100 protein-coding genes and 1 pseudogene (1 of these 101 running past the window's edge) are annotated in these 113,698 nt (G+C 60.1%); 46 read left to right on the top strand and 55 right to left on the bottom strand.

Going from position 1 to position 113,698, the window contains the following annotated elements:
• Positions 1 to 168: 168 nt before the first annotated feature.
• The 4 genes from NW830_RS06275 to thrC form a co-directional block, all read right to left on the bottom strand.
• Entirely contained in the window at positions 169 to 1,386 is a 1,218-nt protein-coding gene (locus tag NW830_RS06275; RefSeq protein WP_414362424.1) for a peptidase C39 family protein, read from the bottom strand.
• Between the two features lie 70 nt (positions 1,387 to 1,456).
• Positions 1,457 to 2,044, bottom strand: a complete 588-nt coding sequence (locus tag NW830_RS06280; protein ID WP_414362425.1) for a DNA-3-methyladenine glycosylase — start codon at positions 2,042 to 2,044, stop codon at positions 1,457 to 1,459.
• Between the two features lie 17 nt (positions 2,045 to 2,061).
• The gene (locus NW830_RS06285) at positions 2,062 to 2,337 is read right to left on the bottom strand and encodes a ubiquitin-like small modifier protein 1 (protein WP_414362426.1); all 276 of its coding nucleotides are present in this window, start codon (positions 2,335 to 2,337) and stop codon (positions 2,062 to 2,064) included.
• Positions 2,338 to 2,633: 296 nt separating this feature from the next.
• On the bottom strand, positions 2,634 to 3,953 hold the full coding sequence (thrC, locus tag NW830_RS06290) for a threonine synthase (RefSeq protein WP_414362427.1): 1,320 nt from the start codon (positions 3,951 to 3,953) through the stop codon (positions 2,634 to 2,636).
• A gap of 233 nt (positions 3,954 to 4,186) precedes the next feature.
• Between thrC and mnmG the strand changes: the two genes are divergently transcribed.
• Positions 4,187 to 6,121, top strand: a complete 1,935-nt coding sequence (gene mnmG / locus NW830_RS06295) for a tRNA uridine-5-carboxymethylaminomethyl(34) synthesis enzyme MnmG (RefSeq protein ID WP_414362428.1) — start codon at positions 4,187 to 4,189, stop codon at positions 6,119 to 6,121.
• On the opposite strand, the gene tsaD is transcribed toward mnmG, so the two are convergent.
• Positions 6,082 to 7,179 (bottom strand): tRNA (adenosine(37)-N6)-threonylcarbamoyltransferase complex transferase subunit TsaD, encoded by a 1,098-nt coding sequence (tsaD, locus tag NW830_RS06300; RefSeq protein ID WP_414362429.1) that lies wholly within the window; start codon positions 7,177 to 7,179, stop codon positions 6,082 to 6,084. The genes mnmG and tsaD overlap by 40 nt on opposite strands.
• Positions 7,180 to 7,370: 191 nt before the next feature.
• Between tsaD and NW830_RS06305 the strand changes: the two genes are divergently transcribed.
• From NW830_RS06305 to thiD, 9 genes are all read left to right on the top strand, one after another.
• Positions 7,371 to 7,916 (top strand): Photosystem I reaction center subunit III, encoded by a 546-nt coding sequence (locus NW830_RS06305; RefSeq protein WP_414362430.1) that lies wholly within the window; start codon positions 7,371 to 7,373, stop codon positions 7,914 to 7,916.
• 55 nt (positions 7,917 to 7,971) lie between these two features.
• Positions 7,972 to 8,091: a Photosystem I reaction center subunit IX gene (locus NW830_RS06310; RefSeq protein WP_414362431.1), complete on the top strand. Its 120-nt coding sequence runs from the start codon at positions 7,972 to 7,974 to the stop codon at positions 8,089 to 8,091.
• Positions 8,092 to 8,176: 85 nt separating this feature from the next.
• On the top strand, positions 8,177 to 8,635 hold the full coding sequence (locus NW830_RS06315; RefSeq protein WP_414362432.1) for a photosystem I reaction center subunit XI: 459 nt from the start codon (positions 8,177 to 8,179) through the stop codon (positions 8,633 to 8,635).
• A gap of 26 nt (positions 8,636 to 8,661) precedes the next feature.
• Positions 8,662 to 9,084, top strand: a complete 423-nt coding sequence (locus tag NW830_RS06320; protein ID WP_414362433.1) for a ribonuclease III domain-containing protein — start codon at positions 8,662 to 8,664, stop codon at positions 9,082 to 9,084.
• 45 nt (positions 9,085 to 9,129) lie between these two features.
• Complete coding sequence (rlmB, locus tag NW830_RS06325; RefSeq protein WP_414362434.1) at positions 9,130 to 10,023, top strand: 23S rRNA (guanosine(2251)-2'-O)-methyltransferase RlmB; 894 nt, start codon at positions 9,130 to 9,132, stop codon at positions 10,021 to 10,023.
• Positions 10,024 to 10,066: 43 nt separating this feature from the next.
• Positions 10,067 to 10,324: a DUF1816 domain-containing protein gene (locus NW830_RS06330; RefSeq protein ID WP_414362435.1), complete on the top strand. Its 258-nt coding sequence runs from the start codon at positions 10,067 to 10,069 to the stop codon at positions 10,322 to 10,324.
• Between the two features lie 8 nt (positions 10,325 to 10,332).
• Entirely contained in the window at positions 10,333 to 10,641 is a 309-nt protein-coding gene (locus NW830_RS06335; protein WP_414362436.1) for a 2Fe-2S iron-sulfur cluster-binding protein, read from the top strand.
• 30 nt (positions 10,642 to 10,671) lie between these two features.
• Positions 10,672 to 10,872, top strand: coding sequence for a hypothetical protein (locus NW830_RS06340; RefSeq protein ID WP_414362437.1), 201 nt, complete (start codon positions 10,672 to 10,674; stop codon positions 10,870 to 10,872).
• A 37-nt stretch (positions 10,873 to 10,909) separates the two neighbouring features.
• Positions 10,910 to 11,758, top strand: coding sequence for a bifunctional hydroxymethylpyrimidine kinase/phosphomethylpyrimidine kinase (gene thiD / locus NW830_RS06345; RefSeq protein WP_414362438.1), 849 nt, complete (start codon positions 10,910 to 10,912; stop codon positions 11,756 to 11,758).
• A 56-nt stretch (positions 11,759 to 11,814) separates the two neighbouring features.
• Here the strand turns inward: thiD and leuC are convergent, their stop codons facing one another.
• Positions 11,815 to 13,218 carry a 3-isopropylmalate dehydratase large subunit gene (gene leuC / locus NW830_RS06350; RefSeq protein WP_414362439.1) on the bottom strand — a complete coding sequence of 468 codons (1,404 nt, stop codon included), beginning with the start codon at positions 13,216 to 13,218 and terminating at the stop codon, positions 11,815 to 11,817.
• Positions 13,219 to 13,334: 116 nt separating this feature from the next.
• On the bottom strand, positions 13,335 to 14,291 hold the full coding sequence (gene ispE / locus NW830_RS06355) for a 4-(cytidine 5'-diphospho)-2-C-methyl-D-erythritol kinase (RefSeq protein ID WP_414362440.1): 957 nt from the start codon (positions 14,289 to 14,291) through the stop codon (positions 13,335 to 13,337).
• Positions 14,292 to 14,464: 173 nt separating this feature from the next.
• Between ispE and NW830_RS06360 the strand changes: the two genes are divergently transcribed.
• Positions 14,465 to 15,388, top strand: a complete 924-nt coding sequence (locus tag NW830_RS06360) for an NAD(+) kinase (protein WP_414362441.1) — start codon at positions 14,465 to 14,467, stop codon at positions 15,386 to 15,388.
• Here the strand turns inward: NW830_RS06360 and NW830_RS06365 are convergent.
• The 12 genes from NW830_RS06365 to NW830_RS06420 all read right to left on the bottom strand — a co-directional run bounded on the left by NW830_RS06365 (position 15,385) and on the right by NW830_RS06420 (position 28,600).
• Positions 15,385 to 15,555: a hypothetical protein gene (locus NW830_RS06365; protein ID WP_414362442.1), complete on the bottom strand. Its 171-nt coding sequence runs from the start codon at positions 15,553 to 15,555 to the stop codon at positions 15,385 to 15,387. The genes NW830_RS06360 and NW830_RS06365 overlap by 4 nt on opposite strands.
• Before the next feature lie 10 nt (positions 15,556 to 15,565).
• Positions 15,566 to 16,288 carry a pentapeptide repeat-containing protein gene (locus tag NW830_RS06370; protein ID WP_414404614.1) on the bottom strand — a complete coding sequence of 241 codons (723 nt, stop codon included), beginning with the start codon at positions 16,286 to 16,288 and terminating at the stop codon, positions 15,566 to 15,568.
• A 219-nt stretch (positions 16,289 to 16,507) separates the two neighbouring features.
• Entirely contained in the window at positions 16,508 to 18,142 is a 1,635-nt protein-coding gene (locus tag NW830_RS06375) for an AAA family ATPase (protein WP_414404615.1), read from the bottom strand.
• A 43-nt stretch (positions 18,143 to 18,185) separates the two neighbouring features.
• Positions 18,186 to 18,968, bottom strand: coding sequence for a pentapeptide repeat-containing protein (locus tag NW830_RS06380; protein WP_414404616.1), 783 nt, complete (start codon positions 18,966 to 18,968; stop codon positions 18,186 to 18,188).
• 45 nt (positions 18,969 to 19,013) lie between these two features.
• A complete protein-coding gene (locus NW830_RS06385) occupies positions 19,014 to 20,489 on the bottom strand; it encodes a pentapeptide repeat-containing protein (RefSeq protein ID WP_414404617.1) in 1,476 nt (491 codons plus the stop codon).
• An 8-nt stretch (positions 20,490 to 20,497) separates the two neighbouring features.
• Complete coding sequence (locus tag NW830_RS06390; RefSeq protein WP_414404618.1) at positions 20,498 to 22,027, bottom strand: Hsp70 family protein; 1,530 nt, start codon at positions 22,025 to 22,027, stop codon at positions 20,498 to 20,500.
• Positions 22,024 to 22,653 (bottom strand): helix-turn-helix domain-containing protein, encoded by a 630-nt coding sequence (locus NW830_RS06395; protein ID WP_414404619.1) that lies wholly within the window; start codon positions 22,651 to 22,653, stop codon positions 22,024 to 22,026. Before NW830_RS06395 ends, NW830_RS06390 begins: the two co-directional genes overlap by 4 nt.
• 83 nt (positions 22,654 to 22,736) lie before the next feature.
• On the bottom strand, positions 22,737 to 22,946 hold the full coding sequence (locus NW830_RS06400; RefSeq protein WP_414362279.1) for a DUF2997 domain-containing protein: 210 nt from the start codon (positions 22,944 to 22,946) through the stop codon (positions 22,737 to 22,739).
• Between the two features lie 9 nt (positions 22,947 to 22,955).
• Positions 22,956 to 23,330 (bottom strand): DUF1257 domain-containing protein, encoded by a 375-nt coding sequence (locus tag NW830_RS06405; RefSeq protein ID WP_414362277.1) that lies wholly within the window; start codon positions 23,328 to 23,330, stop codon positions 22,956 to 22,958.
• Positions 23,331 to 23,442: 112 nt separating this feature from the next.
• On the bottom strand, positions 23,443 to 25,800 hold the full coding sequence (locus NW830_RS06410; RefSeq protein ID WP_414404620.1) for a pentapeptide repeat-containing protein: 2,358 nt from the start codon (positions 25,798 to 25,800) through the stop codon (positions 23,443 to 23,445).
• An 885-nt stretch (positions 25,801 to 26,685) separates the two neighbouring features.
• Positions 26,686 to 27,540 (bottom strand): ABC transporter permease, encoded by an 855-nt coding sequence (locus tag NW830_RS06415; protein WP_414362273.1) that lies wholly within the window; start codon positions 27,538 to 27,540, stop codon positions 26,686 to 26,688.
• 43 nt (positions 27,541 to 27,583) lie between these two features.
• Positions 27,584 to 28,600 carry an ATP-binding cassette domain-containing protein gene (locus NW830_RS06420; RefSeq protein WP_414362271.1) on the bottom strand — a complete coding sequence of 339 codons (1,017 nt, stop codon included), beginning with the start codon at positions 28,598 to 28,600 and terminating at the stop codon, positions 27,584 to 27,586.
• A gap of 298 nt (positions 28,601 to 28,898) precedes the next feature.
• Here NW830_RS06420 and NW830_RS06425 point away from each other — a divergent pair, with 298 nt between their 5' ends.
• The 5 genes from NW830_RS06425 (at position 28,899) to NW830_RS06445 (ending at position 39,489) form a co-directional block, all read left to right on the top strand.
• Entirely contained in the window at positions 28,899 to 29,912 is a 1,014-nt protein-coding gene (locus NW830_RS06425) for a hypothetical protein (RefSeq protein WP_414362269.1), read from the top strand.
• Positions 29,913 to 30,191: 279 nt separating this feature from the next.
• Positions 30,192 to 34,799, top strand: coding sequence for a glutamate synthase large subunit (gltB, locus tag NW830_RS06430; RefSeq protein WP_414362268.1), 4,608 nt, complete (start codon positions 30,192 to 30,194; stop codon positions 34,797 to 34,799).
• Positions 34,800 to 34,897: 98 nt separating this feature from the next.
• The gene (gene acsF, locus NW830_RS06435; RefSeq protein WP_414362266.1) at positions 34,898 to 35,989 is read left to right on the top strand and encodes a magnesium-protoporphyrin IX monomethyl ester (oxidative) cyclase; all 1,092 of its coding nucleotides are present in this window, start codon (positions 34,898 to 34,900) and stop codon (positions 35,987 to 35,989) included.
• A gap of 47 nt (positions 35,990 to 36,036) precedes the next feature.
• Positions 36,037 to 37,521: a site-2 protease family protein gene (locus NW830_RS06440; RefSeq protein ID WP_414362264.1), complete on the top strand. Its 1,485-nt coding sequence runs from the start codon at positions 36,037 to 36,039 to the stop codon at positions 37,519 to 37,521.
• Between the two features lie 15 nt (positions 37,522 to 37,536).
• A complete protein-coding gene (locus NW830_RS06445; protein WP_414362262.1) occupies positions 37,537 to 39,489 on the top strand; it encodes a tetratricopeptide repeat protein in 1,953 nt (650 codons plus the stop codon).
• Positions 39,490 to 39,519: 30 nt separating this feature from the next.
• Here the strand turns inward: NW830_RS06445 and lgt are convergent, their stop codons facing one another.
• Complete coding sequence (gene lgt, locus NW830_RS06450; protein WP_414362260.1) at positions 39,520 to 40,623, bottom strand: prolipoprotein diacylglyceryl transferase; 1,104 nt, start codon at positions 40,621 to 40,623, stop codon at positions 39,520 to 39,522.
• Positions 40,624 to 40,799: 176 nt separating this feature from the next.
• Positions 40,800 to 41,492: a response regulator transcription factor gene (locus NW830_RS06455; protein ID WP_414362258.1), complete on the bottom strand. Its 693-nt coding sequence runs from the start codon at positions 41,490 to 41,492 to the stop codon at positions 40,800 to 40,802.
• 304 nt (positions 41,493 to 41,796) lie between these two features.
• Between NW830_RS06455 and NW830_RS06460 the strand changes: the two genes are divergently transcribed.
• The 3 genes from NW830_RS06460 to NW830_RS06470 all read left to right on the top strand — a co-directional run bounded on the left by NW830_RS06460 (position 41,797) and on the right by NW830_RS06470 (position 43,333).
• Positions 41,797 to 41,964, top strand: coding sequence for a hypothetical protein (locus NW830_RS06460; RefSeq protein WP_414362256.1), 168 nt, complete (start codon positions 41,797 to 41,799; stop codon positions 41,962 to 41,964).
• A 135-nt stretch (positions 41,965 to 42,099) separates the two neighbouring features.
• On the top strand, positions 42,100 to 42,375 hold the full coding sequence (locus NW830_RS06465) for a PD-(D/E)XK nuclease superfamily protein (RefSeq protein WP_414404626.1): 276 nt from the start codon (positions 42,100 to 42,102) through the stop codon (positions 42,373 to 42,375).
• Between the two features lies 1 nt (position 42,376).
• A complete protein-coding gene (locus NW830_RS06470) occupies positions 42,377 to 43,333 on the top strand; it encodes a DNA adenine methylase (protein WP_414404621.1) in 957 nt (318 codons plus the stop codon).
• On the opposite strand, the gene NW830_RS06475 is transcribed toward NW830_RS06470, so the two are convergent.
• Positions 43,330 to 44,517: a glycosyltransferase family 2 protein gene (locus tag NW830_RS06475; RefSeq protein WP_414362250.1), complete on the bottom strand. Its 1,188-nt coding sequence runs from the start codon at positions 44,515 to 44,517 to the stop codon at positions 43,330 to 43,332. The two genes, NW830_RS06470 and NW830_RS06475, sit on opposite strands and share 4 nt — an antisense overlap.
• A gap of 111 nt (positions 44,518 to 44,628) precedes the next feature.
• Here NW830_RS06475 and NW830_RS06480 point away from each other — a divergent pair, with 111 nt between their 5' ends.
• Positions 44,629 to 44,973 (top strand): STAS domain-containing protein, encoded by a 345-nt coding sequence (locus NW830_RS06480; RefSeq protein WP_414362248.1) that lies wholly within the window; start codon positions 44,629 to 44,631, stop codon positions 44,971 to 44,973.
• 35 nt (positions 44,974 to 45,008) lie between these two features.
• On the opposite strand, the gene NW830_RS06485 is transcribed toward NW830_RS06480, so the two are convergent.
• The 4 genes from NW830_RS06485 to larC all read right to left on the bottom strand — a co-directional run bounded on the left by NW830_RS06485 (position 45,009) and on the right by larC (position 51,312).
• On the bottom strand, positions 45,009 to 45,830 hold the full coding sequence (locus NW830_RS06485; protein WP_414362246.1) for a tetratricopeptide repeat protein: 822 nt from the start codon (positions 45,828 to 45,830) through the stop codon (positions 45,009 to 45,011).
• A gap of 114 nt (positions 45,831 to 45,944) precedes the next feature.
• Positions 45,945 to 47,726 carry an NADPH-dependent assimilatory sulfite reductase hemoprotein subunit gene (locus NW830_RS06490; protein WP_414362244.1) on the bottom strand — a complete coding sequence of 594 codons (1,782 nt, stop codon included), beginning with the start codon at positions 47,724 to 47,726 and terminating at the stop codon, positions 45,945 to 45,947.
• A gap of 218 nt (positions 47,727 to 47,944) precedes the next feature.
• Positions 47,945 to 49,939 carry an ABC transporter ATP-binding protein/permease gene (locus NW830_RS06495; RefSeq protein ID WP_414362242.1) on the bottom strand — a complete coding sequence of 665 codons (1,995 nt, stop codon included), beginning with the start codon at positions 49,937 to 49,939 and terminating at the stop codon, positions 47,945 to 47,947.
• 179 nt (positions 49,940 to 50,118) lie between these two features.
• Positions 50,119 to 51,312: a nickel pincer cofactor biosynthesis protein LarC gene (gene larC, locus NW830_RS06500; RefSeq protein ID WP_414362304.1), complete on the bottom strand. Its 1,194-nt coding sequence runs from the start codon at positions 51,310 to 51,312 to the stop codon at positions 50,119 to 50,121.
• Between the two features lie 123 nt (positions 51,313 to 51,435).
• Here larC and NW830_RS06505 point away from each other — a divergent pair, with 123 nt between their 5' ends.
• Both NW830_RS06505 and gndA read left to right on the top strand, forming a co-directional pair.
• The gene (locus NW830_RS06505; protein ID WP_414362240.1) at positions 51,436 to 51,939 is read left to right on the top strand and encodes a pentapeptide repeat-containing protein; all 504 of its coding nucleotides are present in this window, start codon (positions 51,436 to 51,438) and stop codon (positions 51,937 to 51,939) included.
• Positions 51,940 to 52,028: 89 nt separating this feature from the next.
• Positions 52,029 to 53,438 (top strand): NADP-dependent phosphogluconate dehydrogenase, encoded by a 1,410-nt coding sequence (gene gndA, locus NW830_RS06510; protein ID WP_414362238.1) that lies wholly within the window; start codon positions 52,029 to 52,031, stop codon positions 53,436 to 53,438.
• Here gndA and NW830_RS06515 read toward each other — a convergent pair.
• From NW830_RS06515 to nadC, 3 genes are all read right to left on the bottom strand, one after another.
• Positions 53,435 to 54,955 (bottom strand): L-aspartate oxidase, encoded by a 1,521-nt coding sequence (locus tag NW830_RS06515; protein ID WP_414404622.1) that lies wholly within the window; start codon positions 54,953 to 54,955, stop codon positions 53,435 to 53,437. The genes gndA and NW830_RS06515 overlap by 4 nt on opposite strands.
• A 37-nt stretch (positions 54,956 to 54,992) precedes the next feature.
• On the bottom strand, positions 54,993 to 55,925 hold the full coding sequence (nadA, locus tag NW830_RS06520; protein ID WP_414362235.1) for a quinolinate synthase NadA: 933 nt from the start codon (positions 55,923 to 55,925) through the stop codon (positions 54,993 to 54,995).
• A gap of 156 nt (positions 55,926 to 56,081) precedes the next feature.
• Positions 56,082 to 56,924 carry a carboxylating nicotinate-nucleotide diphosphorylase gene (gene nadC / locus NW830_RS06525; RefSeq protein WP_414362234.1) on the bottom strand — a complete coding sequence of 281 codons (843 nt, stop codon included), beginning with the start codon at positions 56,922 to 56,924 and terminating at the stop codon, positions 56,082 to 56,084.
• Here nadC and NW830_RS06530 point away from each other — a divergent pair.
• The 3 genes from NW830_RS06530 to groL all read left to right on the top strand — a co-directional run bounded on the left by NW830_RS06530 (position 56,912) and on the right by groL (position 60,711).
• Positions 56,912 to 58,003 (top strand): ABC transporter substrate-binding protein, encoded by a 1,092-nt coding sequence (locus NW830_RS06530; RefSeq protein ID WP_414404623.1) that lies wholly within the window; start codon positions 56,912 to 56,914, stop codon positions 58,001 to 58,003. The two genes, nadC and NW830_RS06530, sit on opposite strands and share 13 nt — an antisense overlap.
• A gap of 504 nt (positions 58,004 to 58,507) precedes the next feature.
• A complete protein-coding gene (locus NW830_RS06535) occupies positions 58,508 to 58,837 on the top strand; it encodes a 30S ribosomal protein PSRP-3 (protein ID WP_414362302.1) in 330 nt (109 codons plus the stop codon).
• A gap of 251 nt (positions 58,838 to 59,088) precedes the next feature.
• Positions 59,089 to 60,711, top strand: a complete 1,623-nt coding sequence (gene groL / locus NW830_RS06540; RefSeq protein ID WP_414362230.1) for a chaperonin GroEL — start codon at positions 59,089 to 59,091, stop codon at positions 60,709 to 60,711.
• Positions 60,712 to 60,741: 30 nt separating this feature from the next.
• Here the strand turns inward: groL and lysS are convergent, their stop codons facing one another.
• Both lysS and hmpF read right to left on the bottom strand, forming a co-directional pair.
• Entirely contained in the window at positions 60,742 to 62,280 is a 1,539-nt protein-coding gene (lysS, locus tag NW830_RS06545; RefSeq protein ID WP_414362228.1) for a lysine--tRNA ligase, read from the bottom strand.
• Positions 62,281 to 62,388: 108 nt separating this feature from the next.
• The gene (gene hmpF, locus NW830_RS06550) at positions 62,389 to 64,113 is read right to left on the bottom strand and encodes a pilus motility taxis protein HmpF (protein ID WP_414362226.1); all 1,725 of its coding nucleotides are present in this window, start codon (positions 64,111 to 64,113) and stop codon (positions 62,389 to 62,391) included.
• A gap of 204 nt (positions 64,114 to 64,317) precedes the next feature.
• Here hmpF and trpC point away from each other — a divergent pair, with 204 nt between their 5' ends.
• From trpC to NW830_RS06580, 6 genes are all read left to right on the top strand, one after another.
• Positions 64,318 to 65,238, top strand: a complete 921-nt coding sequence (gene trpC, locus NW830_RS06555; RefSeq protein ID WP_414362225.1) for an indole-3-glycerol phosphate synthase TrpC — start codon at positions 64,318 to 64,320, stop codon at positions 65,236 to 65,238.
• Positions 65,239 to 65,288: 50 nt separating this feature from the next.
• On the top strand, positions 65,289 to 65,528 hold the full coding sequence (locus NW830_RS06560; protein ID WP_414362223.1) for a DUF5340 domain-containing protein: 240 nt from the start codon (positions 65,289 to 65,291) through the stop codon (positions 65,526 to 65,528).
• 68 nt (positions 65,529 to 65,596) lie between these two features.
• Positions 65,597 to 65,791 (top strand): heavy-metal-associated domain-containing protein, encoded by a 195-nt coding sequence (locus NW830_RS06565; protein ID WP_414362221.1) that lies wholly within the window; start codon positions 65,597 to 65,599, stop codon positions 65,789 to 65,791.
• 184 nt (positions 65,792 to 65,975) lie between these two features.
• On the top strand, positions 65,976 to 68,240 hold the full coding sequence (locus NW830_RS06570) for a heavy metal translocating P-type ATPase (RefSeq protein ID WP_414404627.1): 2,265 nt from the start codon (positions 65,976 to 65,978) through the stop codon (positions 68,238 to 68,240).
• 184 nt (positions 68,241 to 68,424) lie between these two features.
• A complete protein-coding gene (locus NW830_RS06575; RefSeq protein ID WP_414362219.1) occupies positions 68,425 to 69,453 on the top strand; it encodes a sirohydrochlorin chelatase in 1,029 nt (342 codons plus the stop codon).
• A gap of 63 nt (positions 69,454 to 69,516) precedes the next feature.
• A complete protein-coding gene (locus NW830_RS06580) occupies positions 69,517 to 70,221 on the top strand; it encodes a hypothetical protein (protein WP_414362218.1) in 705 nt (234 codons plus the stop codon).
• Here NW830_RS06580 and NW830_RS06585 read toward each other — a convergent pair.
• The 4 genes from NW830_RS06585 to obgE all read right to left on the bottom strand — a co-directional run bounded on the left by NW830_RS06585 (position 70,136) and on the right by obgE (position 72,982).
• A complete protein-coding gene (locus tag NW830_RS06585; RefSeq protein ID WP_414362216.1) occupies positions 70,136 to 70,762 on the bottom strand; it encodes a PAP/fibrillin family protein in 627 nt (208 codons plus the stop codon). The two genes, NW830_RS06580 and NW830_RS06585, sit on opposite strands and share 86 nt — an antisense overlap.
• 71 nt (positions 70,763 to 70,833) lie before the next feature.
• On the bottom strand, positions 70,834 to 71,529 hold the full coding sequence (locus tag NW830_RS06590) for an L-threonylcarbamoyladenylate synthase (protein ID WP_414362214.1): 696 nt from the start codon (positions 71,527 to 71,529) through the stop codon (positions 70,834 to 70,836).
• 15 nt (positions 71,530 to 71,544) lie between these two features.
• Positions 71,545 to 71,868 carry a hypothetical protein gene (locus NW830_RS06595; RefSeq protein ID WP_414362212.1) on the bottom strand — a complete coding sequence of 108 codons (324 nt, stop codon included), beginning with the start codon at positions 71,866 to 71,868 and terminating at the stop codon, positions 71,545 to 71,547.
• Entirely contained in the window at positions 71,855 to 72,982 is a 1,128-nt protein-coding gene (obgE, locus tag NW830_RS06600) for a GTPase ObgE (RefSeq protein WP_414362298.1), read from the bottom strand. Before obgE ends, NW830_RS06595 begins: the two co-directional genes overlap by 14 nt.
• A gap of 211 nt (positions 72,983 to 73,193) precedes the next feature.
• Here obgE and NW830_RS06605 point away from each other — a divergent pair, with 211 nt between their 5' ends.
• From NW830_RS06605 to NW830_RS06615, 3 genes are all read left to right on the top strand, one after another.
• Positions 73,194 to 74,174 carry a 30S ribosomal protein S1 gene (locus NW830_RS06605; RefSeq protein ID WP_414362210.1) on the top strand — a complete coding sequence of 327 codons (981 nt, stop codon included), beginning with the start codon at positions 73,194 to 73,196 and terminating at the stop codon, positions 74,172 to 74,174.
• Positions 74,175 to 74,279: 105 nt separating this feature from the next.
• Entirely contained in the window at positions 74,280 to 75,566 is a 1,287-nt protein-coding gene (locus NW830_RS06610) for a recombinase family protein (RefSeq protein WP_414362296.1), read from the top strand.
• A 197-nt stretch (positions 75,567 to 75,763) separates the two neighbouring features.
• Positions 75,764 to 76,729 carry a protochlorophyllide reductase gene (locus tag NW830_RS06615; RefSeq protein WP_414362209.1) on the top strand — a complete coding sequence of 322 codons (966 nt, stop codon included), beginning with the start codon at positions 75,764 to 75,766 and terminating at the stop codon, positions 76,727 to 76,729.
• Between the two features lie 232 nt (positions 76,730 to 76,961).
• Here the strand turns inward: NW830_RS06615 and hemL are convergent, their stop codons facing one another.
• The 3 genes from hemL to NW830_RS06630 form a co-directional block, all read right to left on the bottom strand.
• Positions 76,962 to 78,272, bottom strand: a complete 1,311-nt coding sequence (hemL, locus tag NW830_RS06620; protein WP_414362207.1) for a glutamate-1-semialdehyde 2,1-aminomutase — start codon at positions 78,270 to 78,272, stop codon at positions 76,962 to 76,964.
• Between the two features lie 37 nt (positions 78,273 to 78,309).
• The gene (gene ispG / locus NW830_RS06625; RefSeq protein ID WP_414362205.1) at positions 78,310 to 79,551 is read right to left on the bottom strand and encodes a (E)-4-hydroxy-3-methylbut-2-enyl-diphosphate synthase; all 1,242 of its coding nucleotides are present in this window, start codon (positions 79,549 to 79,551) and stop codon (positions 78,310 to 78,312) included.
• Positions 79,552 to 79,705: 154 nt separating this feature from the next.
• Positions 79,706 to 80,233, bottom strand: coding sequence for a bifunctional nuclease family protein (locus NW830_RS06630; protein ID WP_414362203.1), 528 nt, complete (start codon positions 80,231 to 80,233; stop codon positions 79,706 to 79,708).
• Between the two features lie 64 nt (positions 80,234 to 80,297).
• Here NW830_RS06630 and NW830_RS06635 point away from each other — a divergent pair, with 64 nt between their 5' ends.
• Entirely contained in the window at positions 80,298 to 81,149 is an 852-nt protein-coding gene (locus NW830_RS06635; protein ID WP_414362201.1) for a cobalt-precorrin-6A reductase, read from the top strand.
• Here the strand turns inward: NW830_RS06635 and NW830_RS06640 are convergent.
• Positions 81,070 to 81,426: a single-stranded DNA-binding protein gene (locus NW830_RS06640; protein WP_414362199.1), complete on the bottom strand. Its 357-nt coding sequence runs from the start codon at positions 81,424 to 81,426 to the stop codon at positions 81,070 to 81,072. The genes NW830_RS06635 and NW830_RS06640 overlap by 80 nt on opposite strands.
• A 294-nt stretch (positions 81,427 to 81,720) precedes the next feature.
• Between NW830_RS06640 and NW830_RS06645 the strand changes: the two genes are divergently transcribed.
• Positions 81,721 to 83,871, top strand: a complete 2,151-nt coding sequence (locus NW830_RS06645; RefSeq protein WP_414362197.1) for an NAD(P)H-quinone oxidoreductase subunit 5 — start codon at positions 81,721 to 81,723, stop codon at positions 83,869 to 83,871.
• Between the two features lie 236 nt (positions 83,872 to 84,107).
• Here NW830_RS06645 and NW830_RS06650 read toward each other — a convergent pair whose 3' ends face one another.
• A complete protein-coding gene (locus NW830_RS06650; protein ID WP_414362196.1) occupies positions 84,108 to 84,758 on the bottom strand; it encodes a peroxiredoxin in 651 nt (216 codons plus the stop codon).
• Between the two features lie 268 nt (positions 84,759 to 85,026).
• On the opposite strand from NW830_RS06650, the gene NW830_RS06655 reads away from it, so the two are divergent.
• Positions 85,027 to 86,085 (top strand): hypothetical protein, encoded by a 1,059-nt coding sequence (locus NW830_RS06655; protein ID WP_414362195.1) that lies wholly within the window; start codon positions 85,027 to 85,029, stop codon positions 86,083 to 86,085.
• A gap of 76 nt (positions 86,086 to 86,161) precedes the next feature.
• On the opposite strand, the gene NW830_RS06660 is transcribed toward NW830_RS06655, so the two are convergent.
• The 4 genes from NW830_RS06660 to psbU form a co-directional block, all read right to left on the bottom strand.
• Complete coding sequence (locus NW830_RS06660; protein WP_414362193.1) at positions 86,162 to 86,986, bottom strand: alpha/beta hydrolase; 825 nt, start codon at positions 86,984 to 86,986, stop codon at positions 86,162 to 86,164.
• Positions 86,987 to 87,048: 62 nt separating this feature from the next.
• Positions 87,049 to 87,633 carry a type II CAAX prenyl endopeptidase Rce1 family protein gene (locus tag NW830_RS06665; RefSeq protein ID WP_414362192.1) on the bottom strand — a complete coding sequence of 195 codons (585 nt, stop codon included), beginning with the start codon at positions 87,631 to 87,633 and terminating at the stop codon, positions 87,049 to 87,051.
• A gap of 170 nt (positions 87,634 to 87,803) precedes the next feature.
• Complete coding sequence (gene csaB / locus NW830_RS06670; RefSeq protein WP_414362190.1) at positions 87,804 to 88,898, bottom strand: polysaccharide pyruvyl transferase CsaB; 1,095 nt, start codon at positions 88,896 to 88,898, stop codon at positions 87,804 to 87,806.
• A 408-nt stretch (positions 88,899 to 89,306) separates the two neighbouring features.
• Positions 89,307 to 89,669, bottom strand: a complete 363-nt coding sequence (gene psbU / locus NW830_RS06675; protein WP_414362189.1) for a photosystem II complex extrinsic protein PsbU — start codon at positions 89,667 to 89,669, stop codon at positions 89,307 to 89,309.
• A 214-nt stretch (positions 89,670 to 89,883) separates the two neighbouring features.
• Between psbU and gcvP the strand changes: the two genes are divergently transcribed.
• Complete coding sequence (gcvP, locus tag NW830_RS06680) at positions 89,884 to 92,820, top strand: aminomethyl-transferring glycine dehydrogenase (RefSeq protein ID WP_414362188.1); 2,937 nt, start codon at positions 89,884 to 89,886, stop codon at positions 92,818 to 92,820.
• 965 nt (positions 92,821 to 93,785) lie between these two features.
• Here gcvP and NW830_RS06685 read toward each other — a convergent pair.
• The 4 genes and pseudogenes from NW830_RS06685 to NW830_RS06700 form a co-directional block, all read right to left on the bottom strand.
• Positions 93,786 to 95,186 (bottom strand): annotated as a pseudogene (locus NW830_RS06685) (AtzE family amidohydrolase).
• Positions 95,183 to 95,452 (bottom strand): DUF4089 domain-containing protein, encoded by a 270-nt coding sequence (locus tag NW830_RS06690; protein WP_414362187.1) that lies wholly within the window; start codon positions 95,450 to 95,452, stop codon positions 95,183 to 95,185. Before NW830_RS06690 ends, NW830_RS06685 begins: the two are co-directional and overlap by 4 nt.
• A gap of 12 nt (positions 95,453 to 95,464) precedes the next feature.
• Entirely contained in the window at positions 95,465 to 96,049 is a 585-nt protein-coding gene (locus NW830_RS06695) for a hemerythrin domain-containing protein (protein ID WP_414362186.1), read from the bottom strand.
• Between the two features lie 136 nt (positions 96,050 to 96,185).
• Positions 96,186 to 97,058, bottom strand: a complete 873-nt coding sequence (locus tag NW830_RS06700) for a tRNA (5-methylaminomethyl-2-thiouridine)(34)-methyltransferase MnmD (protein WP_414362184.1) — start codon at positions 97,056 to 97,058, stop codon at positions 96,186 to 96,188.
• 137 nt (positions 97,059 to 97,195) lie between these two features.
• Here NW830_RS06700 and accD point away from each other — a divergent pair, with 137 nt between their 5' ends.
• From accD to NW830_RS06715, 3 genes are all read left to right on the top strand, one after another.
• Positions 97,196 to 98,158 (top strand): acetyl-CoA carboxylase, carboxyltransferase subunit beta, encoded by a 963-nt coding sequence (gene accD / locus NW830_RS06705; RefSeq protein WP_414362182.1) that lies wholly within the window; start codon positions 97,196 to 97,198, stop codon positions 98,156 to 98,158.
• Between the two features lie 149 nt (positions 98,159 to 98,307).
• Positions 98,308 to 98,682 carry an STAS domain-containing protein gene (locus tag NW830_RS06710; RefSeq protein WP_414362180.1) on the top strand — a complete coding sequence of 125 codons (375 nt, stop codon included), beginning with the start codon at positions 98,308 to 98,310 and terminating at the stop codon, positions 98,680 to 98,682.
• 73 nt (positions 98,683 to 98,755) lie between these two features.
• Complete coding sequence (locus NW830_RS06715) at positions 98,756 to 99,454, top strand: class I SAM-dependent methyltransferase (protein ID WP_414362179.1); 699 nt, start codon at positions 98,756 to 98,758, stop codon at positions 99,452 to 99,454.
• Here the strand turns inward: NW830_RS06715 and NW830_RS06720 are convergent.
• Entirely contained in the window at positions 99,451 to 101,634 is a 2,184-nt protein-coding gene (locus NW830_RS06720; protein ID WP_414362177.1) for an NAD-binding protein, read from the bottom strand. The genes NW830_RS06715 and NW830_RS06720 overlap by 4 nt on opposite strands.
• 359 nt (positions 101,635 to 101,993) lie before the next feature.
• On the opposite strand from NW830_RS06720, the gene NW830_RS06725 reads away from it, so the two are divergent.
• Both NW830_RS06725 and dcd read left to right on the top strand, forming a co-directional pair.
• Positions 101,994 to 102,668: a cob(I)yrinic acid a,c-diamide adenosyltransferase gene (locus tag NW830_RS06725; protein WP_414362175.1), complete on the top strand. Its 675-nt coding sequence runs from the start codon at positions 101,994 to 101,996 to the stop codon at positions 102,666 to 102,668.
• Between the two features lie 61 nt (positions 102,669 to 102,729).
• Positions 102,730 to 103,323 (top strand): dCTP deaminase, encoded by a 594-nt coding sequence (gene dcd, locus NW830_RS06730; protein ID WP_414362173.1) that lies wholly within the window; start codon positions 102,730 to 102,732, stop codon positions 103,321 to 103,323.
• 26 nt (positions 103,324 to 103,349) lie between these two features.
• On the opposite strand, the gene accC is transcribed toward dcd, so the two are convergent.
• The 5 genes from accC to NW830_RS06755 all read right to left on the bottom strand — a co-directional run bounded on the left by accC (position 103,350) and on the right by NW830_RS06755 (position 109,426).
• Positions 103,350 to 104,714, bottom strand: a complete 1,365-nt coding sequence (accC, locus tag NW830_RS06735) for an acetyl-CoA carboxylase biotin carboxylase subunit (RefSeq protein ID WP_414362171.1) — start codon at positions 104,712 to 104,714, stop codon at positions 103,350 to 103,352.
• A 283-nt stretch (positions 104,715 to 104,997) separates the two neighbouring features.
• Positions 104,998 to 105,450 (bottom strand): hypothetical protein, encoded by a 453-nt coding sequence (locus NW830_RS06740; RefSeq protein WP_414362169.1) that lies wholly within the window; start codon positions 105,448 to 105,450, stop codon positions 104,998 to 105,000.
• 57 nt (positions 105,451 to 105,507) lie between these two features.
• Positions 105,508 to 107,523 (bottom strand): FHA domain-containing protein, encoded by a 2,016-nt coding sequence (locus NW830_RS06745; protein ID WP_414362168.1) that lies wholly within the window; start codon positions 107,521 to 107,523, stop codon positions 105,508 to 105,510.
• A gap of 145 nt (positions 107,524 to 107,668) precedes the next feature.
• The gene (locus NW830_RS06750) at positions 107,669 to 108,211 is read right to left on the bottom strand and encodes an FHA domain-containing protein (RefSeq protein WP_414362167.1); all 543 of its coding nucleotides are present in this window, start codon (positions 108,209 to 108,211) and stop codon (positions 107,669 to 107,671) included.
• 804 nt (positions 108,212 to 109,015) lie between these two features.
• On the bottom strand, positions 109,016 to 109,426 hold the full coding sequence (locus tag NW830_RS06755) for an FHA domain-containing protein (RefSeq protein ID WP_414362165.1): 411 nt from the start codon (positions 109,424 to 109,426) through the stop codon (positions 109,016 to 109,018).
• A 195-nt stretch (positions 109,427 to 109,621) separates the two neighbouring features.
• On the opposite strand from NW830_RS06755, the gene NW830_RS06760 reads away from it, so the two are divergent.
• The 3 genes from NW830_RS06760 (at position 109,622) to murG (ending at position 112,367) form a co-directional block, all read left to right on the top strand.
• Positions 109,622 to 110,038, top strand: coding sequence for a rubredoxin (locus tag NW830_RS06760; RefSeq protein WP_414362163.1), 417 nt, complete (start codon positions 109,622 to 109,624; stop codon positions 110,036 to 110,038).
• A gap of 8 nt (positions 110,039 to 110,046) precedes the next feature.
• On the top strand, positions 110,047 to 111,039 hold the full coding sequence (locus NW830_RS06765) for a photosynthesis system II assembly factor Ycf48 (protein WP_414362162.1): 993 nt from the start codon (positions 110,047 to 110,049) through the stop codon (positions 111,037 to 111,039).
• Between the two features lie 254 nt (positions 111,040 to 111,293).
• Complete coding sequence (gene murG, locus NW830_RS06770; protein WP_414362294.1) at positions 111,294 to 112,367, top strand: undecaprenyldiphospho-muramoylpentapeptide beta-N-acetylglucosaminyltransferase; 1,074 nt, start codon at positions 111,294 to 111,296, stop codon at positions 112,365 to 112,367.
• A gap of 250 nt (positions 112,368 to 112,617) precedes the next feature.
• Here the strand turns inward: murG and NW830_RS06775 are convergent, their stop codons facing one another.
• A protein-coding gene (locus NW830_RS06775) for a chloride channel protein (protein ID WP_414362160.1) crosses the window boundary here: on the bottom strand, positions 112,618 to 113,698 show its 3' portion. Its footprint extends 752 nt past the window's final position; 1,081 of the gene's 1,833 nt are visible here — the last part of the coding sequence; its start codon lies beyond the right edge, outside the window; the stop codon is at positions 112,618 to 112,620.

The raw sequence follows: 113,698 nt of genomic DNA on the forward strand, positions 1-113,698 counted from the left end.
CGGTTGGTCGACAAAGGGAAGTCCCTTGGCCACCCTCTCCGGCCTTGAAGCCTAACCCTCTTCATCTCCAACCGGACTCACCTATGGGTGAGTCCCCCTCCTCACTCTACCTATCCTTACTCAAATCCTCTTCGCACAGCCAGAGGTCAATCCAACTCGGCCCTGTGGCTAACCTTCCGGAATTGGCCACCCTCGTGGATAAATCAAATAGACAGTACCGCCGGAGTGTGCCAACCACAAAGACTCCAGCTGGTCGCGGCGGTAGGTGCGGCGAACCTCTGCGTGGGTCGGGGCCGCCGGGTCGTGGAGGATGGGATCCCCTTGGTTATCGAACCCCACCAGGACTGCCAGATGGCCGTTGCTGCGGGGGATCGGCGCCCCCTCTAGCTCGCCCTCACCCCAGGCGTAGCTAAGGATTACCGGCACCCCCGCCGCAATCCAGGCTTCTGCTTGGGCCAGGCTCTGCAGCCGCGCCACCAGGCCGGCCAAACCTCGCTCGGCGGCATAAGCCACATTGAAGGCCCAGTTGCCGTGGCCCTGGTAAACCCGGTCGTACACCCCGGCCACCGCGGCGCGCACCAACGGCTCACAGGGGCGGGGATCCCGCTGCCAGTAGGCCATCACCATGGCCAAAGCGGTGGGGCTGCACCAAGCTGCTCCCCCGTCGGCGTAGACCATCTGGGAACACAAGGGCAGATCCAAGACCTGGCCCCAGCGGCTGGGATCCCCAGGGGGGAGGTGGCTGGGCTGGGCTGGCTGGTTGGAAAAGGCAACCGCCACCTGATCCACAAGGGGGGAACGGCCTGGCTCTTGCGTGAACAGGCGCACCCTGACCTGAAAAGCTTCGGCCCCCCTTTGGGTATCCTGGAGCACCAACACATCCGTGTTGAGGTTGCCGTCCTCATCTGCCTGCCCGCCCACGGAGTGGCTGGCCAGGGTGGCCGGATCGGCGGCCCACACGCCAGCGTGATACCACTTTGTCCAGTGCCCCGCAAGCTTGGCCCGGATCCCCACTTCCAGCCAGGTGCCGGGGGGCGTGGTGGCATTCCAGGAGACGATCGCTTCCACCAGAGGAAAGCTGGCGGGAACCTCCGCGCTGACGGCTTCTCCCACCCAATAGCGGCCGGGGGGATAAAAAGGCCGGCCCTGAAACGCCGACTCAGGCCCTTCAAGGCTGACTTCTTGGCGCCAGCCCTCTGGATCCAAAACCAATTGCCCTTGGGCATTCAGCCGGATCCCGCGGGCTGACCAGTCCTGAAAACCTTGGGGGGCATGCCAGCGCCGCAAGCCGGTGCGGTAGGTGGAGGGGATCTGGGCCTGCATTGCCAGGAGTCCTGGGGAAGTGGGAACCGGCTGGGCCAACGCCGGCAGAAGCAGTACAGTCACGCTAGCCAGCCCGAGCAGACCCTGCCAACCGCTCCAGCCTTTCGCAACCCCCATGCTCTGCTTGCCCCCACTAGTAGCGCGACACTGCCGGGTGCCCCTTAATGTACCAGCGCCAGGGGAGCTCCACGCCGCGGGTAATACCGATGCGGGTGGTCTGGACAATGGTCCATTGGGCTGGCCCAGAGGGGGATCCCTCCAGCCAAATGCCTTCCTGACCGGCTTCCACCCGCTCCAGCCGCCAGCCGTTGTGGGATCCGTCGATGCGCAGCGCCTGGCAGAGCAGGCCCGGCCCTGCCGCCACCCGCGCCGGTTTCCGTCGTTTATTGGCCGGGATCCACTCCGGCAGGCAATCCAACTGGGCTGCCCGGATCAGCACTGCTGACGCGATCCCTTCGGCCCCAGTGACGATATTTAGACAGTGGTAGAGGCCGTAGATGCGATAGACGTAGAGATGCCCTGGCGGCCCAAACATCACCTGGTTGCGCCGGGTTTTGCGGCGATAGGCGTGGCAGGCCGGATCCCCAGCTGTATAGGCTTCTGTTTCCACGATCTGGGCCCGCACCTGCAGCCCATCGGCAAATTGCCGCACCAGCACCATGCCCAGCAAGGCCGGTGCCACCAGCGGCGCCGGCTGGCTTAACCAGTCCCTGGGATCCACAGCAGGCTCGGCAGCCCTCAGCCGCCGGCAACAGCAGGGACGATGCTCACCTCATCCCCATCCTGAAGAGGCGTGTCGGATCCCTGAAGGAAGCGAATATCTTCGCTATTGACATAGAGATTAACAAAGCGGCGCAATTCCCCCTTTTCATCGCACAGCCGCGCCTTGATGCCTGGATAGCTTTGCTCCAAGGCCTCCAGCAGCTCCCGAATGGTGGATCCCTCGCAACTGACCACCTCCTGATCCCGGGTGAGCGCCCGCAGCGTGGTGGGAATTAACACCTTGACCGCCATAAGTCCAATGCTTTGTCCATTGACCAACATTAGAAGACTAGGGTAGCAGCACCCCATCGCTGCCGTGAATCACGCCGTAAGTTCACGCTGGCCCCTTCGACCCGGATGCTGCCATTGGATGGATCCAGCGGCAGCCCTGCCAAGGGGGTAGGGAGGATCCCGCTTGGCCGGCTGCAACCACGTCTCCACAGTGCCCGGCAGCAAGTGCCCAAAGGCCAGATTGGAAGGGGCAAAGGCGAAGAGGCATGGTGCAGAGCTCTTGAGCACTTGGGTTTGGGAGGGGGATCCCCCTCGCTTTAAACCGAAGCCTCCTGCCAGTCCAGCCGCTCCAACGTACGGGCCCGCTCCAGCGCCTGTTCAAAGCTCTCCAGCTTAGGCGAGATCACCAGCGGATGGCCCACCTGCGCCTGCACCGCCTCCTGGGTCTTCAAGCCATTGCCGGTAATGTAGGCAACCGTAACCGCCTCGGGATCGAGGTGGCCAGCTTCGGCCAGGTGTTTGAGCACGGCGATGGTGGTACCGCCGGCCGTCTCAGTGAAGATACCTTCGGTCTCGGCCAGGAGCTTGATGCCAGCGACAATCTCAGGATCCGTAGCCGTCGCGATCTGGCCGCCGGTCTTGCGGGCAATCTCCAAGGCGTAGATGCCGTCGGCAGGGTTGCCGATGGCAATCGACTTAGCAATGGTGTTGGGCTTAACGGGAGTAACAAAATCCCGTCCTTCGCGAAAGGCCTGGGCAATCGGTGCACAGCCCTGAGCCTGGGCGCCATGGAAGGTAACCGGCTTCTCCGCCACCAGCCCCACCTTCACAAACTCCTGAAAACCTTTGTAAATCTTGGTGTACAGGGATCCGGACGCCAGCGGGATCACCACCTGATCCGGCAGTTGCCACCCCAGTTGCTCCACCACCTCGTAGGCCAGGGTTTTCGAGCCTTCTGCGTAGTAGGGGCGCAGGTTGATGTTGACAAAGCCCCAGCCGTAGCGATCGGCCACCTCGGCGCAGAGGCGATTGACCTGGTCGTAGTTGCCCTCCACCGCCATGACGATGGGGTTGTAGATGAGGGATCCCAGCACTTTGCCCGCTTCTAAGTCCGCTGGGATGAAGATGACACAATCTAAGCCAGCGTGGGCGGCAATGGCGGCGGTGGAGTTGGCCAGATTGCCCGTGCTGGCGCAGGAAACGGTGGTAAAGCCCAGCTCCTTGGCGCGGGTTAGGGCCACCGACACCACCCGATCCTTAAAGCTGAGGGTGGGCATGTTGACGGCGTCGTTTTTGAGGTAGAGGTTTTTCAACCCCAACCGCCGGCCCAGCCGCTCCGCTTTCACCAGCGGGGTCATGCCGGTGCCCACATCGATGGGCCGCTCCGAAACCACCGGCAAAAAAAGCCGATAGCGCCAGATGGACAGCGGCCCGGCCTGGATGCTCTGCCGGCTGACGGCGCCCTTGAGCCAGTCATAGTCGTAGACCACTTCGAGGGGGCCAAAACACAGGTCGCACACGTGCTTGGCAACCGGCTCGTACTCGGCCCCACATTCGCGGCAGCGCAAGCGGCTGAAGCCCACCTGGGGGTTGCGCAGGGCAGGGCTGAGCGGGCGTTGAGAAAGGGTTTGCGTCATAGGAAGCCTCAGGCAGGAGAAAGGGCTGGATCTGGTTGACCCATCGTCGAGGCCAATCTTATCACCCCCGATCTACCCCGTCAACTAAATCCGACTAAAATAGTCTGGATTAGATCTGGCCGGAAGGCAGGCGATGGGCGAGGGACTGAAAAGCCCCGCCGTCTCAAGCGCTGCCCCTCTCGCTAAACTGGAAAAAAATTGGGATCCCGCTATTTAGCGGCGAAGGCCACCGTATGCTCAAAGTTGGACGGGAGAACGTGGACTTTCTCGACCACTACGACGTGATCGTCGTGGGTGGGGGGCATGCTGGCTGTGAAGCGGCCCTGGCAGCAGCACGCTTGGGCTGCAATACCTTGATGCTGACGTTGAACCTGGACAAGATTGCCTGGCAGCCCTGTAACCCCGCCGTCGGCGGCCCGGCCAAGTCGCAACTGGTGCACGAAATCGATGCCCTCGGCGGCGAGATGGGCAAGGTTACCGACCGCACCTACTTGCAGAAGCGGATCCTCAACCGCTCGCGGGGGCCAGCGGTGTGGGCCTTGCGGGCGCAAACCGACAAGCGGGAGTACGCGCGGGTGATGCGCTCAGTGGTGGAAAACCAACCCAACCTGACGCTCCGCGAGGGCACCGTCACCGACCTGGTGCTGGGGCGCAACGATGAGGTGGTGGGCGTGGTTACCCACTTTGGCAGTGTCTTCGGCTGTCGGGCGGTGATCCTGACCACCGGCACGTTTCTGGGAGGGCGCATCTGGATTGGCCGCCACTGGCAACCTGCCGGCAGGGCGGGGGAATTTGCCGTCGAGGGGCTGACCGACACCCTGCGCCAACTGGGCTTTGAGACAGGCCGGCTGAAAACTGGCACCCCTGCCCGTGTGGATCGCCGCAGCGTCGATTTTTCGGTGATGGAGCGGCAGCCAGGGGATCCCGACGTGCGCTGGTTTAGCTTTGACCCAGCGGTGTGGGTGCCGCGGGAGCAGATGGACTGCTACCTCACCTACACCACCCCAGAGACGCACCGCATCATTCGGGAGAACCTCCACGAAACTCCTGTCTACGGCGGTTGGGTGGAGGCCAAAGGGCCGCGTTACTGCCCCAGCATTGAAGACAAGATCGTGCGCTTTGCCGACAAAGAGAGGCACCCGGTCTTCATCGAGCCAGAGGGGCGAGATCTGCCGGAGCTCTACATCCAGGGGTTCTCGACGGGGATGCCAGAGAAAATCCAAATCCAGATGTTGCGCTCCTTGCCCGGCCTGGAGCGGTGCGTGATGCTGCGGCCTGCCTACGCGGTGGAATACGACTATCTACCGGCTACCCAGCTCTACCCCACCCTAATGACCAAAAAAGTGCAGGGGCTCTTCTGCGCCGGCCAAATTAACGGCACCACCGGCTACGAGGAGGCGGCAGCCCAGGGTCTGATCGCCGGGATCAATGCCGCCCGCCTAGTGCAGGGCAAGCCGCTGGTGACGCTGCCGCGCGAGTCCAGCTACATCGGCACCCTCATCGACGACCTCTGCACCAAAGAGCTGCGGGAGCCCTACCGCATGCTCACCAGCCGCTCCGAATACCGCCTCATCCTACGTGCTGACAACGCCGACCAGCGCCTTACTCCTCTGGGGCGAGAGTTGGGCCTCATCGACGACCGCCGCTGGGCTCTTTTCCAGGCCAAGCAAGCCCGCCTTGCCGCTGAGATCGAGCGCCTGGAAACCCAGCGGGTCAAAGCCCACGACCCCGCCGGGATCCACCTTAGCCAACTGACTGGCCAGGGGATCAAAGGATCCGCCACCTTAGCCGAGCTCCTGCGCCGCAACCAGATTCACTATGCCAACCTACTGGAGCTGGGGTTGGGCAATGAGGAGCTGGATCCCTTTGAGCAGGAGGCAGCAGAAATTGCCGTCAAATACAGCGGCTACATCCAGCGGCAGCAGAACCAAATTGAGCAGGTGAGCAAGCAGTACCACCGCCCCCTGCCCCCCGATCTGGACTACCACTCCATCCCCACCCTCTCCAAAGAGTCGCGGGAGAAACTGGCGGCCGTCCGCCCCCTGACGGTGGGCCAGGCCGCTCGCATTGGCGGCGTCAACCCCGCCGACATCAACGCCCTGCTCATCTACCTCGAGGTGCGGCAACGTCAGAGGGCCACGGCAGAACCCGTTAGCACCTCGCGGTAATCTCTGCCCCCCTTGCCGTAGAGGGCAGGGATCTCTTCTAGGGGCAGGCGCGAAGCCACGCCTAGATCCAGGGGCGAGACCTCCCCGCGCAGCCAGTGGCAGAGGCCAGCTGCCCCAATCATGGCGGCGTTGTCGGTACAGAGGGCAACAGGCGGGATGATCACCCGCAGGCCCTTGTGGCGGCCCGCTTCCAGCAGGCGAGCCCGCAGCTCCCGGTTGGCGGCCACCCCCCCTGTAACCAGCAGGGTCGAGAGGCCCAGCGCCTCGGCACAGGCCACCGCTTTTTCGGTCAGCACGCGGGTGAGGCAGGCCTGGAAGCTGGCGGCAATATCGGCCACGGGCAGTTCCCGGCCTTCTTGCTGCAACTGTTGGACTAGGCGCAGCACCGCTGTCTTCAAGCCGCTGAAGCTGGTGTCGTAGGGGTGATCTAGCCTGCCCGCAGGCAGGGGAAAGCGGTTGGGATCCCCTTGTTGCGCCCAACGGTCGATCGGGGGCCCGCCGGGGTAGCCCAGCCCCAGCAGCCGCGCCACCTTGTCAAAGGCTTCGCCGGCAGCGTCGTCGCGGGTGCGGCCTACCGTCTGGTACTCCCCGTAGTCCTTCATCCAGATCAAGCTGGTGTGGCCCCCTGAAACCAAAAGGCAGAGACAAGGGGGGCGCAAGTCGGGCTCGGTCAAAAAACCGCTGAAGAGGTGGCCCTCCAGATGGTGCACCCCAATCAAGGGTTTGTCGTAGAGCAGGGCCAAGGTCTTGGCCGCCATCAGCCCCACCAGCAGGGATCCCACTAGGCCCGGCGCACAGGTAACAGCAATGGCATCCAGATCGGCCACGCCCAGCCCGGTCTCCTGCAGCGCTGCCTCCAGCACAAAGGGCAGGGTTTCCACATGGCGGCGGGAGGCCACCTCCGGCACCACGCCTCCGTAAGCTGCATGGAGGTCAATCTGGCTAGCCACCACAGAGCTAAGCTGCCGCGGGGCAAAGGTTGGCCAGCTCGGCTCCCCCTCCACCACCGCCACAGCCGTTTCGTCGCAACTGGTTTCGATAGCGAGGACGCGGGCCATGGGAGAGCAAGGGAAGGAAAAGGGGTAGGAATGCTTGAGGATCCTTAAGAATTGTGTGAGCTAAAACCCGGGATCCGTCGAGGCGAAGCACTCGGGAGTATGATACTAACCGTTTAGTGCCCGTTTCTGCACTAAGCATTCCTGCCCATTGAGCATCATCCTAGACCCCTAGCTCAAGGACACATCCTGCCATGCGAACCCTTTTGAGTCTTCTTTTGGCCCTTTGCCTAGCGCTTGGTTTTACCCAGGCTGTGCAGGCAGAGCCCTTGATTGGTTTGAAGCCTTGCAGCGAAGTTCCCGCTTTCCAGGCCCTGCGAGAGCAGCGCCTGAGCAGCCTCGAAGAGAAAATCCGCAATGCCAGCCCCGAGTTGGCTCCTCTTTACCAGCAAAAGTTGGTCCAAACCGAAAAGCGTTTTGAACGCTACAGCAAGCTGCTCTGTGGCGAGGAAGGCTTGCCCCACCTAGTTACCGATGGCCGCTGGAGCCATGCCGGTGAGTTTCTCATCCCTGGCTTACTTTTCCTCTACATTGCCGGCTGGTTGGGCTGGGCAGGCCGCTCCTACCTGATTGCCGTTCGCGATAGCGATGAGCCGGAGATGAAAGAAAGTATCATCGACGTCCCCTTGGCACTGCGCTGTTTCCTGACAGCTTTGGCTTGGCCCGCAGCTGCCCTCAAGGAAATTGCCAGTGGTGACATTCAAGAGCCGGAGGAGGCTGTTCCCATCTCTCCTCGCTGAGGAAGGGATCTTGCCTGATTAGCTTAAGTCAACCCATTCCCTGTGAGAGGTCGATATGGCTGATTTCACCAAATTTCTCACCACAGCTCCGGTAGCCCTCATTTTGTTTTCTAGCTTCGTCCTTGCCCTTTTTATTGAGATCAATCGCTTCTTCCCCGACATTTTGACGTTCTAACTCAGAGGGTCAGGGATCCCCACCAAGCCATGGGGATCCCTGCTTAATTTCCTTGGCTTCTCTTGGCCTGACACAAGATTGCCCCATGCTTGAGCCCACTGTCGAGGAATACATCACTGTCCCCGAAGGGGATCCGCAAATTGGCAACCTGCAGACCCCAATTAACCATGCGCCTGCTGTTCGTCTCTTCTTAAATTGGCTGCCGATCAACCGCCCGGGAGCCAGCCCCATCTGGCGAGGTCTGGAAATTGGCATGGCCCACGGCTATTGGCTGGTGGGGCCCTTTGCCAAGCTTGGGCCTTTGCGCAACGAGCCCATTGGCCTGCTGAGCGGCTTCTTGGGAGCCTGTGGTCTCATTTTGATCCTGACGGCGGCCCTCTCGCTCTACGGCAGCGTCTCCTCGCCGCGCCATGGTGGGTCAGGGCAGGGATCCCAGTCTTGGAGCGAATTGGCTGCCGGCTTTTTAATAGGGGGGATGGGGGGAGCCATGGTTGCTTACCTGCTTTTGCTCAATGGGGATCTCCTGTTTCCCCCCCTTCGCTAAGTTTCCAGCATTTTTTGGGAGCAGCCGTGACTAATCCACTCCTTGATCCCACTTCTGAGAGATTGTCGTTGACCGAGATCCGTCGCCTGTCGCCAGCTGCTCTAGCCTACTTGGGGGATGCCATTTACGAACTGCACGTGCGGCGGCAACGGTTGTTTCCCCCAGATCGCCTGGAGCGCTACCATCAGCAAGTGGTGAAGCGAGTGCGTAGCTCGGCTCAGGCCAAGTTACTGTTAGCGCTGCTACCTTATCTCAGCCCTGAAGAGCAGGCTATTGTCCGCTGGGGCCGCAATGGTTGTGGTCGCCCACCCCGGCATCTAAGCCTAGTTGACTATCAGAATGCCAGTGGCCTGGAAACTATCCTGGGCTACCTCTACCTCACCAATCCCGACCGCTTGCGCTCTATTCTTGCCCTCACCGATGTTTTGGCTGAGACGATAGACGACTAGGAAGGTTAGGATCAGCCTCTGCTCGGCACCGTTTTCTTTCCTCTCATGCCTAAGCCTTCTCAGCCCAAAGCTCCTCTACAACTTTCTCGCCCACGCAAGTTGCGGCAACCCACGGATCCCAAGGCCGAGGCGGAACAAGAGATCATCTACGGTCGCCAAACGGTATTGGCGGCCCTGCGGAGCGGCGCTACCCTCAACCGGGTTTGGGTGGTGCCAAAGCTGCGGTATAGCCCCCAGTTTTTGTCACTCTTGGAGGAGGCCAAAGCGCGCGGCACGGTTATTGATGAGGTCTCTCCCCAGCGGCTAAACCTCCTCACCGGCGGAGCTAACCATCAAGGGATCGCTGCCCAGACCACCCCCTATTGCTACGTGGATCTAGAAGAGCTGGTGGAACAGAGCCGCCAGGCTAGCCCCCAGCCGGTGCTGGTGGTGCTAGACGGGATCCAGGATCCCCACAACCTGGGGGCCATTGCCCGCAGCGTGGAGGCGTTTGGCATGCAGGGGATGGTAATCCCGCAGCGGCGGGCGGCAGGCGTTACCGCAACCGCGATGAAGGTGGCAGCGGGGGCCCTCTCTACCCTGCCGGTGGCGCGGGTGGTGAACTTAAACCGCGCCCTGGAATACCTCAAAGAGCAGGGGTTCTGGATCTATGGCACCACCAGCCAAGGGGCTGCCCCTGTCTATAGCGCCGACTTTCGCCGACCCGTTGCCTTGGTAATTGGATCCGAAGGGGAAGGCATCAGCCTACTCACCCAGCGCCACTGCGACCAACTGCTGTCGATTCCCTTGGCAGGCCGCACCCAGAGTTTAAATGCCTCGGTGGCAGCAGGCATCGCCCTTTATGAGATCCACCGGCAGCGCTCCCCCCACCGGCTCAAACGCGCCGAGACTGAAACAATTCTCAACAAATCCTCAACGAAGGCAGTAGAATCTAGGTGATTGCAAAAGATCCTGAGTCATCCTTTGCGCTTAATAGGGGGGGATGGATCCCGTGGGCAACCCTTTGGTCTGGCTGTTGGATAGGCTGCGCGGCTTAGCGGTCTGGATTGAGATCACCACCGACGACTGCACCTACTACTACGGCCCCTTCGCCAGCGAGAAAGAAGCGGAAGCGCACAAAAGCCACTACATCGCCGACCTAAAGGCGGAGGGGGCTGAAAAGATCGAGGTTCAGATAAAGAAAATGCGCCAGCCGCAGACGCTGACGGTGGTTCACACCCCTTCACAGGTGGGTTCTTGAGGTTCGCTATGGTTTACCAGATCACTGTCCATCATCGGGGCCAGACCTACCAGTTTCCTGCCGCGGCGGATCAGACGGTTTTACAGGCAGCTCTCGAGTACGGCCTGGAGCTACCTTCCTCTTGTCAGGCGGGAGTCTGCACCACCTGTGCGGGGCGGCTAAAGTCGGGATCCGTAGCCCAGCCTGACGCAATGGGGATCGGGCCGGAACTCAAGGCTCAGGGCTTTGTTCTGCTGTGCGTAGCCTACCCTACCTCCGACTTGGAGGTGGAAACGGATCAAGAGGAGGAGGTTTACCGCTTGCAGTTTGGCTCCTAGCCCTGGTCTAGCATCAAGTATCTCCAAGCTGTGAAGCTCCATTTTCTGTGTCTAGCTTTGCCCCTAAGTTTGCCGCTTTCTGCTTCTCAAATAGAGGGATCCCTTCTCCAACAAGTGGCCCAAGAGCTGGGGCAGCCAGCCCGCCTCCTGCGCTGGAGTCTGACGGCGGTGGAGGGGGAGAGGGTTTGGGTGGAGGTGGTGGCTACCACGGACGAGGCGAGTTGGGTTTAGGCTATAGAAATGGCTAGTGGTACCCCCGGCAGTTGCCATGTCTGTCTCCAAACCTGAAGCGGCCCCAGCTCCAACTTTGGCCGAGCAGCGTCCCCCTGTGGCCCTCACCATCGCCGGCTCCGATAGCGGCGGCGGAGCAGGCATTCAAGCGGATCTGCGCACTTTTGCCTTCCAGCGCGTTCACGGCACTTCTGCCCTTACCTGCGTAACTGCCCAGAATACCCTGGGGGTTAAGCGAGTGGATCCCCTACCCCCGGAGGCGGTGGCTGCCCAGATTGAGGCGGTAGTGGAAGACATTGGGGTGCAAGGGATCAAAACCGGCATGTTGCTCAATGCCGAGATTGTGGGGGAGGTGGCCCGCCAGGTGGAACGCTGGGCGCTGCAGCCGCTGGTAGTGGATCCGGTGATGGTCTCCCGCACGGGGGCCAAGCTGCTGGCGGAGGATGCCATCCAGGCCATCCGCGAGCGGCTGATCCCTCTGGCTCAGGTCGTTACCCCCAACCGCTACGAGGCTCAGATTTTGGCAGGGATGGAGCTGCAGTTGCTGGCGGATATGGAGGAAGCGGCCCGCCGCATCCACGCCCTGGGCTGTAAGGCTGTACTCGTCAAGGGGGGAGGTATGCCAGGGGAACTGCAGGGGGTGGATGTGTGGTTTGACGGCGAGCGGCTGGAGGTCCTCAAAAGCGAGCGCATCCCCACCCGTCACACCCACGGCACCGGCTGCACCCTCTCGGCAGCCATTGCGGCGCAACTGGCTTGGGGAAAGGATCCCCTGACGGCAACGCTGGCAGCCAAGGCCTATGTTACCGACGCCCTGCGTCATCCTCTGGCCATCGGCGCAGGACAAGGGCCGGTAGGGCACTTCTACCCGCTGCTGCAGTCCTAGCCCTTCCCAGAAAGCAAGCTTGGTGGCACGGGCTCACCCTGCTGGGGGAGGATTGGCTAGAGCAGTTCCCGCACGTCCACCACTTTGCCGCTTACTGCCGCTGCCGCCACCATGGCCGGGCTCATCAGCAGGGTGCGTCCCGTGGGGGATCCCTGGCGGCCCTTGAAGTTGCGGTTGGAAGAAGAGGCGCTGATTTGCCGGCCTACCAGGCGGTCTGGGTTCATGGCCAAGCACATGGAGCAGCCGGGATCCCGCCACTCAAACCCTGCCGCCTCAAAGATCTCGCGCAGGCCCTCGCGTTCCGCCTCCTGCTTGACCTGCTCCGAGCCAGGCACGACAAACGCCTTCACTCCAGGCGCTACCCGCCGTCCTTTGGCAATCTTGGCCGCCTCCCGTAAATCACTCAAGCGGCCATTGGTGCAGCTGCCAATGAAGCAGACATCCACTGGCGTGCCCACAATGGGATCCCCAGGCCGCAAACCCATGTAGGCATAGGCTTCCCTAGCCAGCTCCCGCTCGCTTTCTGGCAGCTCCTCGGGAGCAGGGATCCGCTCGTCTACCCCAATGTTTTGGCCGGGGGTAATCCCCCAAGTTACCGTGGGGGCAATCTCAGAGGCCTGAAACACCACTACATCGTCATAGACAGCGTCGGCGTCGCTGGCTAAGCTTTTCCACCAGGCCACTGCCTCCTCCCAGTCGGATCCCTGAGGAGCAAACTCCCGTCCCTTTAGGTACTCAAAGGTTACCGCATCGGGATTAACGTAGCCGCAGCGGGCTCCCCCTTCAATGGACATGTTGCAGAGGGTCATGCGCTCCTCCATGCTCATTGCCTCGATGGTGCTGCCGCCGTACTCGTAGGCGTAGCCCACCCCGCCTTTGACCCCCAGCTTGCGGATGATGTGCAGGATAACATCCTTGGCGTAAACTCCTGGCCCCAGGCTGCCCTGGACCTCGATACGGCGCACCTTGAGCTTAGACAGGGCCAAGGTTTGGGTGGCCAGCACGTCCCGCACCTGGCTGGTGCCAATACCAAAGGCAATTGCTCCAAAGGCGCCGTGGGTAGAAGTATGGCTATCGCCGCAGGCAATGGTCATCCCTGGCTGCGTCAGCCCTTGCTCCGGCGCAATCACATGCACGATCCCCTGCCGACCGGAGCCGCTGTTGTAAAAGCGGATGCCGTATTGGCGACAGTTGCGCTCCAGCTCCTGGATCATCTCCTCCGCCAAGGGATCCGCAAAGGGCCGCGTCCGGTTGTCCGTGGGAATGATGTGATCCACTGTAGCCACGGTGCGCTCCGGGAAGAGAACCGGCAGATGGCGCTCCCGCAGCATGGCAAAAGCCTGGGGGCTGGTCACCTCGTGGATGAGGTGCAGGCCGATAAACAACTGCGTCTGCCCCGAGGGCAGAACCCGCACCGTATGGGCGTCCCAGACCTTGTCAAAAAGCGTTCTTTCGCTCATCTTCCTCTCTAGCCCGCGGCCAAGCCGATCTTTCTTAACTTAATTTCTCTCAATTCTAAGGTTTGCCAAGGCAGGGGCGGCCAGGGCCCTTTTCCCAGCCAAGCTAGCGGGCACCTCTAGGGGGGGTCAAGCGGCTGGGGATCCGGCTCGAGCAAAATGCCGGTGGGAGCAGATTGGGTTACCCAGAAATCCACCTCCGGAAAGTGGCGACGCAGGCTGTCGCGGGCTTGGGCGGCCAATTCCAGGCTGGGCATGATCCCAAACACCGTCGGCCCCGAGCCCGACATCAAGGCCCCCCATGCCCCTGCCTCAAGCAAGGCCTGGCGCAATTTTCCCACAATGGCGTACTCCGCCAAAACCGGCTGTTCCAGATCGTTGCGCAAACTGCGGGCCAAGGCCAGCAGATCCCGCTGCTCCAGAGCAGCCAGCACCTGGGGCAAGCTCGGCAAGGAGGACGCGGCAGAAGGTAAGGAAGCGGCAGGGCGAGTGCGAAAGGCCTGATAGGCCCAGGCGGTGGAAACCCCTAGATACCGGGGCTTGGCCAAGAGCAGGGGGATCCCTTCCCAGTCGGCCAGGGGCTGTAAAACTTCTCCCCGCCCCGTGGCTAGCTGCGTCCCTCCCTGTACGCAGAAGGGAATATCGGATCCCAGACGCGCCGCCAAGTTCTGGAGCTCTCCTACCGTTAGGCCCAAGCCCCAGAGCTGGTTGAGTCCCACCAAAACTGCCGCCGCATCCGCTGAGCCGCCCGCCAAGCCCGCTGCTACTGGGATCTGTTTTTCCAGCTGGATCTCCACTCCCAGATCGGCCTGACATTCCTTTTGCAGCAGCTCAGCCGCTTGGTAGGCTAGGTTACGGCCATCTGCCGGCACCTCCGGGTGGCTGCAGATTAGGTGGATGCCGTGGGCACGGCGCTGGAGACGCACGCGATCTGCCAAAGCAATGCTCTGCAGGATCATAGCCACCTCGGAATAGCCATCGGGGCGGGATCCGAGGATTTCCAGGTAAAGATTGATCTTGGCGCGGGCAATCAGGGTACAGGCTTGCATGGGGTGAGAACGGGGTTGGCAATGCATCTCCACTCCCCTCAGCCTGTCCAGACCAACGCAAACACAGACCTCATCTGGGGAGCCCTTTCAGCCCGATTCTAAGGCAAGGGATCTGGGTAGAACCCTGGGGCTAGCTACTTTTTGCTGCAGCTATTCCAGACCTGATAAAGTTTTGGCACCCTCTGCCTCACCACTGCCCCATGAGCAAGCCCAAAGTTGGGATCCTCTACAACGACGCCAAGCCCGCCGCCAAGCGCAGCAGCGAAACCTTGGCCCGCTGGTTTCAAGAACAGGGCTGGGAGGTCTGTGTTGCCCCCAACTGGGGCGGCATTCTCGGCTACGCTAAGCCCGATAGTCCCGTTTGCTTGACGAAGGTGGACAGCTTGGCCCCCGCCGGCTTTGACGAAAGCATGAAGTTTGCCGTGGTGCTGGGGGGAGATGGCACTGTTTTGGCAGCAGCCCGGCAACTGGCCCCCAAAGGGATCCCTTTGCTGGCCGTGAACACTGGCCACTTGGGCTTTCTGACGGAGACCTACCTCAGCCACCTAGAAGAGGCGGCCAAGGCAGCCATTGCCGGCGAGTACATCCTAGATCGCCGCAGCATGCTGCTGGTGCAGGCCTACCGCGGCCATGAGTTGCGCTGGGAGGTGCTCAGCCTCAATGAAATGGTGCTGCACCGCGAGCCCTTGACCAGCATGTGCCACTTTGAAGTAACCATTGGGGAGCACTCACCTTTGGATGTAGCTGCCGACGGCATCATTTTAGCCACCCCCACTGGCTCGACGGCCTATGCCCTTTCGGCGGGAGGGCCTGTCATCACTCCCAGTCTGCCGGTGTTGCAGTTGATCCCTATCTGTCCCCACTCAATGGCCTCACGGGCTCTGGTTTTTCCCGATTCGGAAGAGGTGTGGATCAGCCCCGCCAGCCCCCAACCGCTGGTTTTGGTAGCCGACGGCAATGCCGGCTGCTACATCCTGCCAGAAGACCAAATCCGCGTTGTCCGCGCCCCCTACTGGACAGATTTGATTCGCCTCCGCCGACCGGAGTTCTTCCGCGTCATGCGCGAGAAGTTGGGCTGGGGCCTAACCTATGCTTCTAAGCCTACCTCGGTAGAGCTGCCCTAGCCGGAGAACTTAGGAGTCCTGCACAAGTTGTTGGTCTTGGGAGGCCGTTGGATGGAGGCGCTGCCGAAGACCCGCTTGCCGGTGCCCGCATCCCCTAAAAACTTGCTGTTGACGCCGCCAAAGCAATCCACAAAACCCAAGGGGCGACGCTGTGGGTAGTCTAGCAAAGGGATCCGCCTAGGGATGGATAGTTCCGTCGGGGAGGATGGCCCCGCTCAAGTCGACAAATCGATCCCAGCCGGGACTTAGTTTTGCGCCCTTTAGGTTTGCTCCTCTCAGATCCGTGCCGTCCAGGTTTGCTCCCCTTAGCTCGGCCCCACTCAGGTTGGCTTGCCACAGGTCGGCCCCGCTCAGGTTGGCCCCGCTCAAGTTGGCCCCGCTCAGCTTGGCCAAGATCAAGTTAGCCCCGCTCAGGTCGGCCCCGCTCAGGTTGGCCCCGCTCAGGTCGGCCCCACTCAGCTTGGCCTGGCTTAGGTCCGCCCTGCTCAGACTGGCCCCGCTCAGGTTGGCCCCGCTCAGGTTGGCCTGGCTCAGGTCAGCTTTGCTTAGCTTGGCCCAGCGGAAATCTCGCTCTCCCGCTTCATACCTTGCTCGGACATCTCCAAGCTGTCGGAGAGGAAGGCGATAGGACCTTGCCACCTGCACATGCTGCGGATCCTGCGCTTCCAGCAGCGTCTCCCAAGCCGCAAACTGCACCTCCCAGTTGGGATCATTTTGCAGGGCGTGGATAACAAGCTCGGCCCCTTTGGATCCGTACTTCAGGGCACCCTTGATTGCTTGGATTCTCACCTTGGGATCCGGACTGTCTAGGGCTTGCTCAACGGCTACCCAGCCTCCCATGACCGGATCGGAGCCGGCCAATTGCTGCCCACCCAGAACAGGATCAAAGGTTTCCGCCATCCCTAACCTCAAGTTAACCTTCCAACTACCTGCTGCTGCATAAGCCATAGGCCCGGTCAGTTTTGGCAATTACTTCAGCTCGGTAAGCTTCCAGCCCCCAAATGGACCACCAAAATCAGGGATCCCGTAGCCCAAAGCAGCCGCTGTCTGTTGGATCCCTGGGGAGCTAATGGTTTTGGTAGGGCTGCTACATCCCGCCAGAAGACCAGGACTGAGAACTTAGGAGGGGGAGGAGGGGAAAAACGAAGAGGGGCTGTCGACTTCGATGGGGCCCAGCCCTCTTTTTTGCACCAGCGTTCGCAGCTCCTGCACAAGCTGTTGGTCTTGGGAGGCCGTGCGGGCCCCGGACTCGGCAGCCCATGCCTTTAAGTCCTGAATCTGGTCGCGGGCGATGGCGGCCAGAGGAACAGTTTGGCGAATGGCGCTGAGGATGTCCTCCTGGGTAAACTCGCGGGGTGGATCCTGGTTGAAGGCCATGTGCATGGCATCGTAGATGGCCTGTTCAATTTCTGCCCCGCTGAAATCTTCGCTGGCCATGGCCAGCTCAGGGTAGGAGAAATCTCGCACGCGGTTGGGCCGCAGCCGCTGGATGTGGACTTGGAAGATTTCCTCCCGCTCCCGCTGGTTGGGCAAATTGACAAAGAAAATCTCATCAAACCGGCCTTTGCGCAGCAACTCAGCCGGCAAGATGCGGACATTATTGGCGGTGGCAACAATAAAAACGGGTTTGGTTTTTTCCTGCATCCAGGTAATTAGGCTGCCGAAGACCCGCTTGCTGGTGCCCGAATCTCCTGAAAACTCGCTGTTGACGCCGCCAAAGGCCTTATCCAACTCATCAATCCACAAAACACAGGGGGCCATAGCTTCGGCAATTTGGATCATCTGGCGCACGCGGCTTTCACTTTCGCCGACGATCCCGCCGAAGAGTCGCCCCACATCCAGCCGGAGCAAGGGCATGCGCCACTCGCGGGCTATGGTTTTGGCACAGAGGGACTTGCCGGTACCCTGAATCCCGGCCAGCAAAATGCCCTTGGGGCTGGGCAAGCCATAGTCGCGGGCCTGGGCACTAAAGCTGTTGCGGCGCTGGCGAATCCAGGCTTTGAGGTTTTCCAGGCCGCCGACATTTTGCAGGGTCTCGGAGGGGTTGTAAAACTCCAGGATTTCCGTCTGGCGGATGTATTGCTTTTTCTCTTCCAGAACCAGGTCGATATCGCCCTCGCTGACCTTGCCTTTGGCGGCTAGGGCGCGGGCCAGGATCCGCTCAATGCGCTGCCGGGTCAGCCCTTGACAGGCTCGAACCAGTTGTTCCCGCGCTGGGCCGCTTAGCTCCAGTTGACGGGCAGGGATCGCGCGGGTAATGATCCGCTCAATTTCGTCGATGCTGGGCAGGGGAAAATCATAGACTACAATTTCCTCGCGCAGCTCGGCAGGGACAACGGCTTCTTGACCCAGGAGGATGATGGACTTGCGGCTGTGGCGGCCCTCTCTGGCCAAGGTTTTTAGGTAGCGGATAACGGGATAGTTATCTGAGCGTTCTGGATTTCTCAGGGTGGGGTTTAGATCCTTGAGAACACAAATAACCGCCTCGTCCTCTTTGATAGCGCCGATGCGGCCCAGAGCAGGCATCAATTGACCTTTGTTTTGGCCGTTATCTGACCAGCCAGAGACGATATCCCAGATTAGGAGTTTGCGCTTGGGTTTGAGAGAATCGGCCAGAACTTGTAGCAGCTCCTCTGCTGGGGCTTCTTCGGGAGTAACCAGGTAGATCAAAGGGTAGCGAGCGCGAACCGCCAAGTCCAGCAGCGTGAGAATGTCTTGGTGATTGCTGGCAAAGGCGAGATCTAAGGAACTCATGGATCTAGCTGCTAGCTGTAGGTAGTCTAGCAAAGGGATCCGCCTAGGGATGGATAGTTCCGTCGGGGAGGACGGCCCCGCTCAAGTCGACAAATCGATCCCAGCCGGGACTTAGTTTTGCGCCCGTTAGGTTTGCCCCCCTCAGGTCAGCCCCCCTCAGGTCAGCCTTGCTCAGGTTGGCCTTGCTTAGGTTAGCCCGCCACAGGTCGGCCCTGCTTAGGTTGGTCTCGATCAGGTTGGCTCCGCTCAGGTCGGCCCACCATAGCTTGGACCCGCTCAGATCGGCCTGGCTCAGGTTGGTTTCGATCAGGTTTACCCCGCTCAGGTCGGCCAAGCTCAGGCCGGATCCCCTCAGGTCGACCCTACTCAAGTTGGCCCTGCTCAGACTAGCCCCGCTCAAGTTGGCCCTGCTCAGATTGCCCCCCCTCAGGTCGGCCTCGCTTAGGTTGACCAAGATCAGGTTGGCCCCCCTCAGGTCGGCCCAGCGGAAATCCCGCTCTCCCGCTTTATACCTTGCTCGGACATCTCCAAGCTGTCGGAGGGGAAGGCGATGGGACTTTGCCACCTGCACGTGCTGCGGATCCTCCGCTTCCAGCAGCGTCTCCCAAGCCGCAAACTGCACCTCCCAGTTGGGATCATTTTGCAGGGCGTGGATAACAAGCTCGGCCCCTTTGGATCCGTACTTCAGGGCACCCTTGATTGCTTGGATTCTCACCTTGGGATCCGGACTGTCTAGGGCTTGCTCAACGGCTACCCAGCCTCCCATGACTGGATCGGAGCCGGCCAATTGCTGCCCACCCAGAACAGGATCAAAGGTTTCCGCCACCGCTTGCCTCCCTGGTTTAGCCAGTACTTGGCGCTGAGAGAAAAGTTAGGAGTGAACTTGCCCATCAGGAAGGATGGTGCCTGTTAGGTCTTTGAACCATCCCCACCCAAAACTCAGTTTTGCGTCCCTCAGGTTTGCTCCTCTCAGATCCGTGCCGTCCAGGTTTGCTCCCCTTAGCTCGGCCCCACTCAGGTTGGCTTGCCACAGCTTGGCCTCGCTCAGGTTGGCTTGCCACAGCTTGGCCCCGCTCAGGTTGGCCCTGCTCAGGTTGGCTTGCCACAGCCTGGCCTCGCTCAGGTTGGCCCAGTTCAGGTTGGCCTCGCTCAGGTTGGCTTGCCACAGGTTGGCTCCGCTCAGGTCAGCCCTGCTCAGGTCAGCCCTGCTCAGGTCGGCCCCGCTCAGGTTGGCCCAGTTCAGGTTGGTCCAGTTCAGGTTGGTCCAGTTCAGGTTGGCCCAGTTCAGGTTGGCCCCGCTCAGGTCAGCCCTGCTCAGGTCGGCCCCGCTCAGGTTGGCTCCACTCAGGTCGGCCCCGCTCAGGTCAGCCCTGCTCAGGTTGGCCCCCCTCAGGTTGGCTTGCCACAGGTTGGCCCCGCTCAGGTTGGCTCCACTCAGGTCGGCCCCGCTCAGGTTCTTGACATTCGCCTGACCGTTGACGATTTCCCAGACCAGCCGCCACTTGGGATCCATCTGCGTCTCGGCAGAGAGCAGGGATCTCCTCAACCTAGCCCAGAACAAGTTGGATCCCTGAAGATTCACTCCCCTCAGGTTAGCCCCGCTCAGGTCGGCCCCGCTCAGGTCAGCCCCGCTCAGCTTGGCTCCACTTAGGTTGGCCCCGCTCAGCTTGGCTTGGTTCAGACTGGCCCTGCTCAGCTTGGCCAAGATCAAGTTAGCCTGGCTCAGGTCGGCCCCGCTCAAGTTGGCCCCGCTCAGGTCCGCCCCGCTCAGGTTGGCTCCACTTAGGTTGGCCCCGCTCAGCTTGGCCTGGTTCAGGTTGGCCCTGCTCAGCTTGGCCTGGCTCAGGTCAGCCCTGCTCAGGTCAGCCCCACTCAGCTTGGCCTGGCTCAGGTTGACCCTGCTCAGACTGGCCCCGCTCAGGTTGGCCCTGCTCAGACTGGCCCCGCTCAGGTTGGCCCCGCTCAGCTTGGCCTGGCTCAGGTCAGCTCTGCTTAGCTTGGCCCAGCGGAAATCTCGCTCTCCCGCTTCATACCTTGCTTGGACATCTCCAAGCTGTCGGAGGGGAAGGCGATAGGACCTTGCCACCTGCACGTGCTGGGGATCCTCCGCTTCCAGCAGCGTCTCCCAAGCCGCAAACTGCACCTCCCAGTTGGGATCATTTCGCATGGCCTGGATAACAAGCTCGGCCCCTTTGGATCCGTACTTCAGGGCACCCTTGATTGCTTGGATTCTCACCTTGGGATCCGGACTGTCTAGGGCTTGCTCAACGGCTACCAAGCCTCCCATGACTGGATCGGAGCCGGCCAATTGCTGCCCACCCAGAACGGGATCAAAGTTTTCCGCCATCCCTAACCTCAAGTTAACCTCCCAACCACCTGCTGCTGCATAAGGGTCTTTTGAGTTTGCAAATCTACTACCGTTACCCGCAAAGTTCGCCCAGCATCGACGGCAAAGGTGACCTGCAAACGATCCACTCCTACCTGCCCTGGGGGCTTGAGAGGAATGGAAAGCTGCTTGTGGCTCCCAAGGGGACGAAAGCTAGAAGCTGCGCTGCTGTTGCGAATCTGCATCCGACCGTCGGGACCGTAAACAACCTCGGTTGCCCCTTCCTCGGCCATCTCACCAACCACCAGGTTGATGTGGCTTTGTCCATTGGCGTTGGCCTGCAAGGGAGGCAGTTCCACCGTGGCAGGATAGGCCGTGCCGCTCTTAAAGAGAGGGAAAAAGTCGGGCGCCTGCAAATAGGGATTCCAGAGCCGCAGGGCGTAGGTATGGCGGAGATGATCTTGAAGGCGGGCAAACTGGGTGAAGGCCAGAGCGCCGTGGGCCACTGCCTCAAACGGCTTGTGGTACTTAACCTTGTCGCGGCCAAAGAGGCTAATGACCTGATGCTGCACCCCTGGAATGAGGCTGGTGCCACCCACCAACACCACCTGGTGGATATCTCGTTTAGAGATCCCTTTGTTGTGGGCTTTCTCGATGACCTCATCGATGGCTTCTCTTAGCCGCGTCAGCAGGCCGCGCTCTTCCAACAGCTCCTGGAGTTGTTCGCGCTGAAGCGTTAAGGTGTGGGTCTCAAAGGAGTCTTCATCCAGCCAGGCCTCGCTGGCCTGAGAATGGCTGGAGAGGCGGATCTTGAGCCGCTCGGCAACCTCGCACAGAACCTGGAAGCTGCTGGCCGGAACCTGCTGTCGCTTGCGGCCCAACTGCTCCAGCAGCCACTCGGCAATCCAGATATCGATATCGACGCCGCCACAGCCATAGGCCCGGTCAGTTTTGGCAATGACCTCAGCTCGGTAAGCAGTGCCCTGCTTTGGCTTCAAGATTTTGACCAAAGAGAGGTCGAGAGTTCCGCCCCCCAAATCGACCACCAAAATCAGGGATCCCGGTTCCTGCACCCCGTAGCCCAAAGCAGCCGCGGTGGACTCGTCGAGGAACACAACCTGTTGGATCCCTAGGGAGCCAAACACCTCTTGCAGGTTGTGCAAATAGGCCTCGTAGGCTCCCACCGGCACGGTCAAGATCACCTTATCGGGCTGCCAGCCCTCCGCCTTGAGTTTGGCAAGAAGCTGCTGCAGAAAGATCCGCGTGGCCTCTTGGGCTGTGTAGGCCTGTCCATCCACATAGGTTGGGGCCGGCTGGAATTGCTGAGAGAGATCCCGCTTAAAGCCTTTGAATAGGCGCTTGGGATCCCGTTTGGCCTGGGCAGGTGCCCCAATCAAAAATTGCTGGTTTTGGCCGACAAAGAGAACCGAGGGAATTAGAGGCGGGCTGCCGTCGTAGCGGTGGGTGATCCCTGGTATGTCGATCACAATCGGCTTTCGATTTTGATAGGCACAGACCACCGTATTGGAAGTGCCAAAATCAATAGCCAACGTCGTCATGCTGCCAAGGAAGGTAGAGTGCGACTGACTTTGGCTCGAACTAAAACTTGATCCCTAAGTCGATAGCCCACAAAGCGAACGTAGACCGGCTCGCCCGCCTGGATATCCTCCTCATCTGCCTGGTGGCTTTCTGGGTCATAGGCCACCTGTTGCCACACCTGGCCAATGGTTTCCAACTGCCAGTCTTCCAACAAGTTGCCCAGACAGTTCAGCAAAGCCAAGACTTGCTGGGCAGGGTAATCCGGTCGCCTCTGCACAACCTGCTGCAGGGTGGGGTATTGCACCAAAAGAGGCTTGAGCTTTTCCACTAGTTCGGCGCGGATTTGATGGCGCAATTGCCCTTCCTGCTGTTCTAGCTGTTTGTGCAGCCGCTGCACTTCCTGAGCCGTTTCTGCAGTCTCCAATGCTAGCTCGATTCCACTGAAATCTTGAATAAGGCTCGGCAAGGACACTTGCAAAATGCTGGCCGCTCGATTGAGAGCGGCTAACTTCAGCTTTTCGGCCTGGCCAGTTCTCAGGGCATTTAGGGCTCCTCGACTCAGTTTGGCCTTTTGTCGAAGCTCTCGCCAGGTTGAGATACCGGCAGCCTGCATGAGATTGCGCAGCAGGGTATCATGACTTTTCATACTCCAAAATGGAATCCTAGCCAGAGTCCTTTGGATCCCTTTGGTTAAACCAGACAGGGGATCCAGAAAGGGGTTTGGGGCATTCATAAACGCTCTACCTGACGCTGGACATTTTGTTCTATGACTGGGGCCTGGTCATATTCAGGCAACAGCTCCCTTTTTTGAACTGTGCCCAATGCCCTTTCTATTTCCTCAGTTAGGTCAAGGCAGCCCTTGCCTTTGACATTAAGCACGCGCTCAATCACGTTGCCATCTTTGTCGATGATGTATTCAACCTGTTGATATTCCGCCATAACGCCTCCTCAAGCCCAGCGCCCCAACACAATCCTGATCTGTCCTTTCTCGTCCACAGATTCCGACTCTACGGTAAACCCCTTCTCCGCTGCCGTTGCAAGGAGCTGCTCGCGGGTGTAGGCTTGGCGGATTGGCGCTAAGAAAGCCTCAGCGGTGACTCCCGTTCCCCAAAAGTCGGCAATCATCTCCAGGCTGTCCCCCCGTTGGCGAAAGCCAATGTCGTAGCCGTTGCTGCGCCTGACCACAAGATCTGCCCGGACGCGGTTCCCTCCATACCCCCGGACATAAGTGTTTTCCAAGACCTCGTGACCTTGGGCAACCAAAATACTTTTCAGGATCTCTTTATTTTTGAACTGAACCTTGATGCTGGTGAAGTGAGACACTGTGGGGATTCTCCTCAGAAGGACACGCCTTTATCCTAAAGCAGCTCTCTTGGATTAAAAAGTGTTTGCTAGGATACAAACCTGCGTGGCCCTAGCCAAAGAACAGAAGTGTTCACTTCTCCTTGGGCTTCTCGGCTGGGAGATACCGATTGGGATCCGACGTAGGAGGAGGAGGCAGTTGAGGGGTACTGGGGTAACCAAACCAGATGGTTGCCAAACCTTTGAACCAAAGGAAGAGCCAGATCCACTGCCACTGAAAATCAAGTTTTGCGCCTTCCAGGATAGCATTGTCTAGGTTGGATCCCTCCAAGTTGGCGTAGCTCAAATTGGCCTTCCTCAGATTGGCTTGGCTGAGGTTGGATCCTCCTAGATCCGCTCCAATGAGGCTGGCTCCACTTAGGTTTGCCCCGACCAGTTGCACCCCGTTGAGCTTGGCCCAATTCAAGTTAGCGCCGCTCAGGTCAACCCCACTCAAATTTCTCTTGGAGGCTTGACCGTTGACGATCTCCCACACCAGACGCCACTTGGCCTCGATCTGGGTTGCAGGAGAAAGGATCACCCGCTGCAGACTGGCCAGCTCCAGATCTGCCCCCCTCAGGTCGGCGCCGCTGAGGTTGGCTCCGCCCAGATAGGCCCTGCTCAGCTTGGCTCCGCTGAGATCGGCGTGGGTTAGGTTGGCCCCGCCCAGCTTGGCCCTCTTTAGATTGGCTCCACCTAGGCTGGCCTCGCTGAGATCTGCCCCAATCAAATAAGCCTGGCTTAGGTTAGCTCCACTGAGCCTTACCCCGCTGAGGTCTGCCCGGCTGAGGTTGGCCTTTCTCAAGTCCGCCTCTCTCAAGTCTGTTTGGCTCAGCTCCTGCGAAGGGGCGCCAGCATGGAAAATCATGAACCACCAGCTACTCTCCGGACTGGCCTCTCCAGAAATCACCGTCCATCTCAAGCTAGGCAAGTTCAGGTCTGTCTTGCCCAGTTTGGCTTCGCTGAGGTCGGCCCCGATGAGGCTAGCCCCCCTTAGATCTGCGCCGTTGAGCTTAGCCCGTCTCAGCTTGGCTCCGACGAGGTTGGCTTGCGCCAACTTGGCCCCCACAAGCTTGGCCTTGGCTAGTTCGGCCTTGATCAAGCTGCTTCCACTGAGGTTGGCACCGCTTAGGTCTGCCCCGCTGAGATCCGCTTGGTTTAAGTTGGCCCCCCTCAGATCCGCCTGGCTTAGATTGGCTTTGCCCAAATCTGCCCACTGTAGGTCTACGCCGCAGAGGTTGGCCCCGCTCAGGTCGGCTCCCACCAAGTTCACGCCAGTGAGCCTGATCCCGCTCAGATTTGCCCAGCTCAAGTTGGCCCCGCTCAAGTCCGCCTGAGCTAGGTTTTTTCCCTGAGCATGGCCATTGACAATTTCCCAAACCAGCCGCCACTTGTGGTCAATTTGGGTTTCAGGGGAAAGGATAGCTCCCCGCAGGCTGGCCAGTTGCAGGCAAGCTGCGCTCAAATCGGCCCCGCTGAGGTTGGCTCTCTCCAAGCTGGCCCACCGGAGGTCGGCTCCCTGGAGGTCGACTTCCTGCAAGTTGGCGCCGACAAGCCGTGCCCCCCTTAGGTCTGCTTGCGCCAAGTTGGCCCCCCGCAGGTCAGCCCAATCCAGGTTGGCCTCGCTCAAGTCCGCCTGAGCTAGGTTTTTTCCCTGAGCATGGCCGTTGACAATTTCCCAGACCAGCCGCCACTTGTGGTCAATTTGGGTTTCAGGGGAAAGGATAGCTCCCCGCAGGCTGGCCAGCTGCAGGCAAGCTGCGCTCAAATCGGCCCCGCTGAGGTTGGCTCTCTCCAAGCTGGCCCACCGGAGGTCGGCTCCCTGGAGGTCGACTTCCTGCAAGTTGGCGCCGACAAGCCGTGCCCCCCTTAGGTCTGCTTGCGCCAAGTTGGCCCCCCGCAGGTCAGCCCAATCCAGGTTGGCCTCGCTCAAGTCCGCCTGAGCTAGGTTTTTTCCCTGAGCATGGCCGTTGACAATTTCCCAGACCAGCCGCCACTTGCGATCAATTTGCGTTTCGGGGGAAATGACGACCCAGTTCAGGTTGGCGTCTGCCAGATTGGCTCCCTGCAAGTTGGCGCCAATGAGATTGGCCCCCATCAGATTAGCTCCCTTTAAGTTGGCTCCTCTCAGATCTGCGCCGCTGAGGTCTGCCTGGCTGAGGTTGGCTCCAATCAGGCTGGTGTGGCTTAGATTGACCTGGCTCAGCCTTGCCCGAACTAAACTGGCCCCGCTTAAGTCAAGCCCCCTTAGATCTAGCCGGCTAAGGTTGACCCTCCCCAGATCTGCCCAGCGAAAGTCCCGCTCGCCGGCTCGATATCTCTCTTCAGGGTTTCCAACTGGACGTAGGGGAACGGGATATCTTTTTGCTACTTGCACCAGTGGAGGGATGCCAGAGTTCAGTAGGGTTTTCCAAACCGCAAACTGCACTTCCCAATCCAGGGGTTGTAGCATTGTCTGTAGAAAAAGCTTTCTGCTTCTTTCGCCAAAACTTCCAATAGCTCCATTTCCGCTAACGAGATCCCCCCTTCTAGAAACCAACTGAATAACTTCTAAACTACCGGCAACTTGTCCACCCTCGCTGATAGCCACGGTCTATCCCCTGTTGGCTAGCTTCGTCTCTATTTTTACCTTGGCTTTGGAGAGGGCTCAAGTCAAACTTGAGGGGTTCTCTCCAGGAAGTCAATCTTAATCGAGTCTTAAGATTGTCTAGAGCATTTCAAGCATGCCAGGCTCGAGAAGAGGAGTTCAAACCTGGAAAAGGGATTCCTTGTGCCAGACAATTGAATTGATGGTCATTTCAAACTCGATTAAGACGTTCTCCAGGCACTCCGTGCTGCCGGCGCGTTCGCGATAACCTATAGAAACCGCAGCAGCCCTGCCCTGTACCTGTAGGGTCGGGAGGAATAGGGCTTTGCTTGAGAGGGTAAAGCTATGAGCCGAGTCCTGACTCTCTCCCGCAAGCTCAAGGTCTCTACATCGCCAGCCGCCAAGCTGGAGGCGACCTTGTTTGCTTTTTTGCACAAGCCCTGCTTGCACCGGCGGGCCGGAGGCCTTACTGGGTGAAGCAGAACACCGTCCAACTGAAATCCGTACCCGCTTTGGCTTATCCAGCAATAAGGACTCCGTCCCGCTGGCGCGATTGGCACAACAGGTCTGCAGGCAAGTGGCCTCTGCCCGTAGGGTTGCCCAGCCGGAAAATCGTCCGGTCAAGGTGTTCGAGAGTGGCTTTGTTACCTTTCGCGCTAGCGGGACGAAGTCCTTTTCTGCAAGAAGGCCTGGACAGGGTTGCTGACCACCGTTGAGGGGCGGGAACTTTGGCGGTCGGAGTCGGGTAGTTTACGCCAAGCTCTTGCGCAGCACCCCCTGCACCAGCAGAACTGACACCACCACAAACCCCGTCAAGAGGCCCAGGGATCCCGCCAGGGTGAGATCGCCCCAGGGGGCCTGCAGCACCACATCAGCAAAGCTCCAGCTGCTGGTGCGATAGACGTGGCGAATCGGCTCAATGGCAAAGGTGAGCGGGTTAAGGCTAGCCACCCAGCGCAGCCAGGTGGGCATGAAGCTAAGGGGAGCCAGAGCGGTGCTGGAGAAAATCAGGGGCAAATTCACCAAAAAGATAAAGGCCAGCAGCTGCTGGTGACCTGGCATGGCAAAGGCCAGGCCCAAGCTCAGGGCCGTAAAGCCCAAGACCAATAGGCCCACGATCAAGGCCACCACTGCCAGCCCCCGCCCGTCCGGGATCCCGCCGCCGAGGACGTAGTCTGCCCCCACGATCACTGCCGTCTGCAGCAGCGACAAGCTGATAATGAACAGGCTAGAGGCCAGCACGATGGAGAAGCGAGAGGTAAGGGGAGCCACCAGCAATCGGTTTAAAAATCCGAACTCCCGGTCGAAAATCACTGGCACGCCGGCATTTAAAGCCCCGCCAAAGGCCGTAAACACGATAACTCCTGCTCCCAAAAACTGGGTGTAGTTTTGTCCAGCCCCGAAAATGCCGGCAGGAGCATTCTGGAACAAGGCCCCGAACAAAATCAACCAAAGCAGCGGCTGGATGATGCCGACCAGCAGGGTTACGGGGCGACGCTGCAGTTGGATAAACAAGCGTCGGGTGAGGGCAAAAGTCTCCTGCCAAAAGTCGACCGTAAATAGAGGAACTGGGTTGGATGGGGTTGGGGAAGCGGCAGAGGTCATACCAAGGCTCCTGCAAAGTTTTGAACGAGGTAGGGATCGGGAATCAGGGAAAATTCTTTTTGCCCAGGTTGGCTTCAGCGGCAGCCAGCTCCGCATCCAGGAGGGTTTGCCCGGTTGCTGCCAAATACACATCATCCAGGCTGGGACGGGATTGGGTGCTGCTGAAAACCTCCAGCCCATGGGCCTCGAGGCAGGCACGGATCTGGCTGAGGGGATCCTCCCCATTGCGCTGCACCACCAAGTTGAGGGCGTTGCCCTGGGCGCTGTTGATCACCACTTTTTGGACAAAGGGCAGGGATGCCAGCAGTTCGGCTCCCCGCTGGGCCAGTTCTGGCGGCGCAAACTCCTGCAGCTTGACAGTGATGCGCTCGCCACCGACGCGGGCCTTTAGCTCTTCTGGGGTGCCTTCGGCAATCACCTTGCCGCGGTCGATGATGGCCACCCGATCCGCCAACAGGTCGATCTCCTCCAGGTAATGGCTGCTGAGCACCACCGTCACACCGGTGTTTTTAAGCTGGCGCAGAAAGTCCCAGATGGCCTGCCGGCTGGGAATGTCTAGGCCCACTGTGGGCTCGTCCAAAACCAACACCTGGGGCTGGTGGAGCAGTCCTGCCGCCAGATCTAGGCGTTTGCGCAGGCCGCTGGAGTAGGTGCCGATGCGTTGGTCGGCGCGGTCGGCCAGCCCCAGCAATTCCAAGACCGCAGCAATCCGCTCTCGGGCCAAAGGCCGCGGCAGGTGGTAGAGATCCGCCTGCAACTGCAACAATTCTCGCCCCGTCAGCACCTTGTCTAAGGCCACCTCCTGGGCAACGAAGCCCAGCTTTTCGCGTACCGCCTTGGGATTTTCATTGACCGGGATCCCGCACACCTCGATCCGGCCCGCGTCAGGGCGCAGCAGGGTGCACAGGCAGTGCAGGGTAGTGGTTTTGCCGGCGCCGTTGGGGCCGAGAAGGCCATAGATCTGGCCAGGCTCTACTTGGAAGGAGACATCCGCCACCGCCAGGGTGGATCCGTAGCGCTTCTGGAGTTGTTGAACCAAGACCGCAGGGGTATCTGACATGGGCCTCCACCTTTCGCTTCCTCTAGGCTATCAAGCCGCTTGGGAGAAAGGGGGAGCCATGGGCTTGCCCCCTCTCGGCAGCTCTGTAGCCGCCGACTCCCTGGGAAGTTGGGAGCCAAACCAAGCCTCAGGGTATAGTAGTTCAGGCCACTGGGTAGGTTGGGGGCGGATCCCTGCCCACCTTGCCATTGAGTTCGGTTGGGCTAAACCGTCGCCAACGGTTGTGGAGAGGAGAGGAATGCTCAAGCCAAAGCTTGCCTGCCGATCCCCCTTGCCAGCTTTCCCCCAAGGGGGCTCTGTGGCAACCCTTGGAACTTTGGTAACCTTTGCCCTTGGCCTGGTCGGCTGCGGCGAGGCAACAACCCCGCTTAGCCCGCTGGAAAATGCCTTTTTGCGGGCCGACGACTTTGCCATTACAGGGGGATCCCCGACGGCGGGCGCGGTGGGGCCTTACCTCCAATTCAACCTGCGGCGGCAGCGGGACAACCAGATCTTGAATCGTCCTTTCAACGTCTATGTGGAGAATGCAGGGCTGGCAGAAGGGCAACCTCCTCTGGTCGATAACCAAAACCGCCCCCTCCTGCTGCAGCGCTCGGTGGCCTTTTTGGGCAATGGCCTCGATCTCAACCGGGATGGCCAGCCGGATGCGCCTCCCCCCGATCCCCCCAGCCTCACCAGTGGCCCCCTGCTGCCCTATGCACCGCCCAACAACTGGCAAAGCCGCGCCGTCCTCGCCTACGTCCCTGGCCAGTCCAGTATCCCCGGACGTGGCCCTAGCGACCGCTTTGGCATTTACTTTTCTTCCCTCCTGCCCTACAGGGGGCAGCTTCGCTTTCGCGCCCGCGACGAACTGGGGAATGCTCCTGCCCGCACCTTTGAGGTTACCTACTCCCCAGCACCCCGGCGGGCCAATGTCACTGTTACCTTGGCCAACGTTAGCGCCAGCCCCCAAGAGCCGGTGCTGATTGCCATCTGCAACCAGTTGGGAGCTGCTGCCGTGGTGGGCCTGCGGAGCGGCACCTTTACCGAGCTGGTGGACCTTTTGCCAGCCCCTGACTTGCCGGTGGATCCCAGCTTAAGCGAGCCCATCCGCTACGTGGCCGAGGCCTATCAGTTTAACCGCGAGCGAACGGTTATCCGCGTCTCCCAGAATCCTGCCGATCCCAGCCGCATGAGTGTTCCCCTCTTGGGATCCGAGGGCGCAACCGGGCGGGCAGACCTGACGATGGTGAACGCCATGGGGGATCAGCTCACCTGCTTTAACGAGCAACTCTCTGAGCTGCGAAATACATTTTCCGACTTCTTCAGATAACAGTTAAATTGCTGGTTGCGGCAAGGAGAGGTGGGGCAAGCTGGAGCATACGACCTGGTTTTCTCCAGTCGGCGAAAGTCTACGCAAGAAGCCAGCAGAAAAAAACTCGAGGCACCTGTTCACAGTGAGCCTTTCGTGGTTTTCTTCGCTGATTCCGATGGCTTCCCCAGCAAAATCCAGCCTGACGTGGGGCTGCCCTCTTTTCCGGTTGGATGGAATTGCGATATGCTAGTTTCCCAACTCTCATAACGCGAACGATTCCCAGCTGTTTTTCCTCCTATGACCCCCCATCGCTCCCAGGTCTCGGTTCCTATCCTGCAGGAAAGCTGGCACTTTCAAGAGCGAGATGCCTGCGGCGTTGGGTTCCTGGTGGATCGCCAGGGGAGAGCTAGCCACGAGCTGCTGCAAAAAACCCTTGCTGCTCTTGCTTGCATGGAGCACCGTGGCGGCTGCGGCGGCGACAACCAAAGCGGCGATGGAGCTGGCATTGCCACAGCCATTCCCTGGCAACTGCTGCAGGCAGAGAGGGAGGAGATCCGGGCTTGGGATCCCCGCCGCAGTGCCGTGGGCATGGTGTTCTTGCCCCCGGATCCCGCCGAGTGCCAGGCGGTGCGCCAGCTCATCGACGAGTACTTGGCTGCCACAGAGTGGGGACGGCCCCTCTGGCGCTGGGTGCCGGTCAATCCAGACTGCCTGGGGCCAATGGCACGGCAAACCCTACCCTCCATCTGGCAGATGCTTCTTACCCATCCCAGGCTGGAGGGAGATGAGCTGGAGCGACAGCTTTACCTCTTGCGGCGGCGCCTGCGGCGGCAGGTGGAAAGCCGGTTTGGCTATTACTCCATCTACTTTGCTTCCCTCTCCTGCCGGCTAATTGTCTACAAGGGCATGGTGCAGTCGGCGGCGCTAGGCCAGTTTTACCGCGATCTGCAAAACCCCCTCTACGCCACCGCCTACGCCACCTACCACCGCCGCTTTAGCACCAACACGCTGCCCCGCTGGTCGCTGGCCCAGCCCTTCCGCTACCTCTGCCACAACGGCGAGATCAACACCTACCTAGGCAATGTCAACTGGATGGCCGCCCGCGAGCCCTCTTTGGCCCATCCCCTCTGGGGCGAGGCCATCGAGGAGCTCAAGCCCGTCATTGATCCCGGCACCAGCGACTCGGCAGGCCTGGACGCAGTCTTTGAGCTCTTAGTTGCCTCTGGCTACTCCAGCCAGCAGGCAATGATGGTGCTGATCCCGGAAGCCTACCGCCACCAGCCAGAGCTGCAGGATCACCCGGAAGTGGTGGACTTCTACGAGTTTTTCGCTGGCCTGCAGGAAGCGTGGGATGGGCCGGCGATGGTGGTCTTCTGCGACGGCAAAACCATTGGCGCCACTCTAGATCGCAATGGCCTGCGCCCAGCCCGCTACGCCCTCAGCCGCGACGGGTTGCTGGTAGTGGCTTCGGAAGCGGGGGTGGTTCCCCTGCCGGAAGCCGAGATCCTAGAAAAGGGGCGGCTGGGGCCAGGGCAGATGCTGACGGTGGAGCTGCAAAGTGGCCAGCTCTACAAAAACTGGGAGATCAAAACCCAGGTGGCGGCTCAGCACCCCTATGGAGAGTGGTTGAGGGCTCACCGCGTTCAGTTGGCTAGCCAAGACTTTGAGAGGACCCCGCAGCTTACCGAAGAACAGCTGCTCCAACTGCAAACCGCCTGCGGCTACTCCTCGGAAGATGTGGAGATGATTATCGAGGAGATGGCGGCTACGGGCAAAGAGCCGGTTTTCAGCATGGGGGACGACGCGCCGCTGGCGGTGCTCTCCGCCCAGCCCCACCCCCTTTACGACTACTTCAAGCAGCGCTTTGCGCAGGTGACCAACCCCCCTATCGATCCCCTGCGGGAAAGCTTAGTGATGTCTTTGGACATGTATCTGGGATCCAAAGGCAACCTGCTGGAGATCCGCCCTGAGCATGCTCGCCTGCTGCACCTACGCAGTCCGGTGCTCAACGAGGCGGAGCTGGCCGCCCTGCAGCGCACGCCTTTCTCCTGCCGGACGCTGCCCATCCTCTACTCAGTGGCCGCTGGGCCAGAGGGGCTGGCTGCTCAAGTGCGGGCCCTGTGCCAAGAGGCGGCGCAGGCAGTGCGGGAAGGAGTAGAGATCTTGATCCTCTCGGATCGCGGTCTCAGTGCTGAGCAGGCCTTGATTCCGCCTCTGCTAGCCGTAGGGGCCGTCCACCATCACCTCATTCAGGAGGGGCTGCGCCTGCGCACTTCTCTGGTGGTGGAGACGGCTCAGTGCTGGAGTACCCACCACTTTGCTTGCTTGATTGGCTATGGGGCCAGCGCCGTCTGCCCTTACCTAGCCTACGAGGCGGTGCGCCAGTGGTGGCACAAGCCCAAGACGCAAACCCAGATGGCGGCCGGTAAGCTGCCCCAGGTCTCGGTGGCTGAAGCCCAACGGAAGTACCGCGCCGCCATTGAGGCGGGCTTGCTGAAGATCCTCTCCAAAATGGGCATTTCCCTCCTCTCCAGCTATCACGGGGCGCAAATCTTCGAGGCCATCGGCCTCAGCCAAGAGGTGATTGACCTGGCCTTCCGCGGCACGGTGTCGCGGGTGGGGGGGATGACACTGGCGGAACTGGCCCGCGAGGGTATGGCCAATCACCGGCGAGCCTTCCCAGAGCTCACTGCCAAAAAATTGGAGAACTTTGGCTTTATCCAAGCGCGGCCCAAGGGCGAGTACCACATCAACAGCCCAGAAATGGCCAAACTGCTGCACAAGGCCATTGCTTCAGGGCAGCCCGAGCACTACGAGATCTACCGGACCTATTTGCGCAACCGCCCCCCCACCGCTCTACGGGATCTGCTGGACTTTCGCAGCGACCGCGATCCCATTCCCCTAGAAGAGGTAGAGCCCGCTACAGCCATCTTCAAACGTTTTACCACGGGGGGGATGTCGCTAGGGGCCCTCAGCCGCGAAGCCCACGAGACCCTAGCCATTGCCATGAACCGCATCGGTGGCAAGTCCAACTCCGGCGAAGGTGGAGAAGATCCAGAGCGCTACATCCCCATTACCGATGTGACGCCAGAGGGTACCTCGGCGCGCTTCCCCCACCTGAAGGGCCTGCGCATGGGGGACAATGCCAGCTCGGCGGTGAAGCAGGTGGCTTCGGGCCGCTTTGGCGTGACGCCAGAGTACCTGCTTAACGCGCAGCAAATTGAGATCAAAATTGCCCAGGGGGCTAAGCCAGGCGAAGGCGGACAACTGCCGGGCAAAAAGGTCAGCCCCTACATCGCCAAGCTGCGCCGCTCTAAGCCAGGGGTGACCCTGATCTCGCCGCCGCCCCACCACGACATCTACTCCATTGAGGACCTGGCGCAGTTAATCTTTGACCTGCACCAGGTCAACCCGCAGGCGCAGGTGTCGGTAAAGCTGGTGGCGGAGGTGGGCATTGGCACGGTGGCGGCAGGGGTAGCCAAAGCCAATGCCGACATCATCCAGATCTCTGGCCACGAGGGAGGCACAGGGGCTTCTCCTTTGAGCTCCATCAAACACGCAGGGGCGCCCTGGGAGCTGGGCTTGGTGGAGGTGCATCACGCCCTGCTGGAGAACGGCCTGCGGCAGCGGGTAATCCTAAGGGTGGATGGCGGCATCCGCACCGGCTGGGAGGTGGTGATGGCGGCCATGCTGGGGGCGGAGGAGTTCGGCTTCGGGACAGTAGCCATGATTGCTGAGGGGTGCATCATGGCGCGGGTGTGCCACACCAACAACTGTCCGGTAGGGGTGACCAGCCAGAAAGAGGAGCTGCGCAGGCGCTTCCCCGGCACTCCTGACCAGGTGGTTACTTTCTTTACCTTCCTGGCTGAGGAGGTGCGCCAAATCTTGGCTCAACTGGGCTACCGCTCTTTGGAGGAGGTGATTGGGCGGGTGGATCTGCTCTGCCCCCGCGCTGGTGTGGTTTTGGAGAAAACCCGGTCCTTGAATTTGGAGTGTCTCCTGCGAACTCCCCCGGGCTTTGCTCCCCACCAGCGGCCAGAGTGGCTAGAGCACGAGCCGGTGCACAGCAACGGCCCAGTGCTGGACGACGCCATCCTGGCTCGGCCTGAGGTGCAAAAGGCTATTGAGACCTGCGGCACGGCCATGCTTGAGCTTCCCATTGCCAACACGGATCGCTGTGTGGGCGGGCGCATTGCCGGCACCCTGGCTCGGCTGTATGGGGATGCAGGCTTTGCCCAGCAAGGGGGGCTGCTGGATCTGCGCTTTGTGGGCACAGCCGGTCAGAGCTTCGGGGCTTTTACCCTGGCGGGCATGCGCCTGACCCTGACGGGGGAAGCTAACGACTACGTGGGCAAGAGTATGTGCGGCGGTGAGATCGTCATCCTTGCCCCCCCAGAAGCCCCCCGGGATCCAGCAGAAAACGTGATCCTAGGCAATACTTGTCTGTACGGAGCCACCGGTGGATCCCTGTTTGCCAACGGCCAGGCGGGAGAGCGCTTTGCCGTGCGTAACTCCGGTGCCCAGGCGGTCATCGAGGGATCCGGCGACCACTGCTGTGAGTACATGACCGGCGGCGTGGTGGTGGTGCTAGGGCGGGTGGGCCGCAACCTGGGGGCGGGCATGACCGGCGGCCTAGCCTACGTATTGGATGAAGAGGGCAACTTCCCCGCCAAGGTCAACGGCGAGATTGTGCGCATCCAGCGGGTGCAAACGGCAGCCGCGGAAGCGCAACTGAAGGGCCTGATCCAGGAGCACTACCGCCGCACCCATTCCCCCAAGGCCGAGCGTATCCTTAAGAACTGGGAGTCCTACCTGCCCCTGTTCTGGCAGGTGGTTCCCCCTTCCGAAGAAGGCAGCGAGCTGACGGATCCCACGCGATCCCAGCCGGCGACAGTGCAGTTGTAGGGGATCGCAGGGCCGGTCGGTAACACTTCTTATCCCCCCGAGGGCCAAAGGGGCTGGTAAACTGCGAGAGTATACAGGCCTTTTATCCTGCAACCCCTATGACTTCCACGTTGCAAGCTGCCCGAACCCAGGCGCGAGTGCCCAAAGAGACCCTCCTAACACCCCGCTTTTACACTACTGACTTCGAGGCCATCGGCAAGATGGGGCTGGGCGATCGAGAGGCTGACTTTCGAGCCCTCCTAGAGGAGTTTCGCGCCGACTACAACCGCCACCACTTTGTCCGGGGCGAGGAGTTCAACCAAGATTGGGAAAGCCGGCTTGATCCGGAAGCGCGGCGGCTGTTTGTGGAGTTTTTGGAGCGCTCCTGCACAGCGGAGTTCTCTGGCTTTCTCCTCTACAAGGAGCTATCCCGCCGGCTGAAAAAGACCAACCCCATCTTGGCCGAGTGCTTTGCCCTAATGAGCCGGGATGAAGCCCGCCACGCCGGCTTCCTCAACCGGGCTATGGGCGACTTCAACATGGCCTTTGACCTGGGCTTTTTGACCAAGCACAAGTCCTACACCTACTTTGCGCCCCGCTTTATCTTCTACGCCACCTATCTCTCGGAGAAGATCGGCTACTGGCGCTACATCCTCATCTACCGCCACCTCGAAGCTCATCCCGAAAACCGCATCTACCCCATCTTCAATTTCTTCAAGAACTGGTGCCAGGACGAGAACCGCCACGGCGATTTCTTTGCTCTCATGCTCCTGAGCCAGCCGCGGCTGCTCAAGGGATGGGTAGCGGAGCTGTGGTGCCGCTTCTTCCTGCTGTCGGTATTTGCCACCATGTACCTCAACGACGTGGGCGAGCGCCCGGACTTCTACCGCCTCATCGGCCTGGATCCCCATACCTACGATATGGAGGTGATCTACAAGACCAACCGCGAGGCGGCCAAGGTCTTCCCGGTGGTGCTGGATGTGGAGAACCCTGAGTTTGTGCGCCGGCTGCAGAAGTGCGTGGCCAACAACGCCAAGTTGAGGGAAATTGCCCGCGGTTCTGGCCCCTTCAAGGGCCTGCGCAAGCTGCCCCTTTACCTCAACAACGCCTACCAGTTCCTGCGGCTGTTTCTGCTCAAACCGCGCAAAGCTGGCTTTTACTTGTGGGAGCAGCCGGAGCCTCGTTTTGAAGAAGCGGCTGTTTCTGCTTGAGCGGCTCTTGATCCCAGCTCAGTATCGGTAAGCCTCGTAGGTCAGCCATGAACATCGCCGCCGAGATTACGCCCCTCTTTTTGCTGGGAACGCTGGCCTTTTTGGGGTGGGGGTTCTGGCGAGCCCGCCAGCGGGGATCCCTGGCTGTCTGGGTGTGGTTCCAGGGATCCCTGCTTCTTTTGCCCTGGGTGGTCTTCCTAGGGCTCTTGCTGTTTGGGGTTTACCTCAACTTTGCCGGCTTCCTCCTGCTCTTGCTGGTGTTCACGGGGCTCTACATTGCCGTGGGGCGCAAAACCCGCCAGTTGGCCCAGCAGGAGCTGCAGGCGCGGCGGCAGCAGTTGGCCCAGTTAGGGGAGCGGCAGGAAGCCTCTTCGGCAGCTGAGGGGGAGGCGCCTGGGGAACGGCCAGCAGTGGTGTTGCGGGGCATCTCTGCGGAAGATTTGCAGGCCATTCAATCCATCTTCAGTCTGGACACCTTCTTTGTCACCGAGACTATTCCCTATGGGGAGGGGGCAATCTTCAAGGGCAACCTCCGCCGGGACGCAGAGGTAGTGGTGCCCCTGCTTTTGGAAAGGCTGAAGGAACGAGTGGGCGGCCGCTACCAACTGTTTTTGGTTGAGGATGCCTCGGAAAAGCCAGCGGTGGTGGTTCTGCCAGACGAGATTGTTAACTACCGCACTTCGACAGGGGCAAAGATCCTGGCTGCAGGCCTAATGCTAGCGAGCTTTCTGGCCACTTTGGAGGTGGGGGCCAACCTGCTGGGCTTCCGGCTGTTGGAGGCGCCGGGGCGCTGGGTGGAAGCCCTGCCAGTGGCGGCGGGGATCTTCGCCATTCTGCTGGTGCACGAGACCGGCCACCGCTGGATGGCCGGCAAGTACGGCGTGCGCCTCAGCCCGGCTTTTGTGATTCCCAGCTTGGGGATTGGCACGCTGGGATCCCTAAACCGCATCCAGTCGCCGGTGCCCAACCGCAAGGCCCTGTTTGACATTGCCTTTGCCGGCCCGGCGGCGGGGGGTCTTCTTTCCCTAGTGGTGCTGCTGGTTGGCTTGAAGTTGTCTGGCTCCAGTGGCCTATACGTGCCCACGGAGATCTTCCGCAGCTCCATCCTGGTGGGCACGCTGGCGCGGCTGGTGCTGGGATCCCAGTTGCAGGCGGAGCTGGTGCCCATTCACCCCTTCGTGGCCGTAGGCTGGATTGGCCTGGCCATCACCGCCTTGAGCCTGCTGCCGGCGGGCCAGTTGGACGGCGGGCGGATCGTGCAGGCGGTGTACGGGCGGAAGACGGCGGCACGTGCTACGGTCATCACCCTGATTGCTCTGGCAGTGGCAGCCATTAGTAACGTTTTGGCCCTCTACTGGGCGCTGCTGATTCTCTTTATTGCTCGCGAGCCGGAGCGTCCCCCGCAGGATGAGATTACCGAAACCGACGGCCAGCGGGATGCCTTGGCGCTGCTAGCTCTCTTTTTGATGGTGATGACCCTGCTGCCCATTGCCCCAGCCTTGGCGGGCTTCCTCAACCTCCCCAACGGCTAAAGTCTGGGAAGCTCGATGTCGCCGCCGGGAAAGGGCTTTGGCCCCAGCCGAGACAACAGAGAGAAGCACCTACAGCGCCTGCTGCTTCAGGCTCTCCACCATCACCAGAGGGGGCAACTGGAAGAGGCCAGCTCCCTCTACCAACAGGTGTTGCAGGCCCGGCCCACCCACCCGGAGGCGCTGCACCTTTTGGGGGTCTGTCGGCAGCAGCAGGGATCCCTGGAGGAGGCCATTGCCCTGATGCAGCAGGCTTTGGCGCAGCAGCCGTGCTTTCCCGACGCCCACTATAATCTGGCGATTGCCCTCAAGCAGGCAGGTTACCTGGGGGAGGCAAAAGCCCACCTCCAGCAGGCTCTGGAGCAAGGGGGGCCGGATCCGGAAGTTCTGTACCAGTTGGGACTGGTGCTGCGGCAGCAGGGGGAGTTGGAAGCGGCCCTGGTGCCGCTGAAGCAGGCTCTGGAGTTGCAGCCAGACTTTGCCGATGCCGCCTATACGCTGGCCATCCTGTTGCGCGATTGTGGCCGGGAGGAGGAAGCGGCAGGGCTGTTCTACCGCCTCTGGCAAACTGATCCTGCCGATTTGGCAGCGGCCCTGGGCTGGTGTGTCAGCCAGTTGCCCCTGCTCTACGACACCTCTGAGCAGATCCCAGTTGCCCGGGAGCGCTACCGCCAAGCTCTGCAGCAGGTGAAGGCCCGCTGGGCACAACTGCCGCGGGATCCCAAAACCCTGGAGCGGGCGGCTAGCGGAGTCGGCTCTGTCCAACCCTTCTTTTTGCCCTACCAGGGCCAGAACGACCGCGAGCTGCAGCACCTGTACGGATCCCTGGTAGGGGAGGTGATGGCGGCTCGCTACCCGCAGCCCCGCCTTCTCCTGCGGCGACGTCCTGGGCAGCTGCGGGTGGGCATCGTCTCTGGCCTGTTCCGGGATCACTCTGTTTGGAAGATCCTGACCCACGGCTGGGTAGAAGCTTTGGATCGCTCCCAAGTAGCCCTCTACGGCTTCCACACCTCGGTCGTCCAAGACGAGATTACGCGCTCCCTGCCACCGCGTTTTGAGCAGTTTATAGCCGGATCCCGCAGCTTGGCGGAGTGGCAGGCGGCGATTCGAGCGGCCCAACTGGACGTGCTCCTCTACCCGGAAGTGGGCATTGACCCGGTCTGCGCCCAGTTGGCCGCCTTGCGTTTGGCCCCTGTGCAGGCCATGGCCTGGGGACATCCGCAAACCTCTGGCCTGCCGACGCTGGACGTTTTCATCAGTAGCGAACTAATGGAGCCGCCGGATGGGGCCGACCACTACACCGAGCAGCTCCTGCTTCTGCCTGGCATCGGCACCTACTACATCCCTTTGGACGTTGACCCCGCCCCTGTGGACTGGCAAGCGTGGGGTGTGGATCCTGATAGGGTGCTCTACCTCTGCGCCCAATCTCTGTTTAAGTACCTGCCCCAGTACGACGAGGTCTTCCCCCGCATTGCTCGGGAAGTGGGGCGGTGTCAATTCCTGTTTTTGCGGGGCCGCCTCTCCCAAGGGATCCGCCAGCGCTTCTGGCAGCGGCTACAGCGGGCCTTCCGCGCCTACGGCCTGGCCGCGGAAGACTATGTGCTGCTGCTGCCAGAACTCTCCCCTGCCGAGTACGCCGCCTACAACGCCCTGGGAGATGTTTACCTGGACAGCATTGACTGGTCTGGCGGCAACACCACCCTGGAAGCCCTGCCCCACGGGCTGCCCATCGTTACCCTGCCGGGATCCCTGATGCGGGGTCGCCACACCTACGCCATCCTGCAGCAGATGGGGATCCACGCCACCATTGCCTCTAACCTAGAGGAGTATGTCCAGATTGCTGTGCGCCTGGGCCTGGATGACCGCTGGCGGGAACAGATGGGCCAGCAGGTAAAAGCCCGCCAGGAGTGTGTCTACCGGGATCCAGCCCCCATCCGCGCCCTGGAAGCCTGGTTGCAAAGTCTGGTTTAGGTACTCTCATCCAGCCTAATAGCCTTAGCGCTAACCTGCCTGGGGAAGATCCCGGCCTTCCAGACGGCAGAACAGTTGCCGCATCAGCAGCTCCCGTTGGCCCAAAGAGAGATGGGGAGCAAGAGTGCTTGGAAAGTGGGGCATGGCCAGAGTAACGCGATCCAGCAAGTCGGCGCGGCGGTGCTTTTGCTGGATGGCCCAAGCCCGCTGCACAAGCTCTGCGGCTGTTTCCAGCTCCAGCCCCGCCTGTTGGGCCAGCCAAGCCGCCAATTGTTCCAAGTCGGGATCGAAGCGCAGCCGGTACATGTAGATCAGCATGCCGATCCCAAGCACTAGGCCTATGGCGCTGGCCACATAGGCAGCCTTGATGGAGGTTCCCGGCAGATAGGCCACCGCCGAGACGCGCAAGATTTCATAAGGGATGCGAATTAGGCTGTAGCCGACAACATAGGTCCAAACCCAGGTGCCATCTTTGAGTTTGGGGAAGCGCCAGAACATCCCCATCAAGAGGGCAAACAGAACCAGGTTGAGGACGCTCTCGTAGAAAAAGATGGGGTGAAAAAACTCAAACTGGCTGTACTCCGGCTCGCGGGCTTGGGGGGGGATGTATACCCGCAAGGGCCACCTGCTGTCGGGGGGAATAGGGGCACCGTAGGCCTCGGAGTTAAAAAAATTGCCCCAGCGCCCAATGGCTTGGCCCAAGATTAACCCCGGTGTGATCACATCGGCGTACTTCCAGCCGTTGATCCCGGTGGCGCGGCAATAGAGGTAGAGGGCCAGAGCGCCAGCCAAGATCCCACCGTGGATGACGATGCCTCCCCGCCAGATGGCGAAGGCCGAGAGGGGGCTGTCTTGGAACTCTGACCAGTGGGTGAGGACGTAGTAGAGGCGGGCGCCCAGAAACCCGGACACCACCAGCCACAGGGCCAGGATCTCGACCCGTTCGCTGGCCTTGCCAGGCTCTTTCTCCAGATGGCGAGCCTCTGCTAGGGCTTTGGTCAGGAGCAGGCCGACCAACACGGCAATGGCCATCAGCAGGCCGTACCAGCGCAGCCCCAGACCGCCCACCAATGGAGTTTCGGGGGGAAAGCGAAAGACAAATTCTCCCGGCGAGCTGAAGGTAAGACCCAGCATGCTCTGCACCCCAAAATCCCCAATTCAGTTCCAGCAGCCGGCTTCCATCAGAAGACCCCATTGCGCCAGTGGGACAAAGTCCTGTCTGGGTTCCTTTCCGTAACCTTGAGCAGCCGTTGTCCCCTCCAGTAGGGATCCATTCTCCCCCATCTTGCTCCTCCGGATGCCCAGACGATTTAGTCCCGCAACACATAGCCTACCCCGCGCACCGTCTGGATGAGGCGCTTCTCCCCTGGAGCTTCAATCTTGAGACGCAAGTAGCGAATATAAACCTCGATGATGTTGGAGTCCCCTGTAAAGTTATGTCCCCACACATGCTCCAAAATCTGTTGGCGGCTGAGCACCTGGCGAGGATGTTCCATGAGGTAGCGCAGCAGCTCGTACTCTTTAGCCGTCAGCTCCACCTGTCGCTCCCCCCGCCTCACCTCCCGTGTCACGGGATCCAGGGTTAGATCCATGAAGACTAACTGGCCATTAGGCGATCCCTTGGGGTGCTGCAAATAGATCCGTATCCGCCCCAGCAACTCCTGCAGGCTAAAGGGTTTGACCACGTAATCATCCGCCCCGGCCTCCAGTCCTGCCGCTCGATCCGCCACCTCGTCGCTAGCAGTCATCAGCACCACCGGCATGCGGTTGCCCGTCAGGCGCAACTGCCGACAAACTTCCAGCCCCGAGATCCCGGGCAACATCCAGTCCAGCAGCACTAGGTCAGGCTTCTGATCACAAGCTGCCGCCAGCCCCGCCGTGCCATCGCTGACCACACTAACCCGATATCCCTCGTAGGTCAGCTCAGTTTCCAGGAAGCGGGCCAGTTTAGTCTCATCTTCGATCACCAAAATGTGCGCAGAGGAGGATTCCGGTTCTGGCATATTCTCTCCTCAAAGGAAGAGGCGGGAAACTTGCTCACTGCCCACCAGCATACCTCAGCCCTAGGGGTTGGCAGTTGAGGTTACTCAAAGCCTACGCCAGTCCTGTAGAATTGCCTGCGGTTGATCCCAGAGAGGGCTTTGAGTTATTCAAAGAGCATCCCTGTGGGCCATGTCGTCTCTACCCCCAATTGCATGGGAAAAACTGCCGGGCGCGAGGCTTTGGAACTGGCTCAGCTCACTCCCCCCAGCCTTTGATCGCCTCCAACTTTGGCCTGGGCAGCAAGGTGGTGGTAAAAGCCCCCAAGTGGCTGTACGTGCCCAGGGTGAGATCCTGGAGATTGGCTTGTTCCTGGGGGTGTGGCGCGGACAAAAAGTCAAGACCCAGGCCAACTGGTTGCAGTGGTGGACTGCCGACGGGAGTTTGCTTCTGGTGCGGGGGTTGGGTGGCGATGTGGGAGCGCATGGGTGGTAAAACCAAACGAAACCCATTGTCTGTGAGGAGTTTTCCCAATGCCAGGAAAAGGAACAGCACCTAAAAGTGGTGACAAATGAGAGCAGCGAGTTGTTGCTCTGGCACAATCTCTTGGATTGAAGACCAGCACGAAGGCTGTGGGAGCAACAGCGCTATATTGATGTGGTCATTAGCGATGAAAAAAGCGGCAAGCGACTGGGAGTGAAGTGTAAGTTTCAGGCAACGTCAGGCACAGCAGAAGAGAAGATCCCTGCAACCATTCAAGATATGGAGCACTGGCCTATTCCAGGGATCGTGGTGATTGATGGCGAAGGGTTCTCAAAAAACATGCAAGGATACCTAATGTCTACAGGGAAGGTGGTCTGGTTTAGCGATTTAGAAGATTGGCTACGTTTGTATTTTGGATTGTAACATGAGCGATTTGCTTCTTCCGCGACCCTTTCTAAAATGGGCTGGCGGCAAGACACAACTGACGGACGCCCTATTGGAGCGGATGCCGGTCTACTTCAACACTTACCACGAGCCTTTTGTTGGGAGTGGTGCACTTTTCTTTCGCCTGTACAGAGAACGCAAGATTAAACAAGCGATTCTTTCTGATATCAACGCCGAGTTGATAGATACTTACCTGGCCATTCGCGATCATGTTTGGGAAGTTATTCAACTGCTTTCTGAATTTCCATACGATAAAAGTTTTTATTACCAGATTCGAGAGAAAGATCCTTGGTCAATGAGTCTTGCAGAAAGAGCAGCACGCATGATTTACCTAAACAAGACAGGCTACAATGGTTTGTATCGGGTCAATCGGCAGGGAAAGTTTAATGTTCCTTTTGGGCAATATAAAGCTCCAAAGTATCTGGACAAAGACAATCTTTTAGCTGCATCCCTTGCTCTACAACATGCTGAAATTTTGTGCGTGCCATTTGAGACAGTTATCAAGAGAGCCAAGCCGGGCGACTGGGTGTATTTTGACCCACCTTATGTTCCTGTCTCGCAAACATCAAACTTTACTTCCTATCATGCCAACGGCTTCACCTTAAAGGATCAAGAGCGACTACGAGATATTTGCATTGACTTGAGCAAGAATAACGTGTACATCACGCTTTCTAATTCTGACACTGCAATCATTCGCTCTTTGTACGCTATGCCCTTCTTTGCTGTTGATGAGGTTCAAGCAAACCGGGCTATCAACTGCAAGGGGGCAAAGCGAGGAAAAATCACGGAGCTAGTGATCACAAACTACCCTGTTGAAAGAACGGTGCAGCTATGCTTACTGGAGCAGGGGTTGCCTTATTTGAATGCCACCCAACAGGCGCCTGCCCCTGCTGCTGCTCCGCTGCGCTTCGGCGTCGCTCCTGAGGCAACAGACTAGTAGGTGCGCCCGCGCCAAGAGCGGGGGCGACTGAGGGCTGACAAGATCACCCGCAGGACAGCCAAGGGATCCGCCAGGGGCGAAGCCCAGAATGTCCACGGGGGATCCTGGTAGGAGCCGCGAATGCCTACCAGCACGCCCAAGCGCAGGGCGAGTAGGCCTAAGTTTAGCCCCAACAGAACCTGCTCTGTTAGGGAAAAAGGCAACCCCATCCCGGCCTTGAGCCCCAGCCCCCCAACTGCCAAGACCGGGATCCCTTGGGTAAGCACCAGTAGGGCGATATCCCCCCACAGTTGAGCTTTGGGGGTGGCATCTTTTAAATCCAGGGAGCGGCCCCACTCCCGCCAGGTTTCGGCCAAAGACGTGTACATGCGCACCTTGAGCAGGTGCCGACCGTCGCAAAAAGCTACTTTAAAGCCGGCTGCCGCGATCTGCCGCACCAGGGTGACGTCGTCGCAAAAGGAAGCTCGCGCCAGCGTGTAGCCATTCATGGCTTCCAGCACCGAGCGGCGCACCAACATGCATTGCCCATTGGCCATCGTCCGCTCCGGCAGAGCAGCCGTGTCCCCTACCGCCCCATAGCGGTAGATCAGGGTTACCAAAAGAGCTGGCTGCAGCCAAGCTTCTCCCCAGTGCTCCAAGATAAACTGCGGCGCCAGGGTGATGAGATCCAGCTGGTTGGCTTGGGCAGTTTCCAGCAAGCGCTCTACCAGGCCTGGCTGGGGGCGGGTATCGGCATCAATACCCAGGATCCACTCAGAGGCGGGATCCGATTGGAGAAATCCATAGTGCAACGCCCAGGGACGACCTACCCAGCCACTGGGCAGGGGATCGTCGGTCAAGAGGCGAAAGCGGGGATCCCGCTCGGCCATCTGCAGCACTTTCTCGCGGGTGCCATCCTGGGAGTGGCTATCCACCACCAGTACCTCGCGCACAACCGCTCCCTGGCGGTGCAGCCCTTCCAGGCAGGGATCCAGGCGCTTGGCTTCGTTGAGGGTGGGCAGCAGGACGCTGACCAGGCCCGGCGGGAAAGGGATCCCCGCTTGGCCAGGGGGCAGAGGGGAAGGGCGCCACACAGCGGGCAGCAGCCGGGCCAGCAACACCGCTGCCATTGGCATCTGCAGGGCCAGCAAACCCAGGGCAGCCGCATCGCCGATCCAATCCGGGATCCCATGTGTATCCATCTCAACCTACTTTTCAACATCAAACAAAAGTTGCCCGGTGGAACCCAACCCAGCGGCTTCGGTTCAGAATCAGTGTGGCTCCTTCGCTGACCCTCACCTTTCCAGCCCTTTGTGGATGTTTCCACTCAGCTCAGCCCTGGGGGATCCCTTGTTACCCTGGTCAGGCTTCCGGCAGAAAAGCTGGATCCCGCTTTGGTGCGGAAAGAGCTGGGCCAAATTCTTGCCGAGAAACCCAAACACCTCTTACTGGATCTAAGCCAGGTTACGCTGATCAACAGCAGGGGGGTGTCGGCTTTGGTGTGGGCAAGACGCCTCTGCTCTGCCGCTGGCTGTCATCTCAAGCTCTGCGGCTTAGGAGAACAAGCCAAGCTGGTTCTCAAGGTTACCCGTCTGGATTCTCTTTTTGAGATTTATCCGTCGGTGGAAGCGGCCCTCAAGGAGGTCTCTGAGTCCTAAAGGGGAGAGCTTACCGCCTCCTCAAATCAAAACTCCTAGGGGCTAGTCTCCTGGTTCTCAACGGCCTGGGGCTGGTTTCTTTGGGCATAGAGCTTTGCCTGTTGCCGGATTTCCTCCCGCACCTTGGGCGGGGCCAGGCGGGCCGCTTGCTCAAACAGATCAGGGGCTTGTGCCCGGAGGCTTTCGTCGGTAGCGGAGCTAAGAGCAATGGCTTTGCCCAACAGGGGCGCAAAATCACTGGGATCCGCCGCTATCATCTCATCATAAAGGGCCACCGCTTTTCCCGTCTGGTTGTTGCGGGCGTAGATAAAGGCCAAGCGCAGGCGGACATCGTTATCTTCCGGTACTTCTTTCAGGTAGTTCTCCAGCAGGTCAATGGCTTCAGAAGTGCGGCCCAGAGCCAGTTGAACATCGGCCAGCTCCTGCAGAACTTGGCTATCTTTGGGATCCTTTTTGTGAAGGATCTGGAGCTGTCCTAATGCCCCTTCTAGATCTCCTGTCTCCCGCTGAATCTGAGCCAAAAAAGCTCGCAGTTGCCGATTTTCCGGCTCCAGTTCCACCAGCTTCTTCAGCGGCTCAATGGCCCCTTGCGGCTCGTTGAGCTGCAGTTGCGTGTCAATTAACCCCCGCAGGGCAATGGGGTTATCCGGCTCCCGTTCCAGCACGGCCCGGTAGCCGTCCGCCTGGGCCCGCAGTTGCTCGGTAACCAAATTGGCGGTGTCTGCCGAGTCAGAAGGCCCCAGTGCCTGCAGTATCGGGCCAAAGGAGAAGCCCAGGAACACGACTGCGCCAAACACCAGCATCAGGGCTTCCAGGAATTTGCGGAGGGGCGATTTGTCAGGTTTGGACTGAGGCATGAAGGGGCTCCACCAATCTCTCTGTACTCTATCATCGGCCCCCTTGAAAGCACAGCAGCCTACTGGCCAGGCCAGCGGCACAGGGATGGTGCTAGAACCTCGCCGGCAGCCCCCTTAACTTTGAACCTGCTGGAGCTGCTGCACCTGGGCCTGTAGGTAGGGGATCCCCACCCGGTAGCAGTAGTCGCCGAAGCGCTCTTGGGGGTGGCGCTCCTGCTTGTAGAGCTGCAGAAGAATTCTCATCAGGGGCACGATCTGGCTAATGTGCACCCGATCCTGAAACGGCTGGGCCAGGCGATCCCCTTGCGGGCTGGCCCCCAGCCAGATCTGGTAGTAGCCATCGGGGGCGGATCCCACCAAGCCGAGCTCTGCCAAGTAAGGTCGGGCACAGCCATTGGGGCAGCCGGTCATGCGCACCAAAAAGGGCGAATCCTGCAGCCCCAGCTCCTGCAAGAGCTGATCCAACTGGCGAATCAGGGTGGGCAGGGCTCGCTCCGACTCGGTAATGGCCAAGCCGCAGGTGGGAAGCGCCGGACAGGCCATGGAGAGCCGCACCAGCTCCGGGATCTCCTCTTTGGAAAGCACCCCGTGGGACTTGAGGATCTGGTTGATGGCCTCTCGCTGACTCTCCTCGATGTCAATGAAGATCACGTCCTGCGTAGGGGTTAGCCGCAGGTGGAGGGAAAATTCCTCTACAATCTTGCGCAGGGCCGTTTTCAGCTGCCGCTCCGGCGTATCTTGGATGCGGCCATTTTCAATCGAGAGGCCCAAAAACCAACGGCCATCCCCTTGCTCGTGCCAGCCCAGGTAGTCGTCGCTGTTGGGGACAAACTTGGGCATGCGCCGGAAGGGCAGTAGCTTCTCCCCCAGGTACTGCTCGACCACGCGGCGAAACTTGCGGATCCCCCAGTCGCGCACCAGATACTTCAGCCGTGCCTGCTTGCGGTCGTAGCGGTTGCCGTGATCCCGCTGCACCGCCAAAACCGCCTGGCAAACCCGGTACACCGCTTCCGGCGGGGCAAAGCAGAGTTTCTGGGCCAAAAGGGGTTGGGTCTCCTCCTTGCCGTGGGTGCGCCCCATGCCGCCGCCCACCACGATGTTGAAGCCCTTGAGGTTGCCCTTGCGGTCGGTGAGGACGATCAAACCCAGGTCTTGGGAGTACACATCGACGGTGTTCTCCCCGGCTACGGCGATGGCCGTCTTAAACTTGCGGGGCAGATAGACCGGGCCATAGAGAGGTTCCGGCCCCTCCAGCCTCACGCCGTTGCCCACAAACTGCTCGGCTTCCTGGACTTCCGGATCCACCGGCGGGATGGGAACCGGCTCTCCATCCACCCACAGCTCGTAGTAGGCAGAAGTCTTTGGAGCCAGGAGATCCGCCAGCTTGCGGGCGTACTCCTGGGCGTAGCGGTAGGCAGGCCGGTTTTTGTAGGGGGCAGCCGGCGCCATGACGTTGCGGTTAACATCGCCACAGGCGGCCAGGGTGGATCCCATCTGCCGGATGATGCTGGCAATGGTGGCCTTGAGATTTTTCTTTAGGATCCCGTGGAGTTGAAAGGTCTGCCGGGTGGTGGCCCGCAGGGTGCCGTTGCCGTACTCCTCGGCCAGCCGATCCAGGGTCAAGTAAAGCTGCGGCGGCACATGCCCCCCCGGAATGCGGGTGCGCAACATCATCTGGTAGGCCCGCTCCCGTCCCTCCTGCTTCCGCTGCTGCCGCAGATCCCGGTCGTCCTGCTGGTAGGCGCCATGAAACTTGAGCACTTGCGCCGCCGCCTCGCTAAAGTGGGTGGTGTCTTGGGCCAGCTCCTGCTGCAAGGGATCCCGCAGGAAATGGCTATCTGCCTTGATCTGCTCCACCTTGGAGCGCTTGGCCGCAGAGCCGACAAGGGAGCTCATCCGATTCTCCAGTAATCCGGTCGGAATACCTGTGAAACAGGGTAGCATCTCCCCTGGGCCGTGTCTAGTTCTGTGGGTTGGGGTTAGAACAGCCTACCCCCCTCTCCCTCTGGGAGAGGGGCTGGGGGTGTTCGCGCTAGCGGCGCGGAGCGCTTGGGTCGTCACTCCAGGAGAGGGGACGGGGGTGAGGGCAGGATACCACCGCAGATTGAGAGCCTCTAGCCGGCCAGGGCCAGGCGGGCGCCGTATTCTGCCGCCGACCAGAGTTTCCAGGCAGAGTTGCCCTGTAGCTCCAAGACCAGGTCGTGGTAGGCCAGGAGAGTGGGGCGGTGGCCGACGCTGACGTAGGTGGTGTTGAGGTGTTGCAGTTGCCGGTAGAGCAGCTTTTCGTTGGCTACATCTAGAGCGCTGGTGGCCTCATCCAAAATGGCGTAGCGAGGCCGTGTAATTAAAATGCGGGCAAAGGCCAGGCGCTGCTGTTCGCCCAAGGAGAGGGTGCTGGCCCAATCTTTCTCCACGTCAAAGCCGCCCACCCGCTCCGGCAAGTCGGCTAGATTAACCCGAGCCAAGATTTGCAAGAGCTCCTCGTCGGTTAGATCTCGGCGACGACCTGGATAGAGGAGTTGATCCCGCAGGGATCCCAGCAGCATGTAGGGCTTTTGCGGCAGGAAGAGCATCTCGGTGGTATCGGGGCGGGCAATGGATCCCTGGCCGTTGTTCCACAGGCCGGCAATGGCCCGCAGGAGGGAGCTCTTGCCGCTGCCGCTGGCTCCTACAATGAGCAGCCGTTGGCCTGCCTCTAAACTCAGAGACAGATCCCGCACCAGGGTTTGTTCCGAGTTTGGTGTTAGCAAAGTAACGTGCTGCAGCGCCAGGTGGGGAGCAATGCGAGTTTGGATGGTGCTCTCCCGAGTGTGGGTGTGGCGCAGGGCCGGATTCTCCAACGCTTCGTAAAAGGACCCTAGACGGTTGATCCCGGCGGCAAAGCTGGAGATGCTCTGGATCTGGTTGGCCACGATTGAAAGGGCACTCAGCACCTGGCTGAAAGCAATGGTGGCCTGGGTAATGGTGCCAAAATCCCGTACGCCGCTAAAGTAAAGGGGGGCCACAATTACATAGGGCACAATGCGCGTGAAGTAGTTATAGGCATACTGAAAAATGTCAATAACAGCCTGCCAAATGATTAACAAGTCAAAGTTGCGCAGGGCAGCAGCAAAGCGATTCAAGATCTGCCTCAGCTCTAGGTCTTCTCCCTGGTAAAAGGCGATGGACTCAGCGTTGTCCCGCACGTGGACTAGGCTGTAGCGAAAGTCAGCCTCGTAGCGCAGTTGATCGAAGTTAATTTTAATTAGCTTGCGTCCAGCCACAATGGCAATGGCGGTGCCAATGGCAGCATAGACAACCAATCCCACCGCCAAGGGGCGGGAGATGCTGTAGAGGATGCCGGTAAAGGCGTAGAGGGTGAGGATCGAGTCGAGAATATCCAGCAAAAAAGAAAGGGTAGTGCCGGTAAAGGAGCGAACGTCTTCGGAGATGCGCTGGTCGGGGTTGTCGATTTCGGTGTTGGCGGCGTTGGAATCCAGCTCGTAGTAGGCCCGGCGATCAAAGTAGCGATCCAGAAAGTGGTCGGTCAGCCATTCCCGCCAAAACAGCCCCAGCTTCAGCCGCGTATATCGGTAAATAACCAAAATGGGAATGGCCGAGATGATTAGCACCCCGTAGATGATTAAAAACTGCCAGAAGGTACTCTCTTCTTTTTGTTGTAGGGCGGTATCGATAAACCGAAAGATAAAGCTAATCATTACGTTTAGTCGGTTTACCGTTAGAGATAGAAACAGCAAAAAGGTAAGGAGCACCCACTGCAACCAGCGCCGATGAATCTGCCTCCACACCACCACAAACGCCAGACTGCTTAGGACTAAGCTGGCTGCTGCCACCCCCAGTACTGGCGAGGCTAGGTTTCTCTCCGTTTGCTCGACCAGTCCTGCTGCTAAAGTTCGGAAGAACTCTGGAAAAAGAGCCTGCCCAGCCAGGGTTACCCCAATCTCGACAAAAAACATCAGGGCAACCACAAACACCATGGATGCTGTTAACAAGCCAAAGAAAATCCAGCCCCCATAGCGCACCCGCGGGTAAAAATAGGGCTGGGCTACGCTAATAAAGCGGTCCCAAAGTTTGCGGTCAAAGTTAAATTGATAGGTCTGGGATTCCATGTGGCAGTTGTCGGCAACAACATCTTCCAGGCTAACAGGCCAGGGATCCCTTCTTGGTCCACCAGGAGCAAATCCCTTCGCCTCTGAGGAAGAGCCCCGCTGCCCATGCTGAGCCAGTGCTGGTAGGGATTATGTCCAGCTCCTGCGCGGGAGCCTACTTTTGCCCAAAGCTTCTGTTTTCAGTTGGGATCCCCTTGCAACCGCTTTTGCCAGGCCGCTTGGGCCGCCAGCCACACCGTCTGAACCGGCACGCGAAACGCTTGGGCGCGGGCCACGCAGTCGCGGAACTCCGGCTGGGCGTTGACAAGGCGGCCATGGTGATAGGCCACCTTGATGTCCACCAGGCCGTAGGGGGTTTCCACCCGTTCGATCCGCCGCTCCAGGACGGTGCGCTGCTGCTGGGAGTGGCGGATGCCCAGGGTGGTGGTTTCCCGGAAGATGAGCTCCTGGCACTCCGGCACCCGATCCGGCGGGCAGATCACCGTCAGTAACACTCCCGGCCGCCCCTGCTTCATGGTGATGGGTTGGGTAAACACGTCCCAGGCGCCGAGGGCCAGCAACTGCTCGCAGGTATAGGCAATCACTTGGGGGTTGAGGTCGTCAATCTGAGTTTGCAACACTGAGACGATCTCGGTTGGCTCTTCCCCCTGGGACTGACCAATCCAGAGACGAAAGATGTTGGGAATGGGCAACTCGCGGCTGCCGGCCCCGCGCCCCACTTTTTCCAGCCGCAGCGGTGGACAGGGCCCAAACGCTTCTGCCAGCGCCACCGCCAGGGCTGCGCCGGTGGGGGTAACCAGCTCGGCTTCCACGCCGTTGCTAAACACTGGCACCCGTCCCATTTCCCACAGCTCAATCACCGCCGGCACGGGCACCGCCAGTTGGCCATGTTTGGTGCTCACCCAGCCACCGCCAATGGGATGGGGAGAGGAGATCACCCGCTCCACCTGCAGCCAATCCAGGCCGATACAGGTGCCGACGATATCCACCAGGGCATCGACGGCCCCCACCTCGTGGAAATGCACTTTTTCTAGGGGCACCTGATGGACTTTTGCCTCTGCCTGCGCCAGCTTCTCAAAAACTTTGAGGCTGCGGGCCTTGACCGCAGGGGCCAAGCGGGATCCGGCAATCAAAGCCTGGATCTCCCTCCAGGAGCGGGCGGGCGGGGACTCGTCCAACACCTCCACCACCGCTTGCAGAGCCGGCTGGCCGCACCGCTGCACCCGGCATACTTGTAGGCTGTATTCTCCTTCGATGCCCAGCGCCTGGAGCTGCTGGTTGAGATACTCCAGGGGCACCCCGCAATCCAGCAGAGCCCCCAAGCACATATCGCCGGCAATGCCTGCCGCACAGTCCAAGTAGGCCACCTTCATAGCAGCGTTGAAACGGGAGGGACGGCTCCACTCAGTTTTGCCCAGAGTGGTGGCGATGCCAACGGGAGGGGCTGCCGCCAAGGCCAAAATAGGAAAAACTTCCGCCGCAAGGGGGGATCCCAAATGAATCCTTGGATCCGCTTTTGGCTTTCCCTGGGGATCCTGCTGGGGGCAACGCTGCTGCTGTGGGGCCTGTGGGGATCCCCAGCAGGATCCCAGACTCGCCTCAACTTTAGCAATGCCAATTTGCAGGGGCAGGATCTGTCCGGCCAGGACTGGCGGGGCAGCAGTTTTGTCAGCGCCAACCTGCAGGGTGCCGATCTGCACGGGGCCAACCTTGCCGGCGTGGCCTTTACCAAAGCCAATCTGGCGGGGGCTAACCTGGCGGGGGCAGATCTCAGCAACAGCCTGTTGGATCTGGCCAACCTAGCAGGCGCCGACCTTAGGGGGGCCAACCTCAGGGGAGCCATTGCTGCCCGGGCGGTTTGGCAAGGGGCGCAGATTGCCGGCGCTGACTTTAGCGACGCCTATGTGGATCGGGCAGCCCTGCGGGAATTGTGCCAGCGGGCTGAGGGATCCCATCCCGTAACAGGCGTTGCCACCCGCGCAAGTCTAGGCTGTCCCTGAAAGCCGGCAAAGGTGAAGAAAACAGGATCCCTGAACCCTCTTGGCTGGATTGCCCTTTAGATTGGGGAAGGTGTTGACCCTGCCCCACCATGAGCAAGCCCAGCTTCGCAGTCATTGGCCTGGCGGTGATGGGGGAAAACCTGGCCCTCAATGTCGAGCGCAATGGCTTTCCCGTTGCGGTCTACAACCGGACGCGCGCCAAGACCGAGCAGTTCATCCAAGGGCGGGCCCAAGGCAAGCAGATTACCCCCGCCTACAGCCTGCCCGAATTGGTGCAACTGTTGGAGCGGCCCCGCAAAATCTTAATCATGGTCAAGGCAGGCCCGCCGGTGGATGCCCTCCTCGACGAGCTCAGGCCGCTGCTGGAGCCAGGCGACATCCTCATCGATGGCGGCAACTCCCTCTACAGCGACACCGACCGGCGCGCCGAGGTCCTAGAAGCCAGCGGGATCCACTTTGTCGGCATGGGGGTGAGCGGCGGGGAAGAAGGTGCCCTTAACGGCCCTAGCCTCATGCCCGGCGGCAGCCTGGAAGCCTACCGCCAACTGGAGCCCATCCTCACCAAAATTGCCGCCCAAGGGCCGGACGGCCCCTGCGTCACCTACCTGGGACCCAAAGGGGGCGGGCACTACGTGAAGATGGTGCACAACGGCATCGAATACGGCGACATGCAACTGATTGCCGAGGCCTACGACCTCATGCGCAGGGGGCTGAAGCTGTCAGCCCCCCAGATGCAGGAGATCTTCCAGGCCTGGAACGAGACGGAGCTGGAGTCGTTTTTGATTGAGATTACCGCCAAGATCTTGGGGACGCTGGATCCGGAGACGGGCAAGCCGCTGGTGGATCTCATCTTGGACAAAGCAGGCCAGAAGGGCACGGGCCTGTGGACGGTCAAGGACGCCCTGGATCTGGGGGTGCCGGTGCCCACCATTGAGGCGGCAGTGCAGGCCCGCCTCCTCTCCTCGATGAAGGAAGAGCGGGTGGCCGCCTCGCAGCAGTTGCCAGGGCCGGGAACAGCCTTTGAAGGGGATCCCGACCGCTTCCTCCAGGATCTGCGCGCCGCCCTCTACTGTTCCAAGATCTGCTCCTACGCCCAGGGGATGGCGCTGCTCAAGCAAGCCACCGTTGCCCACGGCTATGTTTACACCTTTAGCGAGATCCCCCGCATCTGGAAGGGGGGCTGCATCATCCGCGCCCGCCTCCTGAGCAGGATCCAGGCGGCCTACCAGCGGGATCCGGAGCTGGTCAACCTGCTTTTGGATGAGGAGTTTCAGCAGGCCATCCAGGAACGGCAGGGATCCTGGCGGCGGGTGGTGGCCACCGCGGCTACCCTAGGGATCCCGATCCCGGCCATTAGCGCTTCCCTGGCCTACTACGACAGCTACCGCACTGCCGAGCTGCCCCAGAACCTCACCCAAGCCCAGCGGGATTTCTTTGGCGCCCACACCTTTGAGCGCATCGACAGGCCGGGGATTTTCCACCACGCCTGGAACGCCTAGGCAGGATCCCCCTCTGGTGCGGCCGCTAGACCTAGCGGCGTCTGCTTCAAGGTAGAACCCCACGCCTCGGTATGGAAAGGCTCTCCTTCTTGGGGAAAATCCCTGCGGAAGTGGGATCCGCGACTTTCCTCCCGCAACAGAGCCCCTTGCCCCACCAGGCGAGCAAGCAGCAACAAACTCCCGGCCTCGACCTCCTCCCGGCTGGCCCAGGGCTTCTCCTCCAGGGGCAGGGCTTCTGCAAAAGCCAGAAAAGCCCGCAGCCGCTCTCCCTGCCGCACCACGCCCAGTGCCTCTCCCACCTGCTGCCTAAGCTCGGAAAGAAGAGAGGGCGGCGCAGTCAGCACAGGTAGAGCCTGCACCTGAAGGGGTGGCTCTTGGAGCTCCCGCAGAGCAGCCAGAGCAGCTCGCTTGCCCATGACCAGCCCTTCCAAGAGGCTGTTGGAAGCCAAACGGTTTGCCCCGTGCAACCCTGTAGAAGCCACCTCCCCGGCAGCATAGAGGCCCGGCAGGCCAGTGAAGCCAAAGGCATCCGTTCGCACCCCGCCCATGACGTAGTGGGCAGCGGGAGCAACCGGCAGGAGGTCTTTTCCGGGATCCAGCCCCAAAGCGCGGGCAGAGGCAACAACGGTGGGAAAGCGCTCCTCCAGCTCTGGCACAGCCCGTAGATCAAGATAAACTCCCCCCGTCCGCTGCCGCTCCCAGAACACCGCCTGGGCCACCACATCCCGCGGCGCCAGCTCGCCCAGCTCCGTATAGCAAGGCATAAAGCGCTCCCCCCAGGCGTTGAGAAGCACGGCCCCTGCCCCTCGGGCAGCCTCACTAACCAGGGCTCCATTGGGCAAGGCGGTGGGGTGAAACTGCACAAACTCCAGATCCCTTAGGACAGCTCCTGCCCGCCAGGCCAAGGCCATCCCATCCCCGCTGGCCCCCGGCGGAGCCGTCGAGAGGGGGAAAAGGCTGCCAAACCCGCCTGTAGCTAAGAGAACTGCCCCTGCTTTCACCTGCAGTGGCCCATCTGGCCCCAGCAGCAGGGCCCCCCCTACCCTGCCTCCTGCCATCAAAAGGCTGAGGGCTGTGTATCCCTGGAGAGGCGGCTTGTTTAGGCGAGCCAGCAAACCTTGCAATAGCCACAGCCCGCTCCGATCCCCTCCCAGATGGCGTATCCGCGCCCGCGAGTGGCCCCCTTCCCGCACCGGCTCCGGATGGAAGGGCAGCCCCCAGGACAAAAGCCTCTCCAGGTGAAAGGGGGCTTCCTGCAGGATGGAGCGGGCCACCTCCACTTCCACCAAGCCACGGCCTGCTTGCAGGGTGTCCTGGAGGTGGGCTTCCACATCTGCTGCATCCAGTGGAAAAGCTATCCCCCCCTGCGCCCAAGGAGTGGATCCAGAAGGCAAGGGATCCTTGCTTACCACCAGGGTTCTGGCTCCCTCTGCTTCCGCCCACAGGGCTGCATAGATCCCTGCCACCCCTGCCCCCAGGATCAAGAGGTCTGTTTCCGCTAGGAAAGACGTAGACAACACTGGACAAAACAGACCCTCGCCAAGGGTGCTCCCTCTAGGCTCCAGCAGGCACTGACAGCATGGCCAGGATGGACTTGCGGGCTTTTTCGGCCACCGCCTCTGGCACCTGGATCACGTAGCGCATCTCCACTAGGGAGCGGTAGATCTTCTCCAGGGTAATTTTTTTCATATACTCGCAGACGGCGTCCGCCTTGACGGGGATAAAGGTCTTATCGGGGGCCTCTTTTTGCAGCCGGTGGAGAATGCCCACTTCGGTGGCAACCACAAACTCGCGGCTGGCCGAAGTTCTGGCATAACGCACCATCCCCTCGGTAGAAAGGAGCTTGGCGTCCGGCTTGAGAAATAGACAACTGGAGCCGCAACTGCACTCGGGGTGGATGAGGAACTCCGCCTCCGGGTGCTTCTCTGCCATTGCCTTGAGGTGCTCCTCGCGAATGCCCACATGGACGTGGCACTCGCCGGGGAACAGATCCAACTCCCTCCCCGTTGTCTGGGCTACATAGGCCCCCAGGAACATATCCGGCACAAAGAAGATGGGGCGATCCGACGGCAGGCTGGCCACCACCTGCACAGCGTTGGCGCTGGTAACGCAGACATCGGCCAGGGCTTTAATCTCGGCGGCCGTGTTGACATAGGCCACCACCAGCCCCTCGGGGTTGGCCTCCTTCCAGCGCCGCACATCCTCAGGCCGGATGCTATCGGCCAGGGAGCAGCCTGCCTCTAGATCCGGCAGCAGCACCGTCTTTTCCGGGTTGAGGATAGCTGCCGTCTCGGCCATGAAGTGGACGCCAGCAAAGACAATGACCTGGGCATCTGTCTTTTGGGCCTCGCGGGCCAGGCCCAGGGAGTCTCCCACAAAGTCCGCCACTTCCTGCACCTCGGGGAGTTGGTAGGAGTGGGCTAGGATAACGGCCTGCCTTTCCTGCTTGAGTCGAGCAATTTCCTGGACAAGGGTTTCTTGGGTCATGGTGAACCTTCTGTTTTGGCTGGGCCGGCCACGGGTGCAGATCTGGACTGGTGCGGGGCTAAGGAGAAGTTGCCAGTAGGCAGCAACTGGCCTTCCTGCTTTAGGCGGTATTGTTACCTAGCCTAGCATTAGAAACAGCGCTCCCTGGGGCAAACCTCAGGGCCGCACCACGAGCAAGGAGAGATCCAGGGCCTTGGCCGAGTGAGTCAGGGCCCCCACACTGATGTAGTCAACGCCTGCCTCCGCCGCTTGCCGGGCGCGCTCTAGGTTCATGTTGCCGCTGGCTTCTAGGGGAACTTTCCCCCCCACCCGTTGAACGGCAGCCCGGATCTGCTCCAAGGGGAAGTTATCGAGAAGGATTAGATCGGCGCCTGCCGCCAAAGCCTCCTCCAGCTCCTGGAGGTTGCGCACCTCAACCTCGACCTTGAGGTGGTGGGGGGCACCTGCTTTGGCCCGCTGGACGGCTGCCAAGATGCCGCCGGCACCGCGAATGTGGTTTTCCTTAATCAAGATGCCGTCGAAGAGGCCAAAGCGGTGGTTTTTGCCGCCTCCTACCCGCACAGCATATTTCTCCAGAGCGCGCAGGCCGGGGGTGGTCTTGCGGGTGTCCAGGAGCTGGGTCGAGGTTCCCCGCAACGCCTCTACGTAGGTGCGGGTAAGGGTGGCAATGCCAGAAAGCCTTTGGAGAAGGTTCAGCGCTAGCCTTTCTGCTGCCAGAATCCCCCGCAGGGATCCCTTGAGCTGGAGCACTTCTTGGCCGACGGCCACCCTCTCCCCTTCCTCTGCCTTGGGAGCGAACTCCACCTGGGGATCCACCAGCCGGAAAACCCGCCTGGCAATCTCCAGACCCGCCAGGATCCCTGCCTCCTTAGCTAGGATCACCGCCTCGCCCTCTACTCCGGGGGGCAGCGTCAGCTCGCTGGTGAGATCGCCGTGGCCGAGATCTTCCTGTAGCCAGGCGCACAGGGTCTCCTCCGGGATGTAGAATGCTGACATCATCTTTTGCTTTGCTTATGGCCTCGACTGGATCGTCTCAACCCAATAGCGGCACCTTCAGCCGTCGTCAGTTGCTCAAAGCAGGAGCTGCTGCCCTTGGGGGAAGTCTGCTGGCGGCAGCGGCTGCTCGATCCTCCCCCACTCTCATCGTGGCTCAGAGATCCAAACTTGACCGGGTTTCCTATGCTACCAACTGGTATGCCCAGGCGGAGCATGGCGGCTTTTACCAGGCGGTGGCCACAGGCATCTATCGCGAATATGGGCTAGACGTCACCATCAAGATGGGCGGCCCTAGCGTCAACATTACCCAGATTTTGGCCGGCGGAGCTGCCGACTTTGCCATGGGGGGAAGCGCGGGAGTCATCAACGCCGTGCGGGAAGGGATCCCGCTCATCTGCGTGGCGGCTATTTTCCAAAAAGACCCCCAGGTTCTCCTCGCCCATCCTGGCACCCAGCGCTTGGAGGATCTCAAGGGCCGACCCATCTTCGTGGCCAAAGGGGCTTTTACTACCTACTGGCCCTTTCTGCGGGCCAAGTACGGCTTCACCGACGACCAGACCCGCCCCTACAACTTCAACCCCGGTCCCTTCTTGGCGGATCCCACCTCAGCGCAGCAGGGGTATCTCACCTCTGAGCCTTTTGCCATTGAAAAACAAGGAGGCTTTAAGCCGGTAATTTTTCTCCTAGCCGACTACGGCTACAACCCCTATGCCACAACCATCGAGACGCGGCGCCAACTGGTGGAAACCAAGCCAGACCTGGTGCAGCGATTTGTGGATGCCTCTATCAAGGGCTGGTACAGCTTTCTAGAGGATCCCCGCCCCGCCTATCGCCTCATCAAGCAGGATAACCCGGAGATGAGCGATGAGCAGTTGGCCTATAGCTTTGAGAAGTTGAAGGAGTACGGCATCATTTTGTCTGGCGACGCCCTAGAAAAGGGCATTGGCGCCATGACCCACGAACGTTGGCAAAGCTTCTTTGAGAACATGACAGTGGCGGGTGTCTTTGAGCCAACCATCAACTACCGAGCTGCCTACACCCTGGACTTTGTCAACAAAGGGCCTGATTATTACAAGAGCTAGGCCTACGCCCTGCAAAGCCTGACGACCCCCTTAGGGGCAGACAGCCCTCTATCAGAATCAGAATCCGCGCGCCCCTCTCTGGCCGGGGGGCAGGGATCCGAAATTCGTGCTGGATTCAGTTTGTCCAGGAACTTGGCCCACTAAGGGTTCTCGCCAGGTTGTCCCTCAAGGCTGCCTTTGTCACCTGTGCCGCTGGGGTCTTCCCTTGGCGAGGTTTCGCTCACCCCCGTCAGCCAAGCGGCACTACCAGAAAGCTACCCCTTGGGTAAAGGGGCAAGGGAGCTTTGGGTTGGGGTGCACGGATATTGCCTAGCCGTTGGAGGGAGGGCCTAGGATCCCTTGGCAAGCTCCCAAGAAAAGAAGGTAAGGCTGGCAGGGGGAGGGCTACCCCTTGGGGCAAGGGGACAGCCTCCTGAGGCTACGCTCCTTGCCGCGGCAGGAGGGCGGGTAGTTTACAATGGAAGACTGCCTGGCTGAGGCCAGGTTTGTCTCTTGTCGTTCCGTCTGTTGAGTGGTGAAAAGGAGAAGCAAGCCTTGCCAAAATTTGCCCTAAAAGCCCTGTGGCTGCAAAACGATTTGGCTATTGCAGTGGATCAAATAGTGGCCAAAAACCGCAGTCCCCTCACCCGCTACTTTTTTTGGCCGCGGGATGATGCTTGGGAACAGCTTAAGACTGAACTGGAAAGCAAAAGCTGGATTAGTGAGGAAGATCGCATCAACCTGCTCAACCAAGCCACCGAACTGATCAACTACTGGCAAAACGGTGGACGGGAGCGCCCCATTAGCGAAGCCCAAGCCCGGTTTCCTGACATCCTCATCAGCGACAGTTCGTAACAGCCCCCCTGTTTGTTCCCTTGCAGCAGGCCAAAGGCAGGCTTCTCCAGCCGAAAGTTACCTCCGAATCCAGGCCATCTTGCTGAGGCTGCCGCCTTTGGGCTAGATTAGCACTCGAGGTTTCAGAGTGCTAGCTCTTGACCTAGCCAAGGGAGGGGATCACTGGGAACCTCCCAGGATCCCGCTCGGCCCAGTGGCACTCAGAACAAGTGGCCTAGTTGCTAGTTGAGATAGCGAGGATCGGGGACGCTATGGCCAAGCAGATTTTGTTTAAGGAAGAGGCCCGCAAGGCACTGGAGGAGGGCATTAATCAAGTAGCAGACGCAGTCAAGGTTACAATTGGCCCTAAGGGGCGCAATGTGGTTCTAGAGAAGAAATTTGGTGCGCCTCAGATTGTCAACGATGGGGTAACAATTGCTAAAGAAATTGAGTTGGCCAATCCCTTGAAAAATGCCGGTGCCCAGTTGATGCGGGAAGTAGCCAACAAGACCAATGACGCGGCCGGAGATGGCACCAGTACAGCCACCATCTTGGCCCAGAGCATGGTGCAGGAAGGGCTAAAGCACGTTGCAGCAGGGGCTAACCCTGTAGCCCTGCGGCGCGGGATTGAAAAGACCACCGCCTACCTGGTGGAGAAGATTGCTGCCTCTGCCAAACGGGTGGAGGAGCGCAAGACCATTGCCGAGGTAGCCACTATCTCTGCTGGCAACGACAGCGAGATAGGCGAGATGATTGCCAAGGCTATGGATGCAGTGGGGCGAGAGGGGGTGATCACGGTCGAAGAATCCAAGTCGATGGAAACTCAGCTAGAAGTGGTGGAAGGAATGCAGTTCGACCGTGGCTACATTTCTCCCTACTTCGTCACCGATACAGAGCGGATGGTAGCCGAATACGAAAACGCCTATCTGCTCATTACCAGCAACAAACTCTCCAATGTGCAGGAGCTGGTGCCCCTGCTGGAGCGGCTGGCCCGGGAAGGGCGGCCTTTGCTGGTAATTGCCGAAGATGTAGAGGGAGATGCCTTGGCGACTCTGGTAGTCAACAAGCTGCGCGGGGTGTTGAATGCAGTGGCCGTGAAGGCCCCCTCCTTTGGGGATCGCCGTAAGGCCATGCTGGAGGACATTGCCATCCTCACCGGAGGCCGGCTCATCTCGGAGGAAATTGGCATCAAGATGGAGAATGTCACCCTGGACATGCTGGGGGTGGCCCGCAAGATTACAGTTACCCGCGACAAGACCACCATTGTTACCGATGGCAGTACCAAGGCGGCAGTGGAGAAGCGGGTAGCGCAACTCCGTAAGCAGCTGGAGACTACTGACTCGGAGTATGACCGTGAGAAGCTGCAGGAGCGGATTGCCAAGCTGGTTGGCGGGGTGGCGGTGATCAAGGTGGGGGCTGCCACGGAGACAGAGCTCAAGGACCGCAAGCTGCGGATTGAAGATGCCCTCAACGCCACACGAGCAGCCGTAGAGGAAGGGATTGTCCCAGGTGGGGGGGCGACGCTGCTCCACCTTTCCAAGGGGATCCCAGAGTTTAAAGCCAAGTTGAACGCCGAAGAGCAGGTGGGAGCAGACATTGTCTACCAGGCCGTGCGGGCGCCCCTCTATCAAATTGTCCACAACGCTGGGCTGGAGGGATCAATAGTGGTGGAAAGGGTTCTGGAGCAGGAGATGCCCTACGGCTTCGACGCCCTGACGGGTGAGTATGTGGACATGTTTGCCCGCGGGATTGTCGATCCGGCCAAGGTGGTGCGCTTTGCCTTGCAAAATGCGGCTTCCATCGCGGCCATGTACCTTACTACTGAGGCCGTGGTCGTCGAAAAGCCGGAACCTAAGCCAGCCAAAGCTCGCTCGAGCAAGCCTGGAATGATGTAAATCCCCTTGTCCAACTGGAGGCCCCTGCCCCTATTCAGGGGCTTTTTCTTGGGCGGAGCTCTCGGGCCGCAGCAGGGGAAAGGCGATGACATCGCGGATGCTGGGAGCATCGCACAGTAGCATCACCAGGCGGTCAATGCCTAGACCCAGACCGCCGGTGGGAGGAAGGCCATATTCCAAGGCGGTGAGGAAGTCTTCGTCGAGAAAGTGGGCTTCTTCGTTGCCGGCTGCCTTCAGGGCTGCTTGGGCCTCCAGCCGCTGCCGCTGATCCACCGGATCGGTGAGTTCCGAGTAGGCGTTAGCTGTCTCCCGCCCGACAATGAACAGCTCAAAGCGCTCGGCCAACCCTGCCTTGCTGCGGTGAGGCTTGGTGAGCGGACACACCTCAAGGGGATAGTCCAGAACAAAGGTGGGTTGGCGCAGGCGGCTTTCACAACAGTGCTCAAAGGCCTTGACCAGCAACTGGCCAGGAGAGTCCTGGGGGGAGAGGTTGGGGATCCCTTGGGCGGCCAAGGCAGGCAAGAGCTCTTCGGTGCTTCCCTTTTCCACATCGATGAAAATACCAGTGGCCTCTTCCACCAACTCCTGCATCGTCACCCGTCGCCAGGGAGGAGTGAGGTCGATGGCTTCCCCTTGGTAGGTAAGCTGCAGGGATCCCCGTACCGCCAGGGCGGCGTTGCAGACCAAGGTTTCGGTAAGTTCCATCATCGTGTGGTAGTCAGCGAAGGCTTGGTAGGCCTCCAGCGAGGTAAACTCCGGGTTGTGGCGGGTGGAGATACCCTCATTGCGAAAGACCCGCCCAATTTCGTAAACCCGCTCGATCCCGCCTACCACCAACCGCTTTAGGTGTAGCTCGGTAGCAATGCGGAGGTAGAGATCCAGATCTAGAGCGTTGTGGTGGGTAACAAAGGGCCGCGCCTCTGCCCCCCCAGGGATGACCTGCAGCACCGGCGTCTCAATTTCCACAAAACCTTGCTCTTCCAGCGTCTGCCGCAGGGAGCGGATGATCTTGGCCCGGTCGAGCAAGGTCTGCTTAACCTCAGGGTTAACAATGAGGTCGACGTAGCGCTGGCGGTAGCGTTTCTCCACATCCCGCAGGCCATGCCATTTGTCAGGCAGAGGCAAGAGGGCCTTAGTCAGGATCTGGTATTCGTCCACCCGCACCGATAGCTCCCCTTTTTTGGTGCGCTTGAGGCAGCCCTTAGCCCCCAACCAATCGCCCACGTCGATGAGCTTGTCTAGGTTCTTGAAGGCCCTCTCCCCCATGCGCTCTGTTAGCCGTTGCTCCTCCAGGTAAAGCTGGATGGTGCCGGAGCGATCCTGCAGGGTAAAGAAGGCCAGTTTGCCCATAACTCGCCGCGCCCGGATTCGCCCAGCCACTGCCACCTGGACGTCCTCCCGCTCTCCGCCAGGCTCCAGGTCCGCAAATTGCGCCTGCAACTCAGCAGCTAGGTGGGTAACAGGAAAAGAATAGGCATAGGGCAGGATCCCTTGTTCCTGCAGGTGGCGGGCTTTTTCCAGGCGGGCAGCCCGTTGAGCGGCTTCACTGCTGGTGGGAAGGGTGGACATAGCAGGAGAAAAGCTTATCTAACCAGAGTAACAAGAGAGGATCCCAGCCTTGTCCCCGCACGTTTTTAGGAACCTAGGGGCCTGGGCTTGAGGGCCTCCTTGGGAGGTTTATCCTTGGGCAAGGCTAGCCAAAAGGGACTGCAGCTGCTGGAGGTGAGCCCAGGCCCTGGAGCTCCCTTCTTGGCCGTGGCCAAGCTCCGCCTCCAATTGCTCCAGATGGCCTGCCAACTCCGCCCAGCGCTCTTGCTCGGCAGCAAGCGTAGCTGGCAGCTGGCTGAGGCGCCCCCAGGTTTCGGCCAGGGCCTGGGTCCGGGCTCGCAAGGCTTCCTCCTCTTGCTCTAGCTGTTGCCACTGCTGCTCCAGCTCCTGCTGTTGGCGGGCCAGTTGCTCCTGCTGAGCTGAGAGGGAAGTTTCCAGTTGGCGGACAAGCGTTTGCAGGCGGTTTTTTTCCTGGAGCAGCTCCTGCTTTTGCTTGGCAATCTCCGCTAGGAGGGGGCCAATATCCACTCGAACTGGAGCGGCAGCCTGATTCTGTAGCTGTCTGAGGCGAGCCTCGTAGCGGGCTAGCTCCTCGTATTCCCGCTGCAGGTTTTTTTCCTGGGGCAGCAGAGCTTCTTCCAGGGCGCTACAGGCAGACTGGGCGTAGTCGATATCCATTTCCAGCTCCAACCGCTCTTCAGGAGAGGCGGTAGCCAGCCGCGCTTGCAGCTCCTGCAAAGTTTTCCGGTGCTGCTCCAGCTCGGCCCGCTGTTGGCTGACCTGGGCTGCTCGCTGCTCGTAGTCCTGGCGCATTTGGCTAACCAAAGCTGCCAGCTCCTCCACCGAGATCGCCGCCTCCCCACCGCCGTTGCTGCTGCCGTCGACAATGAAGTCGTACTCCTGAAGCAAACGATAGGCTTTTTGCTGGAGGCTCTCCTGGGAGTGCAACTGCTGGAGGATCCGCTGCAGCTGCTCTTGATAAAGCTGCAGGGATCGCTGCTGGGCCTGCCAGCTGGCCTGGCTTTGCTCTAGGGAATGGCGGGATCCCCACCAGGCAGCGCGACGCTCCCGCCAGGCTCGGTAGTCCCGATCCAGCTCCTCCTGGCAAAGTTGGGCTTGTTGTCGTTCCTGCTCCAGTTGGGCCAGCTGGCGACGGCAGTGCTCCTGCTGCTGTTGGAGTTGGCCTTTTAAACTTTGCAGAGGGGCCAGGGACGCCGTAGAGCAACTTAGATGCTCCTGAACTTCTTGCAGCAAAGCCTGGAGCTGGGCTGCTTCGGCTTCCCCCAGGCGGCGGGAGCGAGCTTCCTGGAGCTGGGCTTCCAGCTCCTGCCGCTGCCGGTTGAGAGCTTCTCGCTGCTCTCCAATCCAGCGCTGTTGCTCAGCCAGATAGGCTTGCTGGCTGGCCAGCTCTTCTTTGAGACTGTCCAGGAGTTTGCGCTCCTCCGCAACAGCCTTGTATTGCTCGTACAGCCGCTGCACCTCTTCTTCTTGGGCAGCCAACTCCATCTCGCGGCGGGTGAGCTCTTGAGCTTGAAAGGTGAGGGACTTGCGCCAATTCTCGATCTCTTCCTCTTGGCGGCGAACTCTCAGCTGAAGTTGGCTAAAACTTTGCAGGTAGGTTACTAGCTGGCGGGCAGCTTCACTAATGCGAGTCACCTGACGGTTGCCGGCAACCTCCGCCAGCACCAGCACTCCGTCCTTGAAGCGCCCGGTTTCTTGAGCAATCCGGCCCTCCAGAGGGATGGGGTCCTCGTTGACCGCCACCCAGGTGTTGTCCTGCTGTTGCTTAGCTAGCGGTTGTAAAGACGACTTGCCAAACCCAATGGACTTGGATAGCTCTGCTAGGTACAGCACGCCTGAACCCCCTTAGCCATAAACAGTTTGGGGCGGCCGCTAATGGTAGGTCAACCCATCTCGGTTGCTGCCTGATCCCAACTCAACGATAGGGTAAAAAAAACGCCCTCGCCAGATGCTGCCTAGAGAAGTCTAGAGGAGCTATTCAAACTGACCGCCGAGCCCTAGACTAGGGTGAGGTGGGAGGTTCTTTTCAGGGGCAATATGGAGCTGCAAAGTGAGCTACTTGCTATTCGTCGGCGTTCCCCTGCTCCAGAAGTGGTGGTGGCCTCGCAAGTCTATCGGACAACAGCGCCGGAGGCTCAGCCGCGCCACATTTTGGAGGCAATCGTCTGGCACAAAGAACGGGAGGTGGAGCGCCAACGGGAGCAGCTTCCCCTCAAGGAGTTGCAACGGCAACTGGATCAGGCCCCACCGGTGCGGGATTTTGTAGCTGCCCTTACCCAATCCCCTCACCCCGTCTCTGTCATTGCTGAGGTGAAAAGGGCATCTCCTAGCCGCGGCCTCCTCCGGGATCCCTTTGATCCGGTGGCCATTGCCCGCAGCTACGAAGCGGGGGGGGCCAGTTGCCTATCCGTGCTCACCGATGAGCGGTTTTTTCAGGGCAGCGGCGAGCACCTGCACCAGATCCGCAAGACAACAGGGATCCCCATCCTTTGCAAGGAGTTTATCCTCTACCCTTACCAAATTCTCTGGGCCCGCAGCCTAGGAGCGGACGCGGTGCTGCTGATTGCCGCCATTCTCTCGGATGCGGACTTGGGCTATTTTCTCAAGCTCATTCAGCAATTGGGTATGGCGGCCTTGCTGGAGGTGCACACCGCTCGGGAACTGGAGCGGGTTTTGGCCTTGCCACAACTGCCACAAGCTAAGGGGAAGGTGTTAATTGGAATCAACAATCGCGACTTGAGAACCTTTGCAGTGGACTTAAATACAACACGCAACCTCCTAGCCCTCTACCGGGAGCGCCTGGGCGATCTGCCTGTGGTCAGCGAGTCCGGCATCCACACCTCTAGGGATCTGCAGCAATTGCAAGCCTGGGGGGTGCGCGCTGTGCTGGTGGGGGAAGCGCTGGTCACGCAGCCGGATCCCGGTCAAGCTTTGCGCTCCCTGTTGTCGTCTTCGTAAACTCTTAGGAAACCTCTAAGGACGGGTCCCCTCTTAAATTGCTGAAATTGATGAAACGGATTCCGGTGCCAGCCCACATCCACTACGAATTTCTGCTGCGAGTTCTGGAGCGGCAGACGTTTCCGGCAGTCGAGGAACAGGATTTTGGCAACCGCGGCCGCGCGCAAGAGCTAATCACCTCTTTGCGCAAGGCCCTCACCCAACAGTTGCAACTGGAAGAAGAGTGGCGCCAGCGAGGCTACCAGGTGGACTACCGCTGGAACCTAGACGAGCCTCCTCCCTCTCCCTAATCTTCCGCTTGCTGGAAGATGGGGCTTTGGCTACACTAGACAAGATGGGTCCAGGAGGACCTCCCGCGATGGTGGTTGTTTTGACGGTACCGGGGCTGGCCTGCTCAGCTTGCGTGGATACTGTTACCCAGGCGGTGCGGCAACGGGACCCCCAGGCGCAGGTGGAAGCGGATCCCAAGACCAAGCAGGTGCGGATTATTTCTGAGCAGATAGACACTGACTGGCGGCAGGTGCTTGCTCAAGTGGGCTATCCACCTGCCTAGGCAGGAACTCCAGTGGGAGCTTTCCCCTGGCTGGAGGGAGGTTCTTTCCCTCGCCTTTTTAACTTTGACTCTAAAAGTGGCCGTGTCAGATCCCACTTCCTCCGCCTCGAGCCCTGGTCTGCCCGGTTGTCCAGAGGTTACCGCAGTTCCTGGGGGCGCGCCATCGGCACAGGCCACCTGGCGCCTGGCCATCCACGGGATGAGCTGTGCCTCCTGTGCTGCCGGTATTGAACGGGCCCTGAGCCAGGTACCAGGTGTAACAGCGCAAACGGTAAGCTTTGCTAGCGAACAGGCTATCGTCCAAGGGGATCCTCGGCGGGTCAATCCTCAGGCCCTGCTCCAAGCAGTGGAGCTGGCAGGGTACCGAGCCCACCTCCTCCAGGACGATTGGCCACTGGCAGAGCCCGCCGATGCCGAGCGAATTGCCCAGCGGGCGGCAGAGCGGGAATTGAAGCAGAAGGTGGCCCTAGGGGTAGGGATCAGCACAGTGCTGCTGATTGGCTCACTGCCAATGATGCTGGGGAGGGAAATTCCAGGCCTACCCTCGTGGCTGCAGGATCCCAAGTTGCAGTTGCTGCTGACGCTGCCGGTGCAGTTCTGGGTGGGCCAGCCGTTTTACCGCGGCGCCTGGGCGGCTTGGCGGCGGCGAACGGCCGATATGAACACCCTAGTGGCCTTGGGAACAAGCGCTGCTTTCTTCTATTCCCTTTTTGCCACCGTCTTTCCCGACTTCTTCCACCGCCAGGGCCTGCACCCCGATGTGTATTACGAGGTAGCAGCGGTGGTCGTCACCCTGGTACTGTCGGGCAAGTGGATGGAGCAGCGGGCCAAAGCCCAAACCTCCGAGGCCATCCGCAAGCTAATGGGGCTGCAGCCGAAAACGGCAAGGGTCATCCGCGAGGGGGTGGAGCAGGAGATCCCAATTGCAGCAGTGCAGGTGGGGGATTGGATCCGAGTGCGCCCCGGTGAGCAGGTGCCGGTGGATGGGGTCATTCTAGAGGGATCCTCCAGTCTGGACGAGTCGATGGTGACCGGCGAGAGCCTGCCGGTAAGCAAATCGGTAGGGGATGAGGTCATTGGGGCCACCCTCAACCAGACAGGCAGCTTTGTGATGGAAGCGCGGCGGGTGGGCAAAGATACGCTTCTGGCCCAGATTGTGCGCCTAGTGCAGGAAGCTCAAGGATCCAAGGCTCCCATTCAGCAGGTGGCAGATCGGGTTACCTCGTGGTTTGTGCCGGCGGTGATTGGAGTGGCAGCAGTGACGTTTGGGCTCTGGTGGGGGCTGGCGGGCAACCCGACGCTCGCTTTGATGAATACCGTCGGGGTGCTGGTCATGGCCTGCCCCTGTGCCCTGGGCTTGGCCACCCCTACCTCGATCCAGGTGGCAACAGGGCGAGGAGCAGAGCTGGGGATCCTGGTGAAGCGGGCCGAGAGCTTAGAGCTACTGGCCCATCAGCTGGCCACGGTGGTCTTCGACAAAACCGGCACTCTCACCGCCGGCTGTCCCGCTGTTACGGATATCTGGACTCCCACCTCTTCTCCTCTGGCGCTGTTGCGTCTAGCGGCTGCGGCGGAACAGTACTCCGAGCATCCTCTAGGCCGGGCAGTGGTGCAAAAAGCCAAAGCCGAAGGGATCGCGCTCCCGCCGGCCCAGTCCTTCCAGGTCAGGGTAGGCGAGGGGGTAGAGGCCTGGGTGGAGGGCCAGCAGGTGCGTGTTGGTCGCCTGAGCTGGCTACAGCAGATGGGGATCCCCTGCCCTCCTGCTAGCGGGGAACAGGCCCAGGCTTGGGAGAGCGAGGGCAAAACGGCCATTGGCGTGGCCCAAGGGGGGAGTCTTCTGGGACTGCTGGCCATTGCCGATCCGCTAAAGCCCACCTCCGCTGCAGCGGTGCAACAGCTGCAACAAATGGGGCTGGAGGTGGTTATGCTAACTGGCGACAACTCCACCACTGCCCAAGCCATTGCCCGCCAAGTCGGAATCCGGCGGGTAATCGCCCAGGTCCGTCCTGAGCAAAAGGCAGCCTTGATTCGCCAGCTAAGGCGGCCTCAGCGGCGGGTGGCGATGGTGGGGGATGGCATTAACGATGCGCCGGCCTTGGCTGAGGCCGATGTGGGGATCGCCATTGGAACAGGCACAGACGTGGCCATGGCCACCAGTGACATTACCCTGGTATCTGGCGATTTGCGGGGTGTGGTTGCTGCCATCCAACTTAGCCGGGCCACCCTCGCCAACATTCGCCAAAACCTCTTCTTTGCCTTTATCTACAACATCCTGGGGATCCCTATTGCCGCTGGAGCGCTCTATCCCTTCACTGGCTGGCTGCTCAATCCCATGCTGGCAGGGGCAGCCATGGCCCTTAGTTCCGTCTCGGTGGTGGCCAATGCCCTGCGCCTAAGGCATTTTCGGCCCTCACCCCCAGCCTCTCTTCCTCTGGGACAGGGGAGTTAGGGATCAAGGCAAGGGGCTGGAGTTATCTTCTCGGAGGCGGCCATCCCCCCAGGGGGGCTTGGTGAACGCCAGGCAGCAAGCTAACCTAAAAAGCCCAGGCAGATTGGGGACAGCGCGGTGCTACTCCGGAGCCCCCACCTGCCATTGTTCTGTACCCCTTGCGATTGATAAAACGGAGCTTTTTGTGTCGAGTACCCTTAGGTTTTCCCCCTCCCTTGCCGTTGGGCAGTCTTCTCCTGCCCCTTTGCCCTTGCTGCTCATTGGCCATGGCTCCCGGGATCCGGAGGGGCGGCAAGCCTTTCTGGAGCTGGCCCAGGCTTACCAAGCCCGCACCCCCCAACGGCCAGTGATCCCCTGCTTTCTGGAGCTGACCCAGCCAACCATTGCCCAAGGGGTGGAGCAGTGTTTGGCCCAAGGGTGGCAGGAAATCGTAGCCCTACCGCTGCTGCTGTTTGGGGCGCGCCACGACAAGTTTGACGTGACCACCGAGCTGGATCGCCTCCAGGCTCTCTACCCCCAGTTGCGCATTCACTACGGCGGGCCGCTGGGGATCCGCGTCGAGATCCTCCAGCTGCTGCGAGAGCGATTGGCCGCTTTGCTGGCCGCCCAGCCCCGGCGGATCCCAGCAATTGAGACGGTGCTGCTGTTTGTTGGCCGCGGCTCCAGCGATCCCGAAGCCAACGCTGAAGCGTGTAAGCTGGCTCGGCTCCTTTGGGAAGGGTCCGGGTTTGCTGCTGTGGAGACCTGCTTTATCGGCATTACCCATCCCCGCCTGCCGGTGGGGTTGCAACGAGCCCTCTCCTGGCAGCCGCGCCGGGTCATTGTGTTGCCTTATTTCCTCTTTACGGGGGTACTGGTAAAAAAAATTGAGGCGGCTGTGCAAGAGCAGCGGCGCTGCCACCCCGAGATTGACTGGCTGATGCTGCCGGAATTGGGCCTTGGGGAGGCAGTGCTGCACAGCCTGCAGCAACTGGAGCAGGAAGCTCTCCAGGGCCAAACCCAGGTGAACTGCCACCTCTGCAAGTTTCGCCTGGCGGTGAGTGCAAAGCTGGGAGTGGGGCATACCCACCACCATCCCCATGACCACCACTCTCATGGGCAGGGATCCCATCACCACCCCCCTCACCTAGAGCACAGCCATACCCACGCAGGGGCTGCGGATCCCTGGGCCACCTTGGAGGACTACCACCAACGAGCTTGGCAGGTGCCCTAGGAGGGGGGCAGGATAAACTGGGGGTGGCAGGCGTCTTCTCGATCCCCTGTGGAGGGTAACAAAATGCCAAGGCTCTCCCGCTCCTCTTGGATCTCAGGTGCTGCTGCGGCGGGGAGCGGGCTCTGCGTCGCGGCGGGGGTGGCCGCTCTTCTGGATCGTATCCTGCCCACCCTGCCCAAAGTTTCCCTGGCCGGGATCCCTGGCCTGGCGGCCGGGCTGGCAGCCGCCTACGGGGTTTGGTGGGTGGCCCGGCTAGCGTTGCAGTCGGCTTCTTGGGGCAGCTTTCGAGAAGCGCTGCTGGAGGCTCTCTCTCCCTTCGACCCTGCCGATCACAGCGGCCAGCCACGGCAGCAACCCCAGCCTAGCCCAGAGCAAGCGCTGATTCAGCTGCAGTCCCAGGTCGCTGCCCTGAGGGCGGAATTGGAACGCCAAGGGCTCCAACTGCAGCAGTCGGAAGCCGAGCGGCTTCAACTCCAGCAGCAGCAACAAAAGCTCGAGGGTCTCCTGCAGCGCACAGAATGGGAAAACCAAAAGCTGCGCTCCCAGCAAGAGGAGTGGGCCCGGCAACTGGAGCAATGCCAGCAGGAGGTGCAAACGTTGCGGGAGTCCTGCCATGCTCTAGCAACTCTCTGCGAGATTAGCTTTACCCTCATCCCCAAACCCTCGGCGGGAGTAGCTGCAGCTAGCCACCTTTGCCCACCCGCTGCAGCACAAACACACTCCCCTCGTTGCCCCGACCTATCCGTAAGTCTTCATCCAAATAGGTAATATCCAGCCAGCCTGTGGGCTCGCGGCGAGGGAGGTCGACCTTCAGCGCTGGGATCCGCTCTGGAGCCCATTCAAGCAAATAGAGGAAACTCTCAATCTCGTAGCTCATCAACGCCTGGGATCCCAGCAGCAGTCGCTTGAAAACCACCCGAATCCGACGTTGCGATTCGGGGTAGAAACGGGCTGCCACCGCCAAAACCCCCCGCGGCAGCCAGGCCTCTAGCCAGCCGGATCCCTGGATTTCGGCTACGTTAAAAACTTGACCCTTTTGGGCCCGAATGCACTGATAGATCGCGCCGGTGGTTAAAAGGGGCAACTGGGCCAGCCGCAACAAAGCGGCGCTGGTGGAGAATAGGTTTAGCCAATTCCCCTCCAGCCGCTCAGGAGCTGCCAGGGGCTCAGGGGTGGGGTTGAGGGCCTCCAGCGCGGCAATCTGAGACAGGATTTGACTTTTTTGGTCGGGCGATAGCTTGCCGCCCCGGTCCGTTGTCTGCAAGAGGCGCAACAGCACCGCTTTTTGCTCAGCCAAAGCTTTAGGCATGGGCCTACCAGGAGCACGACCCTATTCTAGGAGCTAACGACCGCTGAGCGGGGCAGCCAGGATCCCACCCCTCAGCCGCCCGCCTCTTCTGCCCACTGCAGGTCTGCCACCTGCTCGTAGCCCAGCCCGGCTCGCACCAGGAGCGGCTTCGGCCCTGTGAGATCGATTACGGTTGAGACCTGGGCACGATAGGGGGCCTCGTCGTCCACTATCAGATCCACTTGCTTCTCCAGCTGGCGCATTTCCTCAGCGGTAAAGATTCCCCCCTCCTCCCCCACCGTCGCCGGATCAAAGCCCACTTCCAGGGAGCCCACCGGATCCCCGCCCAGCTTGGCCGAGGTAGAGACGATGGGGTTGCCCAACTCGGCCAACAGCGCCTGGCAGATGGCCGAATCCGGCACGCGGATGCCGGTGGTTTTCCGCTTGGGATCCATCACCAACCTGGGCACCAGCTTGGTGGCTGGCAGCAGAAACGTAAACGGGCCAGGGACTAGCCGCCGCATTAGCCGATAAGCGGGATCACTCACCTGGGCATACTGGGCAATCTGGGAAAGCGAGGGGCACAGAAAAGTAAGAGGTTTGTCGTTGGACAGCCGCTTGATGCGCCGCACCCGCTCCACGGCCTGCTTGTGGGTAACATCGCAGCCAATGGCATAGACCGTATCGGTGGGGTAAAGCATCACCGCCCCCTCGCGGAGAGCAGCTGCAATGCGCTGGATGAAACGGGGCTGGGGGTGCTGGGAATGGATCCTAAAGTACTCGGCCATGAGGGAGAGAAAACCTCAAGCTTCAGGAGGACTTTCCGCCACTTCCACCATAGGACGAGGGGTGGGCGGCACCGACAGGGATCCCTGCGGCCAGTCCTTGAGCTGCTGCATCAGGGCCTGGATGTGCAAACGCGGCAGGTAGGGCCAGTCACCTGCCTCCTCTAGCTCCTGCAGCACTCGATAGAGCTCGTGCCGAGTGTTGGGCAAAGCTTCTTGGAAGGCTCCCTCCAAAATAGTGCGGTGCAGATCCTCCAACAGGCGCAGCAGCATTAACAGCTCTAGACAGACTCCTGCCCTCGCCTGCGCTGCCTGCTCAACGGCCCGCTTAATCTGGCGCAAGTCGGGTGGCAGATTCTCCTCGGAGATATACATCTGGGCTATGGGAAAGCAGGGGCACTCCTATTCTAGGCTTCTCCTGAGCTGCAGCTGGCTGGATCTTGCTTCTCCCTCCCCCAGGCTCTGGATCCCGGCCCAGCCCCTGCCACACCCGCTGCAGGAGAGAATCCAGACCCTGCCTGGCCACTGCCGAGATGGCCGATACCGGAGCGCCGACAGCAGCCGCAAGCCGCTGGGTGCGCTCGACAACCTCCCGCGGCTCGAGGGCGTCGATTTTGTTTAAAACCACAATCTGTGGCTTGTCGATTAGCCCGTGGCCATAGGCACGCAACTCCTGCTGCACAATTTGGTAATCCCTGACAGGATCGGCGGCCGTGCCGTCCACCAGATGAATCAGCAGCCGCGTGCGCTCCACATGGCGCAAAAAGTCATGCCCCAGCCCTACCCCTCGGTGGGCTCCCTCAATGAGCCCGGGAATATCGGCAAACACCACTCCATCCCCCGAGGGATGGGGCACCACTCCCAAATTGGGCTGCAGCGTGGTGAAGGGGTAATCGGCAATCTTAGGGCGGGCGGAGGAGACCACGGAAATTAAGGTTGACTTGCCGGCGTTCGGCAAGCCGACGATCCCCACTTCAGCAATGAGCTTCAGCTCTAAGCGCAGCCGCACTCGCTCTCCCGGCTGACCCCTGGTAAAGCGGCGGGGGGCGCGATCGTGGTTACTCAAGAAGTGGGCATTGCCCAAACCCCCTTTGCCGCCGCGGGCCACCAGCAGTTGATCCCCCGGCTGCACCAGATCCCCGAGGAGCTCGCCCGTTTCCGCGTTGAACACCATCGTGCCACAGGGCACCCGCACCAGCCGATCTGCACCACTGGCCCCCGTGCGCTGGTTGGGTCCTCCTTTTGACCCGTCTTCAGCTTTGATTACCGGCTGGAAGCGAAAGTCTAGCAAGGTCTGCAGGCCGGGATCGGCTACCAGAATCACCGAGCCGCCCCGCCCCCCATTGCCACCCGAGGGTCCGCCGGCAGGGACGTACTTCTCGCGGCGGAAGGCAACGATGCCATCCCCGCCATTTCCCCCCTGCACCTCAATTTCCACTTGGTCAATGAAATGCAACTGCCTCTCTCCCAAACCTCTTTGGGCCACCTCCTTCTAGCTTGGCAAGATTGCAAGGAAACTTGCCACAAAAGCTTCTTTTTTGAGCTAGGATAGTGTTTCCAGCGCCTACCCTAGGTGGGGTGGGAAGGTGGAGGCGCGCTGGTGCCTTCACACGGGCTAAGCTCAGCTCTCTTTGAACTTGTGCAACTACCTTTGCTACCAGGCCCCTATGACTCGAGTTACCGCTGCTGCCGATGTCGGTTTTACCACCGAGGACTTTGCTGCTCTCCTGGATAAGTACGACTATCACTTTAGCCCCGGCGAAATTGTAACCGGCACAGTCTTTTCGGTGGAACCGGGCGGCGCGTTAATCGACATTGGGGCCAAAACGGCTGCCTTTCTGCCTCTGCAGGAGATGTCTATTAGCCGGGTGGAGGATCCGCACGAGGTCCTGCAGCCGGGGGAAACGCGCGAGTTTTTCATCCTCACCGAAGAGAACGAGGAGGGGCAGCTGACCCTTTCTATCCGCCGCATTGAGTACATGCGGGCCTGGGAACGGGTGCGCCAGCTTCAAAAGGAGGATGCCACGGTGCGGGCCACCATTTTTGCCACCAACCGTGGGGGCGCCCTGGTGCGCATTGAGGGACTGCGCGGGTTTATCCCCGGCTCCCACATCAGCACCCGCAAGCCCAAGGAAGAGCTGGTGGGCGAGGAACTGCCCCTGAAGTTTCTCGAGGTGGACGAAGACCGCAACCGCTTGGTGTTAAGCCATCGCCGGGCCCTGGTGGAGCGGAAGATGAACAAGCTGGAGGTGGGCGAGGTAGTAGTCGGCACAGTGCGTGGCATCAAGCCCTACGGGGCCTTCATCGATATTGGCGGCGTCTCCGGCTTGCTGCACATCTCCGAAATCTCCCACGAGCATGTCGATACCCCCCACAGCGTCTTCAACGTCAACGATGAAGTGAAGGTAATGATCATCGACCTAGACGCAGAACGGGGTCGAATTTCGCTATCGACTAAGCAACTGGAGCCCAATCCCGGCGATATGCTGCGGGATCCCAAGCTGGTCTACGAGAAAGCGGAGGAGATGGCAGCCAAGTACCGCGAGCAACTGCGGGCTGCCAAGCAAGAACAGGCGGGACAGGCGGAGGAAGCACAGCTGGAGGTGGCAGAAGAAGAGCTGGAATATGCGGCAACAGCAGTGGAGTAGAGCAGGCAGGCTGGGGGGTGTCGACCTGGCCCTAGGGGCATCTGCTGGGAAGCCTACCAGGGGCGCAGCAAGCCTAGGGCAGCAGCGGTGGCAGGGTGTTTGTCCATGGGCGTCTGCGGCTACCTCTACACGCCTGCCTATGCTCCTTGGCCGGAGGAGGAGCTGGCTTGGCTAAAAGCCCACGGGGCGAATCCCCTCTGGCACGACTGGGGATCCCGTGCCTACCTGGAGGAACTGCTGCAGGAGGTTGCCAGGGGCTCGGTGCAGCAGGTGCTGCTGGTGCGCCTAGCAGATCTAGGAGACCAGGTGGAGGAGGTGCACGGGCGGCTGCTGCAAATCCAACAGGCTGGGATCCGCCTTAGCCTAGTTAGTGCTGACGGCCTGCAAACCCCTAGCACTCCCAGCGACTGGATCCCGCTGCTGGCCGAAATTCCCCATCACTTGCAAAGTCGCCGTCTCCGTCAACGCCAAGCCCAAAGCCGTCTGGCGGGCAAGCCTCCCCCTGGGCCACCTCCCTTTGGCTACCGCCGCGAAGGGGGACGCTATGTCCCGGATTGCCGCCAGGCCCCCATTGTTCAGGATTTTTTCCAGCACTTTCTCCGCTACGGATCCCTGCGCCAGGCGGTGCGCTTCATTGCTGAGAAACACCACAAGCACATCTCCGTAGCCACTGGGCGCAACTGGCTGCTCAACCCGGTCTACCGAGGGGATCTGGCTTACGCCGATGGCACCGTTCTGCGCGATACTCATCCAGCTCTCCTCAGCCGCACCGAAGCCGCCCAGATCGATCGCTGGCTAAAGCGCAACCAAGGGATCCCGCGCCGCAGCGCCAGTGCCTCCCGCGCCTTGGCCGGCCTCGTCCACTGCCGGACCTGTGGCGGCCTTTTGCGCATTGTGCAAACCACCCCCGGCAAGGGCAAGCAGAACGGCTCTTCTTACCTCTACTTGCGCTGCCAAGCCTGTCGCTATAGCCTCCGCTATGCTGAAGTCTTGCAGGAGGTGATCCGCCAGGTCTGCGAACAGCTTCCCCACCGTGCCCAAAACCTGGATTGGCAGGCCCTAGACCGAACCCGCCAACAGCTCCAAGCCCAGATCCAGGCCAACAGCGAGCGGCTGCGGCAACTGGAGGCGCTGCAGCAATCTGGACTGATGGATGAGCCCTCGCTGGCCCAGCGCTGCTACCAGCTGCGAGCTGAGACCGCCCGCTTGGCCCAAAAGCTGGAACAGCTCCCCCCTGCTAAGCTTACCCAGACCATCCAAACCCTCTCCATCCCACCCTTCTGGCAGGATCTCAGCGAGAGCGAGCGCCGCACCTACCTGCGGGAATTCCTACGCGGGGTTGAGGTGGATTCTACAGGGGCGGTGCGGCTTCTCTTTGCCTTTGATCCCTAGAGATTGCAGGGCTTTGCCCACCTGGCCCCGCTTTGCAGGAGCGGAAGCCGAGCTTGTATCTAAAAATGAAGGGACTGACCCGGAAAAGCGTCGCAAACCTTATCAATTCTTGGTCCAGCTCCCTTTCCACTCCAAGATGGATCCTGCAGGGATCCGGAGGATCCCACTTTAGGAAGGAGTTGGATAGGGAGGGACCAATGCAACCCACTGTCGTCATTACTGGTGCTTCCTCGGGCGTTGGCCTGTATGCGTCCTTGGCTTTGGCCAAGCGGGGCTGGCACGTAGTCATGGCCTGTCGGGATCTGGACAAGGGCCGGCGGATGGCCGAGGAGGTGGGGATCCCAGAGGGGAGCTATAGCCTAATGCCAATTGATCTGGCTAGCCTGGCCAGCGTGCGGCAATTTGTCGAGCAGTTCCGCCAGTCGGGCCGCTCTCTGGATGCCCTGGTGTGCAACGCCGCCATCTACATGCCCCTGCTCAAGCAGCCCCTGCGCAGCCCCGAGGGCTACGAGCTAACGATGGCCACCAACCACCTGGGACACTTCCTCCTCTGCCGCCTAATGCTGGAGGATCTCCAGCGCTCCCCTTACCCGGACCGGCGTCTGGTCATCTTAGGGACGGTTACCCACAACCCCAAGGAGCTGGGAGGCAAGATCCCTCCCCAACCCCACCTGGGAGATCTGCGGGGCTTTGCCCAGGGCTTTAAGGAACCCATCAGCATGGCCGATGGCGGCAAGTTCGATCCCGTCAAAGCCTACAAAGACAGCAAAGTTTGCAACATCATCACCATGCGGGAACTGCACCGCCGCTTCCACGAAAGCACCGGCATCACCTTTCTCTCCCTCTATCCTGGCTGTGTGGCAGAAACCGGCCTCTTCCGCCACCACTATCCCTTGTTCCAAAAGCTTTTCCCCTGGTTTCAAAAAAACATCACTGGCGGCTATGTCTCCCAGGAGCTGGCCGGCGAACGGGTAGCGCAGGTGGTGGCCGATCCCGAATTTCGCCATTCGGGATTCTACTGGAGCTGGGGCAACCGGCAACGGAAAAATGCCAAACCCTTTAACCAAGAGGTTTCCGACGAAGCAAAGGATGAGGCCAAAGCCAAGTTGCTCTGGGAGCTGAGCGAGAAATTGGTGGGCCTGCCCCAGTTGGCAGCCCTCTAGCGCTGGCAATCCTTCCGCTTGGTTGCATGGCCTGTCCCCCCAATTCTGGAGGTCACAACCCCAGCTGTACCTGCCCCCTGCAAGCTGCAGGGCAGCTGGAGGCCAGGAGCGGGATCGGAGTGGCGGGGGCCAGGGGCCTCGACTCCGTCGGATCCAGCCCAAGCAGGGGTGGGAAGGGACTGCGCTCCAGAGAAGGCTTCCCCCCCTAGCAGGTGCTGCGCTGGTGAGAGAACTAAAGGGCCCGCAGCACCTCCCGTGCGGCCTCCAGGGTTCTCTCTACATCCGCCTCCGTGTGGGCTAGGGAAGTAAAGCCGGCCTCAAATTGTGAGGGCGCCAGATACACCCCCCGCTCCAGCATGCCGCGATGGAAACGGGCAAACTTTTGCAAGTCCGACTGCTTGGCCTCCTCATAGTTGCGCACTGGGCCGGCAGTAAAAAAGAAGCCAAACATGCCGGGCAAATAGCCTCCGCACATTTCGTGCCCAGTTTCCCGCGCAATCTCCAGCAGCCCCGTCAGCAGCTTCGCAGTAATGCGCTCCAGATACTCATAGGTGCCCGGGCGACGCAAAATCTCCAGCGTTTGGATCCCCGCCGTCATAGCCAGAGGGTTGCCGGACAGCGTACCCGCCTGGTACATCGGCCCTGCCGGTGCTACCATCTCCATAATTTCCCGCCGGCCGCCGTAGGCGCCTACCGGCAGGCCACCGCCAATGATCTTACCCAGGGTAGTCAAATCAGGGATGACGCCAAACTTGGCCTGGGCGCCGCCGTAGCTGATGCGAAAGCCGGTCATCACCTCGTCAAACACCAGCAGGGCGCCATACCTTTGGGTTAGTTCGCGCAGGCCCTCCAAAAACCCTGGCTGCGGCGGGATAAAGCCGGCATTGCCCACCACTGGCTCGAGGATTACCCCGGCAATCGAATCTGGATACTGCTCAAACAGAGCCTTAACTGCCTCTAGATCATTGTAGGGAGCAGTCAGCGTAGCGCTGGTGGCGGCCTTGGGCACCCCCGGCGAATCCGGCAGACCCAGGGTGGCTACCCCCGAGCCGGCCTTGACCAAGAACATATCCGCATGACCGTGGTAGCAGCCCTCAAACTTGATCACCTTTTCCCGGCCCGTGTAGGCCCGCATTAGGCGCAGCGCCGCCATACAGGCTTCGGTGCCGGAGTTAACAAAGCGCACCATCTCCACGCTGGGCACCGCTTCGATCACGCGCTCTGCCAGCTCGTTTTCCAAAACAGAGGGAGCGCCAAAGCTAGTGCCTTTCTCCAGTGCCCGCCGCAATGCCTCAATAACTTCGGGATGGGCATGTCCAACGATGGCCGGCCCCCAACTGCCGATGTAGTCAATGTACTGGTTGCCGTCCACATCCCAGGCGTAGGCTCCTGAGACGCGGTCAAACACGACGGGATCCCCGCCGACGGACTTGAAGGCACGCACTGGAGAATTAACCCCTCCTGGCATCAGCTGCTGGGCACGGGCAAAGATCTCCTTGGAGCGGGTGGTATTGAACGAGGTGGAGCGGAGCGTGCTGGTCATAACAAGGCATTCGACGTATCTCTGAGAATAATAAAAACTAGCAGGCAGAGGAGGACCCTCCTTCCCCAGGGGGATCCACCCAGCGACCATCGGCTTTGATGAGCTCAATCAGAGCCTGGACGCCTTCTGACTCAGGCACCCTTTTCACTTCTTCTTTGCCGCGGTAGAGGGAAATCACCCCCGGCGTCCTGCCCACATAGCCGTAGTCAGCGTCGGCCATTTCCCCAGGGCCGTTGACAATGCAGCCCATGACGGCAATGTCGAGGCCTACCAGATGCTGAGTTGCCGCCCGCACCTTCTGCAGCACCTCCTCCAGGTTGAAAAGGGTACGCCCACAGGAGGGACAGGCCACGTACTCCACCATGGTTTTGCGCAGGTTGAGGGCCTGCAAAATACCGTAGGCCACTGGGATCTCTTTTTCCGGCGCTTCTGTGAGGGAGACGCGAATGGTGTCGCCAATCCCTTCCGCCAAGAGCGTCCCGATCCCCACTGCTGACTTGATGCGGCCATACTCTCCATCTCCAGCCTCGGTCACCCCTAGGTGGAAGGGGTAGTTCAGGCCCAAGGCGTCGAAACGGCGGGCCGCCAGCCGGTAAGCAGCCAACATAACCTGCGGACGGGAAGCCTTGAAGGAGAGAACCACGTTGTGGAAGTCCTGCTCGGCACAGATCTCAGCGTACTCCAGGGCTGACTCCACCATTCCCTCGGGGGTGTCGCCATAGAGAAAGAGCATCCGCTCCGCCAGGGAGCCGTGGTTGACGCCAATGCGCAGGGCCTTGTTCTGGGCCTTGAGGGTCTGTACAAGGGGGACAAAAGCTTCACGGATCTTGCTACGGATGGCTTCTAGTTCAGCCTTTGTGTACTCTGTGCGCCCTGGCTGGGGCTTCTCAACAACGAACAACCCAGGATTGATGCGCACCTTGTCAACGTATTTGGCCACCTCCAGGGCAACCTTGAGGCCGTTGTGGTGAACGTCAGCCACTAGCGGCACCGGCTTGTAGGTTTGGAGCAACTTCTCCCGGACTGCCTCCATCGCCTTGGCATGGGCCAAGCTGGGAACAGCAACCCGCACAATTTCCGAGCCCGCTTCGTGCAGACGGCGAATGGCAGCCACCGCCGCGTCAATATTAAGCACGTCTTCGGTGATCATGGACTGCACCACCACTGGGTGCTGGCTGCCAATTAAGACGTTGCCCACCGCCACTGTGCGGGTGGGGCGACGGGGGTAGACCGGTTCTGGGTAGGGCTGCTGTGCGTTGGGCCGCTCCACAGTTTGCATAGCTTGCTCAGAAGGGCTGCTCTAGCCTCATTGTAGGCGGAAATGCCCACCTATTGAGGGGCCCTGCCTACCCTTGCCTCGAGGTGCTTTCCAGACAGGCCACTAGTTGCCCCCCTGGCTCCCTTCCGGAGGGCGGGAAAGTAGGACAGCAGCTTCAGCTGTCTGCTTCTGTGGTGGAATCCGTAGGGTAGTCTGTGAGGGGTCGGTGGCGAATAAAGTCTCTAGGCGTTACATTTTCCACAAACTTGCGGAAGGCCTCGCGCTCAGCTTCGTCGGCATCCTGATTCATTGGGATCGAGGCCTCCGCAATGACTTCCTCTACCGTCCAGATGGGGGCGTGGGCCCGCAGAGCCAGGGCAATACCATCGCTGGGACGGCAGTCGATCTCCTGCTTTTTGTCACCGCTAACCGTGACCAGCACCGCATAAAAAGTGTTGTCTAGCAAGGCATGGATAATGACCCGCTCCAGCTTAATTCCCCAAGCTTTCCAGGAGTTGAGGATAAGATCATGGGTCATGGGGCGGAGCGGCTTCTGATCGTCCAGGGCCTGCAAAATGGCATTGGCTTCTGCTTTTCCTACCCAGATAGGCAGAGCACGACGTCCATGGGTATCGCGCAGGATGACAATGGGGTTCTGGTTAACGGCATCGACCGCAATCCCAGCCACCTGCATCTCGATCATGGTCAACTGCCTCCAGCCTCTGGATCTCGATCGTACCCATGGGTAGAAAACTTTGGCAACACGCATGAGCTCAATCCGGCACTCAATTGCAGTAGCTCTCCTCGGCGGCACCAGTGAAAGCCGCAGCTTAGCCGCCGCCCTTAGCCAAGAAGGGATCCCTTGGATAGCTACGGTTACCACTGCAGGGGGAAGCAGGCTTTACCGGGATTTGCCTGGGCAGGTGGTGGTTACCCGCTTTTCGCTGCCCTCTTTGGCACAATTCCTACAGGAGCGGCGGATTGGGGTGCTGGTGGATGCCTCCCATCCCTTTGCCCAGCAGATCTCGCAGCTGGCTATACAGGTAACAGCCCAACTGGGGATCCCCTACCTGCGCTACGAACGTCCTTCTGTAGGTCTAGATCCGTGGGTTCAGGTGGCGCCGGACTGGCAGACCGTCCTCAGCGAGAGCGTACTGGCGGGGCGGCGGGTGCTCTTAACGGTGGGGGTGAAGGCGTTGCCCTTGTTTGTACCCTGGCAGGATCGCTGCCAGTTGTACGCGCGGGTGCTTCCAGAGTCAGTTCCCCAGGCGGTACGGGCTGGGATTGCTGCCGAGCGGGTCATTGGCAGGCGTTTGCCCCTGAGCTTTGAGGAGGAACTGCAGCTTTGGCAGAGGCTGGAGCCCCAAGTGGTTATTACTAAGGACTCCGGGGAAGCCGGTGGTCTACTGGTCAAACAGGCCGTGGCTAAGACCCTAGGAATCCCCCTCTGGGTGATCCAACGACCCCCTTTGCCCTACCCCTGGTGTAGCCAGAATTTGGCTGAGGTGGTGCAGGAGTGCCGACGTCAGCTGGAGAAATTTAAAACGGCTCCTCTGCAGGCAAATCAGGCTCGCGATCGGGACGGGATCCCAGCAGCTCCAGCCGCTCCACGGCAATAACGGGCCGCTGGCGCTCCTCCCCTGTGGATCTGTCTTTCCAGCGATCGAACTTCAGGCTGCCCGTCACCCCAATGAGGCTGCCTTTACGCACATACTCCCCCGCCACCTCAGCGGTGCGTCCCCACAGCTCTAGGTTAAACCAATCGGGCTTGTCTTCGCCCTTGCGGAAGCGGTTGACCGCCAGGCTAAAGGTACACACCACCTTGCCCGATTCAAAGTAACGCACTTCCGGATCCGTACCGGCCCGGCCCACCAGGGTCACCAGGTTCAGGCTCATGGGCTTTTCTCCAGACTACTGACCGCTCTAGCCTTTTTTGTTTTAGCGCCCGCAAGGGATGCAGCGCCAGCCTCAGCCCTTTGGGTCAGCCGGCTATTGCCCTTGCAGTTTGAGGCTGGGGATAGTTTTCTGGGGGGATCCAGTTGCTTAGAATGAGTAGCCGCAAGGGGGCGCTGATTGTGTTGCAAAGATTTACAATGTCAGAGGCCCCAGAGTCCCTGCCGGCCCAGGCCTTCTCAGCGGCCAGCAGGAAGGGTTGACTACTGCAAGCGGAAGCATTCAGCACCATTTCCCATGGAATTCATCTACGCATACGCCTGGTTGATCCCCGTCTATCCCCTAGTGGCGGCCTTTTTGCTGGGTCTGGGCATTTTGGTCTTCAACGCCTGGACAAGGGCCAACCGGGCTCTGGCCGCCTTTTTGAGCGTATTTGCAACGGGGACGGCGATGGTTCACGCCTTTGCCCTCTTGGCCAGTCAGCTGCAAGGCCATGAGGCCGTCCTTAGAACCATCACCTGGGCCCAGGCAGGCTCCTTCTCGCTGGACATGGGCTTCGTAGTCGACCACCTCAGCGCCATGATGCTGGTGGTGGTGACCACGGTGGCCTTCTTGGTGCAGATCTACTCCGATGGCTACATGGCCCAGGATCCCGGCTATGTGCGTTTCTATGCTTACCTAAGCCTGTTTGCCTCCTCGATGCTGGGCCTGGTGCTCAGTCCCAACCTGGTACAGATCTACATTTTCTGGGAGCTGGTGGGGATGTGCTCCTACCTGCTGATTGGCTTCTGGTACGAGCGGCAGGCGGCGGCAGAGGCAGCCCAGAAGGCATTTGTGGTCAACCGGGTGGGCGACTTTGGTCTGTTGCTGGGCATTTTGGGCTTTTACTGGATTTCTGGAACCTTCGAGTTCGAGGAACTGGCCCGCAATGTGGAGCAGATGGTGGCCAACGGCGCGGTGAGCAGCAGCTTGGTTGCCCTGTTTGCCCTCTTGGTGTTCTTGGGGCCAGTGGCCAAGTCGGCTCAGTTCCCGCTGCACGTGTGGCTGCCGGATGCCATGGAAGGTCCCACGCCCATTTCCGCCCTCATCCACGCGGCCACCATGGTGGCTGCCGGAGTATTCCTGTTGGCGCGGATGTTTCCGGTCTTGGAAGGGATCCCGGCAGTCATGGATCTCATTGCCTGGACAGGGGCAGGGACGGCCTTTTTGGGGGCCAGCATCGCCATTACCCAAAACGACATCAAAAAGGGCCTGGCCTACTCCACCATTTCCCAACTGGGCTATATGGTCATGGCCATGGGCTGCGGTGCCTATGGGGCCAGCCTGTTTCACCTGATGACCCACGCCTACTTTAAGGCGCTGCTCTTTTTGGGATCCGGCTCGGTCATCCACGGCATGGAGGCGGTGGTGGGCCACGACCCAGTTTTGGCTCAGGACATGCGCCTGATGGGAGGGCTGCGCAAATACATGCCAGTTACGGCCCTCACGTTTTTGATTGGCACGCTGGCCATCTGTGGGATCCCGCCCTTTGCCGGCTTCTGGTCCAAGGACGAGATCTTGGCTGCGGTTTTTGAGCACAACCCCGCTCTCTGGGGAGTGGGCTTCCTCACGGCAGGGATCACCGCCTTCTACATGTTCCGCATCTACTTCCTTACCTTTGAAGGGGAGTTTCGCGGCACCAACCTCAAGCTGCGCCAGGAGGTAGCTGTCAGCCAGGGCCGACCGGTGCCGGCTTTTGCCTATGCGTTTGCCGGGAAAGAGGCCGCCTTTGGGCCTGGAGCCATGAACATTTACGAAAAGCCCCAGCCCAGCAGCCATCCCGAAGCTGGGAAAGAGGGGCACGAAGGGCATGGGCAGGCCGCTGAACCGCATGAGTCGCCGCTATCGATGACAATTCCGCTGGTGGCGCTGGCCGTTCCCTCGCTGCTGATTGGGTTGGTGGGCACTCCCTTTGCCAACTTCTTCGAGGCGTTCATCCATCCGCCTAGTGAGGCTGCAGCAGAAGCTGGTTGGGCCCAGGTGGCAGCCGAGTGGCAAGCAGTGCTGGCGGGCCGCTTCGACTGGCGGGAGTTTGTGATCATGGCAGGCAGCTCGGTGGGCATTGGGCTGCTTGGCATTGCCTTGGCGGGTCTCATCTACTGGCAAAAGCGCATTGATCCCGGCACCTTCCCCCAAAGCCTGCAGCCGCTCTACTACTTCTCCCTCAACAAGTGGTATATCGACGATCTCTACGAGCGGGTCTTTGTGCAAGGTACTCGCTTTGTAGCGCGGGAGGCGCTGGAGGTGGACAGCCGCATTGTGGATGGGGTGGTCAACCTGACGGGGCTAGTGGCCATGGTCGGCGGCGAGGTGATGAAATACCTGGAGAACGGCAAGGCGCAGTTCTACGCCCTGATCATCTTTGCGGCAGTAGTGGTGATGGTGGTGCTTGCCGGGGTTGGGCTCTAGCCTGGGGGCCGTTGGTGGCGTCGACGCTGGCTAGCTTGGCCGGCTGCAGCTGCAACGGTGCTGCTACTGAGGGAAAACTAGGGCGCTCCTGCCCTGGGGCTGGGGGGCAGAAAAAGGGCTCCTACCCTCTGCGATTGGGGGGAGCCCTGTCCATTAACTGCCAGTGGCGGCGGGGGATTCTTGAAGCTCGACTCTGCCAAGAAGGGATCCCTTCCCTCCTCCCAAAGAGGTTGGACTTACTTATTGGGCTGAGGAGTGATCCGCAAGTAGGGCTTGAGCTCCTTGTAGCCTTTCGGGAACTTCTCCTTCAGCACTTCAGGATCTTGCAGCGAAGGTGGAATGATGACATCATCGCCATCTTTCCAGTCGGCGGGAGTGACAACGTTGTACTTATCCGTCAACTGCAGAGCATCGATTGCCCGCAGCAGCTCGTCGAAGTTGCGCCCCGTGCTAGCTGGATAGGTGAGGATAAGGCGGATTTTCTTGTTGGGATCAATAACGAACACTGAGCGCACCGTCAAAGGCAGTCCTTCTTGATTGAGGTTGGTCTGATCCAGCATGCCGTAGAGCTGGGAGACCTTGCGGTCAACGTCTGCCAAGATGGGATAAGTCACCCGGGCATTCTGGGTTTCCTCGATGTCTTTTACCCAACCAAGGTGGGAGTCTACATCGTCCACGCTGAGGGCTAGCACCTTCACCCCTCGCTTCTCGAACTCAGGCATCAGCTTGGCAACAGTACCCAGCTCGGTGGTGCAGACTGGCGTGTAGTCGGCGGGGTGGGAGAACAACACTACCCAGCTATCCCCGGCCCAGGAATAGAAGTCGATTTCGCCGTGGGTGGACTTTTGCGTAAAATTGGGAGCCGTATCGCCAAGTCGGAGAGACATACACTCTTTCTCCTCAGTAAAGGGTTCAGTCCGCTGAGGGTAGGATTTGATCCATCCGCCCCCTATTTTGCCACAAAAACTCTACTTTCCCGAGCGGATTTTAGGAGATTTTTAGATCATCGCCAACCTGGCCGCAAGGCGAGAAGCCCTTTCCTAATGTGAACAATTGTTGTGGGAGGTCTTAACATTCTGTACCTTCCTTACAGGCTGCAACGGCGGTGTGCTAGGGGTATTGTAGACAACAGAATCTAGCTCCTCTGCTGAGGTCATGGGATCGATGGAAAGCCTAGAAGCAGTTACACCTTACAGCCTGGCCACTCTGTGGGCCCAAAAATATGTAGACAAGCTGCGGGCACAGGCGGCCTTGGGCGAGCTGCCGGGTACCCAATTAGCCGACAAAGTGAAGGGATCCCTGCGCTTTGCCAGCTCCCAGGCCTGGGCAAAAACGGAGCGGCTCTTGGCTGCCGAAATCCCGAGGCAGCGGCTGGATCCGGACTTGATCGATCCCTGGCAAATTGCCGAGGACTCCCGCGAGTTATTTGAAAAGGCAGCGGAAAGTTGGGGGGAGGGCCTCTCGCCGGCCCGCTTTTCGGTAAAGATCGCGCCGTTCTGTGGCCAGCTGCGGGCCCGCTACAGTGAACGGGATCCGCGGGTGCTGGGCTTTTTAAGCATGCAATTCCACTACACGGGGCAGATGGTCTTGCAAGCTCTATCCCCTCAGGAGCGCAGCCTCTTCCACCCCTACTTGAAGGTCATGGACGACCACCTGTACATGCCCCTGCAGAGGATGTACGAGGGTGCCGCTGTCCACGCCAGCGACAACGCTTCTTCTGCCTCTTTGCTGGCTGTTCAGGAACTGCTGCCCATCGTAACCAGTGTGGCGGAGTTTATCTGTGCCGAAGTGGCTCAGCGTTTCCCGGACTATCGCTGCGAAAGCGGCCCCTTGACGGATCTGGAGGTGCGGATTTCCAGCATCCGCGATGTGGAGATGTTCCAGGTGTACCTGGGCCTCTGTGCCTTGGAAGGCAGCGTGGCCGCTGTGCAGCAGGAGCTGTTTCCCCTTTGCGTGATGCTGTACCCCCCTCTGAAGGTGGAGTGGAAACTGGTGCGGCAGATGCTGGAGCTGTTGGATGAGGCTTTGCGCTCTCGTCTTAGCCCGGCTAGCTACACTTTCCTCCTGCCTTACCTGCAAGCTGTACAAGGGATGTTCTCTCTGGAGGTTTTCCCCGAGAGCGACCCAATCTGGAGCCATCATCCCGACGTACTGCGCTATATGGGAACGGCGCAGAAGCTGCTGCAAGAACTGGTCAGTCAGGAAGTCACTTAAAAATCCTCACGCTTGTCCATCTCCGTCTTTGCAGCAGGAGGGCTGTTAGGCTAGCGCTATTCAAACCCGCCGGGATCTACGGAGTGTCCAGGAAAGGGCTGGGCTCCACCAGCTCGGCCACAAATTGCTGCAGAATGGGCAGGTAGCGCTCCCCGGCTACCTGTAGCAGATTGTTGTGATCGGCTCCCTCGATGGGGATCAAACGCTTGGGATCCCGTGCTGCTTGGTAAAGGGCTTCGGCATGCCAGAAGGGGATCAAGCGATCCTGAGTGCCGTGCAAAATCAGCAGCGGACAATTGATCTGGGCAATGCGGCTGAGGTTGTCGAAGCGGTCAAAAGGCAGCAGCGGGATGCGGGTCAAAACGCGAAAAGCGGTTACAAAGGTGGATTCCAGGATCAAGCCCCCCACCGGCTTGTGGGCTGCTAGGTAAACTGAGGGCCCACCTCCCACCGAGCGTCCGTAAAGCAAAATCCGCCCCGGCGGGATCCCCTGATCTCGTAGGTAAGCGTAGGCCGCTTCAATGTCTTTGTAGGCACCGGCCTCGGAAGGGATCCCTTCGCTGGTGCCGTAGCCCCGGTAGTCGTAGGCCAAGACGCTAAACCCCCCCTGCTGCAGCTTCCTCAGGCGCGGCAGGATATCTCCTAGGTCCTCGGCGTTGCCGTGGCTGTAGAGGAGGGTATAGGTGGCTGCGGGATTGGGCAGGTAGACCGCTGAAATCTGCAGGCCATCGGCAGTGGTGAGTTTGAGAATGGCGTCCCCATCCTGGTAGCTGGCGGGGCGGGGCAAAAAGATCAGCCGCTCCGATTGAAACCAGCCCAGCCAGAGCAGGTAGCCGTACACCCCCAGGCCAATGAGCAGCAAGGATGGCCCCAGCCGCAGTCCCAGAAAGGGCTTACTCATTGCTCCTTCCCCTCACCCCCGGCCCCTCTCCCGCTGGGAGGGATTGGGCAGCGACGTTGGGCTTAGGATTTGGCTAGCAGGGCAGAACCTTTCCAAAGGCAAACTCCAATCCAGTTAACCAAAGTATGAGCGACGATGGTTACCAACAGGTTTCCCGACAGCCACACGCCCATCCCTAGGAGGATGCCCACCGCACTGGCCCAGACGGCATAGGGCCAACCCTGCCACTCTAGCCAGTGTAAAACCCCAAACAAGAGCCCGCTCAGGAGGATCCCGCCCGTCCACCCCAAGGGGCTGGCCACCAGGGCTGTCATCAGCACGCCGCGAAACAGCCACTCCTCGCTCCACCCCGGCAGCACCCCCACCCAGAAGACGTCTCCCCATTGCAAGGGATCCGCCACCAGGTGCAAGTAGGCGGAAGCTGCCCGGCGATAGGCCGGCCAAAGCCAGTAAGCCCCGCCGCTCAGCAGCGCCACCCCCAGCCCCAGCGCCGCTCCCCAGGCGACGGCCAGCGGATCCCAACGGAAGGGCACGCGGAGGGATCCCAGCCAGATCCAGAGACCGGCAATAAGCGCCAGGATCAGGCTGGTTAGGCCCATCCCGATCAGGATCTGTTGGCGGGTACAGGGCTGCATCTTGGCACTCATGGGAGGAGCCTATTCCCAGCGTAGAGCGAATCCCGACAAGAACGGCTGCCCGAATCCACACTGGCAGCGGGGAACACTCTCAGTTGAGGCTCTCCCCAGCCCTAGAGAGCGGGGTTTGCGCCGCCCTTGTCTCGGTCAAGGGGGTAAGAGCTTGGGATCCCCCCTCTCCTTTAAGGCAAGTGCTGCCTCAGCAACTGGGCGTGCTGGGCCGATCGCTCCACCCAAACAGCCACTTGGTCAGGGCTGAGGGCTGGCCCGTCGGCATAGCAGGCCAGCCAAGCCTGGCACAAGGCTTCAGGATCTTCTGGGATCGCCTCGAGATCCCAGCCGGGCATGCCCAATTCCCCGAGCAGCGTTTTTACCTTGGGATCGTAGCTGAGGCCAAAGCAGGCGCAACCCTCAGCAGCCGCCATCACCAAGCCGTGGTAGCGCATCACAATTGCCAATCTCACCCCCCGGAAGACCCCCTTTAAAAGACAGGGATCCCGAATCTCCAACACCTGGCTGGGGCCGGGCAGGCGCTGTTGCAGCTGTTGCACTAGGCGGTAGTCTGGGCCGAGGTCCAGGGATCCGGGAGGAGCGAGTTGGAAGGGTAGCAAAAGCAGATAAGCCCCTGTGGCAGCCTGGAGGCGCCTCAAGCCTTCCGCCAAAGTCTCAAGTCGCGCAGGAGTGAGCTGGGGATGCTGCCGCAAGACCACGGCAATGCGGGGCTGAGGCCATCTTTCCCACTCCGGCAGGGTTTTGGCGGGCAGGCCCCAAACCGGATCCGGGGCCACCTGGTGGGGGATCCCCCAATCTCGCAGCCATTGGGAGGCAACGGCGTCGCGCACACTGATGGCTGTACAACCTGCTAGAGACCGGCGGGCCAGCTCGCGGATCCAGCCCCGCTGCAAAGGCCCGATCCCTTGCGCCCACGCCAAGGTCTTCAGCCCCCGCCGCTGGGCCCAGAGCATTAGACCCAGGTAGTAAAGCGGGCTGCGCCAACTGGTGCGATCCTGCAGCAGGCTGCCCCCACCCCAGATGAAAGCTTGAGACTGCCCCAGATAGCGCCGCAAAGCCCAGCCGTCAAAGCGCGGACAGGCCAGCACCCCATAGGTGGCAGCCGTTGCCTCAGGGCGAGGAGAGAGCACCACTGGCTGCACGGGATTGGGCAACTGCCGCAGCTGCTGCAAGAGAGCCAGCAACAGGGCCTCGTCACCGGCATTGCCGTAGCCGTAGTAGCCACAGATCAAAATCTGTGGCCCCAAAATCTGTGGCTGCTTCATGAGCCCCCTTGACTGAAAGAAGCTGGCCTGGGAGAGATCACCTCGAACCACTTGCGTGGGGAGCTCCATCAGCGCTGCATTTCCCCACTCTCTCCGATAAAGTTGGGAAAAGCTCCAATAACGATGTTGCCAGCGCTTCCAGTTCCCAGGAGACAAGGACCCCAGCTGCTTGCGCTGCAGGGGATTTTTAGCGAGGCTGCCCTCTGGTGCCAGCCCTGTTGCATCGCCCGCCTTCCTCTTGCCTCTGCCTGCCAAATCTAGGGGGGTAGCTTCCCCCCCAGCCAACTCTACTAGTGAACTTAGAGGCGGCAGTTGGTCATGGGAAAAGGGAGAGCGGGATCCCAGCAGCCAGCCGGCAAAGGAGGCGGGATACTTGCAGACATTGTCCTGGGCTATGGGATGCGGGAATCAGCCGTAGTAACCCTGGTTGATGCGGTTTTCTAGCTGGCTAGCCCCTTCGCGATACTCGCCAAACACGAAGTTCTCCGCGTTGGCCTTGATCAGCGCCTTTTGCTGCTCCGTTAGCTCCGGGATCTTCAGCATGTCCTCTAGGCTTTTGTAAGGAGCGTTTTTCACCAGGATGCGGGCCAGAGTGGGGTAGAAACCAGGCAACTGGCGGTAGTTGCGCAGGATGGTGTTGTTGACGTCAATCGGAGTGTCGAGGTGTTTTACCGGCGGCAGCTCTGCCGCCGCAGCAGGGATCCCAAGCGAGGCCAAGCCCAGGCAAAGCATCAATAAGACAGGCAACCAGGTAGACAGCAGCCGACGCATAGTACCACCTCTGCAAACAGGATTGAAAGCAGCCATAACCGCGCTCACGGGATAGGTTGCTAACGTTTTCCGACCATTTAGTGTCTCATCCCCGCTACCTCGCATCGAGACCCAAATTCGGGTTGAGATACCGGCAGAAATAATTTTTAACAACTATGATGGGGAAACAGTCCGCTTGCAACTGGCTAACTTGCCCTTGCGTTTGGCTTGTCCTATGTCCGACTTAGCCCAGCTCTACCCTTCTTCCCTCCGCTCCTCTAGGCAGGAGGCTTTTCAAGCTCCCCCTGACCCAGATCCCGACCTAGAGCTGCTAGAGCAGCGGGAACTCTTCGTCTGGCGGCACATCGGGCCGGATGCCGGGCAGATCCGCCAGATGTTGCAGGCCTTGGGATTGGGCTCCCTCCGAGAGCTGGTGGAAAAGGCAGTGCCAGCAGCAATTCGCAGTAACCGGCCCTTGCAACTGGGATCCCCGTGCCCTGAGTCTCAAGTGTTGGCGGAGCTGAGGGCAATGGCGTCCCAAAACCAGGTGTGGCGCTCCTTTTTGGGCATGGGCTATTCCAACTGCCTGACGCCGCCGGTAATTCAGCGCAACATCCTGGAAAACCCTGCCTGGTACACCCCCTACACCCCCTATCAGGCGGAGATTGCCCAGGGGCGGCTAGAAGCCCTGCTCAATTTCCAGACGATGGTGATTGATCTAACAGGGATGGAGATTGCCAATGCTTCCCTACTGGACGAAGCCACTGCTGCTGCCGAAGCCATGAACCTGGCCTACACCTTAGCGGGCAAGCAATCCCCAGTTTTTTGGGTGGATCGCGGCTGCCATCCCCAGACCATTGCCGTCGTGCAGACACGGGCAGAACCCTTGGGGATCCAGGTGCGCGTGGCCGATCCTTCCCAGTTTGAGCTTGGGAACGGCTTTGGTGTGCTCTTACAGTATCCCAACACCTATGGGGAGATCCGGGATTACCGCGACCTGGTGGAGCAGGCTCACCAAAGAGGGATGGTGGTGGCCGTAGCCGCCGACTTGCTCAGCCTGACTCTCTTGCAACCGCCAGGGGAGTGGGGAGCGGACATTGTGGTGGGAACCACTCAGCGCTTCGGGGTGCCCCTGGGCTACGGCGGCCCCCACGCCGCCTACTTTGCCACTCGCGAGGCCCACAAACGGCTGCTGCCAGGGCGCCTAGTGGGGATCTCCCAAGATGCCCAGGGCAGGCCGGCCCTGCGCCTAGCCCTGCAAACGCGGGAGCAGCACATCCGCCGCGACAAGGCCACCAGCAACATCTGCACCGCCCAGGTGCTCTTGGCAGTGGTGGCCTCCATGTATGCCGTCTATCACGGCCCGCGCGGCCTGCGGCAAATTGCCGAACGCATCCATCGCCAGGCCCATCACCTGGCCGCCGGGATCCAGGGCCTGGGCTACAGGGTGGGGCCAGAGTATTTCTTCGACACCTTTTGGGTAAGGGCAGCCTCTCCAGAGCAGGTGCAGCAGATCCAAGAGCGGGCCGCCCAGCGGCGCATCAACCTGCGGCGGATTGACGAGACTACCCTGGGGATCAGCCTGGACGAGGCCACCACCTCTCAAGATCTGCGGGATCTCTGGGAAATCTTCGCCGGCTCCAGGGAGCCAGCCTGGGATCCCGAGGGCCTGAGTTCGGATCTCCACCAAAGCTTGCCGCCTCAGCTCTTGCGCACTACCCCCTACCTCACCCATCCGGTGTTTAACCGCTACCACTCGGAAACGGAGCTGCTGCGCTATATCCACCGCCTGCAGAGCCGGGATCTCTCCCTTGTCCACTCCATGATCCCCTTGGGCTCCTGCACCATGAAGCTGAATGCCACGGCAGAAATGCTGCCGATGACCTGGCCGGAGTTTGCCCAGCTCCATCCTTTTGTGCCCCTGGAACAAGCTCGCGGCTATCAAACCCTCTTTGCCCAGTTGGAGCAAATGCTGGCGGAGATCACCGGCTTTGCCGGCGTCTCCCTCCAGCCCAACGCCGGATCCCAGGGGGAATATGCCGGCTTGCTGGCCATTCGTCGCTACCACCAGGCCCGCGGGGAAAGCCAGCGCCAGGTATGCCTGATCCCCACCTCTGCCCATGGCACCAACCCCGCCAGCGCTGTCATGGCCGGGATGCAGGTGGTGAGCGTGGCCTGCGACAGGGCCGGCAACATCGACCTCGAAGACCTGCGGGCCAAGGTGGAGCAGCACCGGGAACGCCTGGCTGCCCTGATGATTACCTACCCCTCCACCCATGGGGTGTTTGAGGAAGGGATCCGCGAGATTTGCCAGATGATCCACGAGGCCGGAGGGCAAGTGTACATGGATGGGGCCAACCTCAACGCCCAGGTGGGCCTCTGCCGTCCGGCGGAGTTAGGGGCTGATGTCTGCCACCTCAACCTGCACAAGACCTTCTGCATCCCCCACGGCGGGGGCGGGCCAGGGGTGGGGCCCATTGCCGTTGCCCGTCATCTCCTGCCCTATTTGCCCGGCCACCCCTTTTTGCCTGGCTGCAACGGCCCGGTTAGCGCCGCCCCCTGGGGCAGTGCCAGCATCCTGCCCATTGCCTGGGCCTACATCCGCCTCATGGGATCCGCCGGCCTTACCCTAGCTACCCAAGTGGCCCTCCTCAATGCCAATTACATCGCCAGGCGGTTGGATCCCTACTACCCGGTGCTCTACAAAGGGCCGGGGGGATGGGTGGCCCACGAGTGCATCCTGGACCTGCGCCCCCTCAAGAAAAGCGCCGGCATTGAGGTTGAGGATGTAGCCAAGCGGCTAATGGACTACGGCTTTCACGCCCCCACCATCTCCTGGCCAGTGCCGGGGACAATGATGGTGGAGCCCACCGAGAGCGAATCCCTAGAAGAGCTGGATCGCTTCTGTGAGGCAATGATTGCCATTCGCCAGGAGATTGCTGCCATTGAGCGGGGCGAGATGGATCCCGTGCGCAATCCCCTTAAACTTGCCCCCCACACCGCCGAGGTAGTGGCCGCCGATCACTGGGATCGCCCCTACCCTCGCTCCCTAGCCGCCTATCCCCTCCCGTGGGTCAAGCAGCGCAAGTTCTGGCCCAGTGTCAGCCGCATCGACAACGCCTACGGAGATCGTCACCTGGTGTGCAGTTGTCAGCCCTGGCTGGAGGGCTAACTCTGCGCAAGTCGCCCGCAGCTGGACCAGCTCTGAGCAAGAGGAGAGGAGCTGCTCGGCCTCTTGCACAAGGCGCTCAGTCTCTGGCAGCGAAGCCTGCACCTGCGGCAGCACCTCCTTATCGGCCTCAACAGGGCTCTCCGTTTCTTGCAGGAGATTTATTGAGTCCTCGGTAAGCAGGTCAGCCACCGGAGACAGTTGCGCCTTCAGCGAGGCGTTCTCTTGCTCCAATTCCGCCAACCGCCTTTGCAGGCTATCCATTTGCCGATCTCGCTCTCCCAGAGCTGCTTCCAGCTCACGGTTGCAGGCCTCCAACGCTTGGTGGGCTGCCTCTGCTTGGTTCAGCCGTTCTGTTAAGCTTGCCAATTCATCCTCCAAACTGGTGACGCGACTCACCTGTTCCAGTAGTCGAGCTTCTTTCTCCTGCAGTTCTTCTCGCAGGGAACAAATCAAGCGATCCCTCTGTTCGACGCACTGCTGTAACTGTTCGACCTGCTGTCGTAGAATAGGCAGTTGAACCAAAGCCTTCTTGGCTAGGCCGAGAATTTCCCTGAAGCTCTCCTGCAGGCGGCTGTAGGAGTAATCCAATTTGGCAAAGGCTTCGTTGAGCGCAAGGTAAGCCTTGCATATCTCCATGTAGCGCTGGGCCAGAGAAGTGGGGTGATCCATGATATAGAGTCCAGGTGGGGGTGCCGTGTCTATTTTATGCCGTTCATTCTATCGACCCAACCCGGAAAAGAGGTGATTCGCTACAACAACTGGGGGATTAATTTTACTTTAAGATTTTCCTCTCTCTAGGCAAGCAGCTCACGTCCTGCCCCGACAGGATTCAAACTCTCTGGCAAAAACGGCCCTTAAGAGTAGCACATTTTTACTCCCATCGAGGGGATCACGCATTTAGCGTCTGGAGCAAAAGATTCAAAATTGAAACACTAGATATAGTTCAAAAGGGGGCTTCTGCTGGCTCAGGCAGGCCGCGCCTCCGGGATCCCCAGCGCTTCCAGATGGGCGGCGGCCCGCAACAGGTTGGCCTCTTGGTAGGGGGCAGCCACCAGTTGCACGCCAAAGGGCAGGGATCTGCCCTCGCGCAGCGGCACCGACAGCACCGGCAGGCCGACAAACGAGAGGGGCTGGGTGTAGAGGCCGAGGTTGGGCCGCGTCAGGACTTCCACTCCAGCGATTACCATCTTCTCTTGGCCGAGCAAGGGGGCAGAGCAGGGGGTGGTGGGGGCGATGAACAGGTCGATCTCTTGAAAGAGGACCTGAAGCTGCTGGCGATACCAGCGGCGAAAGCGCTGCGCCTGTAGGATCCAACTGGCGGGCAGCAGAGCGCCGGCCAAAAGGCGATCCCGGGTGGCCGGGTCGAAGTCGTGGGGACGAGTTCGCAGGTGGTGTAGGTGCAGGTTGGCTCCCTTGGCAGCCGTGATCAGAGAGGCAGCGGCGCGGGCGCGCTCGGCCTCCGGGATCCGCACCGTTTGCTGGGCTCCCAGGGCCTGGGCCACCTTTTCCACGCCGGCCAGGATGTGGGGCTCTGCTCCCCGCAGGAAGTAGTCGTCGGCCACGGCAATGCGCAAGCCCTGGATCCCTTGCCCCAATTAACCAAAGGTGGGATCCGCGGGGCGGCGGGTGCAGACGGGATCTTGGGGATCCGGCCCTTGCATGGCATCGAAGCTGAGAGCAAGATCGGCCACCGAACGGGCCAAGGGGCCCACGTGGTCAAAGCTGGGAGCCAACAGGGCTACTCCTGCCCGCGACAGACGGCCATAGGTGGGCTTGAGGCCGTAGATGCCGCACAAGGCGGCGGGCACCCGAATCGAGCCGTTGGTGTCGCTGCCCAGGCTAAGGGGCACCAAGCCCCCGGCCACCGCTGCTGCCGAGCCACCCGAAGAGCCGCCGGCACTGCGGCTGAGATCGTGGGGGTTGCGGGTGGGGCCGTAGTGGCTATTTTCGGTTACAAAGCCGGAGGCGTACTCGTCCATGTTGAGGGTGCCCACTAGGATCGCCCCTGCCTGCTGGAGGCGGGCCACCACCGTGGCATCTCGGGTGGCCGGGGGGTTCTCGCGGTTAATCACCGAGCCGGCCAGGGTGGTGAGGCCGGCCACGTCGAAGAGGTTCTTAACGGCAAAAGGCACCCCCGCCAGGGGGCCCACCGGGATCTCTTTGGCCACCTGTCGATCCAGCCGCTCCGCCGCCTGCAGGGCCGATGCTTCCAGCACGGCTGTAAAGGCATTGAGCTGGGGATCCCGCTGGCGAATCCGCTCCAGACAGGCGGCCACCACTGCCTGGGCGCTCACGGATCCCTGGCGGACGGCCCTGGCAATCGCGAACCCGTCGGCGCTGCCGAGAAGAGGGGAATCTGTGATCATGGCTGGGGGTTGAAGGTAGGATCTGGCTCAACCGTCGGCGGCAGCGGAAACTCCAGCACCTGTTGAGCAAGGGGCAAAAAGCGAGCCAGGTTTTCAATCACCCCCGCCCGATGGTCCGAATGCAGGGATAGTTGCAGCAGTTGGGCCATCGAGTCGACGTAGGTTTCGGGATCCCAGGGTTGCAGCGGTTCGAGGGGTCGTCTGGGGAAAAAATACCACAGGCCAGCTTGCCAAAACCAGCAGAAAGCTACCGAATCCAAAGACAAGGCCGTCCTCGGCTATGGGGTGGTCATCGACGCCGTGCTACCTGGCGGGGGCCAAAGGCGTTCGCGGGGCAAGACAGGGCGAGTCACTGCCTGCCGCTCCCATTCCTCCAAACCGGAGCGACGACCGGCAGCAGAACTGGGGGCACTGGCCTGCAGGCGCTTGCGGAACAGGCGCAACTGCTGCTGCTCGGCGGCAGGAGAAACATGCTGGGCAAAGAGGGAGGGCAAGAGCTGCTCTTCCTGCGCAAACTGGGCCCGCAACTGCTGATAAAAATGAAGGGCAGCAGAGGGATCCAACTGCTGCGGCTCACGCTCCGCCTGGTGCAAAAAGCGGGTCAGCTCCGGGATCTGATCCCGCATCCGCTGCTCCAACCCCTCAACCTGGCTGCTAAGCCGAGGCTCCGCCGCCAGGGCTGCCCTGAGCAGCGGGTAGAGGGCGTGGCGCTCCAGTTGGATATGGCGGGAGAGGCGCTGCCGCAACCTTTGCACCCAGAGACGCCGCTGCTCCAGATCCAACTCCGAGGCCCGAGAGAGACGAGCCAAGAGCTGCAGGATAACACGGTGCTGTTCGGCCCAAAGGGCAACCAGTGTAGACATGGCAGTTCACCGGAGAAAAAGCTTCATCCTAGCTTAACTTTGTCAAGAAAGGGCAGCTTGCGTAAGGGTACGGGACTGGTGCAGGTGTCTTGGCTACACCCCAACAGCAATCCCGGCAAAAGCTGCCCTCCGGTCGTTAGGCTTGCACAAGCCAGCGGCGTTTCCAGGCGGAAGTGGGCTCAAGGGGTGAAGTTTGCTGTTCCTGCTGGCGCTGCAGCCGAATCTGGGCTCTATCCCCTCGCAAGGTGGGATCCCGGTAGGGCACCGCGGCGCGGGTTTTCAGGTGCTCCCACTCGCTGGGGGAGAGGGGCGGCAGGTGATCCGGTTGAGGTGAGGCCACCGTGCCTGGCCAGGGGCGACCCACCGGTGGTGTCGAGCCGATAAACAGGCCTGCCTCCAGCAGAGCTGCCCGCACTGCTGCCGCACAGGAATAGGTGGCCAGAATCCCGCCGGGGCGCATTCGCGCCGCCACTGCCCGCAAAAAGTCCACCGTCCACAGCTCTGGGCAAACGGAAGGGGAGAAGGGATCCAAAAACACCGCATCCGCCCATCCCAGCGGCACCTGCAACAGAGTTTGGCGGGCATCTCCCCACAGCAGCCTTCCGCGCCAGCGCGGTGATTGCCAGGATCCCTCGTGGATAAAACGTTGCCACTCCTTGCTAAAGCTCCAAGTGGATCCCACCCCCACCTGCCAGGCCTGGCGGGGCACCTCTGGGGATCGCTCTAGGCCAATGACTTCCACACGGCAATTGGGCCGCACCTGCCAGATTGTCTCCAAGGCTAGGCCGGAGTTGTAGCCAAGGCCAAAGCAAATATCCAAAAGGCAAATAGGATCCTCCGGATCCCGCTCCAACGGCAGCCGATCCAGCCGGCAAGGGCGGACGAACTTCTCCAGTGCCTCCTGGGCAGCGCCGCTGAGGTTGTGAAAAGCCTGCCCGAACTCCTGGGAGAAAAAAGTCAGGGATCCATCCCCTGTGGTCAACACCTGCCACTGGGTTTCTGCGGTCATGGTCTACAGCAAGTCTCTATTTCCAGCTTGGCGATTCTTTGATAGCTTGAGAACGTTAAGATGAGTTTCGCGGCTCACCGGCAGGGCTTGTAGATTCAGCTCTGGCCATCCCTAGCTAGGGGGGTACCTCAACGGCTATGTCTTTACTGGATTGGTTTGCCGAGCGGCGCAAACAGACTTCTCTCAACTTGACAGGCAGCAGCCCCTTCGACAAAGAGCGGCAAGTGCGAGAGATTGCCGACGGCCTGTGGCAGAAGTGTCCAGCTTGTGATGCGCTCACCTACACCAAGGATCTGCAGCAGAACTGGCAGGTCTGCCCTAGCTGTGGCTACCACCATCGCATCACAGCCCCGCAGCGGCTGGAGCAGCTTTTGGATCCCGGCTCCTGGCAGCCCCTCGACGAGCACCTGGCCCCCACCGATCCGCTGCATTTTTTTGACCAAAAGCCCTACGCCGAGCGCCTGGCCGCCTACCAGGAGCGCACCCAGCTCAAGGATGCCGTCTTGACCGGGCTGGGCACTCTGGAAGGGATGAGGGTGGCCATTGGCGTCATGGATTTCCGCTTCATGGGCGGCAGCATGGGCTCGGTCGTAGGCGAGAAGATTACCCGTCTCACCGAACGCGCCACCTGCGATCACCTGCCCCTGATCCTTTTTTCGGCCTCGGGGGGAGCCCGTATGCAGGAAGGGATCCTCAGCCTGATGCAGATGGCCAAAACAGCAGCCGCTCTGCAAAGGCACCGCGAAGCCGGGCAGTTGTTTATCTCCGTGCTTACCCATCCCACCTATGGGGGAGTGACCGCCAGCTTTGCCATGCTGGGAGACTTGATCCTGGCCGAACCCGGCGCCCAGATAGGGTTTGCCGGGCCCAATGTTATCGAGCAAACCATTGGCAAGGGCAAACTCCCGGAGGGCTTCCAGACGGCTGAGTACTTGCTAGCCCATGGGCTCATCGATGCAATCGTGCCGCGGACTGAACTGCGCAAGCGCTTGGCCCAATTGCTTGCTATGCACCGTCCCCGCCTACATATGTCCCTTCCCACGCCCGACGGCCCGGATCTGAGATGGGAAGCCAAGGTGGGATCCCTCTCTACGGGGTAGTCGCCAGCTCCCCCTTCCCTTTGGCAGATAATCTCAGCCAGCTGGAAATTGTCCTGCCAAAGAAGCGGCAGAAGGGGAATTTTCTGCTGAGGGGTTAATGGCAGCAACCGATGGTGCTAAGGTAGGGCATGAAGTCTTGACCAGAAACAATGGATCTTAAGCTACGCATCCGGACTGCCAAAACTCCGCAAGGGCAAGAACTGGCGATTGTGCCCCTGGAGGGTCGCTTTGACGCCAGGGCCGCTTCCGAAGTGCGGCAGCTGCTGCAGCAGGTTTTGGATTTTGGCTACCACAACCTGTTGATTGACATGTCGGCAGTTACTTTTATGGATAGCTCTGGCCTAGGGGTGCTGATCTCGGCCCTGCGCAAGTGCCGGGCTGCCGGTGGCAACCTCAGCCTCTGTTGCGTTCCCGAAAGCGTCGCCCTTGTCCTCAGGCTCACCTCAATGGAGAAGGTCTTGACCTGTTTTGACGACCTGGAGACGGCTGTTGCCAATTTCTCCACTGCTTCCGCCGCCCGCTAGGCCAACTGAGTTGCTGCGATGCCCTGCCTACGCCTCTGACTTTGTTCCCAGGATCCGTTGAGGAGGCTTAGCCATGCCCCAAGCTGGCCTCGATACCTTTCAGCTCCTTTACCAGCACCACCGTGGCCCTAGCTTTTGCGAGCAGATGCTGGCTACCGCTCCTGGGCGCTTCAATGAGGCCTTTTGGCAGTTTTGGCAGCAGCATGTTGAGCCCTGCTTGCCCGCTGCGCCCTGCCTGCTGGATTTGGGAACGGGGCCGGGGTATGTCCTCCGGCAGTGGGCCCAGCGCTACCCCGGCGGACATTTCATTGGCGTAGATCTAATGCCCTACATGTTGGAGCGGGCAGCGGCAGACTTGAAAGACATCCCTGGCATCCAACTGCTGCAGGACGACCTGCACGATCCCCACTTGCCCCTGCCAGATGGCAGCGTTGATGCAGCCCAGGCAGTGGTGGTGATCCACGAGATGGTGCAGCCGGTGCGCCTGTTGCAAGCGGTGCGACGCCTGCTCAAGCCAGGAGGACGGTTTTTGCTAGTGGACTGGGTGCGCGCCCCGCTTAGTCTCTACTTCGATGCTGCCACAGAAGCCCAACTGTTTCAGCCGGAAACACCCCTAGACACCTTGGTGGATCAGTTTACCCACTTCTACGAGCACAACCGCTTCAGCGCTGAGGACCTAGCCTGGCTGTTGGAGAAGGTTGGCTTGAGAGTGGTGGCGCAAGAGCTCTACGGGCAAAATCGCTTTGTGCGCCTTGTGGCGGAAAAGCCCTAGAGGACTTCAGGGATCCGCCGCTCGGCCTGTGCCTGGGCAAACACCTCCACCTCGGTGTTCATCTTGCGCAGTTGGCGGGCCAACTTAATGGCCTTGTCGCGGGGGAGAGGGGGGCTCACCACCGCCGGCAGGCAGCGCAACAGCGGCTTCAGGGCCGTCTTGGGCAGCCCCGCATAAAACGCTAAGGTGGAGAGGATCTCGTCTTCAAAGTAGGGGTTGCGGTATTCCAAAAGCCGCACTTGGTAGAGTTCCGGCGGCAGGGGGCGTCCCTGGGCCAGGCGAAGCAGGGATCCCACCGTCCCCATCACGTATAGACGATCCCCCCGCTTCAACAGGGTCTCGCCCTCTTTCTGCCAGATCTTGGGAAAAACACAGGGCCGGCCCGGCCGGGAGTGATGCAGCAAGATCGCCAGGTCGTAATCCTGGGCCAGTTGCCGTAGGGATAGCCCCAGGTAAGGGTCATGGGCCGAGACCTCCAGCAGCGTCACCAGCAGCGTTTCCCCGTCCCAAGTCAGGGTGCCGTAAACGGATCCCACCAACGCTGCCGTAGCAAAAGCCCGCGCCCCCAGGGCCGTGGTGCTGTAGCTGGTTCCCAGCGTCTGCAGATGCCGCTGCGTCCGCGTCGCCAGCTCAGGATCCGTGACCCGCAAAATGGTGCGGATCCCAGGTTGCAGGCTGTGGGCGGTCAGGGCGGTCTCGAGGTTGGTGAGATCGTCAGGCGTCGTGCAGATCAAAGAGCGGCTGCTTTGGATGCGGGCCTGGTGCAGCGTGCTGGCCAAGGCGTAGTTGCCTCGGATCACCACCGCCCCCTCCCGTTCCGCCACCTTCAGCAGGGGATTGTCGCTGTCGGGCTCTACCACCACCACCTCATAGCCCATCTGCCGCAACAATTGCAGCACCAAGTAGCTCAGCCGTCCCAACCCCGCGATCACCACGTGATCCGCTTTGGGCATGCGGGCGGCCCCACCCAGCCCAAAGCGGCTGCTCACCAACTTGTCGGTCACCAATCCGTAGATTAACCCCACCAGAGCAGCCCCCACCAAGGTCATGGCCACCGCCACCACCTTCACCCCTAGAGGGGTCTCCGCTTGCTGAAAGGCTTCGATATCTCCGTAGCCCCCTGTCAGCACCACAATGGTCAGCAGCAGCGCGTCGACGACCGGCTTGCCAATCCTCCTGAAGTTGATCACCCCCAGCACCAGCATTCCTCCTAGGGTGAAGACGAGGGTGCGGACGAGGGGCTTGACCTGGAGCAGCTGCCGCAGTCCCTTGTCTAGCCAAGACAAAAAAGATTCCCAGCTGGGGGATTGGCGTCGCTGCCCCCGTTTTTGGTTTTTCGCATGAGCCCAGCGCTGCGCCCGCGAAGAACCTCGCCGCCCGTTGCGCTCCAACAGTTGCAAATAGGCCCGCGGGTCGCAGACGACCAAAATGCGATCCCCCTCCAGCAGCTCTGCCTTGGGGTCGAAATCCTCGAAAACCCGAGACTCGGAAAAGTTGGACAGTCCATCTCCAGGGTAGTGAAACAGCACCCGCGCCCGGAAAGTTTCTTCCAGTTCCTCAAGGGGCATGTGCAGCAGACGGGAGTTGTAGCCAATGGTCAGCTCCACCACGTTCCAGAGGGTGGTCTCTTGCTCAGCACCAAAGTGGACCGGATCCGCCAGCTCCGGTGGCAGCGTAGCCGGCTGAGCCTCCAACTGAGGCAGCTCGAAGTAGCCAACAAATTCGTCCGAGACGGCCTTGAGGGCGAAGGCAGGGGCCGCTAAGCCGGCAACTGAGAGGGAGAAATGCTGCGGCAAAATTGAGTCCAAGTAGCGGGCAAGGCTAGGGTTAAACAGACGAGAGACAATACGCGCCTGCGGGTTGAGATCCCGAATCAAGAGGGCCAGCTCGAAGTTGGCTTGGTCGTTGTCCTCCAAAAGCAAGGCCACCTTAATCTGCTCAATCCCCGCCTGGCGCAACACTTCCGCCCGGTGCGGATCCCCCTGCAGGTATTGCCATCCCCCTTTCCGAGAGGGCGGCGGGCAGGGAGCCACCACCACTGCCCGCTGTCCAAATTCTTCTAGAATCTCTAGCGTCAACTCTGCCAAATCGTTGTAGCCACAGAGTAGAACGGAGGCACCTAGGGGGCAGCCATTGTCTTGTAGGTGCACACCTGGCGTTTGGGAAAGAGAGCCGGCCATACCCTCTCCTCTGCTCTGCTCCCTTTATACCCAGAAAGGCAAGAGGCCTCAGCTAGCCGCGACAAGCTCCTGGCCTTCTAAGAAAGTCGGCGGAGCTCGAAAAACCGCCTAGGAGGGGCAAACTTTGGGCGTCGGCTGCTGAAAGCCCTCGCTCGTTGACGGATAGCCATAGGTGGTGTTTCATGGAATCCGTGGCTGGCGCCTTGCGCCACTTCCAGGCTCTGCAGCCTAGCGGCTGTCGCCCACCTCGGTAAAGGATAGGTCCTGGTGCCGGCTGTGGGTGACGCTTCTGTTTTTGGGTTGTGGGCAATCCCTAGTTCGCGGGGTATTGTCCTTTTGCCCACTCCCAAGATAAAACCATGGTTTGCACTGCCTCCCTTAACCCTATGCCTTTCCCCAAGGATGCTGTTCCTGTTGCCCCTGTCAAACAGCCTGCTGCCCAGGCTAGCTCTACTGCTGGCGACTCCTTTCTCCAAGGGTATGGAGCCTTTCCCGCCCATCTCATCCCCCAGGGATCCCTGCAACTCTACACCCATCCCGGTCGGGGCATGTTCACCCCCGTGATGGCGCAGGCGCTGCGCTTGGCGGGTCAGGGAACGCGGGTGTTGATTGTGCAGTTTCTCAAAGGCGGGATTAAGCAAGGCCCGGAGAACCGGATTTTGCTGGGCAGCTCGCTGGAGTGGGTTCGTTGCCGTCTACACCGCTGCATCGATACACCGCATCTGGAGCCGGAGGAGCGAGCAGCTCTGGACGAGTTGTGGCAATTTACCCAGGAGGCCGTCAGGAGTGGCCGCTATGGCTTGGTGGTGCTGGATGAGTTGAGCTTGGCCATCAAGTTGGGCTTGATTCCAGAAGAACAGGTGCTAGACCTGGTCGATCAGCGTCCGGTCTGGATGGACATGATCATCACCGGGCCCGAAATGCCGGCTTCTCTCCTGGAACGCGCCGATCTCATCACCCAACTGCGCCCACGGCAGGAGCCCTCCCGTGGCCTGGGGAGTTGCTTGGCTCCCTCGCGGGTCAGCAGTTCATAGTTTTGTGATCCGCAGCTATACGCTCTTTCCCCCAATTCTCTGGTCCCTATGTCATGTAGCCATGCTAAAAAGCGACCGCTGGATCCGGGAGCAAGCGCAGCGAGGGATGATCGAGCCGTTTTGCCCCGAATTGGTGCGGGCCGTGGAGTGGAATGGACAGATGCGGCCTGTTTTGAGCTACGGACTTTCCTCCTATGGCTACGACATTCGCCTTTCCCCTGTGGAATTTAAGATCTTCCGCCATGTGCCCGGTACCGTGGTGGATCCCAAGCGGTTTAACCCCAAGAACCTAGAACCTGTGGAGCTCCACCACGACGAAATGGGAGACTACTTCATCATCCCTGCCCATTCCTATGGGCTGGGGGTGTCCCTCGAGCGGCTCCACGTGCCCGACAATATTACTGTCATCTGCATCGGCAAATCTTCCTACGCACGGGTGGGGTTGATTGCCAACCTGACTCCAGCTGAAGCAGGGTGGCGGGGCTACCTGACGCTGGAGTTTTCCAATGCCTCCAGCGCTGACTGCCGGGTGTATGCCAACGAAGGGGTAGTGCAGCTGCTGTTTTTGGAGGGGGATCCCTGTCAAATTACCTATGCCGACCGCCAAGGCAAGTACCAGGATCAGCCGCAGCAGGTGGTGGTGGCTAGGGTTTAGCAGACTGCAAGGGGAAGTCCCGCGCTCTAGCGCTCAGAGGAACTGCTCAGCAGGTGTTGGGCAATGAAATCCGTGTGCACCTCACCCCGCAAAAAAGCCTCGTGACGCAGGATCTGCTGGTGAAAAGGGATCGTGGTGGGCACACCCGTGATGGCGCACTCCCCCAAGGCTCGCTGCATGCGGCGGATGGCTGCTGCCCGGTTAGGCCCCCAGACAATCAACTTGCCTAGCAGTGAGTCGTAGTAGGGGGGGATAGTGTAGTCGGTGTAGATGTGGGAGTCCATGCGCACCCCTGGCCCCCCAGGGGGCAAATAGGCGGTGATGGTGCCCGTGCAGGGACGAAACTGTTGTTTGGGATCCTCGGCATTGATGCGGCACTCGATGGCATGGCCCCGCAGTTGCACATCCTTCTGGCGAAAGGTGAGGGGCTGGCCTTGGGCAATGCGAATTTGCTCGGCAATGAGATCCAGGCCAGTCACCATCTCAGTTACGGGGTGCTCCACCTGGATGCGGGTGTTCATCTCGATGAAGTAGAACTGGCCATTTTTGTCCAGCAGGAACTCTACCGTGCCTGCCCCCACGTAGTTTACTGCCTTGGCTACCTTCACCGCCGTGGCCCCCATGCGAGCGCGCAAGCTCGGCGTGAGAGCAGGGCTAGGGGCTTCTTCCAGCAGTTTTTGGTGCCGCCGCTGAATTGAACAATCCCGTTCATAGAGGTGCACCACATTGCCATAGCTGTCGGCCAAAATCTGAAACTCCACATGACGGGGCCGCTCAATGTATTTCTCCAAGTAGATCCCCCCATTGCCAAAGGCTGCCTGGGCTTCCCCCTGGGCGGTGCGCATCATCTTCAGCAATTCTTGGGCATCGCGGGCTACCCGCATACCCCGTCCCCCGCCTCCGGCAGTGGCTTTGATGATCACGGGGTAGCCGATTTTCTCAGCTAGCCGCAGCGCCTCTTCCTCAGAGGTGATCAACCCACGGCTGCCAGGTACTGTCGGCACGCCCACCGCCTGCATGGTTTCGCGCGCCATAGCCTTGTCGCCCATCTTGCGCATGGCCTCTGGGGAAGGGCCAATGAAAATTAAGTTGTGGTCGGCACACATCTCGGCAAACTTGGCATTCTCTGCCAAGAACCCGTAGCCCGGATGAATGGCATTGGCACCGCGGGTAAGGGCTGCCGAGATGATGTTGGGAATGTTGAGGTAACTTTTGGCCACCGGGGCCTCCCCCACACAGACCGCCTCGTCCGCCAGTTGGACATGGAGCGAGTTCTGATCCGCAGTGGAGTAGACGGCCACAGTGCGGATCCCCATTTCCTGACAGGTGCGGATAATGCGCAGGGCAATCTCGCCTCGGTTGGCAATCAGGATCTTGGTGATGGGCGGCATGAGGGACGTTTGAGGCTAGAAAAACCCCGACCGCTAAAGACCAGCGGCCTCTGCAGGTAGGCTACGCAGGTGCTGATCCTACTATGGCAAGCAGACGGAAGGGTAGAGCAGCCTAGATGGGGATCCCCCCTCCGGCCAATCCAGCCGGCACCCTAGCTGGGGCTAAGGCGGCAGGGATCCGGCTTCAGCAGGATCCCAGGGGCGCAAAGGATCTCCAGGTAGAGGTTGATCTGGGTGCGAGCCATCAGAGTACAGGCTTGCGTGGGGCAAAACTCTCGTTTCTCTAGTTGTCGGAGCGAGGCCATGGCCCCAGCCACTCTCCGCCGCGAAAGCGCCAGCGGGGAAACAAAATCCGCATCACCACCCAAGCGCTGAGGTAAAGGCAAACCCAGACCACGCTGTAGTGGAGAATAAAGTCGCCCAGGTCAAACCGTTGGCTTGGGATATGGGGAAGGCCCACCAGACTCAGGACTGTGCCCAAGAAAAGCCCTTCCCAAATGCCGGCCAAAAGCTGCAGGATCCCAGGCCAATCGTGATCCCACCTCCACCCCATCAGGTAGTTATAGACAACATCCCAAACACAGCCAAACAAACCTACGTAGAAGAGCACCCAAAAATAGGTAAGGCTGCCTCTATGTCCAGTCAGTCCAAAGTAAAAAGGCAAAGTCGCTAAAACACCTACAGTAGCCAGTAAAAAAATGCGGGTTTGCCAACGGCCAATGAGAGTGGGTGTCATGGTTTCCTCCAGTTTCGTTGGCCCCAATCGTTAGTTCGTTTGGCTTCAGTTCAAAGGCTAAGGGCTGAGGTTCAAGGCCCACTTGCACCACTGCCACAGGGATCGGATCCCTTCTAGACCTTTAACTCCTGGTGCCCCCAGCCGAGCCAAGTGCTCCACCGATCGATGGGCACAGTACTGCAGGCCCAAAAACGTATCCACCGGCGCATAGGGTCCACCTAAGGTGATGATCCCGGCAGCGTACATCCGTCCATCCCCGTTGCGCATCTCCACCAGCTCAAAATCGTTGGAAACATGTAGGCGTCCGTGGGGATTGAGGGGCAGATTGTAGTGGGTAATCAGATCATTGAGGAGGGGATTGGTCATGGGATCCGAAACCAAGCCCGTGCAGTCGATAACAAAATCGGCTTCCACCTTCAATTGGGTGTTGTTGTGGGTACCTCGAATGTAGGTTACCGGCTTGCCTTTGTCGCCGAGAACCACCGATTCCACCTTGCCAAAGACAATCGAGTACCAGCCCTCCTGCAGCCCTTGCCGCACAATCCGCCGCCACCTGCGCCGACTTGCCGTTGTGGTGCCGCCCCAGGCTTCCAGTAGTTCGCGCCGTTCCAGGGGGGTTGCTGCTTCCAATTTGGCGCGCAGAACCCCACCCCAAGTGCCCTTGGGCCAGTTGAAGGGCTGAAACTCCCAATGGTTCTCCACTACTCGTTTGGCCCGTCCGAAGCGATTGCCACTCTTGGGCGCACGGCTCAGATGCACCACCGAGATGCGAGGGTTGACTTTGCGGGCTTCGTAGAGGCGCTCCAGCACCTGAGAAGCGACGATCCCGAACCCCCGCATCAAAACGGTGCCGCCTTGTTTTTCCAATTGCTCATAAACATGATCATGGGGCTCGTAGCCGTGTACCACCGACTTTAGATCGCCAGTTTTTTCCCGAAACTCTTGCAGATCGTTGAGCAGTCTGATGGCTGGGTACCCAGTTGCCAAATGCACGTACTTGGCCACCATAAAGCGGTGATCTGTATGGCCGGGCCGCGTTGCCGAATAGGCTACTACGTATCGCCCATCCTCCGTTTTGCGAACGGCGCGAATATGGCCGTAGCAAAGCATTTGATCCCAGCCAATGCGAGCTGCTTCCCGATCCATCGAGGCAAATACATTCCCTGCCAGCGGTGTGTAGGTATCTGCCAACAAAGGCTCACTAAAGACCTGCCACAAAAAGCCGAGTGCTTCCAACAATCGGCCAGAGAAAAAAGAGCGCCAGGCCTCTCGCAAGGCATAGCCGGGCCAGCCCCAAATGTTGTCCGGACAAGAATCGGAGCCAGAGCGAATTCGCTTCCAGCGGGGGATCTGGCAGTTGGTCAACAGCCGTTCATAGCGTTCGTAGGGTTTACGGGCAATGCTGATGACGCGGATATGTTCGGATCTGACTCCATAAATGCGCAGGGTATCCACCCAAGCAAAGCTGCCAATACCACCGCCCAAAGCCAAATAGAGGGTCTCCTCCACAGGTAGGCCAGTGGCTTTGAGGGCACTCAGGGCAATTTGCTTAGCTCGGAACAAGTCCGGTGGGGGGAAGTCGGATCTGGCCCGCACCTCGGGAAGTTCCTCCGGGGCGAAAACCACTGTGGAAGCTGGGGGAACCTCAAGTGCGGTGTCGGGTTGGGTGGCCGGGCGAATGAGGTCGGTGCGGGGCTCCAGCAAAAGGGTGGGGGTGCCGAGCAATAGGGTGGCGTTGGGATCCCTCAGCAAACTGACGGTGATGCTGTAGGGGCCAAGCTCCACCACTTCCCCGCCCTGCAGCACCCGGCGTGCTTGTCGGATTTTTTCCCCATTGATGCGGCTGCCGTTGGCACTGCGATCCTCGTAGATGACCTGAGCATCCTCACCGAGATAGATAAGGGCGTGGTAACGGGAGATCTCCCGGCTAGCAAACACCGCCCGGGCCACTTCTTGCCCCTGCCATTCCTGCGGCAGTTGGGCCAGCTCTCTGCCCAAGGCAAGAGGCAATGGAAAAATCAGCTCTTGCTGTTCTTCAGTAATGGGATCTTCCCAGCTTAGTTGAATTTGCATGGCTTTTGTTCACCTCTGTAAAGGTAAAAATGACTCAATCGAGAACAACACAGAACAATGTAATCTCATGAGTCACCTTGGACTTGGCTTGGGATCCCTTTTTCGACTGCCGGGCTCCAAGAGAAAAATGGAACGGTTTAGTTCTCTAGGCAGGAGATCGCGAGGCTCTGTCAGCCTCTGGAGGAGGGATCACCAGCGAAGCACTTAAGACCAAATGTCCGCAGTAGGGGCAGTTCTGGCCTTGATATTCTGGCGGCAGATAGTGAGGGTTTTCCAGGCGGCTGCACTTAACCTTGAGGGTGCCCAAAGTCCCGCGGTTCAGAGAAACCCCTTGATCTTTTCCGGCAACCTCTATGGATTTTATGCTCAGCACAATACGCCCCAATTGAATTTGGCTATTGGCCTCGAGCGCAGGCTCTTCCTGAATGATTTTTCGGCCATTCACCCAAATGGGGTTGGGTTGCTTAGGCGGCAAACGATCCCGGGTCAAGTTGCGAATGTAAAACTTGAGAGTTTTGGGATCGAGATAAAGCCCGGCATGGATTCCTGAGACCGAGCGAGTTGGGTCGTTGAGCACCACATCGCAGCCGGGATCCCGCCCGATGGTAACCAGCTTGCCGAGGACGGGCGACACCGTTTGAGATCGGCGCCGGTCGGCCTCGACCCATTCCAGGGTTAGTTGATACACGATTTCATGCTCCACAGTTCAACGCCTCCGTTCCCTGTGATCGACCTCAGCCTATCAAAAAGTCAGCTTAGAAAGGAAAAGATGTCTTTTTCGTCAAAATTGTTATCCCTTTGGTTAACTGTAACCTATCTTCTTGAACAGAGGCTCGTGCTGATTGAGATCACCTGAGTTAGGTTTTCCGAATCACATCTCTTCGCTTTTCCGCTTGAAACACTACCCAAGCGCTCCCCGCCAGGGAGCCTAGAGCTGTAAATTTCCAGCGATCCCCGGAGGATGCATGTTTTGTGTTCTTCACACCTCTGGCCAAACAGTTCTCAAAGCACTCCACCAAACGTAAACTAGCCCACAGCTAAAACGGAGGGCTTTTGGCAACCTAGCCACGAACTTCTAGTCTGGCCTGTAGCAGCCCCAGCTAGGGAAATCCCCTTGGCCGCGTCGGCGTCCACATCCCCTCCCACTCCCAAGCCGGATTGACACCTGGTTTTGGATACAGACAGGGCTGACGCTTTCCCGCTTGGCCTATGGGTTGGTGTGGGTGCCAGTAGCAGCGGGGGCTTGCAGGGTGGCCTCTTTCGCGCAGTAAGCCGTAAGCCCCTCTTGGTCGCCTGCTCTGGAGTTAAAGCCAGCTTGCAGACCTGGGTAGCGCCTGCTAGCCAGTAACAGCCTCTTATTCCACGTTGGCAGGCAGCGCCCCCCTCACCGTTCGCGCCAGCAGGCCAACAGCCTTTTCATCCAAGAGCTGCTGCGTTGCAAGGAGTCAATGACCCCGCCACCGCCTTCCCCTCTTGCCTGATGAGTCGGCTCTTACAGGCCCACGATCTGGGTATTTTCAAAGGTGGAGAGAATCCTGTCCAAATCCTGAGCCTGCCGCAAATAGGTGGCGGTGGCGTCGCTACCAAACTGGATTTCATCTCCATCTTCGAGATCCCAAAACTCTACCCGCTCCCCCCGAATGTAGAGGCCGTTGGTGCTGGGCCTGCCGTGGATATCTCCATCGATAATTTGATAGGTAAACCCATCGAGAGAGGTGGAAGATTCGGTTTTCACCAAGATGGCGTGGTGGCGGGAGACGTACTGGGAGTCAATGCGAATACTGTTGCTCGGATCCCGCCCCAGGGAATAGAGCTCAGCCGTTAGCCAGTAAGCTTTGGGCCCATGGCGATCCTTGACAACTAGCAGATGGTTGAGGGTAGGTCGACGAGGGGGCATAGTCATAGAGGGCACCCACTGGCACACCACGCAGATAGGGTAGCTAAAACATAGCACGGGATCACCTGGCCAGTTGAGATGGGTGTCGCGTCAGTTTCCAACTGGCTCGACGAATACAGAAGTATTCTGGGGAAAGCAAGTAGATTTTTGTAACGGATCCCTTCATAATAGGGGTTGAACGATGCAGATCCTTCCTTGACCATGAGTGGCGCCCACTCCCATCTTGCCAACCAGTCCGAAGCCCCCAGGGTACCCAAGCTAATCGAGCTGCCGGAAGATGAGGTCGAGGCTCAGCTTGGCGATCCCCGAGGCCTCCAGCGCTACGAATGCCGCTCTTGTGGCTATGTTTACGAGCCAACCCAAGGGGATCAGCTCAATCACATCCCGGCAGGTGTACCCTTTGAGGAGCTGCCTCCTGACTGGAGATGTCCAGTGTGCCGAGCTGATAAGCGCCTGTTCCAAGCGGTGGGTACCAAGGGCAAGCCTTCCGGCTTTCAGGAAAACCTGCGCTATGGCTTTGGGGTCAACGTGATGACCCCTGCGCAAAAAAACCTACTCATCTTCCTGGGCTTGGCACTGGGGTTTTTGTTTTTAATGAGTTTTTACTTCGTCGAGTGATAGTTACAATGGTGAAGCTCCTGAGACTGGCGCTGTTGGCTGCCTTCTCGCTCCTGCTGATGGCAGCGCGAATGCCAGAGATGAAGGTGGTGCCCTGGGAACAGGTGGAGGTGCCCACCCAGAACATCCTGCTGGATATTGCCTTCACTGGCACTAACCCCTCCCGTGGCTGGCTGGTAGGTGACAAGGCAACGCTGCTGGAATCTCAAGACGGTGGCCTTCACTGGCAGGTGCGCAAGCTGTCGGCCCTCGAGCCCGAGGCTTACTTGAGATCAATTAGCTTTGCCGGGGCAGAGGGGTGGATAGTGGGACAGCCAAAGATCCTGCTTCACACCTTGAATGAGGGATCCGACTGGACGTTGATTCGTCTGAGCAACCAACTGCCAGGAGAGCCACTCCTCATCCATGCTCTGGGCGCTGGCGCTGCCGAAATGGTAACCAATGTGGGAGCTATCTACCGCACAGAGGACGGGGGGCAGACCTGGCATGGGCAGGTGGAGGAGCCAATTGGGGCAATTAAAAACATCGCCCGCGGTCCTGGAGGGGAGTACCTAGCCGTTTCTTCACGCGGCAGCTTCTACTTCTTGTACACGCCCGCAACCCACGCTTGGAAGCCCTATCTGCGGGAGAGCTCTCGCCGTATCCAGAACATGGGCTTTGGCCCTAACGGCAGCGCCTGGAAACTGAATCAGGGGGCAGAGATTGCCTTTACAGATGACTTTACCTCTGGCGAATGGTCTAAGCCGCTGCGACCTGGACGGGCCCTTAGCTTTGGCTATCTCGATGCAGCCTACCAAAACGACCATGACCTGTGGGTGGTAGGAGGGGGTGCTACACTCCTCCACAGCCCCGACGGCGGCAAAACCTGGGAGGAGGCCAAGAAGCTAAGCAACATTCCCGCCAATTTCTACTCCATTAAGTTCTTTGGCCCTGACCGAGGATTTATCTTGGGGCAGCGGGGCACGCTCCTGCGCTACGTCGGCTACACCACAGCAGAGTAGCTTGGTAACCCTCCGTCCCGCTAGCGCGAAAGGACTCCGTCCCGCTAGCGCGATGAGGGGGGGCGGAAAAACCTTCGACCGCCACTATTAGCACCTACCCCGCTGAAGAACCTGGACAGTGCCGAAAGCCAGTCAGTAAGCGGAACTAGGAACCGTCTAGGGGCGTCTTGACAGCGCCTTTGCGAGTCCAACTGTGGACTGCGTAGGCATCCCCCGACTAAAGTTGGGGAGTGTCAACTCCTCATCTTCGTCCGGTGAATAGAGGCAAGAGGGATCCCACTTCACCACCGCGGCTGCTAGTGGCAGCCAGCGGGACAGGGGGTCATATTTTTCCTGCTCTGGCTGTTGCTGAGCAGTTACCCACTTGGCAAATCGAATGGCTGGGGGTACCCCAGCGGCTGGAGGGGAAGCTGGTGCCCGCTTGCTATCCGCTGCATCGGGTCACCCTGTCTGGCTGGCAGGGATCCCCTCTCCAGAAGCTGGGATCCCTGGTTCAGTTGGCACGGGCAACGCTGCAGGTGCGGCGGATCCTTAAGGAAGGACACTTTGATGCTGTACTGACCACCGGCGGCTACATTGCCGCCCCAGCCATCTTAGCAGCCCGCTCGCTGGGGGTGCCGGTGCTGCTGCACGAGTCTAACCGTATCCCGGGCAAGGTAACCCGCTGGCTGGGAAGGTTTTGCCAGGTAGTGGCCTTGGGCCTGGCGGAAACGGCGGAGCACTTGCCGGGGGTAGTCACCCAGGTGGTGGGCACACCGGTACGGTCAGAGTTCTATCAGCCTCAGCCCTTGCCCGCGGATCTGCCGATTCCGGAGGGGGATCCTCTGATTCTGGTGATGGGGGGAAGCCAGGGAGCGCGGGGCCTCAACCGCCTGGTGGCCGCCTGCATCCCGACCTGGTTGGAGGCCGGGGCCTGGATTGTGCATTTGACTGGCGAGGGGGAGGTCGGGATCCCTTCCCATCCCCGCTACTACCCCTTTCCCTTCCGCACCGATGTGGCCGCTTTGTTGCAGCGGGCCACCTTTGCCATTAGCCGGGCCGGCGCCCTCAGCCTGGCAGAGTTGTGGGCCACTGCCACCCCTGCCATTTTGATCCCCTATCCTTTTGCCGCCGAAGACCACCAGTATTACAACGCTCTGGCCTTTGTGGAACGCGGTGGGGGAGTGGTCCTGCGAGAATCGGAAGCCAATCTGGAGGTGCTGCGGCAAACGGCGCTAACCTGGCTGGCCCAGCCCCAGCTGGTTGCCCAAATGACCGCCAACTTAAGGGCAACAGCTTTTCCTACTGCCAGCAAGGCAATTGCCCGCCTGCTCCAGGAGATCTGTTAACTCCCCCAAAGGGCCAGCGGTGGTACAGCGGAGATTTGCCCGCCGCCTACCTAAGCCTGCCCCAGTCGTGGAGACCTCGTCCTGCTGAGGCTTCCGGTGGCAAGCCTCTGGGAGACGCTGCTGCAGGGAACGTGTAGAGGCGTCTTGACAGTGCTTGATGAGTTTGCTTATGGACTGCGTAAGAAGCCCTCGACTTTAGTTGGGGAAGTGTCGGGAATGCCCCTCCACCTTTCGGTGGCAGCGCTGATCCCTAGTCTGTCGGCGCCGCGGCAGAGGCAGGGATCCCGTTGTTGCCCCCATCTGGAGCAGGAACTTCCGGCTCGAGAACTTGGCGCACGGATTCAATCTCTTGGGAAAGCAACACCCGCTCCCGGTCCAGGAGACCAACCACCTGCTCCGGATCCTCCCGCGAGACCACCGGCAACTGGCGCAAGTCGTACTTGTACATTGGCTCGGCAGCCACCGCCACAGCCTCATCGGGGAAGGTGGTGAGCACAGGAGCTTGGCTAACCTGCTCCACCCTCAGCTCCGCCAGTTCCCTGGCCTCCCTCTGAGCCAGAGCTCGCTCCAGGTCTTCTAGAGTGAGAATGCCCCGCAGCCGCTCCTGGGCGTCCACCACCAAAGCGCTGTGGCACTTTTGTTGCAGCAAACGCTCCAGCGCCTCCCGTAGCGGCATATCCTGCGGCAGGAGCAGAGAAGGGGGCAGCATCACCTCTTGCACCGTCACGCCCTTGGGCTCCTGCCTGCGTCGGGCGGAAGGGTAGATAACCGGTGGGTGCGATTGCTCCGTTAGCCAAATGCTCAAACCCACCGCCGCCATCACCGGTAGGGCAATGTGGTAGTCCCGCGTCATCTCAAACAGCAGGAGAATTGCCGTCAGGGGAGCCCGCACGCTAGCCGCCAATACTGCCCCCATGCCCACCATGGCATAGGCGGCAGGGGGAGAGAGGGCAAAAGCAGGCAAAACCCGTCCCAATACCTGGCCATAGCCTGCCCCCACCACTGCCCCCAGAAACAGAGCCGGGGCAAAGGTGCCGCCGACGAAGCCGCTGCCCAAGCTCACCGCGCTGAGGAATACCTTGCCCAGCAACAGCAAGCCCAACTGGCTGAGGGAAAAGGGCACCCCTTGCAGAATCGACTCAATGGTCTCGTAGCCCACCCCCAACGCCAACGGGATCCCCAGGCTTGCACAGCCTAGGATCGCGCCTCCCAAAGTGGGCTTGCTCCAGGCCGGCCAAGCTGCCAGGGATCCGCTGCTGAACAGGTGCTTGCCCCATTCCAGCGCGTAGCCGAAGGCGATGGAGACTAAGCTGGCTAGAAGGCCCAAACCC

This window comes from Synechococcus sp. OH30 (genome assembly GCF_047462175.1).
GTDB lineage: Bacteria > Cyanobacteriota > Cyanobacteriia > Thermostichales > Thermostichaceae > Thermostichus.

What these genes read in the sequence shown, in the direction of transcription:
- NW830_RS06285 (WP_414362426.1), bottom strand. Translation starts at nt 2,337, where the DNA reads ATGGCGGTCAAGGTGTTAATTCCCACCACGCTGCGGGCGCTCACCCGG.
- thrC (WP_414362427.1), bottom strand. Translation starts at nt 3,953, where the DNA reads ATGACGCAAACCCTTTCTCAACGCCCGCTCAGCCCTGCCCTGCGCAAC.
- mnmG (WP_414362428.1), top strand. Translation starts at nt 4,187, where the DNA reads ATGCTCAAAGTTGGACGGGAGAACGTGGACTTTCTCGACCACTACGAC.
- tsaD (WP_414362429.1), bottom strand. Translation starts at nt 7,179, where the DNA reads ATGGCCCGCGTCCTCGCTATCGAAACCAGTTGCGACGAAACGGCTGTG.
- NW830_RS06305 (WP_414362430.1), top strand. Translation starts at nt 7,371, where the DNA reads ATGCGAACCCTTTTGAGTCTTCTTTTGGCCCTTTGCCTAGCGCTTGGT.
- NW830_RS06310 (WP_414362431.1), top strand. Translation starts at nt 7,972, where the DNA reads ATGGCTGATTTCACCAAATTTCTCACCACAGCTCCGGTAGCCCTCATT.
- NW830_RS06315 (WP_414362432.1), top strand. Translation starts at nt 8,177, where the DNA reads ATGCTTGAGCCCACTGTCGAGGAATACATCACTGTCCCCGAAGGGGAT.
- rlmB (WP_414362434.1), top strand. Translation starts at nt 9,130, where the DNA reads ATGCCTAAGCCTTCTCAGCCCAAAGCTCCTCTACAACTTTCTCGCCCA.
- NW830_RS06330 (WP_414362435.1), top strand. Translation starts at nt 10,067, where the DNA reads ATGGATCCCGTGGGCAACCCTTTGGTCTGGCTGTTGGATAGGCTGCGC.
- NW830_RS06335 (WP_414362436.1), top strand. Translation starts at nt 10,333, where the DNA reads ATGGTTTACCAGATCACTGTCCATCATCGGGGCCAGACCTACCAGTTT.
- thiD (WP_414362438.1), top strand. Translation starts at nt 10,910, where the DNA reads ATGTCTGTCTCCAAACCTGAAGCGGCCCCAGCTCCAACTTTGGCCGAG.
- leuC (WP_414362439.1), bottom strand. Translation starts at nt 13,218, where the DNA reads ATGAGCGAAAGAACGCTTTTTGACAAGGTCTGGGACGCCCATACGGTG.
- ispE (WP_414362440.1), bottom strand. Translation starts at nt 14,291, where the DNA reads ATGCATTGCCAACCCCGTTCTCACCCCATGCAAGCCTGTACCCTGATT.
- NW830_RS06360 (WP_414362441.1), top strand. Translation starts at nt 14,465, where the DNA reads ATGAGCAAGCCCAAAGTTGGGATCCTCTACAACGACGCCAAGCCCGCC.
- NW830_RS06370 (WP_414404614.1), bottom strand. Translation starts at nt 16,288, where the DNA reads ATGGCGGAAACCTTTGATCCTGTTCTGGGTGGGCAGCAATTGGCCGGC.
- NW830_RS06375 (WP_414404615.1), bottom strand. Translation starts at nt 18,142, where the DNA reads ATGAGTTCCTTAGATCTCGCCTTTGCCAGCAATCACCAAGACATTCTC.
- NW830_RS06385 (WP_414404617.1), bottom strand. Translation starts at nt 20,489, where the DNA reads ATGGCGGAAAACTTTGATCCCGTTCTGGGTGGGCAGCAATTGGCCGGC.
- NW830_RS06390 (WP_414404618.1), bottom strand. Translation starts at nt 22,027, where the DNA reads ATGACGACGTTGGCTATTGATTTTGGCACTTCCAATACGGTGGTCTGT.
- NW830_RS06395 (WP_414404619.1), bottom strand. Translation starts at nt 22,653, where the DNA reads ATGAAAAGTCATGATACCCTGCTGCGCAATCTCATGCAGGCTGCCGGT.
- NW830_RS06400 (WP_414362279.1), bottom strand. Translation starts at nt 22,946, where the DNA reads ATGGCGGAATATCAACAGGTTGAATACATCATCGACAAAGATGGCAAC.
- NW830_RS06410 (WP_414404620.1), bottom strand. Translation starts at nt 25,800, where the DNA reads ATGCTACAACCCCTGGATTGGGAAGTGCAGTTTGCGGTTTGGAAAACC.
- NW830_RS06415 (WP_414362273.1), bottom strand. Translation starts at nt 27,540, where the DNA reads ATGACCTCTGCCGCTTCCCCAACCCCATCCAACCCAGTTCCTCTATTT.
- NW830_RS06420 (WP_414362271.1), bottom strand. Translation starts at nt 28,600, where the DNA reads ATGTCAGATACCCCTGCGGTCTTGGTTCAACAACTCCAGAAGCGCTAC.
- gltB (WP_414362268.1), top strand. Translation starts at nt 30,192, where the DNA reads ATGACCCCCCATCGCTCCCAGGTCTCGGTTCCTATCCTGCAGGAAAGC.
- acsF (WP_414362266.1), top strand. Translation starts at nt 34,898, where the DNA reads ATGACTTCCACGTTGCAAGCTGCCCGAACCCAGGCGCGAGTGCCCAAA.
- NW830_RS06440 (WP_414362264.1), top strand. Translation starts at nt 36,037, where the DNA reads ATGAACATCGCCGCCGAGATTACGCCCCTCTTTTTGCTGGGAACGCTG.
- NW830_RS06445 (WP_414362262.1), top strand. Translation starts at nt 37,537, where the DNA reads ATGTCGCCGCCGGGAAAGGGCTTTGGCCCCAGCCGAGACAACAGAGAG.
- lgt (WP_414362260.1), bottom strand. Translation starts at nt 40,623, where the DNA reads ATGCTGGGTCTTACCTTCAGCTCGCCGGGAGAATTTGTCTTTCGCTTT.
- NW830_RS06455 (WP_414362258.1), bottom strand. Translation starts at nt 41,492, where the DNA reads ATGCCAGAACCGGAATCCTCCTCTGCGCACATTTTGGTGATCGAAGAT.
- NW830_RS06470 (WP_414404621.1), top strand. Translation starts at nt 42,377, where the DNA reads ATGAGCGATTTGCTTCTTCCGCGACCCTTTCTAAAATGGGCTGGCGGC.
- NW830_RS06475 (WP_414362250.1), bottom strand. Translation starts at nt 44,517, where the DNA reads ATGGATACACATGGGATCCCGGATTGGATCGGCGATGCGGCTGCCCTG.
- NW830_RS06485 (WP_414362246.1), bottom strand. Translation starts at nt 45,830, where the DNA reads ATGCCTCAGTCCAAACCTGACAAATCGCCCCTCCGCAAATTCCTGGAA.
- NW830_RS06490 (WP_414362244.1), bottom strand. Translation starts at nt 47,726, where the DNA reads ATGAGCTCCCTTGTCGGCTCTGCGGCCAAGCGCTCCAAGGTGGAGCAG.
- NW830_RS06495 (WP_414362242.1), bottom strand. Translation starts at nt 49,939, where the DNA reads ATGGAATCCCAGACCTATCAATTTAACTTTGACCGCAAACTTTGGGAC.
- larC (WP_414362304.1), bottom strand. Translation starts at nt 51,312, where the DNA reads ATGAAGGTGGCCTACTTGGACTGTGCGGCAGGCATTGCCGGCGATATG.
- NW830_RS06505 (WP_414362240.1), top strand. Translation starts at nt 51,436, where the DNA reads ATGAATCCTTGGATCCGCTTTTGGCTTTCCCTGGGGATCCTGCTGGGG.
- gndA (WP_414362238.1), top strand. Translation starts at nt 52,029, where the DNA reads ATGAGCAAGCCCAGCTTCGCAGTCATTGGCCTGGCGGTGATGGGGGAA.
- nadA (WP_414362235.1), bottom strand. Translation starts at nt 55,925, where the DNA reads ATGACCCAAGAAACCCTTGTCCAGGAAATTGCTCGACTCAAGCAGGAA.
- NW830_RS06530 (WP_414404623.1), top strand. Translation starts at nt 56,912, where the DNA reads ATGCTGACATCATCTTTTGCTTTGCTTATGGCCTCGACTGGATCGTCT.
- nadC (WP_414362234.1), bottom strand. Translation starts at nt 56,924, where the DNA reads ATGATGTCAGCATTCTACATCCCGGAGGAGACCCTGTGCGCCTGGCTA.
- groL (WP_414362230.1), top strand. Translation starts at nt 59,089, where the DNA reads ATGGCCAAGCAGATTTTGTTTAAGGAAGAGGCCCGCAAGGCACTGGAG.
- lysS (WP_414362228.1), bottom strand. Translation starts at nt 62,280, where the DNA reads ATGTCCACCCTTCCCACCAGCAGTGAAGCCGCTCAACGGGCTGCCCGC.
- trpC (WP_414362225.1), top strand. Translation starts at nt 64,318, where the DNA reads ATGGAGCTGCAAAGTGAGCTACTTGCTATTCGTCGGCGTTCCCCTGCT.
- NW830_RS06560 (WP_414362223.1), top strand. Translation starts at nt 65,289, where the DNA reads ATGAAACGGATTCCGGTGCCAGCCCACATCCACTACGAATTTCTGCTG.
- NW830_RS06565 (WP_414362221.1), top strand. Translation starts at nt 65,597, where the DNA reads ATGGTGGTTGTTTTGACGGTACCGGGGCTGGCCTGCTCAGCTTGCGTG.
- NW830_RS06580 (WP_414362218.1), top strand. Translation starts at nt 69,517, where the DNA reads ATGCCAAGGCTCTCCCGCTCCTCTTGGATCTCAGGTGCTGCTGCGGCG.
- NW830_RS06585 (WP_414362216.1), bottom strand. Translation starts at nt 70,762, where the DNA reads ATGCCTAAAGCTTTGGCTGAGCAAAAAGCGGTGCTGTTGCGCCTCTTG.
- NW830_RS06590 (WP_414362214.1), bottom strand. Translation starts at nt 71,529, where the DNA reads ATGGCCGAGTACTTTAGGATCCATTCCCAGCACCCCCAGCCCCGTTTC.
- NW830_RS06605 (WP_414362210.1), top strand. Translation starts at nt 73,194, where the DNA reads ATGACTCGAGTTACCGCTGCTGCCGATGTCGGTTTTACCACCGAGGAC.
- NW830_RS06610 (WP_414362296.1), top strand. Translation starts at nt 74,280, where the DNA reads ATGGGCGTCTGCGGCTACCTCTACACGCCTGCCTATGCTCCTTGGCCG.
- NW830_RS06615 (WP_414362209.1), top strand. Translation starts at nt 75,764, where the DNA reads ATGCAACCCACTGTCGTCATTACTGGTGCTTCCTCGGGCGTTGGCCTG.
- hemL (WP_414362207.1), bottom strand. Translation starts at nt 78,272, where the DNA reads ATGACCAGCACGCTCCGCTCCACCTCGTTCAATACCACCCGCTCCAAG.
- ispG (WP_414362205.1), bottom strand. Translation starts at nt 79,551, where the DNA reads ATGCAAACTGTGGAGCGGCCCAACGCACAGCAGCCCTACCCAGAACCG.
- NW830_RS06630 (WP_414362203.1), bottom strand. Translation starts at nt 80,233, where the DNA reads ATGATCGAGATGCAGGTGGCTGGGATTGCGGTCGATGCCGTTAACCAG.
- NW830_RS06635 (WP_414362201.1), top strand. Translation starts at nt 80,298, where the DNA reads ATGAGCTCAATCCGGCACTCAATTGCAGTAGCTCTCCTCGGCGGCACC.
- NW830_RS06640 (WP_414362199.1), bottom strand. Translation starts at nt 81,426, where the DNA reads ATGAGCCTGAACCTGGTGACCCTGGTGGGCCGGGCCGGTACGGATCCG.
- NW830_RS06645 (WP_414362197.1), top strand. Translation starts at nt 81,721, where the DNA reads ATGGAATTCATCTACGCATACGCCTGGTTGATCCCCGTCTATCCCCTA.
- NW830_RS06650 (WP_414362196.1), bottom strand. Translation starts at nt 84,758, where the DNA reads ATGTCTCTCCGACTTGGCGATACGGCTCCCAATTTTACGCAAAAGTCC.
- NW830_RS06655 (WP_414362195.1), top strand. Translation starts at nt 85,027, where the DNA reads ATGGGATCGATGGAAAGCCTAGAAGCAGTTACACCTTACAGCCTGGCC.
- NW830_RS06660 (WP_414362193.1), bottom strand. Translation starts at nt 86,986, where the DNA reads ATGAGTAAGCCCTTTCTGGGACTGCGGCTGGGGCCATCCTTGCTGCTC.
- NW830_RS06665 (WP_414362192.1), bottom strand. Translation starts at nt 87,633, where the DNA reads ATGAGTGCCAAGATGCAGCCCTGTACCCGCCAACAGATCCTGATCGGG.
- csaB (WP_414362190.1), bottom strand. Translation starts at nt 88,898, where the DNA reads ATGAAGCAGCCACAGATTTTGGGGCCACAGATTTTGATCTGTGGCTAC.
- psbU (WP_414362189.1), bottom strand. Translation starts at nt 89,669, where the DNA reads ATGCGTCGGCTGCTGTCTACCTGGTTGCCTGTCTTATTGATGCTTTGC.
- gcvP (WP_414362188.1), top strand. Translation starts at nt 89,884, where the DNA reads ATGTCCGACTTAGCCCAGCTCTACCCTTCTTCCCTCCGCTCCTCTAGG.
- NW830_RS06695 (WP_414362186.1), bottom strand. Translation starts at nt 96,049, where the DNA reads ATGTCTACACTGGTTGCCCTTTGGGCCGAACAGCACCGTGTTATCCTG.
- NW830_RS06700 (WP_414362184.1), bottom strand. Translation starts at nt 97,058, where the DNA reads ATGACCGCAGAAACCCAGTGGCAGGTGTTGACCACAGGGGATGGATCC.
- accD (WP_414362182.1), top strand. Translation starts at nt 97,196, where the DNA reads ATGTCTTTACTGGATTGGTTTGCCGAGCGGCGCAAACAGACTTCTCTC.
- NW830_RS06710 (WP_414362180.1), top strand. Translation starts at nt 98,308, where the DNA reads ATGGATCTTAAGCTACGCATCCGGACTGCCAAAACTCCGCAAGGGCAA.
- NW830_RS06715 (WP_414362179.1), top strand. Translation starts at nt 98,756, where the DNA reads ATGCCCCAAGCTGGCCTCGATACCTTTCAGCTCCTTTACCAGCACCAC.
- NW830_RS06720 (WP_414362177.1), bottom strand. Translation starts at nt 101,634, where the DNA reads ATGGCCGGCTCTCTTTCCCAAACGCCAGGTGTGCACCTACAAGACAAT.
- NW830_RS06725 (WP_414362175.1), top strand. Translation starts at nt 101,994, where the DNA reads ATGGTTTGCACTGCCTCCCTTAACCCTATGCCTTTCCCCAAGGATGCT.
- dcd (WP_414362173.1), top strand. Translation starts at nt 102,730, where the DNA reads ATGCTAAAAAGCGACCGCTGGATCCGGGAGCAAGCGCAGCGAGGGATG.
- accC (WP_414362171.1), bottom strand. Translation starts at nt 104,714, where the DNA reads ATGCCGCCCATCACCAAGATCCTGATTGCCAACCGAGGCGAGATTGCC.
- NW830_RS06740 (WP_414362169.1), bottom strand. Translation starts at nt 105,450, where the DNA reads ATGACACCCACTCTCATTGGCCGTTGGCAAACCCGCATTTTTTTACTG.
- NW830_RS06745 (WP_414362168.1), bottom strand. Translation starts at nt 107,523, where the DNA reads ATGCAAATTCAACTAAGCTGGGAAGATCCCATTACTGAAGAACAGCAA.
- NW830_RS06755 (WP_414362165.1), bottom strand. Translation starts at nt 109,426, where the DNA reads ATGACTATGCCCCCTCGTCGACCTACCCTCAACCATCTGCTAGTTGTC.
- NW830_RS06760 (WP_414362163.1), top strand. Translation starts at nt 109,622, where the DNA reads ATGAGTGGCGCCCACTCCCATCTTGCCAACCAGTCCGAAGCCCCCAGG.
- NW830_RS06765 (WP_414362162.1), top strand. Translation starts at nt 110,047, where the DNA reads ATGGTGAAGCTCCTGAGACTGGCGCTGTTGGCTGCCTTCTCGCTCCTG.